Origin of the sequence: Psychrobacter sp. CLB018 (assembly GCF_041222815.1) — a bacterium.
GTDB lineage: Bacteria > Pseudomonadota > Gammaproteobacteria > Pseudomonadales > Moraxellaceae > Psychrobacter > Psychrobacter faecalis.
Genome location: NZ_CP166085.1, coordinates 2,595,215 through 2,710,557, shown reverse-complemented (window position 1 = coordinate 2,710,557; position 115,343 = coordinate 2,595,215). Strand labels below are relative to the sequence as shown.

The 115,343-nt window shown below is 43.9% G+C and carries 101 protein-coding genes, 1 tRNA gene, 6 pseudogenes and 1 other annotated feature (2 of these 109 running past the window's edge); of the genes and pseudogenes, 56 read left to right on the top strand and 52 right to left on the bottom strand.

From position 1 onward, the window contains the following. From hemJ to serB, 6 genes are all read right to left on the bottom strand, one after another. On the bottom strand, window positions 1–107 hold the beginning of the coding sequence (hemJ, locus tag AB8P72_RS11560; protein WP_198328727.1) for a protoporphyrinogen oxidase HemJ. The gene continues 328 nt to the left of window position 1, outside the view; the window shows 107 of its 435 coding nt (coding positions 1–107); it begins with the start codon at window positions 105–107; its stop codon lies off the left edge, out of view. Window positions 108–211: 104 nt separating this feature from the next. Then, window positions 212–1,378: a biotin synthase BioB gene (gene bioB / locus AB8P72_RS11555; protein WP_198328715.1), complete on the bottom strand. Its 1,167-nt coding sequence runs from the start codon at window positions 1,376–1,378 to the stop codon at window positions 212–214. A 354-nt stretch (window positions 1,379–1,732) separates the two neighbouring features. After that, a complete protein-coding gene (locus AB8P72_RS11550; RefSeq protein ID WP_068403625.1) occupies window positions 1,733–2,239 on the bottom strand; it encodes an SCP2 sterol-binding domain-containing protein in 507 nt (168 codons plus the stop codon). A 219-nt stretch (window positions 2,240–2,458) separates the two neighbouring features. Continuing rightward, on the bottom strand, window positions 2,459–2,848 hold the full coding sequence (gene aciT / locus AB8P72_RS11545; protein WP_198328714.1) for an AciT family ciprofloxacin tolerance protein: 390 nt from the start codon (window positions 2,846–2,848) through the stop codon (window positions 2,459–2,461). A gap of 226 nt (window positions 2,849–3,074) precedes the next feature. After that, on the bottom strand, window positions 3,075–4,085 hold the full coding sequence (locus AB8P72_RS11540) for a DUF368 domain-containing protein (protein WP_068403652.1): 1,011 nt from the start codon (window positions 4,083–4,085) through the stop codon (window positions 3,075–3,077). Between the two features lie 138 nt (window positions 4,086–4,223). Next, window positions 4,224–5,411, bottom strand: coding sequence for a phosphoserine phosphatase SerB (gene serB / locus AB8P72_RS11535; protein WP_369957780.1), 1,188 nt, complete (start codon window positions 5,409–5,411; stop codon window positions 4,224–4,226). 522 nt (window positions 5,412–5,933) lie between these two features. Between serB and AB8P72_RS11530 the strand changes: the two genes are divergently transcribed. The 6 genes from AB8P72_RS11530 to AB8P72_RS11505 all read left to right on the top strand — a co-directional run bounded on the left by AB8P72_RS11530 (window position 5,934) and on the right by AB8P72_RS11505 (window position 11,113). Next, window positions 5,934–7,439, top strand: coding sequence for a hypothetical protein (locus tag AB8P72_RS11530; RefSeq protein ID WP_369957779.1), 1,506 nt, complete (start codon window positions 5,934–5,936; stop codon window positions 7,437–7,439). A 189-nt stretch (window positions 7,440–7,628) separates the two neighbouring features. Beyond that, window positions 7,629–7,865 (top strand): PA3496 family putative envelope integrity protein, encoded by a 237-nt coding sequence (locus AB8P72_RS11525; RefSeq protein WP_068403618.1) that lies wholly within the window; start codon window positions 7,629–7,631, stop codon window positions 7,863–7,865. A gap of 250 nt (window positions 7,866–8,115) precedes the next feature. Beyond that, window positions 8,116–8,673: a UPF0149 family protein gene (locus tag AB8P72_RS11520; RefSeq protein ID WP_068403615.1), complete on the top strand. Its 558-nt coding sequence runs from the start codon at window positions 8,116–8,118 to the stop codon at window positions 8,671–8,673. Window positions 8,674–8,764: 91 nt separating this feature from the next. Beyond that, a complete protein-coding gene (locus AB8P72_RS11515; protein ID WP_369957778.1) occupies window positions 8,765–9,235 on the top strand; it encodes a YbjQ family protein in 471 nt (156 codons plus the stop codon). Window positions 9,236–9,283: 48 nt separating this feature from the next. Then, a complete protein-coding gene (locus tag AB8P72_RS11510) occupies window positions 9,284–9,772 on the top strand; it encodes a YbjQ family protein (protein ID WP_369957777.1) in 489 nt (162 codons plus the stop codon). Window positions 9,773–10,189: 417 nt separating this feature from the next. Then, window positions 10,190–11,113 carry a bile acid:sodium symporter family protein gene (locus tag AB8P72_RS11505; RefSeq protein ID WP_369957776.1) on the top strand — a complete coding sequence of 308 codons (924 nt, stop codon included), beginning with the start codon at window positions 10,190–10,192 and terminating at the stop codon, window positions 11,111–11,113. A gap of 266 nt (window positions 11,114–11,379) precedes the next feature. Here AB8P72_RS11505 and AB8P72_RS11500 read toward each other — a convergent pair whose 3' ends face one another. Beyond that, window positions 11,380–12,486 (bottom strand): formate/nitrite transporter family protein, encoded by a 1,107-nt coding sequence (locus AB8P72_RS11500; RefSeq protein WP_369957775.1) that lies wholly within the window; start codon window positions 12,484–12,486, stop codon window positions 11,380–11,382. Between the two features lie 251 nt (window positions 12,487–12,737). Here AB8P72_RS11500 and AB8P72_RS11495 point away from each other — a divergent pair, with 251 nt between their 5' ends. Together AB8P72_RS11495 and AB8P72_RS11490 are read left to right on the top strand one after the other, a co-directional pair. Beyond that, window positions 12,738–15,707 carry a valine--tRNA ligase gene (locus tag AB8P72_RS11495; RefSeq protein ID WP_369957774.1) on the top strand — a complete coding sequence of 990 codons (2,970 nt, stop codon included), beginning with the start codon at window positions 12,738–12,740 and terminating at the stop codon, window positions 15,705–15,707. 229 nt (window positions 15,708–15,936) lie between these two features. Next, window positions 15,937–16,296 carry an IS630 transposase-related protein gene (locus AB8P72_RS11490; RefSeq protein ID WP_369957773.1) on the top strand — a complete coding sequence of 120 codons (360 nt, stop codon included), beginning with the start codon at window positions 15,937–15,939 and terminating at the stop codon, window positions 16,294–16,296. On the opposite strand, the gene AB8P72_RS11485 is transcribed toward AB8P72_RS11490, so the two are convergent. Together AB8P72_RS11485 and AB8P72_RS11480 are read right to left on the bottom strand one after the other, a co-directional pair. Continuing rightward, window positions 16,260–17,479, bottom strand: a protein-coding gene (locus AB8P72_RS11485) for an IS3 family transposase (RefSeq protein ID WP_256933012.1) whose coding sequence is annotated in 2 segments (ribosomal slippage) — window positions 16,260–17,203 and window positions 17,203–17,479 — 1,221 coding nt in all. Because the reading frame shifts where the segments join, the coding sequence is not laid out codon by codon here. The genes AB8P72_RS11490 and AB8P72_RS11485 overlap by 37 nt on opposite strands. Next, window positions 17,088–17,204, bottom strand: a sequence feature (AL1L pseudoknot). Its footprint overlaps the gene before it by 117 nt. Window positions 17,480–17,585: 106 nt before the next feature. Beyond that, a pseudogene (locus AB8P72_RS11480) lies at window positions 17,586–17,852 on the bottom strand (transposase); the annotation flags it as partial. A 120-nt stretch (window positions 17,853–17,972) separates the two neighbouring features. On the opposite strand from AB8P72_RS11480, the pseudogene AB8P72_RS11475 reads away from it, so the two are divergent. From AB8P72_RS11475 to AB8P72_RS11445, 7 genes and pseudogenes are all read left to right on the top strand, one after another. Next, window positions 17,973–18,854, top strand: a pseudogene (locus tag AB8P72_RS11475) (IS982 family transposase). Next, window positions 18,793–19,302, top strand: a complete 510-nt coding sequence (locus AB8P72_RS11470; RefSeq protein ID WP_369957772.1) for a TIR domain-containing protein — start codon at window positions 18,793–18,795, stop codon at window positions 19,300–19,302. The pseudogene AB8P72_RS11475 and the gene AB8P72_RS11470 overlap by 62 nt, the downstream one beginning before the upstream one ends. An 86-nt stretch (window positions 19,303–19,388) precedes the next feature. Next, the gene (locus AB8P72_RS11465) at window positions 19,389–20,351 is read left to right on the top strand and encodes an IS30 family transposase (RefSeq protein ID WP_369957771.1); all 963 of its coding nucleotides are present in this window, start codon (window positions 19,389–19,391) and stop codon (window positions 20,349–20,351) included. Window positions 20,352–20,656: 305 nt separating this feature from the next. Continuing rightward, window positions 20,657–21,952, top strand: coding sequence for a VWA domain-containing protein (locus AB8P72_RS11460; protein ID WP_369957770.1), 1,296 nt, complete (start codon window positions 20,657–20,659; stop codon window positions 21,950–21,952). 25 nt (window positions 21,953–21,977) lie between these two features. Continuing rightward, window positions 21,978–22,379: a hypothetical protein gene (locus AB8P72_RS11455; protein ID WP_369957769.1), complete on the top strand. Its 402-nt coding sequence runs from the start codon at window positions 21,978–21,980 to the stop codon at window positions 22,377–22,379. Window positions 22,380–22,544: 165 nt separating this feature from the next. Beyond that, entirely contained in the window at window positions 22,545–22,967 is a 423-nt protein-coding gene (locus AB8P72_RS11450; protein ID WP_369957768.1) for a YbaN family protein, read from the top strand. A 287-nt stretch (window positions 22,968–23,254) separates the two neighbouring features. Beyond that, window positions 23,255–23,464, top strand: a complete 210-nt coding sequence (locus AB8P72_RS11445) for a cold-shock protein (RefSeq protein ID WP_068403593.1) — start codon at window positions 23,255–23,257, stop codon at window positions 23,462–23,464. A 197-nt stretch (window positions 23,465–23,661) separates the two neighbouring features. Here the strand turns inward: AB8P72_RS11445 and AB8P72_RS11440 are convergent, their stop codons facing one another. Beyond that, the gene (locus AB8P72_RS11440; protein WP_369957767.1) at window positions 23,662–24,744 is read right to left on the bottom strand and encodes a YeiH family protein; all 1,083 of its coding nucleotides are present in this window, start codon (window positions 24,742–24,744) and stop codon (window positions 23,662–23,664) included. Window positions 24,745–24,945: 201 nt separating this feature from the next. Here AB8P72_RS11440 and AB8P72_RS11435 point away from each other — a divergent pair, with 201 nt between their 5' ends. Next, window positions 24,946–25,884 (top strand): LysR substrate-binding domain-containing protein, encoded by a 939-nt coding sequence (locus AB8P72_RS11435; RefSeq protein WP_306495286.1) that lies wholly within the window; start codon window positions 24,946–24,948, stop codon window positions 25,882–25,884. Between the two features lie 143 nt (window positions 25,885–26,027). Here AB8P72_RS11435 and AB8P72_RS11430 read toward each other — a convergent pair whose 3' ends face one another. Then, entirely contained in the window at window positions 26,028–26,489 is a 462-nt protein-coding gene (locus AB8P72_RS11430) for a universal stress protein (RefSeq protein ID WP_068403584.1), read from the bottom strand. A gap of 393 nt (window positions 26,490–26,882) precedes the next feature. Between AB8P72_RS11430 and AB8P72_RS11425 the strand changes: the two genes are divergently transcribed. Further along, window positions 26,883–29,948: an insulinase family protein gene (locus AB8P72_RS11425; RefSeq protein WP_369957766.1), complete on the top strand. Its 3,066-nt coding sequence runs from the start codon at window positions 26,883–26,885 to the stop codon at window positions 29,946–29,948. A gap of 121 nt (window positions 29,949–30,069) precedes the next feature. Here AB8P72_RS11425 and AB8P72_RS11420 read toward each other — a convergent pair whose 3' ends face one another. Both AB8P72_RS11420 and AB8P72_RS11415 read right to left on the bottom strand, forming a co-directional pair. Further along, the gene (locus AB8P72_RS11420) at window positions 30,070–30,633 is read right to left on the bottom strand and encodes an NUDIX hydrolase (protein ID WP_313974848.1); all 564 of its coding nucleotides are present in this window, start codon (window positions 30,631–30,633) and stop codon (window positions 30,070–30,072) included. 359 nt (window positions 30,634–30,992) lie between these two features. Further along, the gene (locus AB8P72_RS11415) at window positions 30,993–31,508 is read right to left on the bottom strand and encodes an HPP family protein (protein ID WP_227514902.1); all 516 of its coding nucleotides are present in this window, start codon (window positions 31,506–31,508) and stop codon (window positions 30,993–30,995) included. Window positions 31,509–31,652: 144 nt separating this feature from the next. Between AB8P72_RS11415 and AB8P72_RS11410 the strand changes: the two genes are divergently transcribed. Next, window positions 31,653–32,390, top strand: coding sequence for a CoA pyrophosphatase (locus AB8P72_RS11410; protein WP_193032115.1), 738 nt, complete (start codon window positions 31,653–31,655; stop codon window positions 32,388–32,390). Between the two features lie 257 nt (window positions 32,391–32,647). Here AB8P72_RS11410 and AB8P72_RS11405 read toward each other — a convergent pair whose 3' ends face one another. Beyond that, window positions 32,648–34,048: an oxygenase MpaB family protein gene (locus tag AB8P72_RS11405; RefSeq protein WP_193032117.1), complete on the bottom strand. Its 1,401-nt coding sequence runs from the start codon at window positions 34,046–34,048 to the stop codon at window positions 32,648–32,650. A 103-nt stretch (window positions 34,049–34,151) separates the two neighbouring features. Further along, window positions 34,152–35,354, bottom strand: coding sequence for a Na+/H+ antiporter NhaA (gene nhaA / locus AB8P72_RS11400; protein ID WP_193032119.1), 1,203 nt, complete (start codon window positions 35,352–35,354; stop codon window positions 34,152–34,154). 415 nt (window positions 35,355–35,769) lie between these two features. Here nhaA and AB8P72_RS11395 point away from each other — a divergent pair, with 415 nt between their 5' ends. Together AB8P72_RS11395 and AB8P72_RS11390 are read left to right on the top strand one after the other, a co-directional pair. Continuing rightward, window positions 35,770–36,525 (top strand): TSUP family transporter, encoded by a 756-nt coding sequence (locus tag AB8P72_RS11395; protein WP_102077734.1) that lies wholly within the window; start codon window positions 35,770–35,772, stop codon window positions 36,523–36,525. 133 nt (window positions 36,526–36,658) lie between these two features. Then, window positions 36,659–37,884 (top strand): annotated as a pseudogene (locus AB8P72_RS11390) (IS3 family transposase). Between the two features lie 187 nt (window positions 37,885–38,071). Here AB8P72_RS11390 and AB8P72_RS11385 read toward each other — a convergent pair. The 3 genes from AB8P72_RS11385 to radC form a co-directional block, all read right to left on the bottom strand. Next, window positions 38,072–39,445, bottom strand: coding sequence for a dicarboxylate/amino acid:cation symporter (locus tag AB8P72_RS11385; RefSeq protein ID WP_193032121.1), 1,374 nt, complete (start codon window positions 39,443–39,445; stop codon window positions 38,072–38,074). Between the two features lie 418 nt (window positions 39,446–39,863). Continuing rightward, a complete protein-coding gene (locus AB8P72_RS11380) occupies window positions 39,864–42,773 on the bottom strand; it encodes an acyl-CoA dehydrogenase (RefSeq protein ID WP_369957765.1) in 2,910 nt (969 codons plus the stop codon). Window positions 42,774–43,090: 317 nt separating this feature from the next. Next, on the bottom strand, window positions 43,091–43,774 hold the full coding sequence (radC, locus tag AB8P72_RS11375) for a DNA repair protein RadC (RefSeq protein WP_193032125.1): 684 nt from the start codon (window positions 43,772–43,774) through the stop codon (window positions 43,091–43,093). 128 nt (window positions 43,775–43,902) lie between these two features. Here radC and coaBC point away from each other — a divergent pair, with 128 nt between their 5' ends. After that, the gene (gene coaBC / locus AB8P72_RS11370; protein ID WP_369957764.1) at window positions 43,903–45,291 is read left to right on the top strand and encodes a bifunctional phosphopantothenoylcysteine decarboxylase/phosphopantothenate--cysteine ligase CoaBC; all 1,389 of its coding nucleotides are present in this window, start codon (window positions 43,903–43,905) and stop codon (window positions 45,289–45,291) included. Window positions 45,292–45,397: 106 nt separating this feature from the next. Then, window positions 45,398–46,180, top strand: coding sequence for a sulfite exporter TauE/SafE family protein (locus tag AB8P72_RS11365; protein WP_082894226.1), 783 nt, complete (start codon window positions 45,398–45,400; stop codon window positions 46,178–46,180). A gap of 19 nt (window positions 46,181–46,199) precedes the next feature. Here the strand turns inward: AB8P72_RS11365 and AB8P72_RS11360 are convergent, their stop codons facing one another. The 4 genes from AB8P72_RS11360 to AB8P72_RS11345 all read right to left on the bottom strand — a co-directional run bounded on the left by AB8P72_RS11360 (window position 46,200) and on the right by AB8P72_RS11345 (window position 49,674). After that, window positions 46,200–46,406, bottom strand: a complete 207-nt coding sequence (locus AB8P72_RS11360; RefSeq protein ID WP_068403553.1) for a DUF2905 domain-containing protein — start codon at window positions 46,404–46,406, stop codon at window positions 46,200–46,202. 66 nt (window positions 46,407–46,472) lie between these two features. Continuing rightward, on the bottom strand, window positions 46,473–47,390 hold the full coding sequence (locus tag AB8P72_RS11355) for a histone deacetylase (protein WP_068403550.1): 918 nt from the start codon (window positions 47,388–47,390) through the stop codon (window positions 46,473–46,475). A 131-nt stretch (window positions 47,391–47,521) separates the two neighbouring features. Next, window positions 47,522–48,553 (bottom strand): YbjN domain-containing protein, encoded by a 1,032-nt coding sequence (locus AB8P72_RS11350; RefSeq protein ID WP_369957763.1) that lies wholly within the window; start codon window positions 48,551–48,553, stop codon window positions 47,522–47,524. A gap of 68 nt (window positions 48,554–48,621) precedes the next feature. Then, window positions 48,622–49,674 (bottom strand): hypothetical protein, encoded by a 1,053-nt coding sequence (locus tag AB8P72_RS11345; protein WP_227514901.1) that lies wholly within the window; start codon window positions 49,672–49,674, stop codon window positions 48,622–48,624. Window positions 49,675–49,808: 134 nt separating this feature from the next. On the opposite strand from AB8P72_RS11345, the gene ccmA reads away from it, so the two are divergent. The 5 genes from ccmA (at window position 49,809) to ccmE (ending at window position 53,447) form a co-directional block, all read left to right on the top strand. Next, a complete protein-coding gene (gene ccmA / locus AB8P72_RS11340) occupies window positions 49,809–50,438 on the top strand; it encodes a heme ABC exporter ATP-binding protein CcmA (protein WP_193032131.1) in 630 nt (209 codons plus the stop codon). A gap of 184 nt (window positions 50,439–50,622) precedes the next feature. After that, window positions 50,623–51,279 carry a heme exporter protein CcmB gene (locus AB8P72_RS11335; RefSeq protein WP_193032151.1) on the top strand — a complete coding sequence of 219 codons (657 nt, stop codon included), beginning with the start codon at window positions 50,623–50,625 and terminating at the stop codon, window positions 51,277–51,279. Window positions 51,280–51,631: 352 nt separating this feature from the next. Then, window positions 51,632–52,420 carry a heme ABC transporter permease CcmC gene (ccmC, locus tag AB8P72_RS11330; RefSeq protein WP_068403546.1) on the top strand — a complete coding sequence of 263 codons (789 nt, stop codon included), beginning with the start codon at window positions 51,632–51,634 and terminating at the stop codon, window positions 52,418–52,420. Window positions 52,421–52,468: 48 nt separating this feature from the next. After that, window positions 52,469–52,690: a heme exporter protein CcmD gene (ccmD, locus tag AB8P72_RS11325; protein ID WP_191690311.1), complete on the top strand. Its 222-nt coding sequence runs from the start codon at window positions 52,469–52,471 to the stop codon at window positions 52,688–52,690. A gap of 256 nt (window positions 52,691–52,946) precedes the next feature. Then, window positions 52,947–53,447, top strand: a complete 501-nt coding sequence (gene ccmE, locus AB8P72_RS11320; RefSeq protein WP_068403544.1) for a cytochrome c maturation protein CcmE — start codon at window positions 52,947–52,949, stop codon at window positions 53,445–53,447. A gap of 119 nt (window positions 53,448–53,566) precedes the next feature. Here ccmE and AB8P72_RS11315 read toward each other — a convergent pair whose 3' ends face one another. The 7 genes from AB8P72_RS11315 to AB8P72_RS11285 form a co-directional block, all read right to left on the bottom strand. Continuing rightward, window positions 53,567–54,415, bottom strand: coding sequence for an aldo/keto reductase (locus tag AB8P72_RS11315; RefSeq protein WP_068403543.1), 849 nt, complete (start codon window positions 54,413–54,415; stop codon window positions 53,567–53,569). Window positions 54,416–54,793: 378 nt separating this feature from the next. Beyond that, window positions 54,794–55,789 (bottom strand): MetQ/NlpA family ABC transporter substrate-binding protein, encoded by a 996-nt coding sequence (locus AB8P72_RS11310; protein WP_193032133.1) that lies wholly within the window; start codon window positions 55,787–55,789, stop codon window positions 54,794–54,796. 269 nt (window positions 55,790–56,058) lie between these two features. Next, window positions 56,059–56,745: a methionine ABC transporter permease gene (locus AB8P72_RS11305; protein WP_068403538.1), complete on the bottom strand. Its 687-nt coding sequence runs from the start codon at window positions 56,743–56,745 to the stop codon at window positions 56,059–56,061. Between the two features lie 17 nt (window positions 56,746–56,762). Beyond that, a complete protein-coding gene (locus tag AB8P72_RS11300) occupies window positions 56,763–57,533 on the bottom strand; it encodes a methionine ABC transporter ATP-binding protein (protein WP_068403535.1) in 771 nt (256 codons plus the stop codon). A gap of 198 nt (window positions 57,534–57,731) precedes the next feature. Further along, a complete protein-coding gene (locus AB8P72_RS11295; protein WP_193032138.1) occupies window positions 57,732–59,876 on the bottom strand; it encodes an ATP-binding protein in 2,145 nt (714 codons plus the stop codon). A gap of 106 nt (window positions 59,877–59,982) precedes the next feature. Further along, a complete protein-coding gene (locus AB8P72_RS11290) occupies window positions 59,983–60,705 on the bottom strand; it encodes a response regulator transcription factor (RefSeq protein ID WP_068403530.1) in 723 nt (240 codons plus the stop codon). A gap of 264 nt (window positions 60,706–60,969) precedes the next feature. After that, window positions 60,970–62,274 carry an efflux RND transporter periplasmic adaptor subunit gene (locus AB8P72_RS11285; RefSeq protein WP_102076450.1) on the bottom strand — a complete coding sequence of 435 codons (1,305 nt, stop codon included), beginning with the start codon at window positions 62,272–62,274 and terminating at the stop codon, window positions 60,970–60,972. An 82-nt stretch (window positions 62,275–62,356) separates the two neighbouring features. Between AB8P72_RS11285 and AB8P72_RS11280 the strand changes: the two genes are divergently transcribed. The 10 genes and pseudogenes from AB8P72_RS11280 (at window position 62,357) to AB8P72_RS11235 (ending at window position 75,833) form a co-directional block, all read left to right on the top strand. After that, window positions 62,357–62,704, top strand: a complete 348-nt coding sequence (locus AB8P72_RS11280; protein ID WP_068403524.1) for a PleD family two-component system response regulator — start codon at window positions 62,357–62,359, stop codon at window positions 62,702–62,704. 206 nt (window positions 62,705–62,910) lie between these two features. After that, entirely contained in the window at window positions 62,911–63,273 is a 363-nt protein-coding gene (locus AB8P72_RS11275) for a PleD family two-component system response regulator (protein ID WP_068403521.1), read from the top strand. 3 nt (window positions 63,274–63,276) lie between these two features. Beyond that, a complete protein-coding gene (locus AB8P72_RS11270) occupies window positions 63,277–63,807 on the top strand; it encodes a chemotaxis protein CheW (protein WP_068403518.1) in 531 nt (176 codons plus the stop codon). 581 nt (window positions 63,808–64,388) lie between these two features. Next, window positions 64,389–65,393 (top strand): annotated as a pseudogene (locus AB8P72_RS11265) (methyl-accepting chemotaxis protein); the annotation flags it as partial. A gap of 181 nt (window positions 65,394–65,574) precedes the next feature. Further along, window positions 65,575–65,889 carry a hypothetical protein gene (locus tag AB8P72_RS11260; protein ID WP_226928928.1) on the top strand — a complete coding sequence of 105 codons (315 nt, stop codon included), beginning with the start codon at window positions 65,575–65,577 and terminating at the stop codon, window positions 65,887–65,889. Between the two features lie 3 nt (window positions 65,890–65,892). After that, complete coding sequence (locus AB8P72_RS11255) at window positions 65,893–66,573, top strand: CheR family methyltransferase (RefSeq protein ID WP_306495951.1); 681 nt, start codon at window positions 65,893–65,895, stop codon at window positions 66,571–66,573. A 30-nt stretch (window positions 66,574–66,603) separates the two neighbouring features. Beyond that, window positions 66,604–73,581: an Hpt domain-containing protein gene (locus tag AB8P72_RS11250; protein WP_369957762.1), complete on the top strand. Its 6,978-nt coding sequence runs from the start codon at window positions 66,604–66,606 to the stop codon at window positions 73,579–73,581. Beyond that, on the top strand, window positions 73,571–74,614 hold the full coding sequence (locus tag AB8P72_RS11245) for a chemotaxis protein CheB (RefSeq protein ID WP_369957761.1): 1,044 nt from the start codon (window positions 73,571–73,573) through the stop codon (window positions 74,612–74,614). Before AB8P72_RS11250 ends, AB8P72_RS11245 begins: the two co-directional genes overlap by 11 nt. Further along, window positions 74,611–75,114 (top strand): hypothetical protein, encoded by a 504-nt coding sequence (locus AB8P72_RS11240; protein ID WP_198328886.1) that lies wholly within the window; start codon window positions 74,611–74,613, stop codon window positions 75,112–75,114. The genes AB8P72_RS11245 and AB8P72_RS11240 overlap by 4 nt, the downstream gene beginning before the upstream one ends. Window positions 75,115–75,305: 191 nt before the next feature. Beyond that, entirely contained in the window at window positions 75,306–75,833 is a 528-nt protein-coding gene (locus tag AB8P72_RS11235) for a cytochrome b (RefSeq protein WP_193032146.1), read from the top strand. A 111-nt stretch (window positions 75,834–75,944) separates the two neighbouring features. Here AB8P72_RS11235 and minE read toward each other — a convergent pair whose 3' ends face one another. From minE to AB8P72_RS11200, 7 genes and pseudogenes are all read right to left on the bottom strand, one after another. Next, on the bottom strand, window positions 75,945–76,235 hold the full coding sequence (minE, locus tag AB8P72_RS11230) for a cell division topological specificity factor MinE (protein ID WP_068408119.1): 291 nt from the start codon (window positions 76,233–76,235) through the stop codon (window positions 75,945–75,947). A gap of 2 nt (window positions 76,236–76,237) precedes the next feature. Then, the gene (gene minD / locus AB8P72_RS11225; RefSeq protein WP_068408121.1) at window positions 76,238–77,050 is read right to left on the bottom strand and encodes a septum site-determining protein MinD; all 813 of its coding nucleotides are present in this window, start codon (window positions 77,048–77,050) and stop codon (window positions 76,238–76,240) included. A gap of 435 nt (window positions 77,051–77,485) precedes the next feature. Then, window positions 77,486–78,364, bottom strand: a complete 879-nt coding sequence (minC, locus tag AB8P72_RS11220) for a septum site-determining protein MinC (protein ID WP_068408123.1) — start codon at window positions 78,362–78,364, stop codon at window positions 77,486–77,488. A 154-nt stretch (window positions 78,365–78,518) separates the two neighbouring features. After that, window positions 78,519–79,610, bottom strand: coding sequence for a hypothetical protein (locus AB8P72_RS11215; RefSeq protein WP_207161658.1), 1,092 nt, complete (start codon window positions 79,608–79,610; stop codon window positions 78,519–78,521). Between the two features lie 176 nt (window positions 79,611–79,786). Beyond that, a pseudogene (locus AB8P72_RS11210) lies at window positions 79,787–80,668 on the bottom strand (IS982 family transposase). Window positions 80,669–80,802: 134 nt separating this feature from the next. Continuing rightward, window positions 80,803–81,504, bottom strand: a complete 702-nt coding sequence (locus AB8P72_RS11205) for an IS1 family transposase (RefSeq protein ID WP_369957760.1) — start codon at window positions 81,502–81,504, stop codon at window positions 80,803–80,805. Window positions 81,505–81,624: 120 nt separating this feature from the next. Further along, complete coding sequence (locus tag AB8P72_RS11200; RefSeq protein WP_068408639.1) at window positions 81,625–82,593, bottom strand: acyltransferase; 969 nt, start codon at window positions 82,591–82,593, stop codon at window positions 81,625–81,627. Window positions 82,594–83,107: 514 nt separating this feature from the next. Between AB8P72_RS11200 and AB8P72_RS11195 the strand changes: the two genes are divergently transcribed. From AB8P72_RS11195 to AB8P72_RS11160, 8 genes and pseudogenes are all read left to right on the top strand, one after another. Beyond that, complete coding sequence (locus AB8P72_RS11195) at window positions 83,108–83,761, top strand: OmpA family protein (RefSeq protein ID WP_068408637.1); 654 nt, start codon at window positions 83,108–83,110, stop codon at window positions 83,759–83,761. A 281-nt stretch (window positions 83,762–84,042) separates the two neighbouring features. Further along, the gene (locus AB8P72_RS11190) at window positions 84,043–85,497 is read left to right on the top strand and encodes an imelysin family protein (RefSeq protein ID WP_068408635.1); all 1,455 of its coding nucleotides are present in this window, start codon (window positions 84,043–84,045) and stop codon (window positions 85,495–85,497) included. Window positions 85,498–85,803: 306 nt separating this feature from the next. Further along, window positions 85,804–86,505, top strand: a pseudogene (locus tag AB8P72_RS11185) (IS1 family transposase). Window positions 86,506–86,625: 120 nt separating this feature from the next. Next, window positions 86,626–88,287, top strand: coding sequence for a di-heme oxidoredictase family protein (locus tag AB8P72_RS11180; protein ID WP_369957759.1), 1,662 nt, complete (start codon window positions 86,626–86,628; stop codon window positions 88,285–88,287). Window positions 88,288–88,387: 100 nt separating this feature from the next. Beyond that, a complete protein-coding gene (locus AB8P72_RS11175) occupies window positions 88,388–89,533 on the top strand; it encodes an imelysin family protein (RefSeq protein WP_369957758.1) in 1,146 nt (381 codons plus the stop codon). A gap of 3 nt (window positions 89,534–89,536) precedes the next feature. Next, window positions 89,537–91,129 (top strand): DUF1513 domain-containing protein, encoded by a 1,593-nt coding sequence (locus AB8P72_RS11170; protein ID WP_369957757.1) that lies wholly within the window; start codon window positions 89,537–89,539, stop codon window positions 91,127–91,129. A 2-nt stretch (window positions 91,130–91,131) separates the two neighbouring features. Then, complete coding sequence (locus AB8P72_RS11165) at window positions 91,132–91,812, top strand: M48 family metallopeptidase (protein WP_068407537.1); 681 nt, start codon at window positions 91,132–91,134, stop codon at window positions 91,810–91,812. A gap of 80 nt (window positions 91,813–91,892) precedes the next feature. Beyond that, window positions 91,893–92,498, top strand: a complete 606-nt coding sequence (locus tag AB8P72_RS11160; protein WP_068407540.1) for a methyltransferase domain-containing protein — start codon at window positions 91,893–91,895, stop codon at window positions 92,496–92,498. Here AB8P72_RS11160 and AB8P72_RS11155 read toward each other — a convergent pair. Both AB8P72_RS11155 and AB8P72_RS11150 read right to left on the bottom strand, forming a co-directional pair. Beyond that, on the bottom strand, window positions 92,476–93,150 hold the full coding sequence (locus AB8P72_RS11155; RefSeq protein ID WP_369957756.1) for a hypothetical protein: 675 nt from the start codon (window positions 93,148–93,150) through the stop codon (window positions 92,476–92,478). The two genes, AB8P72_RS11160 and AB8P72_RS11155, sit on opposite strands and share 23 nt — an antisense overlap. A gap of 53 nt (window positions 93,151–93,203) precedes the next feature. Continuing rightward, a complete protein-coding gene (locus AB8P72_RS11150; RefSeq protein WP_068407545.1) occupies window positions 93,204–94,112 on the bottom strand; it encodes a hydrogen peroxide-inducible genes activator in 909 nt (302 codons plus the stop codon). Between the two features lie 280 nt (window positions 94,113–94,392). On the opposite strand from AB8P72_RS11150, the gene ahpC reads away from it, so the two are divergent. Then, window positions 94,393–94,959, top strand: a complete 567-nt coding sequence (ahpC, locus tag AB8P72_RS11145) for an alkyl hydroperoxide reductase subunit C (RefSeq protein ID WP_068407548.1) — start codon at window positions 94,393–94,395, stop codon at window positions 94,957–94,959. Window positions 94,960–95,383: 424 nt separating this feature from the next. Beyond that, entirely contained in the window at window positions 95,384–96,253 is an 870-nt protein-coding gene (locus AB8P72_RS11140) for a glucose 1-dehydrogenase (protein ID WP_369957755.1), read from the top strand. Window positions 96,254–96,445: 192 nt separating this feature from the next. On the opposite strand, the gene AB8P72_RS11135 is transcribed toward AB8P72_RS11140, so the two are convergent. Continuing rightward, window positions 96,446–96,694 (bottom strand): YdcH family protein, encoded by a 249-nt coding sequence (locus AB8P72_RS11135; RefSeq protein ID WP_068407586.1) that lies wholly within the window; start codon window positions 96,692–96,694, stop codon window positions 96,446–96,448. A 514-nt stretch (window positions 96,695–97,208) separates the two neighbouring features. Between AB8P72_RS11135 and ahpF the strand changes: the two genes are divergently transcribed. Then, window positions 97,209–98,786 carry an alkyl hydroperoxide reductase subunit F gene (ahpF, locus tag AB8P72_RS11130; RefSeq protein ID WP_193030736.1) on the top strand — a complete coding sequence of 526 codons (1,578 nt, stop codon included), beginning with the start codon at window positions 97,209–97,211 and terminating at the stop codon, window positions 98,784–98,786. A gap of 87 nt (window positions 98,787–98,873) precedes the next feature. On the opposite strand, the gene AB8P72_RS11125 is transcribed toward ahpF, so the two are convergent. The 5 genes from AB8P72_RS11125 to AB8P72_RS11105 form a co-directional block, all read right to left on the bottom strand. Continuing rightward, a complete protein-coding gene (locus AB8P72_RS11125; protein WP_226928806.1) occupies window positions 98,874–99,617 on the bottom strand; it encodes a glutathione S-transferase in 744 nt (247 codons plus the stop codon). Window positions 99,618–99,765: 148 nt separating this feature from the next. Then, the gene (locus AB8P72_RS11120; protein WP_193030734.1) at window positions 99,766–100,098 is read right to left on the bottom strand and encodes a TIGR01244 family sulfur transferase; all 333 of its coding nucleotides are present in this window, start codon (window positions 100,096–100,098) and stop codon (window positions 99,766–99,768) included. Window positions 100,099–100,179: 81 nt separating this feature from the next. Further along, entirely contained in the window at window positions 100,180–100,506 is a 327-nt protein-coding gene (locus tag AB8P72_RS11115) for a beta-lactamase hydrolase domain-containing protein (protein ID WP_068407559.1), read from the bottom strand. Window positions 100,507–100,691: 185 nt separating this feature from the next. Continuing rightward, the gene (locus tag AB8P72_RS11110) at window positions 100,692–102,401 is read right to left on the bottom strand and encodes a SulP family inorganic anion transporter (RefSeq protein WP_193030732.1); all 1,710 of its coding nucleotides are present in this window, start codon (window positions 102,399–102,401) and stop codon (window positions 100,692–100,694) included. 56 nt (window positions 102,402–102,457) lie between these two features. Beyond that, entirely contained in the window at window positions 102,458–102,748 is a 291-nt protein-coding gene (locus tag AB8P72_RS11105) for a helix-turn-helix transcriptional regulator (RefSeq protein ID WP_068407589.1), read from the bottom strand. A 431-nt stretch (window positions 102,749–103,179) separates the two neighbouring features. On the opposite strand from AB8P72_RS11105, the gene AB8P72_RS11100 reads away from it, so the two are divergent. After that, on the top strand, window positions 103,180–104,046 hold the full coding sequence (locus AB8P72_RS11100; RefSeq protein WP_193030730.1) for an MBL fold metallo-hydrolase: 867 nt from the start codon (window positions 103,180–103,182) through the stop codon (window positions 104,044–104,046). A 166-nt stretch (window positions 104,047–104,212) separates the two neighbouring features. Then, window positions 104,213–104,650, top strand: a complete 438-nt coding sequence (locus tag AB8P72_RS11095) for a thioredoxin domain-containing protein (protein ID WP_369957754.1) — start codon at window positions 104,213–104,215, stop codon at window positions 104,648–104,650. A 109-nt stretch (window positions 104,651–104,759) separates the two neighbouring features. On the opposite strand, the gene AB8P72_RS11090 is transcribed toward AB8P72_RS11095, so the two are convergent. The 4 genes from AB8P72_RS11090 to AB8P72_RS11075 all read right to left on the bottom strand — a co-directional run bounded on the left by AB8P72_RS11090 (window position 104,760) and on the right by AB8P72_RS11075 (window position 107,063). Continuing rightward, the gene (locus tag AB8P72_RS11090; RefSeq protein WP_193030726.1) at window positions 104,760–105,161 is read right to left on the bottom strand and encodes a hypothetical protein; all 402 of its coding nucleotides are present in this window, start codon (window positions 105,159–105,161) and stop codon (window positions 104,760–104,762) included. A gap of 96 nt (window positions 105,162–105,257) precedes the next feature. After that, a complete protein-coding gene (locus tag AB8P72_RS11085) occupies window positions 105,258–105,617 on the bottom strand; it encodes a SirB2 family protein (protein ID WP_068407573.1) in 360 nt (119 codons plus the stop codon). 80 nt (window positions 105,618–105,697) lie between these two features. Continuing rightward, window positions 105,698–106,039, bottom strand: a complete 342-nt coding sequence (locus tag AB8P72_RS11080) for a BolA family transcriptional regulator (RefSeq protein WP_068407576.1) — start codon at window positions 106,037–106,039, stop codon at window positions 105,698–105,700. Window positions 106,040–106,250: 211 nt separating this feature from the next. Continuing rightward, window positions 106,251–107,063 carry a M48 family metallopeptidase gene (locus AB8P72_RS11075; RefSeq protein WP_068407582.1) on the bottom strand — a complete coding sequence of 271 codons (813 nt, stop codon included), beginning with the start codon at window positions 107,061–107,063 and terminating at the stop codon, window positions 106,251–106,253. A gap of 500 nt (window positions 107,064–107,563) precedes the next feature. On the opposite strand from AB8P72_RS11075, the gene AB8P72_RS11070 reads away from it, so the two are divergent. From AB8P72_RS11070 to AB8P72_RS11060, 3 genes are all read left to right on the top strand, one after another. Continuing rightward, window positions 107,564–107,638, top strand: a tRNA-Gly gene (locus tag AB8P72_RS11070). A 369-nt stretch (window positions 107,639–108,007) separates the two neighbouring features. Beyond that, on the top strand, window positions 108,008–108,709 hold the full coding sequence (locus tag AB8P72_RS11065) for an IS1 family transposase (protein WP_369957753.1): 702 nt from the start codon (window positions 108,008–108,010) through the stop codon (window positions 108,707–108,709). Then, window positions 108,709–109,509, top strand: coding sequence for a glucose 1-dehydrogenase (locus AB8P72_RS11060; RefSeq protein WP_369957752.1), 801 nt, complete (start codon window positions 108,709–108,711; stop codon window positions 109,507–109,509). Before AB8P72_RS11065 ends, AB8P72_RS11060 begins: the two co-directional genes overlap by 1 nt. 153 nt (window positions 109,510–109,662) lie before the next feature. On the opposite strand, the gene AB8P72_RS11055 is transcribed toward AB8P72_RS11060, so the two are convergent. The 3 genes from AB8P72_RS11055 to AB8P72_RS11045 form a co-directional block, all read right to left on the bottom strand. After that, the gene (locus AB8P72_RS11055) at window positions 109,663–110,703 is read right to left on the bottom strand and encodes an SDR family oxidoreductase (protein WP_068407511.1); all 1,041 of its coding nucleotides are present in this window, start codon (window positions 110,701–110,703) and stop codon (window positions 109,663–109,665) included. A 225-nt stretch (window positions 110,704–110,928) separates the two neighbouring features. Next, on the bottom strand, window positions 110,929–111,834 hold the full coding sequence (locus tag AB8P72_RS11050) for a LysR family transcriptional regulator (protein WP_193029913.1): 906 nt from the start codon (window positions 111,832–111,834) through the stop codon (window positions 110,929–110,931). Window positions 111,835–111,991: 157 nt separating this feature from the next. Then, window positions 111,992–112,603, bottom strand: a complete 612-nt coding sequence (locus AB8P72_RS11045; RefSeq protein WP_082894368.1) for a YceI family protein — start codon at window positions 112,601–112,603, stop codon at window positions 111,992–111,994. 393 nt (window positions 112,604–112,996) lie between these two features. On the opposite strand from AB8P72_RS11045, the gene AB8P72_RS11040 reads away from it, so the two are divergent. Together AB8P72_RS11040 and AB8P72_RS11035 are read left to right on the top strand one after the other, a co-directional pair. Then, a complete protein-coding gene (locus AB8P72_RS11040; RefSeq protein ID WP_068407505.1) occupies window positions 112,997–113,389 on the top strand; it encodes a DoxX family protein in 393 nt (130 codons plus the stop codon). Window positions 113,390–113,527: 138 nt separating this feature from the next. Beyond that, complete coding sequence (locus AB8P72_RS11035) at window positions 113,528–114,247, top strand: YoaK family protein (protein WP_068407525.1); 720 nt, start codon at window positions 113,528–113,530, stop codon at window positions 114,245–114,247. Between the two features lie 110 nt (window positions 114,248–114,357). Here the strand turns inward: AB8P72_RS11035 and AB8P72_RS11030 are convergent, their stop codons facing one another. Then, entirely contained in the window at window positions 114,358–114,693 is a 336-nt protein-coding gene (locus AB8P72_RS11030) for a GNAT family N-acetyltransferase (protein ID WP_227514987.1), read from the bottom strand. A gap of 324 nt (window positions 114,694–115,017) precedes the next feature. Here AB8P72_RS11030 and AB8P72_RS11025 point away from each other — a divergent pair, with 324 nt between their 5' ends. Further along, a protein-coding gene (locus AB8P72_RS11025) for a pirin family protein (RefSeq protein ID WP_369957751.1) crosses the window boundary here: on the top strand, window positions 115,018–115,343 show its beginning. The gene runs 388 nt beyond the window's last position; only the first 326 of its 714 coding nucleotides appear in the window; its start codon is at window positions 115,018–115,020; its stop codon lies beyond the right edge, outside the window.

The window sequence follows — 115,343 nt, the reverse complement described above, 5'->3', positions numbered from 1 at the left end:
CTCATCGCATGATACACGAATAGGCGTGGCAGATAAAATATCGCCGCAAACCAGCACACCATAGAGATAATGTGAGCCGCTTTAATCCAATTAAAATAGTCTGCCATCATTTTCTCTCTTACGTTTTAGTATTTTGTGCGCAATTTCTTAATTAATAATGTTGGCAAGCTTAGCGTAGATGACGCGATAATGGTAGCGGCACGTATGGCATTTACTCTGCTAAGACAACTTGCGACTGATGACCACTCATGGCGTCAAGCACCGCTACTTGCTTTGGCGCTCGTGGCGCGGCAAATTGCTTAGTCAAACCAAGCTCGCGCATCAGTCTATCATCACCTGACTGGCTGGCATTGCCAGTGGTCAAAAGCTTATCACCATAAAAGAATGAATTTGCCCCTGCCATGAATGCCAATGCTTGTTCAGCGTCAGACAAGCTTTCGCGTCCAGCAGATAAGCGTACGTAGCTGGTTGGACAGCAGATACGCGTTACGGCAATCGTCCGTATCCATTCAAGAACGGATAGCTGACCTTGTGCTAATACTTTATCGCCAATCGGCGTCCCTTGAATAGGCACCAGTAAATTGACTGGAATAGATTCAGGCGCTTTGGGCATTTTTAGTAACTCATGGACCCAAGCGATGCGATCATTACGGCTTTCACCCATGCCAACGATGTTGCCGCTACAAACGTTAATACCTGAATTGCGTACATTCGCAATGGTATCTAAGCGCTCATCATAGCTGCGCGTACTGACCACTTGCTCGTAGTAACTTCTCGAGGTATCGAGATTATGATTGTAATAATCTAAACCTGCATCCGCCAACTGTGCTGCTTGGTCTGTATCTAGCATACCAAGAGTCATACAGGTTTCAAGTCCCAATGCTTTGACTTCTTTGACCAGTTCGACCACATAAGGCATGTCTTTGGCGCTTGGATGCTTCCACGCTGCACCCATACAAAAGCGCGATGAACCTGTGGCTTTGGCGCGTTTGGCGGCGGCAATGACTTTATCGACTTCTATACGCTTTTCTGCTTGTAGCTTAGTGGTATCGCGGTGGTGACCGGACTGCGAGCAGTAACCGCAATCTTCAGGACAGTTACCGGTCTTGATAGACAGTAAGGTGCTGATTTGTACTTCATTAGCGCTAAAGTGTTGGCGGTGTATCGTCTGTGCTTGCAGTAATAAATCCATCAACGGCAAGTCAAACAACTGAGCGATTTGTTCACGGCTGTATTTTTTCTCGCGGTTTTTAGTCGCGTCTGTCGCTAAGCTTGCTAAAAAATCATGGGACGCATTGTTATTATTAAGTATTGAATCAGTATTATTATGACTATGGTTATTGGCATTTGGTTCTGAGATATTAAGCAATCCTGCCATGAGATAAATCCTTTTATAACGATATTAAGAGGTATTAGATAAATTAATAGCGATTAGTTAAATTAAGAAAAATTGAGTAACCTTGGGTTTATGCCTTTGTTAAAGTGTAGACAAAATAATTTAGGCAATAAAAAAAGGTTGCCGTATAGTATACCGCAACCTTTTTAGAAAATCAGAATAGTGCTAAGTAGTGAAACGTATCTAGGTTATTTTTACACTAGACTGTTTTTACGCTAAATTGTTTTTACGCTAAATTGTTTTTACGCTAAATTGTTTTTACGCTAGATTATATGGACGTTAGCCAGCTACTCTCTGCTTATTTTCACTCGTGACATTATTTATTCGATTGAGTTATTACTTACCCAATTTATGCTTAGCAACACCGATCCAATGATTGGCAAATTGCTGCGCTTTATAGGCATAAGGCTTGGCTTGTTGAATATAAGGTTTGTACTGTTCTGGCACCGCTGGCACAATATGTTTGGCAAGCTTATTGAACCACATCATGAGGCTATAGTCGCCCTCGATGCTCAAATTGCCTTCTTGCACGGCAGTCATAAAAGCAGGCAGGCTGCCTTTGGTCAATAGCTTAACGCCCGTCATCGAATCTTTAAAATTAATCGTCAAATCAGCGTCTTTGGCGTGACCGCTATGTTGACTAAATTGACCATTATCAAAGCTATAGTAACGCGCGATATCAGCGTCAGTGCTGGCAAGCTCGATAGTGACTTTACGATCAGCAAACAGCGCTTTGACGTCTTCATCTTCGCTATCAGCGAGCATCGATAAACGATAACCAATCACCGCCAATAACACATCTAATGGGTCAGACTTAATATCTAATACAGGAACAGTAAACATAATCGAACTCCTAAACAACCTAAAGAATGAAAAATGAAACGCAAAATAATGCGTACTTTATAACAATTTTTATGACAAATATATAATTAGATTATAAACGATTGAATAGATGATAAGTTTCCATTCTTTAGGATTTACGTAGAGTGCCTTAAGTATCTTGTAACATTCGATGACAGCGGTATGATTGGAACAAGCTTAGTAAATGACCGAATGACTGAATTACTGAAAGCGCGGTTGATAGTCATCATCATAAACGGGCGTGTGTTCAATATAGCGGGCGGCTTGTCGCTCGCGCTGCTGATGTACAGTGCGGCTGACGTCTTCGTAACGCAATGCTCTATAGAGTACCCAACCTATCAAAGGCAGCCAGCTAATACCCATCGCGATCACATAATTGTGCCATTCTGATAGTACCGACCAATAACTTAACAAGCTATGAATGGCTTCAACCGCCAACCAATACGCCATGCCGCCAAACAGATACCACAGTAACCAACGCTGCGACGATAAAGCCAGCGCAAGCACCAAACCCATTAGCAGTCCAGTACCCAATATGGCACCTACGCCCCATGTCTCACTGGCAAAAGTAGAAAATATGGTTAATAACATTGTTCATCTCGCTCTTTATCAGGTGAATTCCAACAGGGTCATTATGGAAGTTTGCGAGCTAAAGCTAAAGAGGCTAGCGACGACTTTGCGACAACAGCTGACGTTTGATTTTTTTAAACAGTTTTAAGGAAATTGCTCGCAAATATCGCCGTTAATAGCAACAAAAAAGCGCCTCAATCGTGGGCGCTTTTTTGGACTTAACATACTCTTTAACGTAGATTTGGCTTTAAGGGCGAACGCCGCGGCGCCCCCACCACGATAAGGCAGTGACCAAAACAGCGCCTAACAGCATCAAGCCCAAAGTCGTCAGCCAATGCGCGCCCGTAGGGTATTGCCATGGCATGACGTTACTGATAGCAGCGCTATTTAATGTACCGAGCGCATCGGTTTTCCATGGCCAAACTTTCACCAGCGAGCCTGCAATAAAACCTGTCAACAAGGCAAGGGTTGCTTGATAATAGCGTGATAGCAACCATTTGAGCATACGGGTAAATAATAATAACCCCGTTGCCATGCCAGCTATGACGGTAAAAATAATACTAAAGTTTAGCGTATGCACCGCTTCGAGTACGGTGTCATAAGCGCCCATTAATAATAGAATAAATGAGCCTGAGATACCGGGTAATATCATCGCACAAATGGCAATCGCACCTGCAAGAAACAAATACGGCAAACTCGGCGCGGTGGTCAATAACGGTAAGCTACTGATGACAACCGCGCTACCAGCCCCTAGCAAAAACAATACCACCCGTCCTATATTCCAGCGTGTAATCTCAGTCAATAAGATAAAGACCGTTGCCACCACCAAACCAAAAAAGAACGACCAAATCAGTAAAGGCTGATGGTCGAGTAAATGCTTAATAAATCCAGCTAACGTAGCAAAACTGGTGGCGATACCAAGTAGCAAGCACACCAAAAAAGTGGCATCGACTTGCTTCCATACGGCGACCAAGCCTTTAAGCCCGCCTTGTTGACGAAATATTTGCCAAAGATGAGGGCCGACGCTACTCAAAGCATTAATCAAGCGCTCGTAAATCCCTGCAATTAGAGCAATCGTACCGCCAGAAACACCGGGTACAATGTCTGCTGCACCCATCGCAATGCCTTTGGCATAGACGCCAAATAGCTGCTTTGGACTGTCATTATAAATAGGGGTGCTTTCCTGAACTGAATGTTCATTATCTAGAGGAGTGGAAGATGACGGCGCATCTGGCCGCGGTGATTGTGATGCCGTCATGGACAGTCCTTTTTTATTTAACAAGATAAAAATAAGATGAATAGGGTAAAAGAGATGCAGATATAAAAAAGCTTCAACCATAAAAGCTAGGCTAAAGACAAATCCTTAACCTAGCTAATTTTTTAGAATGGTTAAGCGTTATCTAGTGCGGGCAAAGGCTGGATAGCCAAGCGCATAAAGCACGCCTTCAAGCCCTGTAACATTGACCGCAGCGTCCGCACGCGCTTGAACGATGGGTTTGGCATTAAACGCCACGCCCAAATCCGCTAGCGCCATCATCGGTAAATCATTGGCACCATCGCCGACGCAAACCACTTGTGACATATCAATATCCAAGCGCTCAGCAGTATGTTCAGCAATCGCCGCTTTTTTGGCGCCATTAATAATCGGCAGTTGCACATGACCGGTCACTTCGCCGTCTTCGATATCTAGCGCATTGGCGTGGACTTCATCGATGCCTAGTTGCTCAGCGATATAACGGGCAAAATAGGTAAAGCCGCCTGAGACCAAGACCGTATGATAACCCAGAGCTTTAAGGGCGCTGATAGTGGTCAGCGCGCCTGTTGATAAGGTTAAACGGCTACAAATATCATCGAGCACATCGGTCGATATGCCTTTTAATAAGGCCACGCGCTGTGCAAAGGATTCATCAAAATCCATCTCACCGCGCATCGCCGCTTCGGTAATGGCTGCAACTTGCTCGCCAATCCCTGCAGTTTTTGCCAGTTCAACGATGACTTCTTGTTCAATCAAGGTCGAATCCATATCAAAACAGGCCAGCTTATGGGTACGTAGCATATGACCAACCGACAAGATATGACAGTCGACCACATCTAAATGCTCGCTACCTATGGCAGTTTGCGAGTTTTTATAGTCCTCGGTTAAATCGTGGCGCAGACGGGTGGTCAATTGGTCATCGATAATGTGCGCCGCTGCTGTCTTTTTAGCAGGGTGCATGAGAGTATCGGTGACGGGCACCAGTAGATAGCGGAACACTTGCACATCAATAAACGAGCGCTTGGCAAATGGCTGCGTGGTATCTATATCAGCAATCTCAATATCGACAAAATTGGCGTCGGCGTCTTCTGCGACAGTGACCAAGTGCCAGTTTGGCTGCTCATCGACCCAAGACTGCACATATTGATGAATATCGAGCGAAGATACATGCGTCGGCAATACCACAATTAAGGCAAACACAGGCAAGGATTGTAGCGCATCAAAATCATGTAGATTTGTGCCTTCAGGCAATAATGAGGCTACAGAATCGACCGCTTGTTGCCAAGCTTTGCTGTCTTTTGGTAACGAGTAAGATGTATTTTTTTGCATCGCTCAATTGTCCCTTGTATGCTGATATAAGATTGGGAATAATAGCAGCTTTACTGGGCAGCGCCTATAGATGAGGTACAAAGTCTCACAGTCTGACAAAAACGCTTAGCATACCCAATTAACAGGCCTAAAAAGCGCCGCCGCATAGAAGAAAATTCTTACAATAAATTTATGCGATTCGCTAACGCCATAACCCTTACTATGATGATATAGTAGAGAAAATAAGCGCTCGATTTGTCGGTAAAAGTATAAGCCGAACATAATTGCACAACAAAACTGCTGTACGATGGCAAGGTCTTATCAATAGCATTGGTTTCAGTGTCATCTATTTAGGTGCTATTTGTTTAAGTGCTATTTGTTTAAGTGCTATGCGTTTAAATACTGCAATACTATTGATTGAGTGGCAGCGCTAGTAAATTAAGCAAAAAATAAATAGACAAATTAAGAGCTGCATACACTTCTAGAAAATGAGCCTTAGCCTCGTTTTTTTACTTCCATTTATCCAAAAAAGTTTACCATATCATGACGTATTTAGCGCCGCGGCAAGGGTTGTTTGCCATTATTCTTCTGGTTAGTTTTTGTTTGCAGACCCTATTATTGGTCATCAGTACCGATCAGCAGCTGAGCAATAGCCGTGCCCAAAAGGGCGAGCAAATGGTCGCTCAGCTCATTGATGAAGCGCGCTTATCTTTAGAAAATAAAGACCGCGTCAGCCTTAGCGTCATAGCCAATCGTTATACCAGCGAGCAGGACGTCACGCGCATTTTGATTAAAGACAATAATGGCGATGTCTTGGTGCCAGTCGGTAATGCACCGATGCAGCAAGGCGATACCATTAGCCAAATCGCCACCAAAGGCGATGCAGTCATCGGTAGCGTGGCCTTGACGCTTAAAGACATTAGCAAGGGTGAGATTATTGCCATGCAGTGGCCGTTTGTGATTGGCTCGATGCTGCTGCATTTATTGCTATGGCTGATTTATGGTTATATTGCGCGCCCAACTAAGGAGCAAATCAATGCCCTAAGCCGCGATATTCAAGATTTACATCGCGAGCAGTACAGACAGATCGATCAGCGCGAATTTGCGCGTGGTTATGAGCGCAACCTTGAGCGTGGCGATGAAACAGAAGATGTGTCAACAGAATCCGCTAGTGCAGCCAATGCCGCGGCTACCAGCCGCAATCCAAATGCTGATAAATCAGACCTACCGCGTAAACTAGATATTCATAGTGCGGTCAATCAATACGTTAGAGGGCAGCAAGGTCAAAATCCTGAGCTTGATGCGACTCATGACACCACTGCACATGCTATGAGTAACGATGGCGCGGACAATCTACAGGACCAACTGACTGCTGGCAATGCTAACAATCATGACAGCCATAAGCCTAATGGCTCTAATGGTATTGCTCGGCTGTCTGCCAACCGTCCAGTTGATAGTGTCAGCGTCCAGATAGTTTTTCATGATGAGTTCAATATGCTCGAACGCTTAGCGCCGTCGCAGCGCCTGCCTTATTTGGCATTATGTACGCAGTTATTAAATCAAGCGGTGACCGAATTACTGAAGCAGCCATTATTGCTTGGGGTCAGCGCGATTAATGAGCCACACTTTGATGAAAGCGGCGCTTATGTGATGCTAAAGGCAGATAATAGCCATGCCAAAGTAGCATTGGCAGGGGTGATGCTCGCTAAGCTGTATCTCATGCTCAATAAAATTATCCACGATAAGCATATCGAGCTGTCAAGATTTGCCTTACCAGCGAAAGCGGGTGTCAGTGACAATGCGCAAGTTGAGGCGATGAGTCATTTATTAGAGAGCGTCGGTAAAAAAGAGCAGATGCTTATTTTGCTACCAAATGCGGGTATTAAACAAATCAATCATCATGTGCAGCTCCAAAGCGTCATGCGCCCAACGACCGTTTATGAGCGCGAATGTGCGATATTCGATGGCGGTAATGATGCCATGATTCAGCGGCTGGCTGATGTACGTAATGCGGTATTGATGATTGAAGAGACAGAAGAGCAGGGGTAAATTTGTCACTTTAGACGTCAGTGAATCTCTACAATTGCCTGTAAGATAAATGCTTGTGCGCTTATTAGCTTTGAGCATAACGTTGTCATAGTGATAAAAAGGATTGACAACGCTTGGGAGAGACTTTATAAGGCATATATATATTTATGTATTTTTAATACCTTTGCCGAAAAACGATAGGAGCTTGTCATGAGTGACGCTGATATTGATGACGATTTTGATGACGATTTTGTCGATGATGACGACGCCAAGATGGTGGAAGAGGCCGAAACCAGTGTGCGTACGCGCTTAAGTAGCCTTGAAAAACGCCGTTTGATTGATAACCTACTAGAAGAAAAACGTCTAGAAAAAGAGCTCAAAGACGATCTTGATGACATCGATAATTTTGATGAAGATGGCGATGACTGGGATGATGACGATATTTAACCCGTTATTTCTGTTTTAAGTTTGCCGCTTGATAATCAGGCAAAGTAGAGATAATGGCTTGTGTTAGCCGAAAGTTGTTAACTGGTTACACAGATAAGCAATCATCATGTTAAGTATATTGTGCTAAGCTGATTGTCAGAGGTTTTTAATAATATTAAATTGTTAAAAATGATGCTGCAATCAGCTCTTTTTATGTTGCCATACTCATGTATGGCGTACGCCGTAATCTAGCCGCCGAGGACCCCACGCTATGAATAACCCACTCAGTTTCGATGAATTATTAGACTATTTGGACAATGATGAGAGCCAGTTCGTGCTGGATAGTGTTGCCACCCACGGTTTTTTGACCGCGACAGTTATTGGTCGTCCGTTGCCAAATTGGCTCGATGCGCTATTTGAAGGTCACGTCAGTGACATTCCTGCAAATGTGATTGACGGTATTCAGCGCTGGCGCGACTCGATTATGGCTGAGCTAAAAAACGAGACGCCGATCGAGCTACCCTTTGGTGAAGATGCGGGTGATGAAGAAGTGGCGGTCGATTTTTCAGAAGAGTCTGATATTGTTGCTTGGTCGATTGGTTTTGTCGATGCGATGTATGGTGATGAAGCCAGTGACTGGTTTGAAGATGAAGAAACGGCAGAAGATGTGGCGGTCTTAACCTTACCAATGATTGTGCTAAGCGGTATCGATGATGAAGATCCTGAACTTGCCGAAATGCGCGCTGATGAAGATAAAATGGCGCAAATGGCCAATAGCATCGAAGGCAATTTGACCGAGCTGTTTTTATTGTTTCATACCAACGACTAGCATGGTTTGTTTCAACAATATTGATTGTTTATTATTCATTGAAACCATAAATGTTCATTGAACCCATATAAGTCACCGATAAGGCTGTAGCATGACTGTGCAACTTTCCAACCTTGAGCACTTACCCAACTATCAGATTACCGAGCGCTTGGACGTCGTTTACGGTAGTACTGTGCGCTCAAAGCACGTGGGCAAAGACTTGTTCGCTGGGCTAAAAAATATCGTTGGTGGTGAGCTGACGGCCTATACCGAGCTGTTAGAAGAGTCACGCCAAGAAGCCATCGATCGTATGGTCATCAAAGCAGAAGCCTTAGGTGCCGATGCCGTGGTAGGTCTGCGGTTTTCGACTTCGAGCATTGCCCAAGGCGCTTCTGAGCTGTTTGTTTATGGCACAGCGGTTAAAGCCGTGCCCATGCCGCAGCAGTCCATCTCTTCGCCGTCATCTCACCAACCGCCAAGCAATCCTTCTGGTCCTACAGGTTTGCAAAATCATGACCAAGCGGGGCCGCAAAACCCAACCGCCGCCGCTGATGATTTGCCACGTTTCAATCCTTTTGGTTAATTAACCAGTAAAAAAAGCAGCAATGCTTTTTGACGCTCGAGACGGTCCATGAATAATTCTCTCACCCAAATGCTCATCAACTATGCGCCGCTTCTGGTACTGTTTGTGGTCGGCTGGTTTTTTGGCTCACGGCATGAGCGTCAGCACTTGGCACAATTAAAAATCGATGAAAAAGAGCTTAGCCATATTGTCGTTTCGACCGAGCGCTTTTATGTACCTAAACTTGCAGCTCATACTGAGGGTGAATTGGTACTTGGCAGCGTGGTGATTGCGCAAGATTATTTTAAAATGGTCATTGCTCGCGTTTTAAGTATCTTTGGTAAAAATCTCACTACTTATGAAACTTTGCTCGACCGCGCGCGCCGTGAAGCTGCCGTACGTATGCGTAGCCAAGCGCAGGCGAAAGGATATAGTCATATTTATGGCCTGCGTTTTGAAGTCAGTAATGTCAATCAGTTGGGCAGCATGGTCGAAGCCATTGCCTATGGTACCGCCATCCATAGTTGTGAAAATTCTAATAAAGCCTCGATCCTTTAAAGTCATTTAACCCTAACCATATTAAACATTCTGGCAAATTCCCTTATTTACTCTGACTAAAACCCTTTCTATTTCTACTCTATTCCCACATTTTACCCTTGACTGATGAGTCGTTGAATAAAGCAAATGTATATGACATTTGCGCTATATACTCGCTATATGTTTTGCTAACTTTTATGCTATAAGCACTCTCATAAAAGCTATAGTGAGTAAAAAATAATATCGATATATCAGCAATACCGTCTCGTTTTTAGGATATTTTGACTATATAACAGCAATTCAGTATAACAACGAGTGATGGTCGTTAATATTAAGCGTTAGCCGCTATTAACCAGCCTTAGCAAGGAATGCTAAGCAGGTATCACTCAATCATTAGCAGTTGATCTAGGAATAGGTCACATTTACAGGGATGTTAGTATGGAAAGTTTGGCGCTAGTCACTTTAGTAAACTCAGTTATTATTCCTATTTGCTTGTTTTTAATCATGATGGGCATGGGCTTGACCCTCGTCACCAACGATTTTAAACGGGTGTTAAAGTATCCCAAAGCTGTCGGTATAGGCTTGACCAATCAGCTGATACTACTGCCAATCATCGGCTTTGCCTTAGCCAATATCATGCCATTACGCCCAGAGTATGCCGTTGGCGTTATGCTGCTCGTGCTATGCCCAGGCGGCACTACCTCAAACTTATTTACTTATTTGGCCAAAGGCGATGTGGCGCTGTCGGTGACGATGACCGCAATTGCCAGCGTTATCACGGTATTTACCATTCCGATTGTACTGAGCTTTTCGTTGATTTATTTTATGGGCAGCGGTAGCGCGTTTGAATTGCCCGTATTAAAAACGGTGCTTACTTTGGTGCTGCTAACGATTGTGCCTATTAGTATCGGCATGCTGATTAAGCGTTACGCGCCAGCAGTCGCCGATCGCTCACAAATCTATGTGTCGCGCTTTGGCGTGCTTTTTTTAACGTTTTTAGTGCTGTTTTTGGGCTATGTGCAACGCGATATCATCGTCGATGCCTTTATCGCTACCGGCCCTGTGTCGATAATATTGAACCTTTCAACCATGGCGCTTGGTTATTATAGTAGTAAATGGTTTGGTCTAAACTTGGCGCAAAGAACGTCGGTCACGTTAGAAGTCGGGCTCCAAAACAGTACCTTATCGATATTTATGGCGTTGACGTTATTATCGAACTACGATATGTCGATGATGCCAGCCATCTATACCTTGGTGATGTTCTTGATGGCAGGGATTTTGGTACGCATATTTAGCGCGCGACACAATAAACTGAGAAAGTCTGAAATAGAAAGCAGTGTATTAGCCGCGCGCATGCTTTAACGCTAATGATTTAGACAGACGTTAAGCATCTATAGCCAATTCAATATAAAAGTGGTTCATTTAAAATAGCGCTCTGCTGGAATAAATCTTCCTCGCTTGCTGTGTGCTTCGCACTCCAGAGGCTTCGAAAAATTTATTCCAGCAGTCCTATAACATTTCTAAATGGAATTTACTATATATCACTCGTTCATAAAATCCCATAACAGGTTTAAATGCTTAAAATCTGTTATGGGAAATTAGCTTAAGGATTTTACTGCTAATTATTGTTAATAAGGTCGTCGGGTATTTATACGGCTGTTTATATTGTTGACTTCGTTTGGTTTGTCTTTGGCAGTTTCTTCTTTGACCTTAGCAATATCAAACAAGAAGGTACGGTTTTTTAGTACCGCGACAAACACCACCCCGCCAACGGTGTTGCCAACCAATATCACCGCCAAAAATAGCAAATAGCGCGCTAAGCTGACGGTATTGCCATAAAGCAAAGCAGAAAATATCTCGATATTACCGACGATACTATGATGCAAACCTAAAAAGCCAATACTGCCAGTAATCAAGGTCACTAAAACAATGCGACTTAGGGTATCGCGCGCCGAGGTCACAAGCCAGGCGGTGATACCCATCATCCAGCCTGCCAAGATGGCGCTACCAAATATCACCCACCATCTAAACCCTAAGATATGCTCGGCATAGGCATCGATGTCACTGACGCTAAACAGCTGCATATTTAAACCTAGTCCGATCATCAAAGCGGCAAATAAACAGCCTCCAACGACGTTACCGGCGATGACAATGCCCCAAAGGCGTAGCAATTTATGTAAGGGTTCGATTTTATTGAGTACAGGAAGGCTTAAAAGAGAGGTTTGTTCGGTAAATAAAAGCGATTGACCGATGACGACAATAATAAAGCCAATCGGATAAAGTAGGGAAGCGAGGACGATCGCGTAATGGCTCGGGAGCACGCCACTCAAAAGCGCAAAAGCCGATAAAATCATAAAGAAGCTGATGCCAATCTCAAGCCCAGCAGTAAAAGCACTGGTAAATAACGAGCCAAGCGAGCGCTCAAAGGTTTCTCTGGCATCCATCACCTGCTCAACCAAGATACTGGCATAGCTTTTTGCTTGGCTGAAATTGTCATCATTGGCGACTTTTTTGATGGTCTCTTTGTCTTCTTCGCTAATATCCTCAGAGAAATCTTCGTCCTCTAAGTTTTCTGTGGTATCGGAGTCGCTCTGCGCCTCAGTATCGCCTTCTACTTTGTCTTCAGCACTATTTTCTTCAGCAGCTATAGAGCGTACATCCTCTCTTTTTTCAGCTTTAGAGTGGCTGCTATTGCTACTATTATTGTTATCGTTGTGCTCGCTATCTTTAAACACGGTCGGCTCGCTGTTTATCTGATGACAATTTAGGTTTCTCTTTATTCTAGCGTATGCGCAGCGTTTATTATGTTGAGTGTTCAGCCGATTACTGTTGTAAATTGGCCCCTGCCGCTATTGAAGACTGATAAATGTCCTTAGCATCTAACAAAATCTGCCCATCTGCGTTAAAATCACTCTATTAATTATTTTCCCTATTTTTCGATAACTTTGTTTGACCACCTTCATTTTTAATAAAAGACCATTCTATTATGAGTACTCCTAATACCCCTGATAATACCAAGAGCAACACCAAGAGCAACCTGACTCAATCGATTCAGGCCGCCCTAAGCCAATTAGAGAACGCCTATAATCCAAGCGATGTCGAAGCAGGCATGTATCAAGGCTGGGAAGAAAGCGGTTATTTTAAGCCAAGCTTTGATAAAGACGAGTCGTTCTCTATCGCGCTGCCACCACCAAACGTCACCGGCTCGCTGCATATGGGCCACGGCTTTAACAATGCCATTATGGATGCGCTAACGCGTTATCACCGTATGGATGGTGACAACACGCTTTGGCAACCGGGCACCGATCATGCGGGTATCGCCACCCAAATGGTGGTTGAGCGTCGTTTGGAGGCGCAAGGTTTGAAACGTCGTGAAATGATGCGCGAAGACTTTATCGATAAAGTCTGGGAGTGGAAAGAAGAGTCGGGCGATAATATCACTCGTCAGATTCGCCGTCTTGGTAGCTCGGTTGATTGGTCGCGTGAGCGCTTTACCATGGATGATGGCTTGTCTAATGCGGTAAAAGAAGTGTTCGTGCGCCTATTCGATGATGGTTTGATTTATCGTGGTAAGCGTCTGGTCAACTGGGATCCTAAGTTCCAAACGGCGCTATCGGATTTAGAAGTAGAAAACGTCGATGAAAAAGGCAGCTTATGGCATTTCCGCTATCATTTCACCGATAAAGGCTTAACGACCCAAGAAGGTAAAAACTATCTGGTCGTCGCCACCACACGCCCTGAAACCTTGCTTGGTGATACCGCCGTTGCCGTCAATCCAAAGGACGAGCGTTACGCGCATTTGATTGGCAAAACCATTACCTTGCCGATTACTGGTCGCATTGTGCCTATCGTTGCCGATGATTATGTTGATATCGAATTTGGTACTGGCTGCGTAAAAATCACCCCAGCCCACGACTTTAATGACTATGAGCTTGGTCGTCGTCATAATTTACCATTGATTAATATCCTTGATGAGCGCGCTAACATTTTGCCCGCGATGGAAGTTTATCCTGACCTACAAACACGTGAGCCAACATTAGAAACCACGCCAAGTGAATATGCAGGACTTGAGCGTTTCGCGGCGCGTAAATTCCTTGTTGAGCAAGCGGGCGAGCAGGGCTGGCTAGAGGATATCGAAGACTACGCGCTCAAAGCCCCTCGTGCTGAGCGTGGCGGTACGATCGTTGAGCCATGGTTGACCGATCAATGGTATGTAGCAGTAAGTAAGCTTGCCAAGCCTGCGATTGACGCCGTAGAAGATGGCCGAATTGAGTTCGTTCCTGCACAATACAAAAACATGTATATGGCGTGGATGACCGACTTGCAGGACTGGTGTATCAGCCGTCAGCTGTGGTGGGGACATCGTATCCCTGCATGGTATGACGATGCGACCGGCGAGATTTATGTGGCCCGTGATGAAGCGGAAGTACGCACTAAGTACAATCTAAGCGACGATGTTAAATTGCGCCAAGACGATGACGTGCTTGATACCTGGTTTAGCTCGGGTTTGTGGACGTTTAGTACGCTTGACTGGGCAGACCCGAACGCTGATCCGCGCGTACTGAAAACCTTTCACCCGACCAGCGTGTTGGTGACTGGCTTTGACATTATTTTCTTTTGGGTTGCGCGCATGATCATGATGACCATGCACTTCGTCAAAAACGAAGATGGCACGCCGCAAGTACCGTTTAAAACCGTTTATGTGCATGGTCTAGTGCGTGATGGCAATGGTCAAAAGATGTCAAAATCTAAAGGTAACGTCTTAGATCCGATTGATTTGATCGATGGTATAGATCTGGAAACGCTGGTTGAAAAACGTACCAGCAATATGATGAATCCAAAAGACGCGGCGAAAATTGAAAAGCAAACGCGTAAAGAGTTCCCAGAAGGTATCCCAGCTTATGGCACCGACGCGCTGCGCTTTACCTTTACCTCGCTTGCCAGTACTGGTCGCGATATCAACTTTGATCTAAAGCGTGTCGAGGGCTATCGTAACTTCTGTAATAAAATCTGGAACGCCAGCCGCTTTGTACTGATGAACTGTGTCGATAAAGAAGGCAATGCGCAAGCGATTGACCAAACTGCCAACGTGGATGTTTGGGAATTACCAGAAAAATGGATCATGAGTCGTCTAAACTCGACCATTAGCAATATTCATCAGCATTTTGCCCAGTATCGCCTCGATATGGTCAGCCATGATATTTATGAGTTTATCTGGAATGAGTACTGTGATTGGTATGTTGAGCTTGCCAAAGCCAGCCTCAATGATGAGTCAGTATCGAGTGAGCGTAAAGCACAAATCCGCTATGTATTGCTGCATGTGCTTGAGACCGCGCTACGCTTTAGCCATCCAATCATGCCGTATCTGACCGAGCAAATTTGGCAGACGGTTGCGCCGCTACTGGGTCGTAAGAATACCGACAGCATCGTCGTTGCTGACTATCCACAAACCGATACTGCGCAAATCAGTGAGCAAACCGAAGCCGATATGGAGTGGCTACAAGAGCTCATCGCGAGCGTGCGTAACATTCGTGGTGAAATGAAACTGGGTAATGCGGTACGTCTGCCAGTGCTACTGCAAAATATCTCTAGTGATGAAGATGCGCGTCTATCTCGTATCAAAAATCAGTTTAAAGCACTTGCCAAAGTTGAGAGCCTAGAGATACTAAAAGAAGGTGATGAAGTGCCATTATCGTCATCAAGTATGGTTAGTCAGCTACGCGTGCTTGTCCCAATGAAAGGGCTGATTGATCCAACGGCTGAGCTGGCACGTTTAGGAAAGTCATATGATAAGTTGAAAGGTCAAGCGGAAGGTATCGCCCGCAAGCTAGGTAACGAAGGCTTTGTCAGTAAAGCACCTGCGGAAGTGGTCGATGCCGAAAAAGCGAAACTAGCTGAGTTAGAAGGGCAGTTGACGGCGATGACAGCGCAGATGGAAGAGTTAAAAGCGTTGTAAAAAAAAGCAAAGGCTTAAAAAGCATGGCCTCAGCATCGGAATTTTTTAATAGGGACAAATATGCGATGCATGAGGCGATGTTCTTTAATCACTCAGCTCGGCGCTCGTCCCTCGCGTAAAAGCAAGCAGAATAGAAAAGGCCACCATAAAAATGGTGGCCTTTTCTATTCTCTACCACCCATATTACTCTCTATAGTAAAAGAAACAAAAATCCGCTACAGTATATAATATGGCATACTCAAAAGACTACCGACAACTGATCCTCAATAAGCTTGCAGAAGGCTATAGCATTCGACAACTTGCCGAGGAATATCAAATTAGCACCAACACTATTCAGCGTTGGAAAAAATTTCCTGAGCGTAAAAAACGTCAGTTTACCCCAACTAAAATAGACGATGCATTACTGAGAGCGGATGTAGAGGCTTATCCTGATGACTATCAGCACGAACGAGCTCGGCGTTTTAATTGTACTCAAAGAGCGATAGGCATTGCATTAAAACGAATCGGCATCACTGAACCGCCCCGACTATATCGGAGAGTGATTTACTTGAGTCAGGCAGCCATGCCTGACAGGATTAAATTATCATAATACCGCTTTTCAAACTCAAAGGGTGACACATAACCAATCGTGCTATGCAGTCGTATTTTATTAAACCAATCCACCCATTCAAGGGTTGCCAGTTCAACATCATTGATACCAGTCCAGTTCTCCTTTAAATAGTCAATTACCTCAGATTTATAGAGTCCATTGACCGTTTCAGCCAGTGCATTATCGTATGAATCACCAGTCGTGCCGACAGAAGCGATGATACCAGAGTCACACATTTTGTCAGTATAGCGAATGGATAAGTACTGAACCCCTCGATCACTGTGATGAATGACATCCTTAGGGTTGTTCCTGTCTGCTATCGCCTGATTTAGCGCAGCCATAACCATATCGGTATTCATGCGATTCGATACTTTCCAGCCCACAATAGCGCGAGCAAATACATCAATAATAAAAGCGGTATATACCCAGCCGCTAGTTGTTTTTATATAGGTGAAGTCAGCTACCCAAAGCTGATTGGGTTGACGTGCATTAAAGTTACGATTGACTAGGTCATCAGCGCGTTTTTGGTCGTCACGGCTGTTGGTGGTAATCTTACCCTTACCGCGCCAGACACCTTGCATACCATACTGCTTCATTAAACGCTCTACGGTGCAACGAGCAACCTTTACGCCATCAGCCTTCATCTGCTGCCAGACTTTACGAACACCGTAACGGCATTTACTGTCCTGCCAGATACGTTTGATTTCGCTGATGTAGAAGTCGTCATGCTGACTGCGTAATGGGCGCTTGTCAGGGCACTCTTCTAAGTCTTTAGCACGGTGATAGGTTGATGGGGCAATCGGTAGTACTCTACAGATTGGCTCGATCCCATATTCTTGCTTGTTAACATCAATGAAATCGACCATTATTTCGGTGGGCGGTCGAGCTCCGCCTGGGCGAAAAAAGCAGCAGCCTTCCTGATGATTTCATTAGCTTGCTTAAGTTCTTTATTCTCGCGTTCAAGCTCTTTGATGCGTTCTTTATCACTTTGCGCTTGTACTGAGGCAGGAATAGTTTGATCGATGTGCTTTTTATGCCAGGATCGCAGGGTCTCAGGTGTGCAGCCAATCTTAGGGGCGATGGCTTGAATCGCTGACCAGGTAGAGGGGTAGTCGCCTGCCGCTTCAATGAGCATGCGAACGGCGCGTTCTTTAATCTCAGGAGTATAATGTCGTGTTTTCATTGTCGTATTCTCTCAGAATATTAGGTCTCCGACAATCCCGGGGCGGTTCACTCGAGCATAGCTCTCCCCTTGCGTCGGGGCGAAGCAATGCTCCGCTTTATCCCTCCTCATTTAATATCTCTCGCTCCTCTTCGGCAACTTTGAGTTGTCGTTTGAGCTGCTTTATTTCTTGAAGAGCTGTCATAAGATCAGGGTCGTATTGCTCTGTGCCTTTGAGCTTGCCTTGGTTGGCTTTGTTATGCCAATTCGATAGCGTTTGCATGGCAATGCCAAGCTGCTTTGCGGTTGCTGAGATATTGCCATTATTGTCTGATATCTTCTTAACGGCTTCAGCTTTAAATTCTGTGCTATAGGTTCTTATTTTCTTGACCATGATAAACTCCGATTAATATGCTTAGTTTACCAAGTTTACTTGTACGGTTTCTTCAGCATAGCTCAGAAGAGCACCTCACTAATCTATTGTTTTCGACCAAGAATACAATGGAGTTGTGAGATGCCCATAGACGAATTTATCATCAATATCTATTTAATGGTAGAGCAATATTACAAAATAGTCGTCACCAAACCCTTGCGAAGTGCAGGTTACGCGGCAAAGCTAAGTGATCCTGAGGTTATTTGTATGGAGATGGTCGGTGAATTTTTACACCTAGATCAAGACAAACAAATTTGGCAATACTTTACCCAGCATTGGCAAGACTGGTTTCCAGCCATCGGCTCATACCCTAACTTCGCAAAGCACTGCGCCAATCTGTGGCAAGTCAAATAGCAGATACAAGATAACGTCAGTCAAATTGAAGGCCGTGACAACATTCATTTTATGGATGGCTTTTGGGTACCCGTCTGTCATTATGGACGCGCTTATCGGCATAAGAATTATCAAGACTTAGCAGCTTTTAGCTACTGTGCGGCTAAGCAAGAGAGGTACTATGGCTTTGAAGGCCATTTGCTTGTTAACTTATCGGGCATGATTAAAGGCTTTACCTTTGCTCCTGCCAATGTTGATGAAAGAGCGGTTGCCCCAGAAATCACCACTCATATTCATGGGCTACTTGGCGCTGATAAAGGGTATATCAGCCCGAGTCTGACATCGTACTACGACGCTCAAGGCGTGGATTTACAAACGCCACTCAGAGCCAACATGAAAGAGGATAGACCCAAACCTGTGGTAAGGCGGCTAATGAAAGCCCGCCGTATCGTTGAAACAGTCATTGGTCAGCTATCAGAACGATTTAACATACAAAGAGTGAGAGCAAGAGATTTATGGCATTTGTCTCATCGATTGATTCGTAAAATCCTGTCACACAATCTGTGCTTTGTACTCAACAAAAAACTTGGTAATCCGCCTCTTCAGTTTGATTTGCTTATTTCAAGTTGAGAGTGGGGTATCATATAAGTATTCTGATGAAAATGTTCAATCCTTAGATAACTCGTGGAATGCCCCACTGACTACAGCGCGATCATATGTAGATATAATTCAGAACCACTTTGAAGATACAGGTGTTCATATATTTAAGGGAGAGAATAATAGTGAAAGTCTTGAAGCGTTTAAGGATGATGCCATAAGAAGTAAGCTGGCAGAAAAGATATATGATAGTTCCATTACTATAGTACTTATCTCTCCAAATATGAAAGAGTGGGTGAGTTTAGAAAAAGACCAGTGGATACCGTGGGAAATATCGTATTCTTTGAAAAGAAAAACACGTAATACTATTAGTAGTACCCCTAATGCAATATTAGCTATTATTCTACCTGATAGATATGGAAGCTATGAGTATGCAAGGAATTCAAATTTTGGATTTGAAATTATCCCTAGATTCAAATAAGAAGTGCAACGTTTTAAAAGAATGAGTTGAAGAGTAAGATGTGCCGTGTTGCATTTCAAACTTCAACTCCTACATATCAGAACGTTATGAAACACTATACACATCTTACCCAAGAGCAAAGATATCAAATATCAGCACTATTGCAAGCTAAAAAAGGCATGAGTGAAATAGCTAGAATTATCGGCTGTCATAAATCAACGGTGAGTCGAGAGATAAGGCGAAACCTGGGACAAAGGGGTTATCGCCCCAAACAAGCCCATCGTTTGGCAAAAGCGCGCAAAGTTAAGAATAGCACACAGATTAGACGCTTTGGCTGGTGCTATATTGAGCATCTACTCAGCAAGCACTACTCCCCTGAACAGATAACAGGGCGACTGAGGATGCTGGGTTGGGAAGATGTCCCAAGCCATGAATCGATATACCAACACATCTATACTGACAAAAAGGCAGGGGGTGCTCTACACACCACCCTCAGATGTCAAAAGCGTTATAAGAGACGGTATCTGCAAGGCAATGATAGGCGCGGGAAAATAGCGAACCGCTGTGATATCACTGAGCGTCCTAGCATCATTGAGACACGCAGTCGTATGGGCGATTATGAAGGGGATACGGTGGTTGGTCATGGACATCAAGGTGTTCTGGTTACTTTAGTAGATAGAACGACTCGAGAGACTAAGATCAAAGCGCTACCCAATCGTAAGGCAAAAGCTGTCACACAAGCTTGTATTGACATGTTAAAAGGTGAGCAGGCGTTAAGCATCACCTTTGACAACGGTAAAGAGTTTGCTGACCATGAAGCGATGGCAACCGCGTTAAAGGCTGATATTTACTTCGCTCAGCCTTATCATTCTTGGGAGCGCGGAACGAATGAGAATACCAATGGTTTAATTCGTCAGTTTCTACCTAAGTCGATGCGTCTAGATAACCTATGCAGGCACTTAGTTCAGTCGATTGAAGACAGTTTAAATAATCGACCAAGAAAGGTGCTAGGGTTTAGAACACCGCTTGAGGTAAAATCTAGCTTCGGGTGCGTTGCACTTCAATGTTGAATCTAAGATCAATAAAAATAGAAATAATTTAAATTATCGTTATCCCGCAACAAGACTTAGCAATGGGTGCTCTAGCTCGTATATATTACAACCTACATGGAAAGATTTTACAAGTAACTATAGTGGTTGGATTGAAGCTGCTTTAGAAATAAGGCAGAACATAGATAAGTATGAAATATCGAAGTCTGTTTGATTAAATGATTTTAAATTCTGAGAACTGCTCTAGCTCGTGCTGTGAGCGGTTTTTTTACATCAGTAATTAATCTATTATCTTTAAAGGATTCTACTCTAACGTAAGGAACACCATGAACCATCTCACCGTCGGACAGCGCTCACCTTTAAGCAACCTTGCTATTGACGATGCCGCACCCATCACGCTTAAGTTCACTCGCCAAAGCCCGATAGAGATGGATATCAGCTGCTTTGCCTTAGACGCAGCGGGCAAACTGATCAATGATGATTACATGGTGTTTTACAATCAGCCAACCTCTCCATGTGGACAAATCAAGCTCACCCATTACGAGTCGCAGCCAACGGCTGACAAAGGCATCCAAGCCGAGTTTGAAGTTAATTTATCCAAACTGGCTGCTAATATAGACAGCTTGTTTTTTGTATTATCAGCCGACACTCCGCTTAATCAAATTCAGTCATTAGAGATTGGCATTTGGCAGCAATTACAAAAGGCGCAGGCAGCGTATCAAGCAGCAGATTTTGCCCAGCAGCAAGCCAGTATGCTGATGCAGCTTTATCGTAAGAGTGGCGTTTGGCGAGTATCTAACGTCGCGCAAGGCTTTAATGGTGGGCTTGCCGCCATCGTGCAGCATTTCGGTGGCGAGGTAGAAGATGGCAGCTCGCAAGCAGTAGAGGCGACCACAACGCCAGTGCAAACAAAACCATCGCTCGAAAAGGTCATGCTAGAAAAAGCACCAAAACTGGTCAATCTGGCCAAAAAAGCCACGATCTCGCTAGAAAAGCGTCAATTACAACAGCTAACTGCTAAAGTCGCTTTAGTATTAGACGCGACAGGTTCGATGAATCGACAATACAAACAAGGTCGCGTGCAAGAAGTGGTCAATCGTTTATTACCATTAGCCGTCAGTTTTGACGATGATCAAGCGTTAGATTGCTGGGCGTTTGGTCAGCACTCACAATATCTAGGCGCAGTTGGACTGGATAACTACGTAGACTTTATTGATAGCGTGCAGGGTGGTTGGCGTAAATGGGAGCTGGGTTCACGTACCAATAATGAAGCTGGCGTGATGGAAGTGGTGACGCAGTTCTATCAAAACGATGGGCTTGATGTGCCAGTATACATACTGTTTATTAGTGATGGTGGCGTTAGAGATACGCGCGGTATCAGTAAGATTATGACCGAAGCTGCTAACTTACCAATATTTTGGCAGTTTGTTGGATTAGGCGGACATCATTATGGCATCCTAAAAGAACTAGATGAGATGACAGGGCGACTTATTGATAATTGCAGCTTTTTTGAGCTTGATGATTTAGATGATATCAGTGAAGAAGCTTTGTATGAAAATATGTTAGAAGAGTTTCCAAGCTGGCTAAAAGAAGCACGTGATATAGGGTTGATAACATCATAAATGGGGAGTAAATGCTATGTTCAGCATGAAAACAACATCAGCTACAAAAGCCCTTACCCTAAGCGTCTTGTTGTTAAGCCTAAGCGCTTGCGTCTCACTGCCGACCAATGAAGACACTTTAACAGACGCCGAACTTATTCGAGCGGCGCAGCAAAAAGAATCCGCACCAACTGAAGGCGCGCAGCAGTGGGTGATTGGTGTGCATAACGGTATCGAAGTGGTCAAGTCATTCCTGTGCTCAGACCTTTGTCCGCAAAACACTTTACGGGTGATTTACTATGATGTACCTGCCGATGCCACTTGTGAAAGTATCGGCGGCGTGACCAAATCGATATTAGTCCCATTCGCCATAAGTGTGAAAGCGAAAGAATACTGTTTTCCAAAGGCAATCGCAGATTACTGGGAAAGCTATCCTGCCAAATCATAGGGAATAACGACCTATATTTACCTAATCACTAAATAAGCTACGTATCCATAGCAAAACCGTGCAAAATCAGGCTTGTACTCAGTTATTAATTTCTTTATCTTTGACAGCTTATATAAGTAGAGCAGATCTAATAACTTAATATTTAACACTGACTGACAAAATCCCATGACCGAATCAAAAAAAGCCTTTTATTATCGACCTAAGACCAATCAGCACAATAGCCCAGCGGTGCGTTGGGCATTTTTGATATTTGGTTGGGTGTTTTTTGTCTTGGGGATTATTGGCGCATTATTGCCAGTGATGCCGACAGCGCCTTTTATCTTATTAGCAGCAGGTTGCTGGGCACGAAGCTCACGACGCTTTCATTTTTGGCTGATTAATCACAAGTATTTTGGTAAGTTTGTTCGCGATTGGGAAGAGCGCCGCGCTGTTCCGCTATATGCCAAGTGGTTAGCGACGATTATGATGTCTATATCGACGGCGATGTTATTTTATCGCTTGCCAGCGGATATGATTTGGCTGGCATGGCTAGTTGCAGTGGTATGTAGTAGCGTCGCTATATATTTATTTCGTTTGCCAAATGCCTAGACTTAGCGGTTAAATGCTTAAAATTTTTGTTAAGTATCTAAAAATAAAGCAAATAAGTGCAAAAAATAGCCAATAATTGCGCTTTGTTACACTAAAGATAAGATAAGGCTTGCGATACTGCGCTAGGCCACCTATAATACTTCCAAGCTTAAGAGCAGTTCTGCACCAAATCATTACCTCGTAGTATTAGTTATAATCCTTCGTTTTAATATTTATCGTTCAGTAGCTATTTGCAAGCGTTATCGGCCAATTAGGCCAAAAATAAATTAAATATCAGGGTTATGACTATGTCAGACGTTCAAAAAGGTACAGTTAAGTGGTTCAACGAAGCTAAAGGCTTTGGTTTCATCGCTCCAGAAAACGGCGCAGACGTTTTTGCTCATTACAGCGAAATCACTGGTTCAGGTTTCAAAACTTTGGCTGAAGGCCAAGAAGTTGAGTTCACTGTAACTCAAGGCCAAAAAGGCCCACAAGCACATAACATCGTTGCTATCTAATTCGTCTTTATAGACAATTAGAGCAAGATGAATAAAAAAACGAGCCTTAGGGTTCGTTTTTTTTCGCCTATTATTTATGTTTATTGCTTTTGATGAATAAATAGTAAAGTGTTAAATCAAATCTTAGAACAACAATGCCGACTATTATAGTGATAATCGTCGGCATTTCTAGTTTTACTGGTGCGTTAATAGCTTTTTTACAGTGAAGCGATGCCAATATTTATCAAACCGCCACCGACGATTAACCAAGTAAACATAATGGCACCGAGGATCAATGGTTTGACGCCAGCTTGTTTAATGGCACTCATATGTGTGGTCAAACCAAGGGCAAACATTGCCATAGTGAGTAGCACATCATCAAGCATGACCATACTTTGCTCAAAGCTTGCCGTCATCGGTATCCACGTATGCAATACCACCACCAAAATAAAGATAAAGGCAAACCAAGGGACTTTCACTTGTTGCACGCGATTGATAAATGATGGTTTTTCGCCATTATCGCTTCTGGTTTTGGTTAAGGCAAAAGACAATATTAATAAGAAAGGGGCGAGCATCATCACGCGAATCATCTTGGTCACGATCGCTGTATTGCCAACTTCGGTGCTAACGGCGTTACCTGCGACCACCACTTGCGCCACTTCATGAATGGTTGAACCAGTATAAATGCCGTATTGCTGAGCGTTTAGCCAAGGTTGTAGCCAGCCAAGTTGATATAAAAATGGATAGAGCAGCATGGCAATCGTGCCAAAGACGACCACGGTGGCAACGGCAATGGTGACTTTATGCGCTTCGGCTTTGACCACAGGTTCTGCGGCAATTACCGCTGCAGCGCCACAAATACTTGCCCCTGAGCCTATCAATAGCGTCGTCTGCTTATCGACTTTGAGCCATTTGGTGCCAAGCCAATAAGTGATTAAAAATGTCGAGGTTAATACCAACGCATCTGTCATTACCGCTGGCATACCAACACTTGCGACTTGGGTTAAGGTTAGCTTAAAACCATAAAATATAATGGCAAGGCGTAAAATTTGACCTTTAGCAAAACCAACACCCGCACTTAATTGATCAGAAAAACTTGGATAAACCGTATTGCCAAGTACCATGCCAAGTAAAATTGCTAGCGTCAACGATGACAGACCAACAATTTGTCCATTTGACCATGTGTCTAGGCTGATATTTAACCACAAACAAAACAAGCTCCCAATCAGCACGACGATAAGTCCCATCGCATGACGGTTATGCGGGAAGTAATTATGCATGGTTTGTGCTATCGCGTTCATTTCGTACGCATCCTATTCTTTGTCATCTATAATCGAAATAAGCATAAGCTTATGAATAGACAGTATAAGACAAACCGATTTATAATAAAAACAGATTAATAAGATATAAACTATCGATTTTTTAGGTTAAAAAATTGTTGTAGGCTAGGTTGTGTCCTAATTAGTTAAAGATGAAAGGCCAGTGAAAGAGGTAATCCAATCATGAAAAAAGTTATGCAGCTGCTACCGAGGATTACCCTTAAGCAGCTATCGGTGTTTGTCAGTATTTATCAAACTGGCAGTACCAGCCGTGCCAGTGAAGAGCTGCATTTATCGCAGTCAGCGGTCAGCAGTGCACTCACTGAGCTGGAGGCGCGGTTGCAAATGCCGCTATTTGAGCGCGTCGGGCGCAGGCTTAATCAGCATCCAAACGCCCATCCTATTTATATTCAGGCGCAAGCTATTTTGGGACAAGCTTTAACCCTTGAGCATTATCATAAGCATCAAGCAGGGCAGATTCATATTGGCGCTAGTACGACTATCGGCAATTATGTATTGCCACCGCTGCTTGCCAAATTGTACGAAGCGCTACCCGATGCCCATATCGATATGTATATTGCTAATACCCAAGAAGTAGTCGGCGAAGTTGAGCAATTAAATATCGATATTGCGCTTGTAGAAGGTATGCCGCGCCCGACAGATATGAAAGTCATTGAGCAGCGCGCTTGGCGCACCGATACCTTGATGGTATTTGCTAAATCTAATAGCAAATGGTTGACAGACATGACCTATAATGAGAAAGAAAAATGCTATGAGCTCAGCGCGGAACAATTGGCAAGGCTGCCATTACTGGTACGAGAGGCGGGTTCGGGGACGCGGCAAATCATCGATGAGCAGTTATTGCAGCATCTGCCACATGCCGAGATTGTCATGGCGATTCAGCAGTCAGAAGCGATTAAGCATATGGTCAGCGCCGATATCGGTCTTGGCTGCTTATCGCAGTATGTCATTGAAGCAGAACTAGCAGCAGGGAAGTTGGTGCAGGTGAAAGTAGCGGGTATTGATTTAGCGCGCACGTGGTGGCTAGTTTGGCACAAAGCGCGTCATCAAAGCCCCATTTGGCAAAGCTTTATCGATATTTTAAGAGAGGATTCACGTTAGCAATACGTGTAAAATTATTGGTGAGAAAATTTACTGTTTTCACGAATAATAAAAAAGCGCACTGTCATACAGTGCGCTTTTGTTAATGAGATTTTTTAATAATTTTAAATAACTTCGGAACGATGCTTGGTCTGTTCTTAGGCTTATTTATTAACGGGTTTATCGAGTCGCACCACTAAGCTGTCGCATGGAACGTTTGGCAAGATATTATCTGCCGTCGCGCCACTTAGCCAAGCCGAGATACCGTGGCGCTCATGACGACCGATGACCAATAAATCAACGTCATGCTTATGGCAATAATTGACGATACCTTCACTGTTAGAGATAGCGGTTGTTACTTCAGAGTTGACCGCGTGCAAGTCATTACGCTCCAAAAACTGAGCCAGTTTGGCGCGCGCTTCTTGGCAGCGTTCATCATCGATTTCATCGTATAAGCTTGAGGCAGGCACCAGCTCATAGCCAAAGCCGACCATGGTATCTTTGACAATATGTAATACCGATAATTTGGCGTTCGGACGATTCTCGACGATACGTTTGGCCTTTTGGGCGACCACATCAGCGTCGGACATCAAGTCGGTGACCAATAAAATATGTTCGTAACTCATGAGCTGCTCCTTTTGACAGATGATTTCAACTATAGCACTACTACTGACTGCTGTTAAGTATGCTTTGTTAATTCCACACTATCTTTATGATGTATTGTTGAAGCGTTATTATTTTTCTCCTAGCGCTATCTTGACTTATCAAGCCCTAAGCCCCATCTAGTTTCGTTAGGCAAATCCTTTTTAGCTGATAATTGCCACTCTATTTAAAGATTACCTATATTTTGTATAACACTGCTATTTTTATAACTTTTACAACGCTATTAATTTTAGACCAATCAATTTTATAAATATAAACCTTTCCATTTTTGATTGTTTATCCTGAGATGCTTTATCAGTTAACGGCCACATGAGCGCTTAACGAAGAAGCTATCAGGTTACTCTATAAGGACAACTATGACTGACACGCCATTTACCGCTGATTTAACCCTACATCCAGCGTTTGAGCTGCTTGAGCACCGTCATATCGATGCATTGTCGATGGACGTATTGATAAGCCAGCACGTCAATACAGGCGCCATGCATTACCATTTGGCGCATCCAAGCGATGAAAATGCCTTTTTGGTCGGCTTTCGTACCCAGCCAATGGACTCAAAAGGTGAGGCGCATATTTTAGAGCACGTGGCTTTGTGTGGCTCTGAAAAGTTCCCTGTCCGCGACCCGTTCTTTTCGATGATTAAACGTTCATTAAACACCTTTATGAATGCCATGACCGCCGCCGATTGGACTGCCTATCCGTATGCCACCCAAAATAAAAATGACTACTTTAACTTACTGGCTGTTTATCTTGATGCGTCGTTTTTCCCCAATATTCATCCACTCGATTTTGCCCAAGAAGGTATTCGCGTAGAATTAGATGAAAATGATAAACCGCAGTTTAAAGGTATTGTTTTCAATGAGATGAAAGGCGCGATGAGCGGCGAGATTGACCAGTTATATCATACGGTCGCCCATCATTTGTTCCCAACGACGACCTATCATTATAATTCGGGCGGCGATCCTGCTGATATTCCTGATTTGACCCATCATGAGCTGGTTGAATTTCATCAGAGCCATTATCATCCGTCAAACAGCGTAATCATGAGCTTTGGTAATATTCCAGTTGCCCAAACGCAAGCGAAAATTCATGACGATGCCTTGATTCAGTTTGAAGCGGGTAAAAAGCACGTTTCACGTCCAGAAAAACGTCTGTCTGCACCAATTAGCGCGGTTGATACTTATACTGCTGATGAAGCCGGTCCAGACCAAACTCACCATGTGGTGGCGTGGTTATTGCCGTCAATTACCGATCCCAAGCAGCGTTTGGCACTGCGTCTATTAGAAGGTGTGTTGGTTGAGCATGCTGGTTCGCCATTGCGTGCGTATTTGGACAGCCATCCACTTGGTAAAGCGCCAAGTCCGCTACTAGGTTTGGATGACAGTCATTATGAAATGGTCTTTTATACCGGTCTGCGCGGTTCTAACCCTGAACACGCCGAAGCGGTAGAGCAGGGCATTCTTGATTTGCTTAAAGAGGTCGCGAGCCAACCGATTGATGATGAAACCATTGAGACGATTCTGCACCAAATCGAGATTGATCAGCGCCATATCGGCGGCGATAGCATGCCGTATGGTCTAAATCTCATGCTAGAAGGCTTTAGCACGGCGATTCATGATGGCAACCCTATCGATGTCTGGGAAGTTGATGAGCATTTGCAGTGGCTGCGTGAGCAAGTAAAAGACGAACAGTGGTTACCCAATTTAATTAAGCAGCACTTGTTAGACAATCAACACCGTGTCCGAGTCACGTTGACACCTGACAGTGAAAAAACCGCCCGTCTGGCAGCCGCTGAGCAAACCCGTCTTGATACTATTGCGATGGATTTGACTGCCGACGATAAAGCCATCTTAAAACAACAAGCGTTAGATTTGGCAGCGCGCCAAGCTGCGCCTGATGATTTAAGCTTATTGCCAAAAGTTGGCTTAGAAGATGTCCCGACCGATATCAGCTTTAAACAAGGCACGCAAAAACAAGTGAATTTAAGCGGGCAAGACAGCACCTTATTTGAATATGAGGCCGGTACCAATGGTTTATACTATTATCAAATAATTGTACCGTTGACCGATGCGATTGGTCATCAGAACACCAGCGAGCTACCGGTTGATGAAGTGATTAATCATCCATTGTTACCTATTTATCTGAGTTTATTGTCAGAACTGGGCACGGATTCGCTAAGCGCACATGAAATGCAGGCCAAGCAAGCGGCGCATTCATCAGGGGTGACGGCGCGTATCAGTCAGCGCACCAATATCGATGACAGTCAAGCGATTAGCAGCTACTTCGTCGTCGCTACACGCGCGCTAAATCGTAAGCCTGAAGCCATTGATTTGCTTAAAGAAGTCATAGAGCACAGCGTCTTTAGCGAGCATGACCGTATTAAAGAGATTTTGCAGCAGCGCGCAGCTGGTTGGCAATCAAACCTTGCCGGTTCTGGGCATTCGTATGCTATGCAAACCGCCAGTCGCGGCATGAGTCGTCAAGCGCAGTTAGAATATGTGCGTAGCGGGCTGCCAGCACTAAACGCGCTCAAAGACTTCTTAACCCATGCCAGTACTGATGATGCGCAGTGGGATAAGTTGGCCATTAGCTTGATGGATTTACATCAGCGTATAATAAGCTTGCCAAAACACGCCGTCATTATTTGTGAAGCCGAGCAAACCGAACGCTTAAGCAATTTGATTGTTGAGAGCTGGAAAGACAGTAAAGCGCCACAAATTGCGGAAAAATTAAGCCATACTGAAACGGCTATTGAAGCGAACATTCCAAGTGAGTTTGCAGATTTACAGTTAGACTCGGCGCTCAATGGTAAGAATGATGGCGCTCAACTAGAAGAGGTTACCGCTGACGATTTGGCGTGGCTAGTGCCGACCAACGTCTATCATAATGCCAGTGCTTATTCTGTGCCAGCCGCAGACCATCCTGATACTGCTGCCTTAATGGTGTTGGCGCCATATTTACGAAATGGCTACTTGCATAGCGCCATTCGTGAGCGCGGCGGTGCTTATGGCGGCGGCGCAGGTTACGATGCCAACGCGTGCGCCTTTAAGTTCTTTAGCTATCGCGATCCACAGTGTGCTGAAACTTTTGCCCATTTTGATGCCAGTATCGAATGGTTATTGAATGAGCCGCAAACCGATGAGCAATTAGAAGAAGCGATTTTGGGTATTATCTCAGGTATGGATAAACCTGGCTCTCCAGCAGGCGAGGCGGTAAAAGCCTGCTTTGCCAATCTGCATCATCGCGGCGTCGACTGGCAGCGTAAAATGCGCGCGGCGATATTATCTGTGACGGTTGCTGACTTGCAGCGCGTCGCTAAGCAATATCTGCAAGGTCAAAAACACGTGCGAGCGGTACTAGCGCCGTATGATAAAGAAGAAGCCGTAAAAGAGTTAGGCTTTAACGTTTGTAAAATTAAAAGCTAGTTGTTAATTTAGCGCAAAATCAGTCATCGCAAATCATTGACTGTATAAAAAAACCGCCGCTCTCAGTGTTTGTATTGAAAGCGGCGGTTTTTATTGCCGGTAAGTATTTTAAAAAGCTGTATTAATAACGCTTAATCGCTTGGTCTTTGCCAATCAAATCTTGATGAATAGGGAAGTCGGTATGGTCGTCAAACTCCTTGCGGTCGGCAAAGTAGCTTTTTAAGGTACGGCGCACGGCTTCAAAGGCAAGCTTATCCCATGGAATGTCTTCTTCAGCAAATAACGCGCAGTCCAGACTTTCAGAGCCAATACCGTAAGCGCCGTCTTTTAGCTCGGTGATATAAATGCTATAGATTTGCCCGATATCAGGAATATCATATAAGCAATATAAATGCGGGTTGGTAACCACTGCTTCCGCCTCTTCAAAGCTTTCTCTCGCCGCGCCTTCTGCCATGGTTTCGCCATTTTCCATAAAGCCTGCGGGCAACGTCCATAAGCCATATTGCGGCTCAATCGCACGGCGGCATAATAGCACTCTATTTTTATGTACGACCAGTGAGCCACAAATCACTTTTGGATTTTCGTAGTGAATATAATTGCAGTTTGGGCATACCAAACGCGGCATATTATCGGTGGCTGGTATTTTGCGTTCTGCTTCATGGCCGCATTGTAGACAATAGCGCATATCAACTGCCTTATATAAGATAAACGAAAGATGGAAAAAAGGTTATCGGTGTTGTAAGAATTATAATTCTTATGTTATGACGTTCGCTTGTCAGCTGGCATCATAGCTATGAGGCCTAAGATAACACAAATTTCCATCGCACTGGTCGTGATAATAAAAAGCACACATTTTTGCTAAACTGATGGTAGCTAGGCTTACGTTTATGAAATAAGGTTTTTTAAGCGTCATTGTCAGCGCTGCGATTGCGCATCAGTCCAGTCACATAAAGTATATGCAGCCGCTTTTAGATTACGCTAGTCTAGACTAGACTGATGTTGAATAATAAGTGATCGCTTTACCTTTTACCTTGAAGGATGGATTTACCAATAACGCGGATAATGGCGACCGCGACCGATATTGTTATAAATCAGCGCCACTGCAACCAAGGCAAGCGCACCGATTAGCGTAGGGGTGACTAAAAAATGCCAGTTGACGCCGCCGAGCATGACGATTAGTGGATTAGAGCCGGCGGGTGGATGCGGTACGCGCAGCAATAGCATCAGCGCAATCGCTGTACCGACCGCCAGCGACAAGCTCCACCACTCGATACCAAACAAGGTCAAAAACGATAGCCCCGTAAAAGTGGTGATAAGATGCCCGCCAACGATGTTTCTAGGCTGGGCAAATGGACTCTCTGGATAGGCAAAAATAAGCAAACAGCTGGCACCAAATGAGCCCAAAATCATAGCGACGTTTTGCCAGCTGCCCAGTAGCGCCAGTATGGCGGTGGCGAAAGTACCGCCAACCCAAGCAAGGGCAATGATAATTAATGGCAATCTTTGCGGGCAATCATCGGTCTTGCCCTGCATTTTATTTAATGAAAAAATCTTATCCACAAATATTTCCTAAAAACATGTAATCTTAAAGTGCTTACTTGCGTAATCAGCATCTTATTTAATGGTTATTTAATGGCTATTTAATGGTTATTTATGTTTAACGGCATTGATGCTTGATACTAATAAAAACATAGGGCAATAATAATGTTACTCCCCCCGCAGTCTGTCCATTTCGATGAATTTTCCGTCGCTGTGCCAGACTTTATTCGTTATCCCACTATTAGAAAGTTGGCGGAACGCGTGCAGCATGAGACCTTAAATGCGGTCACCAATCCTGCGTTATACCACAACTCTCATACTTCTCTTAGCGAGCGCATTTTAGAGAGTCTGTATCAGACACCGATTGCTGATGCCTCGGTATTGGTTGCCATCACTCATGAGCGCCATCCCAAGCTGCTACTGACGCGCCGCGCTGCTCACATGAACAGTCATGCCGGCGAAGTCTCTTGCGTAGGCGGTAAACATGACGCCAGCGATGGTAATAATGTCATCACCGCCTTGCGTGAAGCCTGCGAAGAGACCGCGCTGCCACCCAATAAAGTCCAGCTACTTGGTCAGTTACCGATTCAAACCTCTAAAAGTGGCATGAGTGTGCGTCCCATTGTGGCGCTAATTGCGCCAGATTTACTGTTAGTGCCGGAGCTTGATGAAATCTCGCGTATCTTTTGGGCAGATTTTGAAACCTTGCTGACGCAGCCTACCGTTGAGTATGCGATAGAGTATACGATGCAAGGTCAGACCGCGACCATCCTCACGCCAAGCTGGCAAGTGGATGGTGAAACAATATGGGGTCTGACAGGACGCGTCATCGCCAGCTTGCTAGAGACGGGGTTTGATCGGCAACTTGAGTGGTATTACCGCATTCAAGATACGCGTAATTAATACGTCAGTCGCTTGCGGTGATTTATTGAATTGTTTACAGTAAAACCATTTTCTAATCAAACCAAGCGCGTCTTTTGCGGATTTATTATAGTTATTGTAGAGGCGGTTGATAATGGCTTGATATATTCTATTTACTACTAATAATATTCGACTTATGCCCTCTGGTTATGGTTATAGATTTGCATAATATTATTCGTTATTGGTTTTATCTAATACTGAGTGATTATTCTTCTTAAAGTAACTGTAATTAGCACAAGTTATTTATAATAATCGTCGTTTTTCTTTAACCACCAATTCATATTATCTTGGCGTTTAGCACGGAAGGCTTCTAATTTTCCCGCCACCGTTTGATTGTGCTGGCGTGCGGTATCGAGCGCAAAAAGAATCGGCACCGAAGATAAGACGCCAAAACGGATTTTCGATTTTGGCAAATCCAGCCCATCGCCGATATCATCGCCGACCAAGGTACGAGTCACGCTGGCATTGACCATCTCAACGAAACGCCCACGGCGATTGTCCTCGCCCATCAGCTGCCGCGGTAAATCGTGCAGGGCTTTTGCCAGTGGCTGACCCATTTTAAAATCAAGCTGCTGAATTGATAAATAGGTATAAAGCCATTCCCAACAAGCGGCTTCATCTTTTGGTAAGCGCTGTAAATCAACGCCCATCCAATAGCTGGCAAGATTCCAGAGATGTAAGATACCTTCTGCTTCCTCGCTGCTGATACGGGCGCCAAGCAGCCGTAGCCCACGCATAATCAATAATGAAAACTGCAAATGGGTAGCAATCATATCGGTTTGATTGATAGGAATACCCCAATAGTCGGTGTTCCAGCTGCCATCTACATTGTGGTGTTGGTCGGCATCGGGTATGACACCTTTAGCAGCATTGCCTTTACCTTTGAGCAAGTTTTGCCGCACCGTCGTGTGAATTTGCCGCACTTTGATAGACTGCCGCCAGCCTTCTGAGCCAATCGCCAATACCTGCTCAATTGGTTGACGATTATTATAAGAACTAGAATTTAGTTGTGGGTGTTCAGAGACGGCTAGAATATAGGCGTAAGTACGCATCAAGCGCGGTAGGGCGTCGTGCATTAAGGCGCCCGTTTGAATAAGCGGCAGGGAGAGGGCAGGAATACTATAGCCGGCCATTAGCGCGACATTGCGCAACAGCCAAATGAGCATCAATGGATAACGTCGGTAAGCAACCGCACCGATTTGTGCAAGCTTGGGGTCAAACCAAGCAGGATGGCTGCTAAATTGCTCGGTTAAGGTATTAAATGCAGGGTTGCTTAAAAGGGTAGCATCGAAGTTACTGTCACTGCCACCATTACTATCGCCACTACTACTGTCGCTTAAGATAAATTGCTTCAAGGGTTTAGCAAAACGAATACCGTCAGCGGCTAATGCATCGGCTAGTGGATCGCCAATATCGTAGCCGGCAACCATTTCCTGCAATAACTCTGGCGAGATGACAAAATCTTTTGGCAATAAATAACGCTTAATACGCTTTAAGACTTGCAGGTCGCTATGGTCATCAATTGCCGTCGTGCGTCCGTGGCGCTGGTAAGCGTGAATTGCCGGGTTGGGGTCAGCTTTTTGCCGAGCACTGGCGCTATTTGCTTTGGCATTTTCTTTAGCGATATCGATGGGATCCATATTGTTAGCTACTCTATATCGTCTGCTTTTATCCACCCATTTTAAGCGCATTAAGCGACTTATTTAGCATGATAGCCATAAGTCGCTCACGCTTAATGAGTGCTTAAGAATGATGGGTTAAGTCCACCGAGGTATTGCTGACCTCTTCTTTTAAGGTGGCTTTTAGCATCAAGTAACCTGCGATACCAGACACGATTGAACCCATAATGATACCTAAGCGCTCGTCAAATAATGGTGTCGCGCCGCCGAAAGCAAGACCACCGATAAATAAACTCATGGTAAAGCCAACGCCGCAAAGTAACGCTGCGCCGTAGATTTGCTTAAAGGTCATGCCCTTTGGCATAGTAGAAATACCCAGTTTAAAAATTAACCAGCACATCAGCATCACGCCCATTTGTTTACCGATAAACAGTCCGGCCGCAATACCGAGTGGCACGGAGTGAAATAATTCCGCAAAGCCTGCACCCTTAAGCGAGATACCGGCATTGGCAAAAGCAAATAAAGGCAGAATGCCGTAAGAAACGGTGTTTTGCAAATCGTGCTCAAGCTCTTCTAGCGGCGAGTGTTCAGGATCCGTACGGTCAAATAGTGGAATGAATAATGCCAGTACCACCCCAGCCAAGGTCGCGTGAACGCCCGATTTGAGCACGGCAATCCACATAATGACACCGATTAGTATGTATGGCGTGATGCTAGTAACATTGCGGCGATTGAGTAGGTATAAGAACGGCAAACACAAAGCAGCGACAGCGAGCGCGCCGAGCGATAAGTCACTGGTATAAAATAAGGCGATGATTAAAATAGCGCCAATATCATCAAAAATAGCAATGGATACCAAAAATACCTTGAGCGAGTTTGGCACGCGATTGCCAAGTAAGCTTAAAATACCAAGGGCGAAAGCAATGTCGGTCGCCGCCGGAATTGCCCAACCTTTCCAAAACTCAGGTTCATTATAGTTAAAAATCAGGTAGACAATAGCAGGCATAATCATGCCGCCCAATGCTGCGCCAGCGGGTAAGATAATTTGTTTGACGTTGGAGAGCTCGCCGATGAGCACTTCGCGCTTGAGCTCAAGACCGACTAAAAAAAAGAACACCGCCATCAGACCATCGTTGATCCAATGATGGGCGTCTTTTGCAATCGCAAAGCCACCGATTTGAATGGCAACGGGCGCGTGAATAAAAGATTCATACCAAGTACTAAAAGGGGTGTTGGCAATAATCATTGCCGCGATAGCTGCCAGCGCTAAGACAATGCCGCCTGACGCTTCGAGGTTGAAAAATGCTCTGATTCTTTGTATTGCCATATTATCCTCATTGACTCAATAAAACGTGCTAAATCATTCAAAAACTTCAAATTTCTAAATTGTTCTGGCTTGCTTACTTTCCTGCTTTGGCTTCCTTAAGTGCATTTCGCCGAGCCATAAACCCTCATCATTCATGCTGCACTTATCATTAAAAATGACGCAGCAGACCGATAGCTCTAGTTTCTCACAATCTTATTCATATAAACAATTAAATACGTTAACGGTTTTATGCGGTTTTTTTAAACAGGCGAAGCCTACCAAAAGGCGTACTGATAAAGCCGCGAATATAACAAATCTAGCAGACTTTGCTAGGTTTTTGGTTTTTTTTACGGTTTTATCTTTATAATGAGCGCCTTTACACAAATTTTAACGTTGCGTTTGTTTTTTTATACCCCAAATTTTCAAGGTTAGTGTCATGGACATATCACTCTCTATCGAGATTATTTTAATGCTGACGGCTGTTGCGGCGCTGGCAGGTTTTATCGATGCTATCGCGGGCGGCGGTGGTTTATTGACCATTCCTGCTATGCTGCTTGCCAATATACCGCCTGTGCTAACCTTGGGCACCAATAAGTTGCAAGCGGCATCGGGTGCGCTCGCGGCGTCTATTACCATGATTAAAAAAGGTGTCATCAAGCCTAAAAGTATCAAATTTGCGATCATCGCCGCTTTTCTTGGTTCGGTTATTGGGACGATTGCCGTGCAGTTGTCGCCGCCTGATTTGTTAGAAAAACTGATTCCGTTTTTGATTGCGGCGATTGGTATTTATACTTTATTTGCTCCAAGGCTGGGTGAAGTAGAAGCCGCACCACGTATCTCAGAAGGCACGTGGCAAAAAGTAGTGGCGCCATTGATAGGGTTTTATGATGGTTATATGGGACCGGGTACGGGGATGTTTTTTGCTTTAGGAAATGTGGCGCTGCGTGGTCGCCAAATTATCGAAGCAACGGGCGCAGCAAAAGTGCTGAACTTATCTACCAATATCGGCTCGCTTATTTTCTTTATCTTGGGCGGTAATGTGCTGTGGAAAGTGGGACTGGCCATGATGGTTGGGCAGACGATCGGCGCGTATTTTGGCTCGCATATGGTCGTTAAAGGCGGCAGTAAACTTATTCGTCCGATGATTGTGTTGGTTTGTTTGGCAATGCTAACCAAATATGTGCTTGGTTAACGATAGTTATTTTGAGGTTGAGATAGTCTTTATAAATTGAGAAAGCTTTATTCCAGCAGTATCGTCACTGAGCTATGCTGAAGAAACCGTACAAGTAAACTTGGTAAACTAAGCATATTAATCGGAGTTTATCATGGTCAAGAAAATAAGAACCTATAGCACAGAATTTAAAGCTGAAGCCGTTAAGAAGATATCAGACAATAATGGCAATATCTCAGCAACCGCAAAGCAGCTTGGCATTGCCATGCAAACGCTATCGAATTGGCATAACAAAGCCAACCAAGGCAAGCTCAAAGGCACAGAGCAATACGACCCTGATCTTATGACAGCTCTTCAAGAAATAAAGCAGCTCAAACGACAGCTCAAAGTTGCCGAAGAGGAGCGAGAGATATTAAATGAGGAGGGATAAAGCGGAGCATTGCTTCGCCCCGACGCAAGGGGAGAGCTATGCTCGAGTGAGGCGACGGCGTACTTCGCGAAAAACAGCTAGTCAGGTACGCCTTCATCAAAGATAACCAGCACTTCTTTACCATCACCACTATGTGCCGCGTGCTAAGGGTTAAGCATTCAAGTTACTACGACTGGCTGAGTCGCGATATCAGCGAGCAGCAGATACATCGCAACCATTGTGAGCTACTCGTTAAAGCCGCTCACAGTGAAACTCATGAGCGCTATGGTGTTGAGCGTCTGCATGCGCATCTAAGTGAGCAAGGTCATAACATCAGTCCCTACATGGTCAGAAGCATCAAAGAGGAATACAGCATCAAATGCCGTCGCCACAAACGCTTTAAAGTCACCACCGACTCCAATCACAACAAACTGGTCTATCCAAACGTGTTGGATCAAGAGTTTGATGCCAGTCGCCCTAACCAAGCGTGGGCCAGTGACATCACCTATATTTGGACGCTTGAGGGCTGGTTGTATTTAGCGGGAGTCAAAGATTTATATACCAAAGAGCTGGTCGGCTATGCGATCAATAAGCGAATGACCGCAGATCTAGTATGCAAAGCATTGAACATGGCCATCAAGAATAAACAACCAAGCAAAGGGCTAGTCGTTCACTCTGACAGAGGCAGTCAGTACTGTAGCCATGCTTACCACAAGATCATCAAGCAGCATCAGTTTACAGGTTCAATGAGCGGTAAAGGCAACTGCTTTGACAACGCACCCATAGAAAGCTTCTGGGGCATATTGAAGAACGAGCTAGTATATCACCAAGACTATAAAACAAGGTTTGCAGCTATCAGAGATATCATTGGATATATTGAGTTATATTATAATCAGACTAGGATTCAAAAGGGTTTAGGCTATAAATCGCCAAGACAGGTGTGGTTTGATTATTATCGTCAGGCTGCGTAATCAAAATCTCCCAAGTTTATATATACGGGATTGACGGCAGGGGTCACACAGCCTTAAGTTATTTCGTCTATATATCAATTTCCAAACCTTACTCAAGACAGAAAAAAACCTCAGTCCATTTGGCTGAGGTTTTTATTATGCATTTTTATAAGTGACTAATTGATATTACCCACCAGCCATGCTTGGCCTAACCACGTTTAATATCGTCGTATTCACTGCCCATAATGCCATCGCTAAAGACTTCAGAGAATTCGCGCTCGCTGTTTTCATCGATATGACCATCGAAAACGTCTTTTGTACCTGCATCAGGGTCGTTATAAATGGCTAGATCCATTTTGCCTTCTGACTTGGCGACGATAGCGGTTACGGCAGCATCGCCACTGACGTTGACGGCAGTACGCAACATATCAAGGATACGGTCGACCCCTAAGATAAGGCCGATACCTTCGATTGGCAAGCCTACTTGTGCAAATACCATTGAAAGCATAATTAAACCAACACCTGGAACGCCTGCCGTACCAACAGAAGCAAGTACCGACATCAAAATAACGGTCAAATACTCGGTGATGCCCAAATCAATGCCATAGATATTGGCAATAAAAATGGTCGCCGTCCCTTGCATGATCGCCGTCCCATCCATATTGATGGTGGCGCCAAATGGCACGGTAAACGAAGCAACAGAGTTATTGACGCCCATACGTTTGGTGACGGTACGCAAGGTAATCGGAATCGTCGCGTTTGAGCTTGACGTACTAAACGCAAAAATCTGTACTTCGCGCATTTTTGTTAAAAAGGTTCGCACCGATAGGCCTGAAGCAATCTTTAAAACAATCATCATGGTCACAAAGAAATGGAAAGCAAGCGAGCCAATCAATACCGCGACATAACCAAGCAGCGACCAGATAAGGTCTAAGCCAAGCTCTGACATGGCTTTTGCTAGTAGCGCAAACACACCATAAGGCGCAAGGTTCATAATGATGGTCACCATCTTTAAGATGACCTCATTAATAAGCTCCAAGCTTTGCACCAAGCCTTTGGCAGGTTTACCAACCATCAAGATACTGATACCGATTAAGATAGCAAAGAAAATAATCGATAACATATCGCCATTTGCCATCGCGCTGATGGGGTTGGATGGGATAATATTGGAGAATACATCGAGCAGAGGCGGTGCTGATTGCGCTTCAAATGCCGCTTCCGTCTCGATATCCATGCCTTTACCGATGCCAAACAACACACCAAGACCAATCGCAGTGGCAATAGCCAGCGCCGTTGTCATCATATAGATAAAAAAGGTCTTGGTACCGATACGACCAAGCAAGCGAATATCACCGATGCCGCAAACCCCGCAAATAAGCGAAATCAGTACCAAGGGCACAACCAGCATTTTTAGCGAGTTAACAAACAGCTTACCGATAATGGCAAATAAGCCATTGGTCACATAGTCACTAACAAAGCTGCCTTCGGTGTTTAATCCTGAGTAGTTTATAAATAAACCCAGTATGATACCCAGCACCATGGCAACAATAATCTTGCCCGTTAATCCCATATTCTTCCACATAACTACTGTCCTTGGTTGCCGTAACGCGCAGCCATAAATACGCTACCTAGTATATAAGTATCGTTTTTATGCCTATTTTCGTTACGTCTAAAAGTTTGTTATCTGTCTCTGAAGTCAGATTTTGGGGACAATATAAAAGAATTGTTGGGGTAACTGCAAGAAATATTTATGACTAAAACAGCGCAAGAGAATAAACGCACGGTATTTTAATTTTATTTATCGGCAAAAATTTTTAGATTAAATTGAATAACATAAGCAATTTTTGAGTAAATTGATTGGTAGTAGTTGGGGTATAAACAAAAAAGCGAGACTATTCATATTGAATAATCTCGCTTAAGGGCGAACCGATTATGAGCAGAGGTTGGTCTTAGCGGTTTTATACCGTGACTGTTTAAAACCGCAATAACTTCAAACCTTTTTATATCTTGTCATTTTCGTCACGACGTAGACCATCTTGCCACTCAGCATGATTGTCAGGTTTTTCTATGCCACTATCTGTTTCTTTTATCATTTTATCAGAAGTAGGATCAGTTTTATGCAGGCTATGGTTATAGCTCATACGCTCGCTCAAATGGGTTTCTGCATCACGGCGACGCGGATCAAGCGCTTCTGCATCAGGATTTGCATCCTTAAAGTCGGCTTGTTCTTGCACTTCTTCGACTGTATCTTGCTCGCTGACCATTTTGACATCACCATCGCTTTCATAGCCGTGGTCTGGGTTGTCATCGCCCGTGGATTCTTGCTTATCAGCAGTGACCGCATCAGCCGTCTGCGTAGAATCATCTGTCGCAACGCCGTTTCTTGCTTGCGCTTGGTTTTTTAATTGCGCGTAATCGGTGAGTTTATGTACCGCATTATCCAAACTGTGCGGATTATCGCGAGGTTGCGCTTCGGCTAAATGCTTATCAAAGACATCGGTTAATAAGGAATCAAAACGTATGGCATTATAGCGAATCAGCTGCTCCGCCTCTGCTTCGGTAATATCACCATTTTGGCTAGCATAAACCACATGATCTTCAAAAGTCAGACCTTCGAAATGGTCTTTATGCTCTGCCTTTTTAAATTTCTGCCATAAAGGCTCTACTTCGAGCAGGGTTTGATAAGCGTTTTCCATGCGACCATTGACATCATGTGGCTCAGTATTGTAATACACCATGGTTTTAAGGTAATCGCGGAATGGATTGGCTTCAAAGTCATCCATAAAGGTATCGCCTAATTGGCGTTTGAGCTCGTCGCTCACTGGGGCAAAGATACGACCGCTTGGGAAAGTGACAAAGCTGACTACGCTTGCCGCCATGCGATTTGGGAAGTTGGCAAACAAAGATAAAAAGGCTTCTTGAATGGTGTAAAGGCTATTTTTTAGCGCCACTTCTGCATGTAAGCGCTCGGCTTCTGATTTAGAACCATATTCATAAAATTGCAAAATCGCTGTACAGATAAATAGATGGGCGTGAATATCTGCTAAGCGCCCAGAGAGCATCTCTTTACGTTTTAAATCACCCGCGAGTAGACCTAGCGCCATATCAGCGGTCAGGGCAAATCCTGCGCTTAGACGATTGATGTCTTTATAATAAGGGCGGGTAAAGCTATCGGCAAAACTTGGCGCATGACTGCTACCACCGACATAACCTGCGACAAAGGCTTTGGCGCCGCGATTAAAGGTATAGCCCAAATGTTTAAAGAATAGATTATCGAACTCTTTAAGCGCGCCTTCTTTATCGTCACTTTGTAGCAATTGTAGCTCATCGAACAGATAAGGGTGGCAGCGCATCGCCCCTTGACCAAAAATCATCAACGAGCGCGTTAAAATATTGGCGCCTTCAACAGTGATAGAGACGGGAATGGATTGATAAGGAATCGCTAAAAAGTTGCGCGGGCCCATTTGTACGGCGCGACCACCGACGACATCCATACCGTCATTAATGACATTGCGCATGGTTTCAGTCGCATAGTATTTTGCCATTGCCGTCATGACCGATGGCGTACCACCTTGGTTTAGACCGCAGGTGACCAGATGACGAAACGCTTCAAGCATGTAAGTGTTACTTGCCATGCTGCTGGTCACGTCCTGAATGCCTTCAAATTTACCGATCGAGATTTTGAATTGCTCACGTACTTTTGCAAATGCCCCAACGGTCAAATAGGCAACTTCACTGGCCGACGTTGATAGCGCTGGCAAGGAGATGCCGCGACCAACGCCCAAACATTCCATCAGCATCCGCCAGCCGCGACCAGCGTTTTCGACGCCGCCGATAATATAATCGAGCGGAATAAAGACGTCGTTGCCATCGACCGTCCCATTCATAAATGGCGAGCCAACTGGATTATGCCTTGGTCCTGTAATGACGCCTTCGTGACTGGCAGGCACCAACGCACAGGTAATACCGTAATCAGTCTTTTTAGGGTCACCAAGTAGACCTTCGGGGTCATACATTTTAAAGGCTAAGCCAACGACGGTAGCGATAGGCGCTAGGGTAATCCAGCGCTTAGAAAAATTCATACACAGACCGAGTACTTGCTCGCCTTCATGCATGCCATAGCAAACCACGCCCGTATCAGGAATTGCGCCAGCGTCAGAACCCGCCTCAGGGCCGGTCAAACCAAAACAGGGGATTTCATCACCTTTGGCAAGACCCGGTAGCCAGCGTTGCTTTTGCGCATCGGTGCCATAATGCATCAAAAGCTCACCAGGGCCAAGTGAGTTTGGCACCATACAGCTGACAGCAGCTGTCGGTGAGCGCGAGGCAATCTTACTCATCACGCGGCTTTGCGCATACGAGCTAAACTCCAGTCCGCCATATTCTTTTGGAATGATTAAGCCCAAAAAGCCATTGTCTTTGATAAAGCGCCACGCTTCTGGTGACAACTCTTTATCTTCATGGTGAATTTTCCACTCATCAAGCATCGCGCACAGCACTTCGACTTCATTATCGATAAAGCTTTGTTCTTCTTCTGACAATTCAGGGTACGGGTATTTAGCGAAGGTATCCCAATTCGGCGCGCCCATAAATAGCTCTTTTTCCCACCAACTGGTACCAGCATCGAGCGCTTCACGTTCGGTATCACTCATGCTTGGCATGGCGCCGCCCAAAGCTTTATAAACGGGCTTGGTAATCAATGACTGACGCAGCGGAGTGAGCAGCAGCACCAAGCACAGTAATGCAATCGGTATGCCTAAGATGAGCGACCATGGACTGATAAAGGCGGTGACGAGGACGGTAACAAGGGCGACGATACTACCGGTGACACGCGATAAGGATAATAAAAAGATGGCCAAGACCATGGCTAACTGAATGAGGATTGCCAAAATAAAAAAGCCAATGGCCATGACTGTCTCCTTGCTAACGCCGAATACACCAGCGTAAAATTTAAGTGAATAAAAAAATGCAATAATGTGAATTATTATTTTAATTTTTCATTATAGCTGGGCTTAGAACAAGCTCATTTATGCTACAAATTGAATATCTGTGTTGGACTTTATTTAAAACTTAAGCTTGTAGATAACTACTGTATAAAAGCTCTTAGAGCAAAAATAAAGTAAGCTACCAATATGAAACAGTTGTTTATAACTATCAAGAGCCAAAATGCTACGCTATGTCGAAAATATGTATCAAGCGTCAGACAGAAGTTGCTAGCTAAAAGGTCTCAGGCAAAAGGCGCTAGGCTTTTCTCAGCGTACGAGAGCGTTTCATTGCGCCCGACGATGATATGGTCAATTAAAGACAAATCTATTAAGTCGCAGGCTTTTTTTAGCTCATAAGTGAGTAAATTATCGGCCGTTGATGGGGTAGCGTCAGTATGAGGATGATTATGAGCAACGATAAGCTGACTGGCAGCGTGGCTCAACGCATGGCGTAACACATGTTTGATGCAAACCGAACAAGAGGAAATCCCGCCAGTAAATAGTATCTCAAAATTGATTAAATTTAGCGCATTATCTAAACATAGCACGGCAAAAACTTCACGAGACTCACCGCGCAGCTGAGTGCTGATGTAGTCTTTGACCATTTGCGAGCGCCCAAGGGCATGACCGGTTTTAAGCTGACTGTCCAAATAACGCCTGCCCATCTCAAGCGATGCTAGAATCTGCGCGTACTTAGCGGGACCGATACCGTGACAAGCAAGTACCGTCTCTTTTGGTGCGGCCAAAAGTTCAGCTAGGCTGCCAAACTGCTCTATTAAATGCCGAGCAAGCTCAATGGCCGATTGCGACGGGGTACCTGTGCGCAAAAATATCGCTAATATCTCGGCATCAGATAAGTGAGCGGCACCAAATTTCAGTAGCTTTTCACGTGGCCTGTCATCTTCGTGCCAGTCTTTAATTGCCATTGTTACTCCTTAACAAAGGATGGATGCCAGATAACTGAGATAAATCTACAAAACTTCCCCTAACTTATCGCATAATTGTTACTATAAGCGCAATTTTTATCTTTCATTTTTTTATCGATGCCATGCTTATGTCAAATATTGTGCTTGCTATCACTGGCGGTATCGCCGCCTATAAATCTGCTATTTTTGCCCGTCTTTTAGTCAAGGCGGGCTTTGATGTGCGCGTCATTATGACCACAGGCGCACAAGCCTTTATCACGCCGCTGACTTTGCAGGCTTTGACTGGTAATGAGGTGCATATCTCATTACTTGATGAGCAAGCAGAGGCGGGTATGGGTCATATTGAGCTTGCTAAATGGGCAGACTTGATTGTCATTGCGCCTGCTTCCGCCAATACCTTAGCGCGGCTGGCAATGGGTATGGCAGATGATTTATTGACTACGGTCTGCTTAGCTACGACTGCGCCGGTTATCATTGCGCCAGCCATGAATCAGCAGATGTGGGCGCATCCGGCGGTGAATCTCAATGTGCAAACTCTGCACGATATGAATTATCAAATTATTGCACCTGGCAGCGGCGAGCAGGCATGCGGTGACGTCGGAGCAGGGCGCTTGCCTGAGCCTGAAGATTTATTAGCGGAAGTACAATTATTTACCGCCATGCAAACCACGCCGCAGCTTTTAGCCGGTAAACGCGTGGTGATTACCGCAGGACCAACGGTAGAAGCTATCGATCCCGTGCGCTATTTATCCAATCACTCCACTGGCAAAATGGGCTTTGCTTTAGCCCGTGCTTGCGTGGCCGCTGGCGCAGAGGTGATTTTGATTGCTGGTGGCAAAGTTGCCTTGCCAACACCGCTTAATGTCACGCGCATTGATGTGTTATCAGCGCAAGATATGTTGATAGCCGCACAGCAATGTGTTGATGGCACGCATAGTGCGCTACAGTATTTACCTGAAGACGCTGATGAGCATTCTCATGAACATAGCCATGAACATAGCCATGACCATTCTCATCATCACGATGACTGTGGTTGCGGTGAAGCGCATCAACATGAAAATGAACATGCTGAAAATGAGAGTGCGGGTATAAAGGTTGCTGATATTTTTATCGCCACTGCCGCCGTCGCCGATTATCGTACCCTCGATGCCGCGCCGCAAAAAATCAAAAAAACCCAAGATGCCATGACGCTAAACTTGGTTAAAAACCCTGATATTTTAGCGACGATTTCTCTTGCCCATCCGGAGCTGTTTGTCGTGGGTTTTGCAGCAGAAACGCAAGATGTTGAGCGCTATGCGCGTGGCAAGCTGCTATCTAAAGACTTAGATTTGATCGCTTGTAATGACGTTTCGCGCGCCGATATTGGTTTTGCCAGTGACGATAATGCCATGCAAGTGTTTTTCTCCGAGCGTTATGAACACGATAATGTGATTCTTGAAAAGGCCAGCAAAGATGAGATTGCCGAGCAGTTAGTTACTATTATTGGTGAGACCATTTGGCAACGTCATCAAGCATAATTAATCATAAGAAACGGTCTACTTATGCTGATTGCGCTGTTGTCAATGTCAGTCGCCGATATCTATCATCACTATCGTTATTAGGTTATAAGTTTCTATGACTCATATGACGAATATGATGGATAGCGATAGTACCCAGACGTTATTGCTACTGGCAATTTTTGCGCTAGCATCATTATTGCATGGTATTAGCGGACTGGGTGTGACGTTAGTAACCACCACTGCACTTGCCAGTATTTATCCGTTACCGCATGCGATTGTCTTGGTGATTTTCCCGTCGTTATTGCTCAATGCCATGACGTGGTTAGCAGGTGGCGGACGCAGTATTTGGCAAAATTTCATCTATTACGGTAGGCGCTATTGGTTATTGGCATTGACCAGCCTGCTCGGTAGTATGCTCGGTGCCAAGCTACTGCTGTGGGTCGATAGCGCATATATTCTATTGGTATTAGCTGCGGTGATTGGCTTTTATGTCAGCAGTAGCTTGCTCGGTAAGCAAATCCGTCTGCCCAATACCAAGCCTGTGTTGATTATCGTTGGACTTAGTGCTGGAATAATTGGCGGTGCGACCAATGCTATGTCGACCATACTCATGATGTATTTACTGTCCGCAAGTGACGATAAGCATACCATCGCCAAAGTTGGCAACATGTGCTATTTCTTGGGTAAGGTTGCGCAAATTATTGTCTTACGTGAACCTATCATGGCGCTAAGTGCTAATGAGTGGCAGCTGATTATCTTACTGAGTGTATTGTCTATCGCTGCGCTGTTGGTTGGGATTCGCTTGCGTCGCTATTTACCGCAAGCCCGCTTTCGTCAGCTTATCTTGTTGATTCTTACCGTTCTCGGTATTCGGGTTGGCTGGCAAGGCATAACAGCGTTGCTATAAACTTAACGCTTAAACAAGTTTAGCGATTAAATAGATTTAATATTATAGTGGCAACGATACTGATAATAATCATGGTGACCACTGGAAAGTAAACTCGCGTATTGCCTGAGGTATGTTTGATATCGCCTGGCATATTGCCGAGCCACGAAAATGCATTTGGAAACAGCAGCCAAATAATGCCGATAATAACCAGCAAAATTCCTACACCAATCAATATTTTTGCCATTTAAACTCTCGCTAACCTCTCTAGTTTTCTTACGTTATTTGGTCATGGCTTTTTCTAAGTAACACCTTAATCAATCAATTCTGCAAAAAACAGCTGCTGTGCCAAACGAAACGTATTACAGTGCGCCTCAACCACGTCTTCAATATCTTCTGAATAGCCGCCGCCCATGACGATAGCCACGGGAATATTGGCCGCTTTAGCTTGTTGTAGGACAAACGCATCACGCGCCTTACAACCCTCTAGCGTCAGACTAAGCTTGCCCAATTTATCGGTTGCCAACACATCGACCGCAGATTGATAGAACATCATATCCGGTGCAAACTCATGGATTAAGCGTGGCAGCGTATCCTCTAATATCTGTAAGTATTCTGCATCAGCCGTATCATTATCCAGCTCGATATCTAAGTCTGATACTTGTTTGCGAAACGGGTAGTTTTTTGCGCCATGCATACTAAAGACAAAAACGCGCGGCTCATCCGCCATGATACTGGCGTTGCCATTACCTTGATGCACGTCTAAATCCACGATTAAGATTCGTTGTGCCTGTCCACGATTTAATAATAAATTGCTGGCGATACAAACATCATTAAACACACAAAACCCCTCGCCATGATCGGCAAAAGCATGGTGAGTGCCGCCCGCGACGTTCATCGCCACGCCGTATTGCTGCGCATATAACGCACATTCATAGGTGGCATGGGCAATATAACGACCACGCTCTACCAACTCTGGCGTCATCTCAAAACCAATGGCGCGCGCTTCTTTACGTGGTAAGGTTTGGGTTTTAAGCTGCTGCCAATAGTCCGCAGTATGCGTGGTTAAAATCTCCTCTTCGCTCAGACGTTTTGGGGCAAAAAAATTATCGCTAGTGATGGTCCCTTCGGCCAGTAAACGCTCAGGAATCATCGTATATTTTTGCATGGGGAAGCGGTGTTTTTCGGGTACGGAATAACGAAAAATATCAGAGTAAGCAATTTTTAGCATAGTATTAACGTATGTCTTTTAAAAAGTAATTTAAGAATAGAAGGTAAAAGAATAGAGAGGTTTAAGCGTTTTGAAAGTAGAGGATTGGTGAGTAATTGTAAGAGCGACAAATACTGAGTTTGCGCAATGGATTACTGAACAAACTGCGTAGGTAAGAAAAAGGTGCGCGCATCCTCTTGTCGATGTAGCGCCATCAGTAAATCTTGCAATTCTGTAGCAGGATTTTGATTGTTGACCAATTCACTAAATATCTCATAAGTCACCGTGGTCATCGCGATGACACTTTGTAATAAGTGCTCAATGGTACTTTCATCCATACCGACCGCTTCGACATCGATGGCGTTTTTGTAGCGTATTTCGCCATCATTGATATCCATTTCGAGATTGCCAATCAGCATGTCGTAATTAATTTGGGTAATCAGTAACATGGCGGCGCTTTGATGGCTTTCGGGTATTAAGAACGGCAAAACACCATAGACCGCTAGCAAGTTGTTATGTTCTTGCACGCGAAATAGGTAGCCGCAATCAAGATTTTTATTGCGCATTCTAAAAGACAAATAGTGTGATTGCTGGCTGTCGTTATTATCGCTGACACTGCTTTTAGGTCGATAATGGTTATAATGCCATTGTTGATCGTCGAAATACTGCTTAAGATAATTGACAATAGGGGTGTCATTCAGCGCAGTTTGCTGCGTCATGCTGTCTATGTCATTATCAAAATCAAAATAAGCGTCAGTATCAGTATCAGTATCAGTGTCAGTGCTGCTATCTAAGCGACTATCAAGATTGCTACTAAGGCTGCTATAAATAACCTCATCGAAGTGATTATCAAAGTGGCTATCAACGCTCTGGTTTGCGTTACGGTTCACATTATGGTTTAAGTCAGGGCTAGAGCCGATAATATCCGTATCATCATTGTCATTATTATCACTGTCTTTAGGATAAGTTTGAATACTATCTCTTTCATTTTTTGAAGGATAAGCGTTGTTTTTATCCTGTTTTGTCAGACTTGAATCTGAACTCAAGTCCGAGTCCGAGTCCAAGTCCAAGTCCAAGTCCAAGTCGTTATCAATCTTCGTGTCGTCAATAGTAGCCTGTTCAGTTGCCATACTAAGCAACTGCTTGATTCTTTGCCATAAGCTGAGTTTAGAAGATTCGCTCATAGATAATAGCTGACTAATAAAGGGTGAATAATAAAATTTTAAAGAAAACCGTACGCTAAAACAGCAGATTAATTGCTGCCAAATACCAGTCCTGCTTTGATACTAGGCTGCGCATAAAACGCTTGCAGCATCTCTGTTATATGCGCCGTAAACCATGAGCTTTCAAGAGCGTCCGTGACGACAGGGAGCAGGGCGGTACTCAATTGCGTTATTGCCTGCTCATCGATGTGTAAACTTGCCGCGATAGTAGCTATGCTATCGGCCTGATGGTTGCTATACCAAGTATCGACGCTCGCTGCCACAAGGCTGTGCAAGTAAGGCGATAGGCGCAGACGGTTGTAGCTTTGTTGAATACTATTTTCAATATGCGCGATACTGCTATCGTTTGGCTCATCGCGTAAATAGGTTTGGATTTCGCTGATTGGTTTTTCTTTGATACGCCCCCAACCGGTGACCAATAAGCGCGCAACCTCTTCGTTGGTTAAATGCGCTTGGGCGTTGGCTTCTGCTCGGCGTGTTAAATCTTTAATATTGCGATGCAGGTAGGACTGCAGTTTTTCATCAAGATTGCGGTTGGTGGCTTTTTCAAACGAGCTGCGCCCAAGTTTCATCAGTTTACCAGCAGGGCCCGCTTTATCTAGCGTGGATTCCATAAAATCGTTGATAGCGTGATACAGCGTTTGCGTCAATAAATCAGCAAAGGTTTCATTGCCAACCAGCGTATGCACCAAGATATTACGCTGCTCTTCATGACTGCCGACATAGCTGGCTAGGATCTCAACTTGGCTGTCATCGACCAATTCTGATAAAGGCACATTATCATTAACCGGATGATAAATAATAGTATGCAAAATATCACGAATATCGCGTCGTACTACCTCGCTTAGCGGCTGCTTGAGAAACCAGTCATTAATAAGATGCTGCAAATCATCGCTACTGATATATTTGCTCAATGGCTGCTCGCCAAACCACTGCCAAGCCTGTGTTGCTAAAGGCTGGGCTTGCGCATGCAGCCATTGTTGCATAAAGGCAACTTGCGCCTCGATTAAGCGGTCGAGCGTTAGGTTGGTGCTCGTAGCACTTTGAGTGTCTAAATTTTGGCTATCTTTTGAAGTCTGCATAGGTTTTGAGGTCATAGTAATCGACAATTTGTTATACTGTGGGGTTGAAGTAAGCATAAAGTATTATGCCACGAACATCAGCGGTGTTTGTGATGAATATTGCCTGCTGCTTAATAAATAAATGAGAGGTTTGGATGACGGCTCTGAATACAGCTTTACTTGCGCTTGATAAGCTAACGGTTCAGCGCGGTGAAATTCCTTTATGTGAAGGCGTGACGCTCAATCTGGCGGCGGGTAGCATTTGTCACTTGGTCGGTGCTAATGGCACGGGTAAAACGACGCTACTGATGCAATTAGCTGGGTTATTGCCAGTGCTAAGCGGTGAGGTTATTTATCAAGGGATAGCAAACTTACCCGTGCAGCCTTTATATGTATCGCATCAATTGGGCATTCATCCAAACCTGACCGTCGCCCAAAACCTCACTTTTTTGCTTAATTTATATGGCATTAGTCCAAGTACAGCTGAGATCGATGACGCCCTTACATGGGTAGGGCTGCAGGGTTTTGAAACGATTAGCTCAAGCCATTTATCTGCGGGGCAAACACGGCGCATTACCCTTGCACGGCTTTATTTATTAACGCCTGAGGTCACGCCTTTATGGCTACTCGATGAGCCATTTACCGCGCTTGACGTCGATATGGTAGCACGCATGGAAGATAGGTTGCGCGAATTTGCTACGGCTGGCGGTGCGATACTAATGACCAGTCACCAAGCCGTCGGCGTTGCCAATCAAGTGCTCGATTTGTCCGATTATATGGTGTAAATGCTATCAATATAACTGCCATGAACATCAATCTAACTGCAACAAGCGTCAATATAAGTGCGACACGCATGAGTGGAAGAGCCAATAAATGATAGACACTGACAGTGCAGTAAAAACCGTGAATACAAGCTCGGATGCTAATACTTCAAATGTTAATACAGCTGCTGTGCGCGGTATCAGTTTTATGCAGCTTTGGCGGCGTGAATGGCAGGTCAAGCAGCAAGGCGCGGTGCAGTGGTTATATCCTTTGGTACTGTTCCTAGTGATTATCACCTTGTTTCCGCTAGCGGTTGGTAGCGAGCCTGCTTTATTACAACGCCTTGGCGTATCGGCAGTGTGGATTGCGGCATTACTGTCACTGGTAATGGGTGTTGATGGCTTGTTTAAGCCTGCGCTTGATAATGGTACGCTTGCGCAGTTAGTCGTCGCTAAAGCATCGCTGCCATTATGGGTGCTGATTCGTTTGGTTATTCACTGGATTTTTAGTAGCGGCATTGTGGCAGTATTAAGTTTGCTCGCCGTGCCTTTATTTCAGCTAAGCTGGTTTGAGGCATGGATATTGATGGCGTCTATTATTACTGGTAGTCCGATGCTGCTCATGCTGTCAGCAGTCGCCAGTAGTTTGACGTTATCACTAAAAAACGGCGCGGTGCTGGTACCTTTGATTGCCTTACCGATGCAGTTGCCGGTATTGATTTTTGCTACTGGTGCGATTGATTTATTTGCCACAGGTCTCAACGGCTTGCCGATTTTAGCGTTATTATTAGCAGGTAGCATCATTTCGATACTGGTGATGCCATGGGTGATTGCAATGACGTTAAAAATGGCATGGTTAAATTAACAATTAATGTTGGCATGTTATATTCAGGTCAATATTAAAAAGAGGCAGCGGGGCTGGGATAAATTTTTCGTCGCCTCTGTCGGCGTAGGCACAGCAAGCAAGAAAAATTTGCACCAGTCACCCGGCATAGTATTGTCTATCCTTTTCATTTAGTATCGACTATATACCTTTTCTGATGAAAGCCCTTTATCTTAACAGCATGATGAAAACTGGCAACTTTGCTATAATAGGCTATTCAACAAATAATCACGTGTAGATTCTATCCAGCGTTTAACGTCAGCAAGTTAGCGGGTAGGCGTATGAATCATGCGTTTTACTCGATAATCACCAGCTGCGCAATAGGTTTATTCCCATGCCCAACCTGAATAATGTCTCATCTCCTAGCCTGTGGCAACGCATTTGGCAGGTCTTTTTGACCACTGTGGGTACTAAGCAGTTTTTTCGTATCTTTGCACCTTGGGTTAAGTGGCTCGCGATATTAGCCGGTCTCTGTCTGTTCATCGGTAGCGTTTGGGGCTTGGCATTTGCGCCGCCGGATTATCTGCAAGGTAATAGCTATCGCATTATTTTCATCCATGTACCCGCTGCCAGTCTCGCTATCTCTATTTATTTTGCCTTAGCGGTACTTGGTGTCATTTATCTGGTATGGAAAATTAAGACCGCAAGCCTTGTAGCTCAGGCACTGGCTCCGATGGGGTTTTTGCTTTGTGTGATTAGTTTACTCACAGGTTCTATATGGGCAAAACCGACGTGGGGGACGTATTGGGTTTGGGATGCACGCTTGACGTCTATGCTCATTTTGGCGTTTTTGTATGCTGGGGTAATGGCGTTGTTTGCGGCCTTTGAACATACCGCCAATCGCGGTAAAGCGGCGGCTATTTTGTCTATCGTTGGCGCGGTGAATTTGCCTATTATCAAGTACTCAGTGCAGTGGTGGAATACCTTGCACCAAGGTTCAACCTTTACCCTGACGGCGGCACCAAAAATGTCGGCAGATATGTGGCTGCCCTTACTACTGATGATTATTGGTAGTTATTTACTGGTCGCTTCATTGGCCATTTATCGGACCAATACCCTGATTTTATATCGCGACCAAGGCAAAGCATGGGTCAAAGAATACGTTCGTAGCCAAAATAAATAATCCTAAAATACAACCATAAACCAAGCAAATAACGGCTAGGGAAATAAAATGCAGCCTTACTTTTATAGCGTCTCTGAGTTTGTTGCCATGGGTGAGCATGGCGTGTTTGTCTGGTCATGCTGGGCAATTACGGTTGGCGTGATGCTGTTTTTTATTATTTATAGCCGCCGTCAACGCCAAGCGCTTATCAAGCAGCTATCCATTCAGCAAGCTCGTCAAGCACAGCGCGCTGCCAAGACCCCTAATTCTAAAACCAAACAACCATCCTAAACAAATCTTCTTAAAAAATTCTTTTTAATATCAAATTTTTAGCCTATCAAATAATAATGCCTTACTGGTAAATATATGACCGCATCGGTTGCTAGGGGGGCTTATTGATTTGGGCAAAAAATGCTACCATATAGGTATTAGAAAAGTACGGTTAGACGGGCTTATCATTAAGTCAGTCCAATAAGCATTTCTTTAATATTTTCTGTTTTGCAGACGAGTGGTTTGTAGAACAGCGACTCATCAATGAGGTAGTGGTATGAACGCAGTTCGTCGCAAAAAACTGATGTGGGTTATGTTTACGCTTGCAGGGGCGGCGATTGCCGTGGTATTGGTGATTTATGCCATTGGGCAACAGACCGATTACTACTTTGACGCCACCGCCATTGCGCAAGGTGAAGCGCCTCAGGATAAGCGTATCCGCGCTGGTGGTATGGTCGTTGCCGGTAGTGTCCAACGTGCGCCAGACGACCCGTTAAGCGTGGAGTTTGCGATCACCGACTTTGAATCAACCGTGCCGGTGACCTATCAAGGTATATTGCCTGATTTATTCGCTGAAAACTCAGGCGTGGTAGCAACGGGTAAAATGCAAGGTGATACCTTTGTCGCAGGCGAAGTATTGGCCAAGCATGATGAAAACTATATGCCGCCAGAAGTGGCCAAATCGATGAAAGAAAACAATCGTAACGGCGCCATACCTTCTTCTGAGCAATACAATCCTGCCGAAAAAGTGCATAAGACCGATACTTTGCAGCAGTAACAACGCTGACAATACAATTATTAATAGTTATCGTAAAAAGTATTAAACATAAAAAAAGCCAGTGACCTTTATCACTGGCTTTTTTGTGCTTATTTTCATTTTTACATTACTATAGCTTACTAATCATCCCATTCTGGTGAATAATCTGGATGCTTAATTTTACGCCCATCGCTACGCGCTAAGCTACCGATTTTCTCAAGCTCATCCGCACTGAGCGTTACCTTGACAGCATCTAAGTTGCCTTGTAAATGGTCGGGGTTAGAGGTTTTTGGAATGGCAATACGTGCCTTATCAGATAAAATCCACGCTAGTGAAACTTGCGCTGGTGTAATCCCATGCTTATCAGCAATGTCTTTAATGATTTCATTATCAAACACATCACCACGAGCAAGCGGCGAGTAAGCTTCTAATAAAATATGGTGATTGTTTAAAAAAGTCTGCAGGGTGTTTTGCTTAATAAAGGGATGAAACTCAACCTGATTAACCGCAATCGGCACATCAGCATATTTTTTAGCCTCGATAATATTGGCGATATTAAAGTTAGATACCCCAATATTACGAGTCAGCCCTTGTTTTTGTAGCTCGCAAAGCGCTGGCATCGTTTCAGACAAAGGCACCCGATCATCAGGCCAATGCAGCAGCAGTAAATCAACATAATCAGTATCTAAGTTTTCTAGCGAGCGCTTGGCCGCAGCGATAAGTTTTTCTGGTTCAAACTTCATGTCATCAGGAAATATTTTCGTCGTTAAAAAGAACTTATCACGCGCGACGCCTGATTGCTTAATGCCTTTTCCCACCTCGACTTCATTATCATAAGCTTGGGCAGTATCAATATGCTCATAGCCCATTTGTAGCCCCTGGCTGACCACATCGATACAGTCTTGTCCCGTTGATTGCCATGTACCCAGTCCGAGTACCGGAATGTTCGCTTGTCCAGCGGTGCGAATATTATAAGTTTTAGCACGCATATTATTATCCTTGTTTTTTTGTGATTTATTAATGGTTCTTATCGTTATTAATAGAGAATTTGAGCAGACATATAAATTTCTTAGATTTTATTAAGCGTCGATTTTTATTAAATCAAAGCTTATATTAAGGCACATTCTCTATTAAGCTTAGCCACTATAAAAAGAAAATAGGCTAAGTGAAAGAGTAAGTGACGCTTTCCTACAAACCACAAACAGGCTGTAACGTCATTGCGAGTCGTTGATTGTACCCATTCAATAAAATTTAAGAGCAAAAAAGCCCACTATTCAAAATAATGGGCTTTTTCAAATTAAGGCAATTTTAACTGTAAAAACGTTTTATTTATTCGAATTAATCGTTTTTACAATGGTTAATATTAACTATTGAGCAGCAGCTTCGGCAACTGGTGCAGTATCTGTTGTAGGAGCAGCGGTTGCAGGGGCTGCAGCAGCAGTAGCTGTGTTCTCACCCCAGATTTTTGGGTATTTGTAGCCTGGGAAGCTATCGTGAGCATACTTTTTAAAGGCCTCTGAGTTATAAGCGTTGGTCACGTCTTTGACCCATTTCTTATCTTTATCCGCAGTTTTGATGGCAGACCAGTTGACATAAGCAAAGCTTGGCTCTTGGAATAGCGCTTCAGTCAGCTTAATACCCGCATCGGTTGCGTAGTTGCCATTGATAACAGCAAAGTCTACTTCATCACGCGCACGTGGCAGCTGGGCTGCTTCTAGCTCAATGATTTTGATGTCGTACTTGCTGTTATCAGCGATATCTGCTTTTGATGCGGTCAGAGGATCGATGTTGTCTTTTAGGGTAATCCAACCAAGCTCATCCATCATGACCAATGCACGAGCAAAGTTACTTGGGTCATTAGGCGCAGAAACGCTCATGCCTTTGTAGGCTTCGTCAAGCTTGGTCTTTTTACCAGTATAGATGCCAAGTGGCGCAGTTGGCACTTGGAAGACTTCAACCAAATCAAGATTATTCTCTTTTTTAAAGGTATCAAGATAAGGCTTATGTTGGAAGATATTGATGTCTAAATCGCCATCAGCTAAAGCAATGTTTGGACGTACATAATCAGTAAAGGTGACCAGCTCAACTTCATAGCCTTGCGCTTCTAACGAGCCTTTTACTTGGTTACGAACCATATCAGCAAAATCGCCTTCAGTGGTACCGATCACAATCTTGCTATGTTCAGGATCGATATCGTTGCCCGCTGCCGTTTCTGTCGTCGTTGATTCAGTAGCACCTTCAGTGACTGGCTCTTTGCTAGCTTCTGGTGCTGATGAGTTATTACAACCGACCAATACAAGGCCTGATACGCCAACGGTGGCCAATGCGGTCGCGAGTTGACGGCTGATATCTGTTAATTTCATGAAACTTCCTTAATAAGGGGGAGGGAATAGGGATTAAATGTCAACAGTAAAAATCCGCATTAAAAAAGCAACATTATGAATAGTAATGCTGCTAAGTTAAAGGCTGTTAAGATAGTATCAAAATTAAAGGGAATCAGTTACAAAGTCAAGCATTTGCTTAGGATGAATCGGCATTAAACCTTGAGTATTATTCATATTAAACAGTCTTTGCCTCTCAAAATAAAAGGTGAAATCACCATAATAGAGAGGGTAAAGACTAAAACTTTGGCTTAACGTTTATCTAAACGGGTAGCTATCCAATTACCAGATGCCTGAATACCGATGACCATAATCGATAGCATCACGACGATAAAGACCATCACCTCAGTTTGATAGCGATAGTAACCGTAACGAATGGCCAAATCGCCCAAACCCCCACCACCAATCATACCCGCCGCCGCCGAAAACGACAGTAAGCTGATACATAAAATGGTCACGGACAATACCAAACCTGAGCGCGCTTCATTAAGCAATACTTTGATGATGGTCAAGGGGCGGGCACCCATAGATTCCGTTGCTTCGATAATGCCGCGTGGTACTTCGCGCAGATTTTGCTCGACCAAGCGTGCGAAGTAAAAGGAACCGGCAATCGCCAGTACTAGTGACGCGGCAATTGGTCCAATACCCGTGCCAACGATGGCTTTGGTAAAAGGACTCATGGCAATCATCAAAATCACAAACGGGAAGGCGCGCATAAAGTTGGTGATCGCACCAAGGACACCATACAAGGTTTTATTTTGCAGAAACTGCCGATCACTGGATAAAAACAAGAATACTCCAAACAGACCGCCGATAACGATGGCGACCGTCGTTGAGATACCTAGCATAATAAAGGTATCTACAAACGCCTGCAAAATTTCTTTACGTAGCGCAAGCAGCTTGTCCAATGAGGCGGATAATTCAGCACCAGTTAACATGTCTATTCTCCTGCCTCTTAATCTTCATGAACCAAGCCTTTGCCAATCGGGGTCGTGGCCTGAATCAGACCGTCGCGGATATCGGCAACCTCGAGCAACTGCCCTTGATGTAACAATGCGGCGCGGTCGCATAGCCTACGAATGACGCTCATCTCATGGGTGACGATGACAATGGTGACGCCAAGCTGCTCATTAATATCACGCAGACAAGTCAATAAGCTGCGCGTGGTTGAAGGATCAAGCGCACTGGTCGGCTCATCAGCCAATAATACTTTTGGGCTCGGCGCGATCGCACGGGCGATACCAACACGCTGTTTTTGTCCGCCTGATAGCTGCGCAGGATAGTGCCCAGCACGGTCAGTCAAATCAACGATTTCTAAGCAGTCCATCACACGCTTATAAATATCGGCACGCGGATAACCTGCCACCGTTAAGTTAAAGGCGACATTATCATAGACAGTACGGTTAGACATCAGGTTAAACTGCTGAAAAATCATACCGATATTGTGGCGGGCGATACGTAAGTCACTGGCCGATAAGGTGGTCAAATCGGTACCATCTATGATGACTTGACCTGAGTCTGGGCGCTCAAGTAAATTAATCAGGCGTAATAAGGTAGACTTACCCGCGCCCGAATAACCCATTAAACCAAAGATTTCGCCTTGTTTTACCGTTAAAGATGTCGGCTCAACCGCAGTAAACCAATGTGGCTTGCCGTCTTTATCTTTTATAGACCGGTCGCTTAAAAAGCTTTTGGTCACATCGTTTAAGACAATCATGTCACTCATGGAATGCTCAAAATTTAATAAATATTTTAATGGCTATGAAGCGGTTGCAGGCTCTTTTGCGTATTTGTGCGCAAATTAAAATCAACCTTCAATAACCCTATAATAAGGGGCGCTAATATAGCATATTATGCAGCGTTTTGGATATGGACATCCATGATTAACAGATAATCTTGGCGGTAGATTGGTTAGCTGATGAGATTAGTGACGGCTGTCATGTTGATAATGAGGGTCGTGCTTGACGGGTAATACCACTAAAAATCGCGTATGACCATTAATGGTATCTGTAATGATACGGCCTTGGTGCGCCGTAACTATCTGGGCAACCAACGACAAACCAAGCCCCGAGCCTTTATTTTTTTGCTGTAAGCGTACAAAGGGGCTAAAGACTTCTTCGCGTTTATTTTCAGGGATACCTTCGCCTTCATCAATCACCGCCAGCACCGCAAATTTCGGTAGCGGGCGTATTGGCTCAGCTTTCGGCTTTTTGAGATGTTTACTAAATATGCCCTCTTTGCGGGTAGCGTTTGCCGTGTCGCCGTTTTCTTTATTAACGTTTTCTTTATTAGGGTCTTTGGTGGCACTTTTGGCGTCATCCTTCTCAGTACTAACGCTTTTATCCGCTTCTTCTATCTGTTTATTGATAGTCTTGTCATCGATGTCGTCGATGGATGTTTCTTGTTGTTCAGGAACCGCGCGCCAAATAACTTTTTTAATTTTTTCTGTCAAGTCGGTAGTAAAGCGCTGATAGGTAAGTAATAACGACGGCTCGACAATGGCTTCGGTCTCAGTGGTGCTACTTAGGTCATTGTTTAGCTCATTAGATGAGTCAATAGTTTTTGCCGTCGATGATTTATCAGTATCTGTGCTGTTATCACTATTCGTATTGCCATCAATCTCAGCATCCACAGTGATGCTTTCACCATTTTTATAAATCACTGGCGCAGGTAGTAACGCTGCGGTCGACGCTTCTTCTGTCGACGTTGATGTTGAGGTGGCTTTATTATCGCTAGGAACAATATTATCGTTAGTAATTGTGGCATCAGCATTTTGCTGGGCGTTTTGATCAGTTTCAAGCGCATGGTCGCTATCAGGCGCTTCTTCATCATAATCAAAGTCTGGGCTGTTATAATCGACAAAGCTGCTACACAGTATGGTTTGCAAAAGATAATCTGGAATAGCGTCGGCTTCATCTAGCGTTTGTACGCCGTAAAGTAATACCGTAACGGGTGGTTTGCCGTGCAGCATAGCATTGGTCAATAGGTTACGAATTAAGTGGGTCAGCATCGATGATTGACCATCGATGACGATATGCTCGCCAATCAAGGTTGCTTGAGGATAATGCTGGCGTTCTTGGTTTACTAAATCATATAAGTCCAAATGCTCAACTTGTTGTAGCGCGTGTCCAGCATCTAAACGACTGACCAGCAAAATACTCTCGACCAAATCGTTTAATCCAGACAAATCGCGATTGATAGCTTGGGCACGCTTATCAAATTTTTCTTTGGTATCACTCGGCAATGCACCCGCCAGCATATCCATCATCTCAATCTGTAAGCGAATACGGGTGATGGGCGTACGCAGCTCGTGCGAGGCGTGCGCCAATAGCAGGTTATTGGCATTGATTAGGTGTTCAATTTTTTGTGCTGCTTGGTTAAAGCCGCGCGCAAGCGATGCAATCTCATCATTACCGCGGGCATTGACTCGCACCGTAAAGTCGCCGTCGCCCAATTGCGCCATTTGTTGGCTCATCTGATTGATACGCCAAGTAATGGTACGCGCAATCCACCAAAGCACCCCTGCCATGATAAGCAGCAGCAATAGCGTACCAGTAAATAAATTTAAGGCGGCAGAGAGGACAGGTTTTTTAGGCGGCAGGCGTGATTCGTATAATAGCGTATAGCCGGTGCTACTATAAACTTGGGCTTGCTTGGTTGGGGAGGTTTCGGCAAATGAGGGAAAGACGCGCGCTAATAGCGAGGGCGGCGCAGGCAATTCTAATGGCAAATCGCTGTTGTCGCTTTGCATGAGCAAATGACCTTCATTGTCATATAGGCCCATTTTTGCTTGCAGTGATTCATCAAAAATATCAAAGCTTTTCTTGACCACCGCTAGCATAAAGCGCGCTTGTAAACGGTTGTCTTTACTGACAGCAATATTTAGCTCATGCAAAAATGGGTCGACTTGACCCAAAATTTGCGTGGCTAAGATTTCTGAACGAATACCAGCGTCTTTGTCATGTACCAACTGGGTCAATAACACCATCGCTACCGCAAATAAAATAAGTGCCAGCATGACACTGGCAAATAGTTTGGCAAATACGGAACGAAAACCCAGTTGTTGCATTAAATCATCTCTATTATCAAACGCTTATAACCATTTTATTTATTTTATTTTAATAAGTTTATCGCAATACGGGCTTAGTTTAATAGCGTTTGATTGCATGTGCTAACTATACCTGATCGGTAGCGAATTGATAACCCACACCGCGTACGGTAATGATACGTTTTGGCTGGCGCGGATTGTCTTCGATTAACGCACGCAAGCGCGAAATATGCACGTCAATGGCGCGATCAATATTATCCGAGCTATCATCGTTTGGCATCGCTTGCCATAATTGCTCACGGTTTAACACTTTGCCCGAGTGGGTAGCAAAGTAATGCAGCAGCTGAAATTGATGCGTCGTCAAACGGACTGGTTGATCATCGATAGTGACTTCATGACTGTCAGGAAAAACGCTTAGGCGCCCAAACGTTAAACTATCTGACTGGCTGTCAGCTTGATTTGGCTGCTCATGACGACGAATGACGGCACGAATACGCGCGAGTAGTTCGCGCGGCTCAAAGGGTTTGGCAATATAATCATCGGCGCCCATCTCTAAACCTAATACACGGTCTGTGGTATCGCCTTTCGCCGTTAGCATAATAATCGGCACTTTATTGGTCATGTTGTTTTTGTTGCCACGTATCTTTTGGCAAACTTGCATGCCATCCATATCAGGCAGCATCAAATCTAGCACCACCAAATCGATGTCACGCTCTTTAGCGTCTAACAAGTCCAAACCTTCTTGACCTAGTCCTGCATGATGTACATCATAATAGTTCATGGTCAGATAATCGCTGATTAATTCGGCTAAATCTGGATCGTCTTCAATTAATAAAATTTGCTTACTCATAATTTTTCCTCTAGTTGTTGTTATAGTTTGTTTAAAATGCTGTTTAAAAATACTGCTTTAAAAGTGCCTATCTACAAATGCTGTCTTTATAAAACTGTTTTTGTAAATAAGCACGCCCTAAATTTTCAAAGCCCTTAACTCTTAGTTCATTCTCACTCAAAGCGTAATCCCTATTAGTTTACGCTATATTGCCTAAACAGGATGTTATTAAACAAGATAGGCTTTGTTAATGTTTCTACACAATGTAACTACGAGCTTTGGCGCTTATGAAACTACCGCCTTTTTTCCTTCAGATTCCACCGGTAAGTTTGCCAAGCAAATCAAACTGTCATTGGTAATACCGGCAATTAAATACTGCTTAGTCAAGGGGTCATACTCGATAACTTCGACGGGCTGGCGCGTCAAACGCTGGTCTTGTTTGATAATCCAAACGTTAGCATGCAAAGGACGCAGCGGCTTATAAGGCGGTTTGTGCAGCACGGTTAGGTCAACATTGTGCAGCGCGCGCTTAGGAACAATGGTTCCAACTTCTATTTGTCCGTAGTCAACGCGCCCAGTCACCTGCATATCAGGTCGTATTTGGTTGCGACTGACTTCATTATCAACCACATTGACATAAACCAATAGCTGCTTTGGTAACTCAGTGACTGTCAGCTTACTGACCTGACCGGTAAATTTATCTATCAAGCCTTCCGCCGTGAAGTTAACCGTTTGTCCAACGGAGATTTGTGATTTGGCTTCAATCGGTAAGCTTGCGCTAAAATGCAGCTCCGTCCCGTCGCTAAGCTTTAAAAGAGGTTGACGCGGTGCTACTTGTTGGCCGCTTTTGACGTATAGCTTTTCGATATGACCTGCGAAGCTTGCCCGTACCGTTATCAAATTATTCGCCGTTTCTGTATGCTTAGAAGCTTGGTTATTGTCTAAGTCGTTATTGCTAGCACTAGCAGAATTTCCTTTAACATCCTCACCATTTTTTTCTGTACTGGGTTTTATGTTATCTGAATTCTTAGCAGTGGAATCTTTTGGCGCCGCTTGAGTACTGTTGACGGCAGACGGTTTTGGTTCAGTGGCCGCACCTTTATTATCTACTACTTCATCTTCTACTTCTAAGGAAGTTGCTACTTCATCATCGGCTTGTTCAGATGACTCTGTTGATTCAATAGGCGCTGCTTGCCGTCGAACGGTGAATAATGGTGCGCCTTTTTCGACCCGTTGATTTTTTTTCACCAACACCTGCTCTACCGTCAGTGCTTGGGCAGCAATTAGGTTTACCTGTTTGATAGGCTCAATCTCACCTTCTAAGCCAAGGCTCGGCTGATAACGGGTTGGTTTGACGCTTAGGATATGATCAGGGGTCATCGTAATGCTATCAGCACGTATGAGCAGGGGCGTGTCAAAGGCCTCGCTATTTTCAGCTGTGACAGGTTCTGACGTAGGCGGGGAGGGCTGGCAGGCGATAAGCAGCGCCGCGCCCAAAAGATACGCACTCTTTTTTAATGGGCTAAAAGCTAAAAGTATGGTGCTTGAAAATTTAGCCCTCAAACGCCTTAAATCTATAAAACCTGTCATAGCGATCACCCTTGTCAACGAATTTTTATTATATAGGGAATTATGAGGCGGTGAAATGATTACTCTTATTTACTGATTTTGAATGGTAATCGATGACTCAAAAACCATTCGCCGTACCGCAGAAACTTTATTGCAAAAAGCAGGTTGTGAAGTCGTCACCGCGATTGACGGTTTTGATGCCTTAGCGAAGATTGTTGATAACAATCCAGATATCATTTTTGTAGATATTATGATGCCGCGTTTAGATGGTTATCAGACTTGTGCCTTGATAAAAAATAATCCAGATTATGCGAGCAAACCGGTGATTATGTTGTCATCGAAAGATGGTTTGTTTGATAAAGCTCGCGGGCGCATTGTTGGTTCTGATGAGTATTTGACCAAGCCATTTAGTAAAGATGAGCTTTTTGAGGCGATTAACCAGTATCGCTAAATAATCAGTAACGTGAATAGCAGCCCGTTAAAGACCTGCTATAAAAATATTATAAGTTCGGTTATTCAGGTTAATAGTGAGCGCTTGCTGCTTAATTTTTATCTTGATGAAAATAATACTGGCATTCAATCAATACGATTTATTTTTAATCGGTTTGTTTTAACAATATATCCTGATGGATATCATCAAAAATAAAGGAAATACCTATGACTACTGTTTTAGTCATTGACGACTCGCCATCTGAGATGGCGAAATTTCGCGACATGCTTTCTAAAAATAACTTTCAAGTATTAGAAGCGAGCAATGGAGAGCAAGGTTGTCAGATGGCCGTCGACCATCTACCAGACGTCATTTTGATGGACGTGGTAATGCCTGAGATGAATGGTTTTCAGGCAACCCGCAAAATTACGCGCGGTAAAACGACTGCTCATATCCCTATTATTATGATCAGTACCAAAAACCAAGAAACAGATCGAGTATGGGGTAAGCGTCAAGGCGCTAAAGAATATATCACCAAACCGATTGATGAAAGTGGTTTGGTCCAGATAATTCGTAAAGTAATGGGGTAGCTTGTGGCATCCAGAGGATTTATTGAGCTGCTGCGTATAGCAGACTTAGCACGCGCGCGTAAAAGTGGTCGCCGCGGCGGCAAAGAGTTTGATTGGCAAGGCGTGGTATTTGAAATTGGCGGTCAGCGTTTGGTGGCACCAATGGGTCAAGTATCAGAAGTATTATCCATGCCAGAATATACCAGCTTACCTTTAGTAAAGCCTTGGATGCTCGGCATCGCCAACATCCGCGGGCGCTTGTTGCCGTTAACCGATTTGTCGCGGTTTTTACAAGTGCCCAGCCGATTGCCACAAATGAGCCAGCGTAAAGTCATTGTGATTGACCATGATAATCTGTTTTCAGGACTGCTGGTCGATCAGGTGCTGGGCATTGAGCAGTTTACCCAAGACCAATATCGAGCAGAAGCGCTTGAACCGAGCTCGCCGTTTGCGCCTTATAATCACGGTAAGTTTGTCAAAGATGAGCAAGATTGGTATGTATTTATGCCAAGTCTGCTGGCACAGGATTTGCAATATACCGATGCTGCCATCTAGTGGCTGTGAGTAACTAGTAATTAGCTGTTTTTTCTAAATATTGATTTTTGGTAAATACATCAACCTTAATAAACACTTCGATTATTAACGGGGTGTTTATTAAAGCAAGAAAAGAACAAAGGCTGACATGGTTTGATGAGATGTCAGCATTCATACAGGCTTTGTGAATCACTGTTGTTTTGATGGCAATATGATTTCAGAGTCAGTCACGATACGACTTTGACGATTGTTTGAAAGGAATAGGCACGATGAGTGATGTTATAAATAACCCTGTAGCTGGTACGAATAAAACAACGACAGATGCTAATAGTAAATGGAAGCTGTTATTAGGGCTTTGTGCTTTAGTGAGCGTGGCTTGTCTGTTTTGGCTGGTCAATTCATTGTCGTCGGTCAGCCAATATTTAAGCAATTTTAATCAATCAGTCATCTTGCCTGTGATTGTTTTTGTGGTAGGTGTACTGGGCATTTTATTTGCTTTATACCAATTACTCAAACAACGCGGCGGCTCAGAGCGTTTATTGATTGAAAAAGAAACCTTACGCCGTCGTCAAGAAGCAGAAGCGGAGTCTGAGCGCGCGCGCCAGATTCAAGAAGAGAACGAGCGTAACCAGATTGCAATTTTGCGTCTACTAGATGAGTTGGGCGATTTGGCAGATGGTGACTTAACAGTAAACGCGACGGTATCGGAAGATTTTACCGGTGCGATTGCTGACTCTGTGAACTTTGCAATTGACCAATTACGCCAATTGGTACTGGTTATTAATAGTACCGCTGAGCGTGTCTCGCAGTCCTCAGAGCAAACGCAGATGAATGCAGTTGAGCTTGCTGAAGCCTCAGAGCACCAAGCACAAGAAATTGCTGGGGTATCTGCGGCGATTAATGAGATGACAGTCTCGATTGACCAAGTGTCAAATAACGCTTCAGAATCGGCGACGGTTGCACAGCGTTCGGTTGCCATTGCTTATAACGGTGCGGAAGTTGTACAGCGCTCGATAGAAGGTATGAACGTGATTCGTGATCAGATTCAAGAAACCTCAAAACGTATCAAGCGTCTCGGTGAGTCTTCGCAAGAGATTGGTGATATCGTTGGTCTAATTAACGATATTGCTGACCAAACCAACGTCTTGGCATTGAACGCTGCGATTCAGGCATCGATGGCAGGGGAAGCAGGTCGAGGCTTTGCGGTTGTTGCCGACGAGGTTCAGCGTCTTGCTGAGCGTTCAGCCAACGCAACCAAACAGATCGAAACGCTGGTAAAAACCATTCAGGCCGATACCAGTGAAGCGGTTATGTCGATGGAATCAACAACTTCTGAAGTCGTACGCGGAGCGCGCTTGGCAAAAGATGCGGGTGAGGCACTAGAAGAGGTGCAAACGGTTTCAAATACCTTGGCTGACCTGATTCAAAACATCTCTAACGCCGCTCTACAACAGGCTGAGTCTGCTGGTCACATCTCGCACACCATGAATATTATTCAAGATATTACTTCGCAAACCTCGTCTGGTTCGATGGCGACCGCGCGCTCTATCGGTGAGCTTAGTGAAATGGCGGCGGCACTGCAAGAATCGGTCACCGGCTTTAAGATTTCTAATGATGATAAGCAGTTAGAGCAAGAGTTTAGCGAAGATGAGTATTTAGAGATCGATGAAAGTGTTTCGGCGAGCATGTAATCTCTAGTTATCAGCTTATGATTGTGATATTGAAATATTAACCAAGCAGTTGCTCTACTCGTTTTTCTGTTGAGCAACACTATTAATAGCAGGTCACGTGAATAATCATACTCAAAAAGACAGTCTGATGATTAATAAAGCCGATGCTTTGATAGCAGAAGCTTTGTGGGATGATGTTGCTTTTGATACTGAGCAATGGCAACGCTATATAGAGCAAGAGATTGGTTTTATATTGCCAAATGTTCAACGTAAATGGTTGGTCAACGCCGTCAGTCAAACGGCACTGGCCTATGGTTTGAGCAACAGACAATTATGGCATCAATTACCGATTAATCATGAGCTGCGCCAGCAATTGTTAGATAAAGTGCTCATTCATGAAAGTCGCTTTTTTCGCCATTTGCCCTCTATATAGTTTATCACTGATTACGCCTTACAGTGGCAACGAGAGCAGCTAATCGCTGCTAGTACTAGCTGCAATACTAATGATAGCAGCGCTAGTATTGACGCCAGCAATCCTGATGATTCATTCCGTATCTGGAGCGTCGGCTGTGCCAGTGGGCAAGAAACTTGGTCGCTGGACATGAGTTTGGCCGCAAGCCAGCTGACCAATTACAGCATATTAGGGACTGATGTCAGTCAGCAGGCATTAAAAAAAGCACGTTTAGGTCAGTATGATAATAAGCAACTGGCTTTGATTCCGCAAGATTGCCAGCAATTTATTCAACTATTACGACCAACAAGTATCGTTGAACAATTACGTTTTCTGCCTGTGTCTACGCAAAAAAATACAGAGAAAAACGCTCGAGCCCACTGGCAGGTGATGCCAACGCTAAAACAGCGTGTACGCTTTGCTTTACACAACATTATCGACAAAAAACCGCCAACGCCGCATTTACAACAAGTCATTGTCTGCCAAAACATGCTGCTTTATTTTCGTAAGTTTGATCAGCGCGATATATTAGCGCGGCTATCAGAGCAGTGCGCAGTAGGCGGTTATATTATATTGGCTCCAGGTGAGGCGTTATTTTGGCGTCCTTCAAACATGCGCCGTATTGCGCACCCACAGATTAACGCCTGGCAAAAAACCAGTGCCTAAATTAGCGCCTAGACGAGTTAGGATACATCTATGAAAAACCAGCCCAACGACATGGTGACACTTGAGTGGTTACTGCCACTGTTTGATCAGCAATTATCACAGATAGCTGATGGCTGGCAATTGGGTGAAAAAAGCGCTGATTATGAGCAGATGACACAGAGCTATCATCAGATTGGTGGCGCTTTGATCATGATTAACTTGCCGATATTGGCAAATTTGGCTACTAAGCTCAGCTTACTTGCAAGGACAGAAATCGATAGCTTAGATGCTGATGCGAGCCGTATAGGTCACATAGCGCATCGACTGCTTACGGGTGAGCTGGTTTATTACGCACGTACGAGCAATTTTCATAGCGCTTTAATAAATAAAACATCAGCTGAGCTTACCCAAGTTTTAGCGCGTTATGATATAGCGACCGATCACCTTGTAGACGCTTCTTTAGACTCTAAAGAGGACAGTCTTGCTAGCATTGCCACTAACGATATTGTTGATATTGCGCTACCCGTCAGTACGGCAATGGTCAGTTTAGACCAGGCGCAGTATCAGCAGTTGCTATTGGTTTGGCGTCAACAAGCGCAAGCGTTACTTGCTGCTGATACCAATGACGCTTCTATACTGGCGACTTTAGAAAAAGTCGCTCAATACTTATGGCAAACCGCAAAAGATGACGATTTGCAGCGTCTTTGGTATTTGACTGAAGCTTGGCTACATGACCTTGCCCATAACGAAACGCCGCGACCTAAGTATTACGCCGCGCTATTGAGTCAATTTGATGCGTTAATAGAGGCAAGCACCCATCAAAAAGCGCTATCGGCAAAAGTTATCAACGAGCTGATAGCGAATATTTATATCGAAATCAGTAGCCTTGCCAAACAGAGCGATAGCACGCAAGTTATGCTGCAAAGCGTAGCGCCGCAAGAGGTCGAAACACGCTTTTTACCGCGCATCTTAAGTGATATTGATACGCTGATTTTTAACTTTGATAAGCCGCAAATCCTAATTAAACCACTCCAACAAATCAGCCATCAGCTAGGAAGTCGTGGTTGGACATCATTTGCCTCGCAAGCAGCATCTATCCTAGCAGATATAGAACGTGACTTAATTGCCCAAACTGGAGTGGTAGAAGAGCAATCACAACAGCAGTGGCAAATTGAGCAGCGTCTCCAAGAATTACACAATGCTATCTACAATACCGAACAAGTTATCTTAAGTAAAATAGGAAGCGCGGCTTCTTTTATACCTGCGGCTGACGTCATTACTCATGATGACATGGATAGCGTGCAAGTAGAAAGTAGCCAAAAAATTAAGACAGACGATAAGGAGCTGCGCGAGCTGCGTATTGCTGTTGAAGACGTTAAGCAAGGCTTTAGTGATTATATTCAGCGCCAAGACCTAGCACTATTACCAGACGCTGCAGATTTTTCTAACATTGGCGAAGCTTTTGACAGTATGAGCCTGTCATCTATCCGCCAGGCAACCGATAACATAGCAGATATATTCGAGCAATTAACCACCCATGATATTGCCGTACTGAGCTGGGATGTCACCGAAGCCTTAGCCGAAGGTTTAACCTCTATCGAATTGCTGCTCGACTATCTTGCGCAGCAGGTCTTTGATCAACCCTTATTGAGCAAAGCTCATGAATATATCGACAAGGCGGCGACACTACTTAGTGGCTATATAGCTGCGCCTGAAACCGTTAATGATACCTTTTTAACGCAAAAGCAAGCGACAAATGATGTACTGCGCTACGATGATAGTGGCGAGATTGCGCCTATTACTGTTGCTAATGAAGACATTGATTTAACCGATAACACAAACCATAGCGATAAAAAAGAAAGTGCCGCTTTATTAAATGCTCGCAGTGAGCTTAAGCACGATAACTTTGATGTTGATGAAGATATTCGTGAGATCTTTATTGAAGAGGTGGAAGAGGTCGTCGCTGATTTAGAGGATTTCTTACCCATTTGGCAGCAAGATGCGCAAGATTTAACGCCATTAACTGAAGTGCGCAGAGGCTTTCATACCTTGAAAGGGTCAGGGCGTATGGTTGGCGCTTTTAGTATCAGTGAGATGGCCTGGTCTATTGAAAACCTACTCAACCGTCTGTTGGACAAAACCCTACCAGTGACCGATGAGGTCGTGGCACTTGTGACAGAAACCACTAAGCATCTACCAGCGATGTTGGCTGATTTTGCAGCACAGAACCCACCAAGTTTTGATCCTGCCATTACTATTTTGCAAAGCAATAACTTAATAAGCCAGCAACCTATCAATACAGGCTTAGAAGTGCTTGATGATAATTTCTCTACAAGTGAGGTTGAAAAAAATAATGCGGTACTAGATGAGGGTACGCAATCGACAGATGAGAGATTCTTAAATATCGAACAAGTTGATACTCTAGACATAAATGACTCTGTTAGTAACTTTGACGAAGTTTTTGAAGTAGAAACAGACTTTTCAGCCTCATTAACGGATTTAGAGATACCAGACGTATTAACCCCATTTATGACAGCGGCGCAGTCGCTACCGACAGATGCTAACGATGCTGATCCTGATATCAAAGAGATATTTATAGAAGAGGCCAATGAAGTTCTAGAAGAAATTGTGCCCTTATATGAGCATTGGCAGCTTACTCCTGATAACTTAAGCCAGTTAACTGATATTCGTCGCGGTTTCCATACTTTAAAAGGCTCGGGTCGTATGGTTGGTGCTAATTATAGCGCTGAGCTAGCCTGGTCGATAGAAAATATGCTCAACCGTATTTTGGATAATACAATTGTAGCGTCTGCAGACATACAGCAGCTTATCGGTGATGTGTTAGGCGCTTATCCAACGCTATTAATTACCTTTGAAAATGACAGTCAAGATTATCCTGCACTTGTACCGTTATGGGTGGCTTGTGCTCAGGCTTTTAGTAAGCAGTTGGGTGATGAATTCAGCTACCGCGCGCTACATAAACAACTATTTTATGGTTCTGAGCAGCAGCAGGACATAAGCACAGCGCAATATTCTGATGTTAAAAATACAGATCAAGAACTTGTTGATGACACTGCTTATGACATTGCCGAAAGTAACAGTAGCATTGATAGTACGCTGCAAACCATTCATTCGGTAAATGAAAAAATGGCCGAAGCGCCCATCGTTTTGACGCCTCAAAGTGAAGAAGAGCAAATCTTTTTCGATATTTTTGTTGAAGAGGCCGAAGAGCTGTTAGAAAGCGTTAAAGATTTTGTTCTTGATCACCAAGACGAGCCTTATGCCGCCGTAAGTGATGAGATTGTTCGCGCTTTTCATACGCTAAGAGCAGCGTCTGGCGCTAGTACTTTGACGGCAATCAGTGAGGTTGGCACGACGATAGAGCAAAGTTTGGAGCTTTTGCAGAAACAAGACACGCCAATGAATGCTCAGCATGTAAAAGCGCTTGCCCAGTCTGTGACGCTGATTGAAGGCTACCTAGCTAATTATAAACGCGATGTGCAGGAGCGAGAAGTTTCGTCAGAAGAGGCGCAAAGTCAGCAAGATATTGCTTCTTTACAAGCCATGCTTGGTGAGCAGTACGCCGTTAGCGATGACGAAGACTCAGCCGATGGTAAACCAACGATAAGTCAATTGTTAGATGACGATATCAATGAGCTACTAGATGCAGAATGGCAGTTAGAAGCCGTCTTTAATAATGCAGAGCAAGAACAGATTCAAAGTTATATCGCAAGGCAAATCTCACAAATAAAACATCTAGCCAGTAAAGCACAAGAGGTACCAAAATTTGCCTTGATTCTTAGCGAATTGGAAAATGCTTATACTTATTTAAGCCATCATCCTGAAAAATCCCGTGATACTGATATCCAGGCCGCTTTACTTGCAGGTCATTGTCAGCTAGTCGGTTTATTTGATGCTTTAGCGGGTAGCACCTCGTTGAAAATTAATCAGCAGGTAGTTGAGCAGCTAAAAGATATTGCTCAAAGTGACGATAGCAATATCAATGTAGAAGCAGGTACTGCAGGGCATACTGATGTTGATAAAGAGGCTGAGGAAGAGGGTAAAGGCACAGTGCAAAGTGTTGCTGCGCCTGAGTTTGCGCTTGAAACCATCGTTACCGATATTGAGCTATTAGAAATCTTCTTAGAAGAAGCGCAGGAGCTTGATGATGCGCTCAATGATAGCTTTAGTAAATGGCGTGCTGATATCAGCAATATCAATACCTTAAAGGTTTTACAGCGCCACCTGCATACCATCAAAGGTGGTGCGCGTATGGCAGGCATACGCAGTATTGGCGATTTGACCCATGAGGCGGAGAGCATTTACGAGGCATTCGTTGAAGCAAGACGTACGCCAACGACGCAATGGCTTGAAATTATGCAAGTCGTGCAAGATACGTTGTCATTGCAAGTGGCGCATATTGTCCGCTATCAGCAATCATTTTTTACACCTGAGCTGATTGAGCAGCTGCAGCAGTTTGAAAAAGCAGCAGCGTTACCAAAAGACGTCGAACTTATTGTACCAATGCCGCAACACCAGGCTGCTGCTGAACCGCAAATCAGCGCCAATGAATATACCCATCGTATCGATAAAACGGCAGACTTCTTAAGTTTAGATAGAATTATAAAACAATCTTGGGCGAACGGCTTACCTGACCCAGATATTTTAGAGGTGTTTTTAGAAGAAGCAGAGGCGCTGACCAACCGTAATGAATGTCTGCAAGCATTCTTAAGTGATGCCGGTGATACCGTTGCATTGCAAGCCCTACAGCGCGACTTACACACCTTAAAAGGTGGTGCGCGTATGGTAACGGCATGTGGTATCGCTGACCTTGCCCATGAAATGGAAACGGTTTATACCGACTTTATTGATCGTCGCCGACCTGCTACCAAAAAAGTCTTGGAGCTACTGGTAGCCTGTCACGATTGGCTGGCAGATGCGGTATTTATTCTCTCGCAACAGGTGAACCCACCAACGCCAGACTTATTAATTGAGGCGCTGCAGCAATTTAGTAAAAACCCCGATAGCTTAAAACACATACCAAAAGAGTCTTTGCAACCGCAGCGTGATGCTATTTTACTGGCGAAAGAAAAGCAAGAATCTACCTATATCCAAAAAGATATCAGTGAGATGCCGCCGATGGTGGCTGATACGACTGAGCAAGAACAGAACGCCAGTAGCAACGAGATGATTCGTATCTCAGGTGGCCTCATTGAGCATATGATCAATCTATCAGGTGAGTCGGCGATCAACCGTGCGCGTATCGATATGGGCATGAGTAGCTTGACCACTAGTATTGAAGAGATGGGAACGACTGTACAACGTCTAGCGGATCAGCTGCGCCGGATGGAGATTGAGCTTGAAGCGCAGATTTTATCGCAGATTGATGATGAGTTGGTCAATCATGAAGGCTTTGACCCTCTAGAGATGGACCAGTATTCTTCGTTAAACCAATTATCAAAATCTTTGACCGAGTCGGCCTCGGATTTGGTTGATATTAATCATACCTTACTTGAAAAGATGCGTGACAGCGAAAGTCTATTGCTACAATTATCGCGGACGCAAACTGAGCTGCAAGATGGCTTGATGAATTCGCGGATGGTACCCTTTACCCGCCTAACGCCACGGCTTGAGCGTATCGTGCGCCAAACGGCCAATGAGCTAAACAAGTCGGTTGATTTAAAGATTATCAATGCTGATGACGAAATGGATAGAACCATTTTGGAGCGCATTACCTCACCGCTTGAGCATATGTTACGTAACGCCGTCGATCACGGAATTGAAACGGTTGCAACGCGCTTAGAAGCGGGTAAAGAACGTAGTGGACAAATCACTTTAGAAGTCCTGCGTGAAGGTAGTGAAATCATTATCCAGTTAACTGATGATGGACGCGGCATTGATGTAGAAGCAGTACGCAATAAAGCCATTTCTCAAGGTTTAATTGACGCCGAAGACAGCAGTTTAAGCGACCTTGATATTATGCAGTATATCTTTAACGCCGGCTTAAGTACCAGCAAGCAAGTGACGCAAATATCAGGTCGCGGTGTCGGTATGGACGTGGTGATTAGTGAGATTCGTCAACTAGGTGGGGCGGTATCGGTGGTGTCAGAGCTTGGTAAAGGCTCTCGCTTTACTATGCGTGTGCCGCTCACGGTTGCGGTGTCTGATGCGTTGGTGGTTCGCGCCGCAGACCGCTATTATGCGATACCGTTAGCGCAGATTGAGCGCGTGGTACGTATCAGTCCAGAAAGAATTTATGACTATTATCAATCGGGCGCCGCTACGCTTAACTTTGAAGATAACGATTATCGCGTGCGTTATTTGAATGAGATTTTATCAGGTAATAAGCTCAATGAGCTGGTCGTCAATACAAACACCAGTGTGCCACTGATTATTATCAAAAACCGTAGTGGCCAAAACATGGCGCTACAGGTTGATCAAATCGCAGGGTCACGTATTGAGGTCGTGGTAAAACCTTTAGGCCAGCAATTCTCGAATCTATCGGGTATCTCAGCGGCAACCATCATGGGTGGTGGCTCGGTCATGCTTATTCTTGATCTGATTGCACTGATGCGAAATGCTGCTTTAGGCAGAGAAGTCGCAAAATCTGCTATCAGTGTTCGTAGCAGTACAGAATCTAAAATCACCGTTTTAGTCGTCGATGACTCAGTCACGGTACGAAAAGTGACCTCACGTTTCTTAGAGCGTCAAGGTTTCAATGTGGTCCTTGCCAAAGATGGTATCGATGCGCTTGAAATTTTACAAGAAACCACACCGGACTTGATGCTACTCGATATTGAAATGCCGCGTATGGACGGTTTTGAAGTTGCGTCGCAAGTTCGTCATAACCGACGTTTGCAACAGCTGCCTATTATTATGATTACCTCACGTACCGGCGAAAAGCATCGCGAGCGCGATTTTGAGATTGGAGTCAATGACTACATGGGCAAACCTTTCCAAGAAAACCAGCTTCTTAATAAAATCCAAGGTCTATTGGGTATAGAGGCTAGCTTAGTCAATGAAGGATAATGTACCTGCCTTAATACTAAGGGATAAGCATAAAAACGATATCAGGGTACTGGTGGTGGCAGAAGACCACCATCAGCGCATGGCTTTTTCTGATACTGTGCGTAGTTGTGGTTTGCAGCTGGTTGACTGCGTATCAAGGACGCAATTACAAAATAGGTTGAGCCGCTATACAGCGCCTATTGATATTTGGCTCATAGATGGTGATTACGATGAGCATATGGCAGTAGCGACTACTACCGCTCAACCTGCTACCGTTGTAGTCGGATTTAGCCAGGCGCCGTATCTTAATGAAGCTGAGCATTATGCCAAATGGCAGCGCAAACTCAAGCGCAAACTTGCCCAAATGCTGGCGTTGCCGTTATTAAGTAAGGCAATAGATAGCCCTGCTTATAAGAATACGGCTTATCAAAATGAGACTAACGATTGGCATTATGTGGTATTTTTAGGTGCTTCGATGGGCGGGCCTAGTGCGGTCAAAGAATTTTTAGATCATTTGTCACCCACCTTGCCTGTGAGTATTTTACTGGCGCATCATTTTAACCAAGCGATGATAGGTACGCTACCACGCATACTCAATCGCCATAATGACTGGCGCTGTCAGCTGATTACCTCATCACAGTGTTTGCGCGGCGGGCAATGCCTCATTGTACCCATTGATAAACAAATTGTTTGCGATTCAACTGGTCGTATTATCTTAATAGATCAAGCGTGGGAGGGCGATTACAAGCCCGCTATCGGTCAAATCCTGAAAAATACCAGTGATGTTTATGGCAGTGAGCTTATCAATATTATTTTCTCTGGTATGGGAAATGATGGTTCGCAGTATTTGGACTTAATCCAAGACAATGACAGTCAATTGTGGGCGCAAGACCCAATATCAAGCGCTTGTCCAAGTCAGCCGCAAGCCATTATTGATTCAGGTTATTGTCAGTTTGTTGGCAGTCCCAAAGCCTTAGCAGAAAAACTTACCCATTATATTGCTGAAAGGGCGATGCCCGCCTCTTCAGAGTCATTTATTGTGAGCGACATATGAAACAGATTCTAAAGCACTCATTTGAAGCCGTGAGCTTATTGACCACTAATAATGGTATGCTCGACGTAACGATTGTCCCAGCCACCGACCAACCGGATTGGATCATTCCTAGTAGCTTGATTTTAAGTGTCGATGAGTGTAGTGAACATAGATGGACGTATGAATGGCAACAACAAGAAGTCGCTGTGATCCATCTATTGCCGCGCCATCAAACGCCGGACAAGATTATTATTTTAGAAGGCAATACCACCGCGCATCGTATCGCGCTACAGACAGCAGGCGAGCTCCGCCAACTACAGGCGCGTATCTCCGATGTCAAAGATATCGACTTGCCTGAGCACTTTATCAAAACCGACAGCAAAACTGATACCGTTCAGCAGCGCGTCCAAGAAGATGTTGTGCTATCCTACCTTTTCCAAGCGGTGATGATTGATGATACGGTTTACATGGTGCCAGATTTGGATAAAGTCGCCCATCAATTGGTTGACTTAGATAGCTAATTTGCTCATGGTTACGCTTTTTATCATGGGCTTTAGTGTTAGCTCTAAATAAGGTTATTAGCCTTGAGCTGGGACAGATAGTTATTATGTTTATTTGCCAGTTACCAGCTAGTAGGTTTTTAACACTGTCATTTGATCCGTATCAGCCAGCGCCTATAAGTATCGATGAATAGGAAGCGATAAAATATACTATGAATAATATCCATTCAAATCTGACAAAGTGGTCGGTTGCTAGTCGAGTCTTTCATTGGGTTAGCGCCTTATTATTACTGGTCACTTGGATCATGATACTGTTATATGACAATCTTGATAGTAAGGTCTATATCGGCTTACACAAGGCATTTGGGGTCAGTTTGTTGTTTTGGATGATTGCCCGCGTGATCAGCCGTATTTTTAATAAAGCACCGCCAGCGCTGGCAATGCCAAAATGGCAAATGCTGCTTGCACAATTATCCCACTTTGCTTTATATGCGTTATTAATTGCGATGCCTATGGCAGGACTGCTGATGTCGGTATATGGCGGCCGAGCAGTTGACGTCTTTGGTTTATTTCAAGTTCCTGTCTTTGTCACCCCCGATAGGGGATTAGCACGGCTTTTTAATGACTGGCATACCGATATTTTGTGGCCGATGATAATTATTTTTACTTTGATGCATATTGGCGCCGCGCTATATCATCAATTCATTAAAAAAGACAATATTATGGCGCGTATAAAATAACGACTTAAAAATGGGAAGAGCGCGTATAAAAAAGCCCTAAGTATGAAACTTAAGGCTTTTTTTGTGCCAGCATTTGTACTAGCAAACGCTATAAATATAAAGTCATGCCGTTTACTTTTTATGTTCAGGTAAACTGATATTCATCTCGAGCACGTCTAAGCTGTCTTCAGAGCGATGGTTGATATTAACATCATCAATCTGCACACCGTTGACGTACTTATTAACCACTTCTAGTATTTCACGTTTCATTTTTTCGATACGGTCAGTGGTCAGGCGATTATTCAAGCGATTTTCACTTGCAACAATAACTTTTAAGCGCTCAGTTGCCATATTAGCACTGCCAGCACTGCTGCTGTCATCCGTACCAAATAGGCTACTCCAAAATCCTTTTTTCTTACTCATCATTAACCCCCAAACCAGCGCTGTAGTAGACTCTTTTTCTTCACATCAATATGACGTAATGGACGCTCTTCTCCTAAGAAACGGGCGACGATATCGTCATAACATTGACCAGCCACTGAATCGGTATAATGAATCACAGGCTCGCCATGGTTAGACGCTTCCAGCACTGAATGGCTCTCAGGAACCACACCAAGTAACGGCACTTTTAAAATATCGTTAGAGATGGTATCGATATCCATCATCTCATTTGCGGCAGCACGGTCGGCGTTGTAGCGGGTGATGATTAAATGCTCGCGTACCGTGCCCTGATTTTCAATCACTTTTTTGGTTTGGCTTTGCAAGATACCAATGATACGGTCCGAGTCACGTACCGAAGAGATTTCAGGGTTGGTGACGATGATGGCTTCATCTGCATGATACATCGCCAGCTGCGCACCGCGCTCAATACCAGCAGGCGAGTCGCAGATAATATAGTCAAACTGCTTTGACAACTCATCCATGACTTCTGTAACGCCGTCGTCTGTCAACGCATCTTTATCACGCGTTTGACTGGCAGGCAGGATATATAAATTTTCTAGTTGCTTGTCTTTTACCAGCGCTTGTGACAGGCGGGCATTGCCATTGATAACATCGACAAAGTCATAAACAATTCGATTTTCGCAGCCCATAATCAAGTCTAGATTACGTAAGCCTACATCAAAATCGATAACAACTGTCTTATAGCCACGTAATGCTAAACCGGCGGCAAAAGAAGCGCTGGTCGTGGTTTTGCCCACACCGCCTTTACCCGAAGTGATTACAACAATCTTCGCCACAATGGCACACTCCTATGAATTGATGGGATATTTATTAGTTAAAACATTTTAGATGAAACAGTATAGATGTAAAGTAGCACAATTGCTCGGCGTTTACCTAGCGGAGATGTGCTATCTGCGAGCATAAGCCTAGCATAAATATACAAAAACTTATAGCCAGTGCGTATTTAAGCACAAAAGCTGCCTACAGATAATGGTTATATCAGCTAAATAGGGAGCCAAAGCGCCCTCTATTATCTGCGCTCAATATTCGCGCCTATAGTCTAGCGTAAATAGTGGCAGAGCTAACAATCCATCATAGCGCAGTTTTGTTAAGTAAACTTACTATAATATTAATTATGCTATTTAGACGTCAATTTATCATTTATCATCAAATATATTCAAACTGATAATGATGAAATGACACCTTTGAGTCGTCTAAAGAGCAAATAAAACCTAAGCGTTATCCATAACCGTAAAGACTAAACCCTGACCTTCTAAATAACGCACTTCAACCGATTTATCAATCACGTGCTCGGGTAGGTTATCACGTAAGCAATACGTGCCAGCAACTGAGACCAGAGAGGGATTAAAGACTTGGCAAAAAATACGCGCATCTTTATCACCCGTTGCGCCTGCGACCAAACGACCTTGGGCGCGACCATAAACGTGCAGGTTATTGTCAGTAATCGCTTCAGCGCCGCTATTGACACTATTGGTTAAAATCAAATCGCCACCGACATGGTTGAGGCTTTGTCCCGAGCGCAGCATTTGATCATAAATCAAGCTGGTAATATGCTCGGCACTGATAAGCGTCTCTGCCGTCAAGGTGGTTTCAGTCGTTGCATTTACCTCGGTAGTGGCAGCAGCTTGGCTATTTACAGCTGAGCCAGCATTATCGGTAGTAGAGCTGACAGAATCGTTCGCAGGTGACGTTTGTGCGCTATCCTTAGAAGCCGCTACTTGACTTAACTGTGTAGTGGCTTTTTTACTGGGCAAAATACGCTCGATACGCTTGCCGTCCGCTGGAAATATCGCTAAGCGTAGCTGACGTGCTTGCTCATCAAGCAAACCTGTGACCACGCCGATAGGCTGCAAACCCCATGACCAAAGCAGCTCTACTAATGCCGCTAAATCCTGCTCGACTTCACTGTCAATCAATACAGGGATATTGCTATTTTTATTACTCAGTGTACTTTCAAGTTGGCTGGCAATCGCCGCAAAGTCATCGGTGCTAAACTGCAGCCGTGAAAAGGTCAGCATTTTGCCATAAAATGCCAAAGCTGGCGTGTCAGGTGAGTCAAGCGCCTGCTGATTGTTGTCTGAAATCGTCATAATATACATCCTCAAAAATGGTCGTGTTGCGGTGTTCAATGTGCCGTTTTTGCCTCGGCATATAGCATCAAAGTCTAATTATTAAAAGTGCGGCTTTCAAAAATATGCATATCAAAAGTATGATTGTCAAAAAAACTGGTTCTCATTCAAAACACTACAAATTAAGCATGTCTTGATGCTTCCATTGCTGCACTTTTATTTGGGCTTCAAATTCGTCTAAACCATCGGCGATGATGCTTGAGATTAACGTATCAAGGGCGCTGTTGTCGGTATCGATTTGAGCAACGCCGCTGGCGATAGCAACCATTAACGCGTCAATACGTTCGGCGTCAAGCAGGCGCTCATTCAGCGCATATACCACGTTTTCGCCGATATTATGCCCGACATGCTGTAGCTGCGACTCAATTAACGTTCCAGCAATGGGTATCATACGCAGATAGCGGCGTAGCTCAGGCGTATTGGCCAATCCCTCTTTGATGGCATTGCCCATTTCGGTGGCGACAATAGTGCCGCCGCCCGATGACTCGGTCAGTGCCTGAAGTTTTGGCGCCAGCTCTTTACGCAGTAGCGATAGTATCGCCGCTTCAATCTCATTGCGATTGCGGGCAATGGTAGATTCGATAAAGGATTTATGAGTGTTAGGATCGGTCAGCTGCTGGCGAAAAGTCTGAATGGTCGTTAAGATGACGCGGTCAGACAGCTCTTCTAACAGCAAATTAATATAAAAATTAATGCGATTAATCCACGGCTGTGGCAGTACTTGATAACCTAGCTGATATAAGCGGCGCCCGATAATCACGGCGCGAAATAAACGCAGCGCGCGCAACTGCGGAAAACAGCCTAACACTTCATACCAATGCACAAAAGGGAAAAAGAACCAGCGGTAATACACCTTTTCTTTAATAGCAACTGCCCAGCGCAATAGCAACTCGGCAATCAAGAATAGCGTAAAAAAACCGCCCGCTGTCCGTAACGAGTCATGAATATGGTTTTGATACCAGTTTAATGCCTCGCTCATACTCAACCACTGCGCGGCATTACTACTAAAATTACTCATCAAAATAGCGTCAGTACTGATTAAAAATAAATCAATACTGATGGCGATGAGCATCACGATATCATAGGTCAGCTTCAAGCGATTGGGCTGGGGACGATTCGGTCTTGGCGGCGGGCTGCTGGGTAGGTCTGAGGACTGAAGAGGCGCTGGTGTTATCGGCGCACGGGTAGAAGAGGCGGGCACAGTCATACCTTATTTAGTAGTAAATGGCATTGGTAGTGAGTAGTCTTTTGCCAATCACTACCAAATAAGCGGCAAGTTTTAATAGTTATTCACATTATCAATGAATCATGCCAAAAAACAAGCCATCAACCATTATAATTTGGTATTTTAGCCGTTATCTTTTTATATAAAAAACCCCACTCTCAACTTGAAATAAGCAATTCAAACTGAAGAGGCGGATTACCAAGTTTTTTGTTGAGTACAAAGCACAGATTGTGTGACAGGATTTTACGAATCAATCGATGAGACAAATGCCATAAATCTCTTGCTCTCACTCTTTGTATGTTAAATCGTTCTGATAGCTGACCAATGACTGTTTCAACGATACGGCGGGCTTTCATTAGCCGCCTTACCACAGGTTTGGGTCTATCCTCTTTCATGTTGGCTCTGAGTGGCGTTTGTAAATCCACGCCTTGAGCGTCGTAGTACGATGTCAGACTCGGGCTGATATACCCTTTATCAGCGCCAAGTAGCCCATGAATATGAGTGGTGATTTCTGCAGCAACTGCTCTTTCATCAACATTGGCAGGAGCAAAGGTAAAGCCTTTAATCATGCCCGATAAGTTAACAAGCAAATGGCCTTCAAAGCCATAGTACCTCTCTTGCTTAGCCGCACAGTAGCTAAAAGCTGCTAAGTCTTGATAATTCTTATGCCGATAAGCGCGTCCATAATGACAGACGGGTACCCAAAAGCCATCCATAAAATGAATGTTGTCACGGCCTTCAATTTGACTGACGTTATCTTGTATCTGCTATTTGACTTGCCACAGATTGGCGCAGTGCTTTGCGAAGTTAGGGTATGAGCCGATGGCTGGAAACCAGTCTTGCCAATGCTGGGTAAAGTATTGCCAAATTTGTTTGTCTTGATCTAGGTGTAAAAATTCACCGACCATCTCCATACAAATAACCTCAGGATCACTTAGCTTTGCCGCGTAACCTGCACTTCGCAAGGGTTTGGTGACGACTATTTTGTAATATTGCTCTACCATTAAATAGATATTGATGATAAATTCGTCTATGGGCATCTCACAACTCCATTGTATTCTTGGTCGAAAACAATAGATTAGTGAGGTGCTCTTCTTTTTTCAATCACTTTCGAAGTTGAGAGTGGGGTATAAAAAGCCATAATTTTGGTGGTGTGTCAAAAAGTATGCTGGCATCAGACGTAGCCATAATTGACATAAAAGAACACCAGATCGAATACTTTAAAGTGATTATCAAGCTTTTTTGAGAAGCAACAAGTCTTTCTAACCGATCGTCTTAATCGGTGTCTAAGACGGCAGTTATTACCTTCTATACCTACCGTATGCTGTTTGCCAACTCGTTTGTTATCTGGTTTAAAGGCCGTTATGAAACTGTCCCAATTGTCCATACTAATAGAGTCATAGCTCACTTTAAGTTGCTTAAGACGTGCTCTTAACTTCTTAGCCGTTTTTAGGTCACGTTTGCCCCAGACATAAGCGACAATCTCATTAGTAGCACGGTCATAAGCATAAATAAGCCAAACTTTACGCTTCTTGCGATATACGTAAGTCCAGAACTCATCAACCTCTAAGCGTTCATAGTAGCGCTTCTTAGGTACAATCTTATATACGGATGAGCTTATGGTGCTTAGCACTTTACCAATGCTAACTGAGGCTATAATAGCAATGTCTCTAATGCCACAGCCTCTCACTGTCATTAGCCGTATTTTATCTTCTATTCTAGAGTGACAGCCGTTATAGGTTACCGCATGATCGCCAATAAACTGGCGTTTGCAGTCCTTGCACTGGTAGTTCTGCTTGCCATAGCTTTTTATGCCGTGTATCGAAAAACTGGGACTGTGACAGTCGGGGCAATTGATCTGTATTTGTGTCTTCATAACCTCAAATATATCATCTTGCTTCGGCTGTCACCCTTCCTTTATTACCCCAGCATACTTTTTGATACACCATCAAAAATTTTAATGGCTTTTTTTAATCAATTTTTTTAATGTCCTTTTTTATTCACTTTGATGCGCCGCTTGCGGATGAGTCTCAAAATCCGCCAGCATCTGTGTGATACGCATATCTTTTTGACGCCAAATTTGCTCGACCCACTCAAACATTTGCGCTTTAACGGTCTCATCGTTTTCGTAGCCGCCGCCTTGAATACCGGCAAACAGCGCATCGGGTATGGCAATATGGCGGACATCGACGCCTAAGCGTTTGATATTGCCTTTCCACAAATCGCCATAGGTTGGCACGCCGTCAGGGTAGACGATGGTCATATCTAAGATACCATCGATATCAGCGCCCAAGGCGTTAATCGCCAGCGACAAACCGCCAGCGCGCGGTTTTAATAGATGGGTATAGGGTGAGTTTTGTTTATCATGTTTTTCTTGGGTAAAGCGCGTGCCTTCCAAATAATTCAACAAGGTAAACGGCTTGTCCTTTAATAATGCACAAGCGCGCTTGGCTTCTTCGATATCTTTGCCTTTAAGCGCTGGGTTTTTAGCAACTGCTTCTTTAGAATGGCGCCGCATCATTGGAAAATCTAAAAAGTAAAATGCCTGCCCAACGATAGGAATATAGATGAGCTCAAACTTGGTGAAAAACCGGGTCAGTGGTAAGCGTTTTTCACTAATGTATTGCACGATGCTGGTATCGACCCAAGACTGATGATTGCTGACCAGCAGATATTTGCCGTCCATATGTACATCATCCGGCAATTGAATACGCCAATCCTTACGCGGTAATATGGTATCAATCAAAGCATTATTGCTACCAATCCAGTGCTCGGCAATCTTTATTACCGTCCTATCAGCGATAGGAGCGCCCGTGATAATTTTGCCAACGCCCATAAGCCATAATGGAATACTGCCGCCAAAACTATTGGCAGCGATGACTCCGGCCGCTGTGGTAAGCGACATTGCTTTGCCAAGTTTTGGCGCGCGTTCGTGTATTTTTTGCATCGCAGCGTTCAAGCGCATGTCTTATTCCTTACTATTTGCTCGTTAATCGTTTCACTATTATGGTTAAACCGGTGTTTTATATCATCTCAAAAATACAGCTAATTTTTCTAACAAGTTTTAGCAAATTATAATCGCATTTTATCTAATAAATTTTAGTACTAATATTAGGTAAGACCTAATTTTAGTCCAGTTATTATTCGGCTTTTTAATTCGTAAAATGTTTCTACCAAAGTTTTTATAAGATAATGTTAGCAGAAAATAATTAGAGTGTACGACTGTAAACGTGACTTGCGGTAACAAACAACGCGCTTTTATAAACACTAGACTATAGATACTTATGCACTTTCCATACATAGATGTGACAAAATATTACACACAAATAGACGGTAATTGCCATAATAATAGTAAGTGTGAATAAACAAATAAACAGGTTTGTTGACGCATATTCGTGACAAGCAATATCTATAAAAACACCGTTTATTTATCGATACCTATATTGATAGCCCATTTTTTCAACTTAAGAGGACATATTATGCGTAATACATTAATGGTTGCAGCATTGGCATCAGGCTTAGCATTGAGTGGCTGTACGACTGATCCAAACACTGGACAGCAACGTTTAAATAAAACTGCTATCGGTACGCTAGCGGGTGCAGCTGGTGGTGCCACTATCTCAAAAGCAACAGGCGGTAGTAAAACTGGTCGTGATGCGGCTATCGGTGCAGCATTGGGTGCAGGCGTAGGCTACTACATGGAGCGTCAAGCGAAGCAGCTAGAGCAGCAAATGGCGGGTACTGGCGTTACGGTTACCCCAAATGCAAACGGTAACATTGACTTGGTTATGCCAGGTAATATCACTTTTGCCTTTGACAGTGCTTCGTTGAACCCATCGTTTAGACCAACGCTTGATAAGCTTGCGGCAACGATGAATGAATATAACCAAAATACAGTTACGATTGCTGGTCATACCGACAGTGTAGGTAACCCATCTTATAACATGAACTTGTCACGCGATCGTGCCAACTCTGTGAGAAATTATCTGGTTAGCCGCGGCGTAGCTTCTAACCGTATCAACGTAGTTGCTTATGGCCAGACTCGTCCAATCGCTGATAACAATAGCGATTATGGTCGTCAGCAGAACCGCCGCGTTGAGCTAACGGTAAATGCACCAAGCAGCGTTCGTTAATCGCTACTGATATTTAAAATATAATGTAAATTAAAAAAGACCAACGCAAAGTTGGTCTTTTTTTGCTTGAAATTCGTCTAATATTCAAAAAATTATATTTGATAATAGTTATCAATAACATTATAATTTGCAGGGATTGAATTTTGTCAGCCTTTAACGGGCGTTTAAATTTAACTAGGGTTTAAATGGATTTTATCTTATTGAAATTATAAGTCTTTAAGCTTTCCTTTTATCACTTTATCTTTTGTCATTTTATCTAATGTATCTCATCGAGGACGTGTATGAATATCAGCCCAGCGACAAGCCGTAAAATTTTACCGACTACTTTAGCTGCTGCATTGGCAGGGATACTGCTAGTATCAGGATGTACCAAACAGTCTGATGAGACCACAGCGTCAGAGGCACAAACCGACGTCCAAGCAACCCAAAACAGCGATAACAAAACGTCTTCGGCTGCTGATCAGGCGCATATCGATCGATTGTTGATTAGCTATGCTGATATGGCGCACGCCGCCTATAAAGATTCTTTAGAAACGGCCAAACTTTTACAAACAGCAGTGAATACTTATGTAGACACGCCGACCCAAGCCAATCTTGACGCTGCAAAGGCTGCCTATAAAGCCGCGCGTCAGCCATATTCACAGGCTGAAGTGTTTCGCTTCGACGAAGGCTTTGTGACCGCTGATGATAAACGCGCACTTGGTAGCGTTGATGGCTGGGAAGGACAGGTAAATGCTTGGCCGCTAGATGAAGCCTTGATTGACTATGTTAGTGACAGTTATGAGGGTGAATATAACAGTCAGGACAATATTATCAATAGCAAGAGCATCACGGTTGGTAGCATCAAGCAAGATACCAGCACCATTACGCCTGACTTGCTGGCTGAGATGAACGAGATTGGTGGTAGTGAGGCTAATGTCACTACCGGTTATCATGCGATTGAGTTTCTGCTGTGGGGACAGGATACCAATGGCGTTGGTGAAGGTGCAGGTAATCGTCCGGTGAGCGACTATATAACGACCGAGGGCGAATGTACCAGCGGCGATACGACAAACACAGATGCGAGTATTTGCGAGCGCCGTGGACAGTATCTAAAAGCGGTTACCCAGTTATTGATCAATGATTTGACCGCGATGGAAGCCCAGTGGCAACCTGATAGCGAAAACACCTTACGTAGCGATATGATGGCCCGTAAAGACAAAAACGGTCTGCGTCAAATCATGTATCAAATGGGCAGCTTAGCACTTGGTGAGCTAGCTTCTGAGCGTATACAGGTGGCGTTCGTCACTGGCTCTACCGAAGATGAGCATGAATGCTTTAGTGATTTGACCCATTTGAGCTATGCCAATAATGCCCGCGGTATTCAAAATATCTTTAATGGCGGCTATAAAACCGTCGCTGGCAAGACAGTGGGCGGTTATGGACTAAAGAATTATCTTGTCGATACCGGCAATAAAGAAGCGGCTGATAAACTTGCGACTGATTTTGCTAACGTAGAAGCGGCGTTTAAAGTCATCGTTGAAAAAGCCGAGAAAGAAGGCATCAAGGTCGATCAGATGATTGCAACCGTAGGTCAAGCCAGCAAGCACGGTATTTCTGCTGAAGAGCAAAACAAACGCCGCGGCTGGATTGAAAGTAGTATCACAAGCTTACAACAGCTAACCGATGGTATCGAAAATGCAGCAAAAGCCGTTGGCATTGATAATTTAGACGCTGATGCAGGTTCACAGTTTTAAATAGTGCTTATTTAAAAGAGCGCTTATTTAAAAGGACATCTATTTAAAATGGTGCTTTTGGTTTTAATTTAGGAAGCCTTAATAGCCTGTATTTATGTGCCTGATGAGTCGTTATCAGTGAATGAGAATTATTTTTATAGAAAAATAATTTAGGTATAATATACACGTTGTCGACCGCTGTTGGCAGCGTGTTTTTTTATAGCGCAGCAATGATTTATCGAATTGAAATATTGGTGGTGTGTCAGAAAGTATGCTGAGGAGATGAAAGGAGGGTGACAGCCAAAGCAAGATGATATATTTGAGGTTATGAAGACACAAATACAGATCAATTGCCCCGACTGTCACAGTCCCAGTTTTTCGATACACGGCAAAAAAAGCTATGGCAAGCAGAACTACCAGTGCAAGGACTGCAAACGTCAATTCATTGGCGACCATGCCTTAACTTATCATGGCTGTCACTCTAAAATAGAAGACATCATACGGCTAATGACGGTTAGAGGTTGCGGCGTCAGAGACATAGCCGTTATAGCCTCTATTAGTATTGGTAAAGTGCTTAGCACCATAGGCTCATCGGTCTATAAGATTACACCTAAAAAGCGCTATTATGAACGCTTAGAGGTTGATGAGTTCTGGACTTACGTATATCGCAAGAAGCGTAAAGTTTGGCTTATTTATGCTTATGACTGCGCTACCAATGAGATTGTTGCTTAGGTTTGGGGCAAACGTGACCTGAAAACAGCTAAGAAGCTAAGAGCCCGTCTTAAACAACTGAAAGTCAGCTATGGTTCTATTAGCATGGATAACTGGGATAGCTTTATAACCGCATTCAAGCCTGACAAGAAACAAATCGGCAAGCAGCATACGGTAGGCATAGAAGGTAATAACTGTCGCCTTAGACACCGATTGCGACGAGCCGTTCGAAAGACCTGTTGCTTCTCAAAGAAGTTTGATAACCACTTTAAGGTGTTTGATTTGGTATTCTTCTATGTCAATTATGGCTATGTCTGATGCCAGCATACTTTTTAGAACACCACCGAAATATTTATTGACTAAAAATGCTTATCAAATAAAAGTGAAAAAATTATAGCACGCGTTTTTAATGGTTCCATACCAGAACTAAGGTTCCCTATGAGTAGCAGTAATGTGTCAACCGCCAAACAACCTACCGCATTTTATTCTCCTTTAATATTTAAAAATTCGCTATTAAAGCTATCGCTAGGAGTGACATGCGTGCTCTCATTAAGCGCCTGCCAGCCATCTCCAACGGACGACACCGCCAATAATAACGACAATAAAGCCCAAGACAGTAGCTATTTGCAAAATATAACGCCTGAGCGTGCTCAAACGATTGAAGCGCTAGCGGGCGTCCCTATGCAGCAGCTTGCCAGCTTTGATGCGCAAGAAATCAAACAAGGTGGCGATACTGGTATTAGTATCACCACGAGCGAAAGCTACTCTAAACCTTCTTCAAATATCACCGCTTCGCGTAAAGGCTCTTTCTTTATCGGCAATGCGTTTTTTAGGCAACCTTGGGTGGTCGCGCCGGCAAGTACCGATAGCCGTGATGGGCTTGGCGCTTTATTTAACGTTGCTGCCTGTCAATCTTGCCATATCAAAGACGGTCGCGGTCATGCGCCGATGAGAAGTGATGACGATGCTGATAGCTTGTTGATTCGCCTTGCGATGCCGGCGACTACCGAAGCGCAGCGCCAAAAGCTAAAAGATTCCTTGATTGAAAAAGTCGCCCATCCTATGTATGGCGGTCAATTGCAGGACCGCGGTGTGCAAGGCGTGCCTGCTGAAGCCCGAATTGTAGTACAGTGGAACGATAAACCCGTTATCTTTGCTGATGGTCATGTCGAGACCTTGCGTGCGCCAACCTTTAATCTGACCAAACCCGGTTATGGTCCATTTGATAATGAGCTGATGGTATCGCCGCGTGTGGCCTTACCGATGATTGGGCTTGGGTTACTCGAGCAGATTCCAGACGATGATATTAAAAAACAAGCAGTCAAAGTAAATAACGCTAATAGCGACATTAGCGGTAAATTTAATATGGTCATGGATCCACAAACGGGTAAAGTGGCATTAGGACGCTTTGGCTGGAAAGCTGGTCAAACCAAGCTGATTACTCAAAACCAAAGTGCGTTTAATGAGGATATGGGGCTGACCTCAAATATCCGTCCGCATGAGTCTTGTATGCCAGCGCAGACCGCTTGTGTGAATGCCGCAACAGGTGCTGATGAACAAGGTAATGGTAAGCCGCCCGTCGAAGTCAATGATGAAGTGGCAAAGTTCGTCGAATTTTATACCCGTAATCTGGCGGTGCCGCATCGCCGCAATGCCGAAGACAAGCTGGTATTGGCCGGCAAAAAACGCTTTTATGATATGGGCTGTCAAAGCTGCCATACGCCGCGTTATCAGTTGCCAAAAACCGACGATGACCATCTTGAGCAGCACGGACAAGTGATTTATCCTTATACCGATTTATTGTTGCATGACATGGGCGATGGCTTGGCTGATCGTACCATTGCGGGTAAGCTGCCATCTAAAGATTTACAGGTTGAGTTTTTAGCCAACTCTTATGAGTGGCGCACGCCTGCTTTGTGGGGCATTGGTCTTGCGCAAACCGTCGATCCACAAGCGACGTTTTTACATGATGGTCGCGCGCGTACTTTGATGGAAGCGGTACTTTGGCATGGCGGCGAAGCGGAAAAGCAGAAGCAAAAAGTACTTAAGCTTGATAAACAAGGACGCAGTGAGTTGAATGCGTTCTTAAAGTCATTATAAAAATAAGCGTATGAGCGTTAAAAGCGATGGTCATTCAACGTAAGAAATACAAAGTTAAATAATTACTTATATCAATATTCATCCAAATACTGAGAAATCTATGAAAATAAACCCTGCTTTAGCAATGGCATTATCAGCGCTAAGTGCTGGTATTCTAATTAGCTGTGTCAAACCTGCGGAAGAAAATAAAGTACCAGAGGTAGATAGCCAAGTCGCGCAAGAGGGTGCTACTTCTAAGGCTGCTGCTGAAAAAGACAGTAATGACGCTAAGGTTGCAGCAGTAGATATTAGTCCTGATACCGAAAAAACCTATCTGACCCACGTGGCAAATGACATTGTCATTCCAGCCTATGCAGATGCCGCAAAGCAGAGTGATTTATTGCATGATTTGGCAAAGAAATCTTGTCAGCAAGCGCCCGTGAGCGGTGATGCGCTAAAAGAATTGCGCGACCAATGGTTGGTGCTCGCACAAGCTTGGGCAAGCGCTGAGATGGTTAACTTTGGACCAGCGACGGCGAGCATGAGTAACTTATATATCAATTATTATCCTGATGAGCGCGGCCTGGTACATAGCGGGGTCGCTGATTTGATTGCTGCCAATCCCAAGCTTACCGCCGAGCAGTTGGCTAACGAGAGCGCCATCGTGCAAGGCGTGCCAGGCTTAGAAGAAGTGCTTTATGCCAATGATAGTTTGGATGCTGGGCAGTGCGCATATGTGATGAGCGCGAGCAGAGCTTTGAGCACACTTCTAAAAGATATCGAGAAAAACTGGCAGCAAAATGCCACTGATTTACTAGCAATTGATAAAACCGCCGAGAGCGATCAAGGTTTAAACCAATGGTTTAACTCGCTGCTGTCATTGGTTGAGACGATGAAATCTAACGCTATCGACCAGCCATTGGGTTTAACTGCTAAAGCAAAAGGTCATCTGCCAGCTGCGACCGCTGGACAAAGCCGCGCGATTATCACTGCGAAATTGGCAACCTTAAATCAAGCAATGACTGACCCTGTTTTGACTGCTATTCTTGGTGGCAATAATGAAAATGCAGTGGTGGATAATCTATCAACCGCGCTTGCCGATACCACGACGTTACTGGCACAAATGCCAGAAGATTTAGCGACTGCTGATAAAGCGACGCAGCAAGAACTACTTGATCATCTCACGAGCATTACGCGCATTATTAAGCGTCAATTGATTCCAACCCTTGGTCTGCGTGTTGGCTTTAACAGCACCGATGGCGATTAAATAATGGCTACTATTGACGCTAAGACAGCAAATAAAAAGCAAGGTACAGCACAAGGTACAAGGCCTAATGATGAGCTGCTGGCGACATCGGCACTGACCCTGCTTTGTGCTGCCATGGGTACAGCCGCGCTTGTCGGTATCCATCATCGTTTTCGTAAACAGCAGCAACCTGATGCCAGCTTATGGGATTATGTGGCAGGTATGGGCGCGCAGTTACAGTTGATAAACTTGACGCCTAAACGCGAGCTCGTGCAATTTCGCCACGCTTGTCAGCAAGCGGCAGTTGCATGGCAGCAGGCTTATCGCTCACAGAGAGATGACGGGCAAAATAACAAGTCTTATAGCGTAAGCGATTTTAGCGCAGCACATACGACCACAATACTGCCACAACCTGTTTGTTGGGTTAGCGGCGTGGCGTCTATGCCAAAAAACATCGCTTTAGTAACTGAAGACTGTGACGCTAGTCATAATGAGCACGACTTCGGCGTGGTTGGTATCGACGCTGATAGGCAAATCGTTTGGCAAACGACCATGCCCGAACGCGTGCATGATATTGTCGTTCAACCTATTTCTGATAGGCAAAAATTTTTTGCTAAGAATAACCAAGCACGTGATGTGGTGGTGATGGGTCGGCGCCCGAGCGAAAGGTTTTGGGTATTAGACACGGCAACTGGGCAAGTAAAGTTTGCTATTAAAGCGTCTACGCATCGTCATTTTTATGGCCATGCTTGTTATAGCCTGGATGGTAAATTGCTCTACGTGACCGAAAATGACACCGTAAGCTTAGACGGTAAAATCGGTATTTATGATGCCTGTGATCATTATCAAAAAATAGCAGAGTATGACTCGCATGGTATCGGCCCGCATGAGCTGATTATGCATCCTGATGGCGAAACGTTGGTGATTGCGAATGGTGGTATCAAAACCGAGCAAGCGTCGCGTGAAGAGCTCAATTTAGACAGTATGCGACCGTCATTGGCTTACCTCAATCGTCATACTGGCGATTTGCTTGAGCAGATTATGCCTGAGCACAATCAAATGAGCGTGCGTCACCTCGCCATGCATGACGATGGCACGGTGATGATAGGTATTCAGTTTCAAGGCGAAAAGCATATCAATGTGCCGTTAGTATTGACCCATAAACGCGGTGAGCCTGATTTTAAACCCCTTATTATGCCCAATAATCAATGGCAACGTTTCCACCAATATATCGCCAGTGTGGCGGTTGATAGTGAGCGTAACCTATTATGTGTGACCACGCCAATTGGCGGTTGTGCGGCGATTTATGACTTAAATACTCGTACATTGATTGATGATATTAGCTTACCAGATTGTGCCGGTGCAGCCGTATTAGCAAATCAGAATGCTGACAAAGCAGGCTATAACAATACCAATGCCAATGCCAATGTTAAGGCTAAGGCTAAGGCTAATGCGCACTCAGGTTTTATCGTTAGTGATGGACTAGGTCAGTTAACCGCGTTAACTGTTAATCATTTAGCAACTGCTGAACTTGCTAGAGTAGATAACGTTGAGCGTATTTTTATAGACAGCAAATATCATCTGATGTCGTTTGACAATCACTTACAAGCGCTGTGAGCATGAATGTGCCGTCACAGTATGATTCGCCCTTATTAAATAGCGCTATACGTTGTTTGGCGCAAGCGGATATTGAACTACACATCAGCAAAAAGCGCGTTAAAAATATCAATTTTCGCTTAAAACCGCATAAATTAATGGTCTCTATACCCATCTCTCTTAGCTCAGCGCAAACTGCTCAGGCGATAGAGAAACGCGTGCCTTGGGCAATCGCCAATCACCCGCACGTATTAGAACGCTATAAACGTCAGCAAATCCCATCACAGCAATCTATAAAAGAGGCTTCAACTGCCGATAGCACACTGCTATTGTGGGGCGTAGAGCAATCATTCACCTTAAACCACGATAAAAAAATTGCCTACTATCGGCAACATCTCTCTGAAGTAATGCCTGCATTATTTAATAAATGGCAACCGATTGTCGGCGCTTATGCTAATGAAATACGTCTAAAGAAAATGCATACGCGTTGGGGTAGTTGCAATACCCGCGCACGGCGAATTTGGTTGTCCGTCTATCTGCCAGCTTATCCTATCGAATGCACCGAATACGTCATCGTCCATGAGCTGTGTCATCTGCATCATGCCAATCATAGCCGCGCTTTTTGGCAAACGGTGGCAACGGCGATGCCCGATTATCAATATTGGCATAATATGCTGGCAGGTAAAACAGGGCAGCTAGACTAAAGTAGGAGCTACTGCTAAATAACCAGATGTCATACCTTAATCTGCTAAGATAAGGTTTTTTATCGAAACAAGGATGTGCTATGGAAAACGTCAATCAAGCGCAGTTTTGGCAACAGCGCTATAAAGAGGACAGTATCGGCTGGGATATGGGGCAAGTGTCACCACCGCTCAAAGCTTATATTGACCAGTTGCCTGAATCTGCTAAAGAGCAAGCGATTTTAGTACCGGGCGCGGGCAATGCTTATGAGGTCGGTTATCTGCATGAGCAAGGGTTTACCAATGTCACCTTGGTTGATTTTGCCCCTGCGCCGATTGAGGCTTTCGCAGAGCGCTATCTCAACTTTCCAGCAGAGCATTTGGTCTGTGCTGATTTTTTTGCGTTATCGCCTGCGCAATATCAGTTTGATTTGGTGCTTGAGCAGACGTTTTTTTGTGCCATAAATCCTGCGCGCCGTGATGAGTATGTGGCGCAGATGGCCGCATTATTGAAACCGAACGGCAAGCTAGTTGGGCTGCTGTTTGATAAGGATTTTGGACGAGAGGAACCGCCGTTTGGCGGCTCGAAAGCTGAATACCAGCAGCGTTTTGCACCCTATTTCGATATTGAGATTATGGAAACGAGCTATAACTCGCATCCGGCGCGGCAGGGCAGTGAGCTGTTTATTAAGATGCGCGTAAAATCTTAATCTCACGCTTGATGTTTTGCCGAGCCTGCTTTTCTAACCTGTCATAATAATAATCGGTTAGGTAAAGCTTCGGGTGCGCCAATAACTCTGTTAATACTGCTCTACGTCCATCACGATAATCTGGGTTTGAGACATGCGCATATTCTTGCCGAACCGCTTGGGCATATTGCTCGTAATCAGTCCAAGATGCCCCCAGAATACTCAAATCCATATCTAGTAAATAAGCGGCATCAAAGTTTTTTTGAGCGTTTGAGCATTCAGCAAGTTTATGATTGGCCGTCATCATAATGAGCGCGTAAATATGTTGGCACTGCTCAGCCGATAAATAAGAGCGTAGCGCTTCTACGGCATATTCTGCACTTTTTAGCTCATTATCTGAGCGCGTTGGCGCATATATCACGTCATGATAAAATAGTGCCAATGCGATAATATGCGACTCATTTAAAACATGCTTAATCTGCTCAAACTGCGCAAATAATTGCTCAATATGCTGCAAGCTATGATAAGCGCGCTGAGCTTCATTATAACGTATAGCGATATCTTGCCAAAGATTGTTAACTTTTTCTGGTTCTACAGCGCTATTAATAGCTGTTAAATGGCGCGCAAAAATCTTGCCAAGCTCACGCTCTATTTGCGCAAAAGCCTTTATCATTTAACTTCCTTATTCTTCTACTTTTTAGCCAACTTCCATTCACCACCAGTCATTTATTTTTTATGATCTGCCTCTTCAAAGGCTTGTTTAAATAGTTGCCCAAGCAAATTAACATCATCAACGCGGGCATAGTTTAAGCGGGTGACAAAAGCGATATGACGATGCGGCCCTTTTTCTGCTAATGGTACTGCGACTGCATTTTGGTTTTGCAAATGCAGCTGATCGAGTGCCATTTCTGGCACCAAGGTCGTGCCCATATTAGCAAGCGCCATTTGTATTAGGGTGTTCAAGCTGGCATCAGAAAAGCTTGATTTCATTTGCGCGCGGTCGAAATGACAGACGGTCAAGGTTTGATCGGTCAGACAATGTCCTTCGCCAAGTAGCATCAGATTGGCGGTTGCCAGCTCATCGGCGTTAATTTTTTCAAGCTTGGCATGGACGTCATCCTGTGGAAAGACCGCAAAGAAATCTTCCGCCCAAAACTCAAAGGTATGCAAACCATCGACCGCATAAGGCAACGCAATAATGGCGGTATCAATATGACCATAGCGTACCTGCTCAAGCAAACGCTCGGTTTGCTGCTCGATAACCGTCATACGAAATTCAGGGTAGTGTTTGCGCAGCGCAGGTAGTACTTTTGGCAGCAGATACGGCGCAATCGTCGGAATGATACCAACCGTCATCGGGTACGCAAGCGGTGATTGATGGCTATGTGCGCGCGTGGTCAAATCATTGACTTCAGAAAATATACGCTGCGCCCGCGTCAAGATGTCCTCACCGATAGGCGTAATCAAAACTTGCTTATTATTACGCTCAAAAATCTGCGTATCTAGTTGCTTTTCTAGCTCGGCGATACCCAAACTCAGCGCTGATTGTGAAATGTTACAGTCTTCTGCTGCCCGTTTAAAATGACGATGTTTGGCAACTGCTAAGGCAAACTCAAGTTGACGTAAAGTAATCATAAAACCTCTCTATTAATGGGTTTTGAACGCCATTTGTTTTGGGCGTTTATCTTGTGTACTATAGCAATTTAATGCCGATGTTCGTATAAAAAAAGCCGTTAGAATAGTTTAACAAGTTTAATAAAACAAAACATCACATTAAAAACTTTTAACTGGATTAACTATAGAATTCGCGTATAGTTTGTCTTGTAACCCAGTTAATGAGTGGGTTAATCAAAACCTGCAGCCATAAACACCAATTAACTTAACAACAATCAATTAATCAAAAAAGGAGCCAATCATGGCGTCAATTATCAATCAAGAAATTCCAGAGTTTTCAGCAGAAGCGTTTGTAAACGGTGATTTCAAAACCATCACTTCAGAAGATGTAAAAGGCAGTTGGGCTATCTTCCTATTTTACCCAGCTGACTTCACCTTTGTTTGCCCAACTGAACTTGAAGACATGGCAGCCCATTACGAAGAGCTTAAAGGCCTAGGCGTAGAAGTGTACTCAGTATCGACTGACACACATTTCACTCATAAAGCATGGCATGATTCTTCAGACGCTATCGGCAAAGTCACTTATCCAATGATCGGTGACCCAACTGGCCGTATCACTCGTGGCTTTAATGTCATGATTGAAGAAGCCGGTTTGGCGGAGCGTGGTACTTTCTTAGTAGACCCAGACGGTAAAATCCAAGTCGCTGAAATACATGCAGGTGGTATTGGCCGTAGTGCAAAAGACATGCTACGTAAAGTAAAAGCGGCACAGTACGTTCGTGATAACGACGGCGAAGTTTGCCCAGCAGCTTGGGAACAAGGTCAAGAAACCCTTAAACCAAGCCTAGATCTAGTTGGTAAAATCTAAGGATATACTTAGATAACTTACTATTTAGACTAGCGAAAAGATAAGTATAAAATTTAATAGTAAGTTTTCATTTTTAAAAGAAAACGCTATTAAATGATGACTTAAGAACGCCCCATCGGCTTTGATTGATGGGGCGTTTTTTTGTCTATTTTTTATAGGCAGATATTTAGAGATAGATAGTGTTAGGACAAGATTACAGGCTGTCTACAGATTGTCACCTAAGTTCATTCGATTTTTATCACAGAATGCTTATGATTTAAAGATATAGTGAGTGGAAAGTAATATCGACACATCACGCACTGCTGATATCAATTTTTCTTGCTTGTTGCCATCACAGTAGAGGCGACGAAGCACTCACCTTAGTTGCACAGAAATGGTTTTACATTGAACCTATCACATAAATCGGTAATGAAGAGAGGATATTATGAGTAACGACAAATCATCTGCTAAAGAATTTCCGAAACAAGAACAATCGCTACCAGGCTCGCAGCAAGAGCAGCACCCAAGCCCTGAGGTACTGCCAAAAGAGTATCCAAATGGCAAGCTTGCTGGGAAAGTTGCTATTATCACTGGCGCGGATAGCGGGATCGGGCAAGCAGTGGCGATATTATTTGCCAAAGAAGGCGCGGACGTAGTGGTCAGCTACCTATGTGAAGATGACGATGCCAAGATGACCAAAAAGCACGTAGAGTCTTACCAGCAGCGCTGCTTACTGGTGGCGTCAGATTTATCAGAAGAAGCTAACTGTCAAAAGCTAATCGATACCGCCATCGCTGAGTTCGGCAAAATTGATATTTTAGTCAATAACGCTGGGATGCAGGTTGAGCAAGAATCGCTCACCGATATCAGTAGTGCGCAATTTGATAAAACCATTTATACCAATTTTTATCCGCACTTTTGGTTGAGTAAATTTTCCTTACCACACATGCCAGCGGGTAGCTCGATTATCAATACCACCTCTATCACCGCTTATCGCGGCAGTGACCATTTGATTGATTATGCCGCCACTAAGGGCGCGATTTTATCTTTCACCCGTGCTTTAGCCAATAATTTAATGAGTCAGGATAAAGGTATCCGCGTCAATGGCGTCGCACCCGGTCCTATTTGGACGCCGCTTATTGTGGCGTCATTTACCCCTGATGAGATAGAGAAGTTCGGTCAGAGCACGCCGATGGGCCGCGCCGGTCAGCCAAACGAGGTCGCGCCTGCTTATCTATACTTGGCCAGTGACGACGCAAGCTACGTTACAGGACAGGTTATCCATGTAAATGGCGGCGAGATTGTCGGTGGATAAAGTGAGTAGATGAGTGCTTCATTAAGTAAGTAAGTAAATGGTTAATTTAGCCAATGCTCATCGAGCGTTTATTGACTTATATTGATCTAAGTACAATTAAAATTGCGACAAAAAATAGCGGCTTGGTTCGATACTTACTTGCTCATCGAACCAAGCCGCTATTGAATCAGGTAGCGTTATAAACTAAAGTGTTTATACCGCAGAATTGAGTTTATTTTTATCGATTATTTTATAAATCTCATCTTTTAAGTGCAGCTTGCGCTTTTTCATTTTTTCTATTTCTTCGTCACAGCTGGCGTGCGTCACCAAATCCTTATCGAGCTGGTTGATTTGCTGATCAAGCTTGGTATGCTCATCAAAAATGCTCGCAAAGTAGCTGTCTTTTTGCTTAAGTTCGCAAATAATATCTCTGTTGTCTTGCCATGTATCAGTCTTTCTCATGTTGTCATCCTTGTTATAAAGCGCAGGCTTAGTAAAGCCATAGCGCATTTTAGTTAAGAGCGCTCTGATGAATTGATATGATTGTGAGACTTCATTCTTACCAAGCCAAATCGCAATTCAGCTCAGTTTTGAACAGGATTATGCGCAGCAGAAAGGGCGTTTGTTAACGACAACTAGCAGTCAATCTGCCGACCGGTAAATAAGAGTGTTTCTTATTCGCCTCATCTGATTGTAGCGAAAAAATTTACCCGATACCATAACTGTCATGGATTTTCTTTTATTGATAGTTTTAAAATTAAATAATAATATTAATATACGATTTGTTTTATTAAACATAAAGTTTGAGTTTATCGGCTTGCGTGGTACGTCCAAAGCCTTGATAATAGACGTATCAAAGGTGGTAAGGCAAGTATTTATGGCTTTTTAAATCAGATACTTAGCTTGTCACCAAACCCTATTTAAATGTGCAGCGATATAGCTGACGTTACATATCTGATAATAATGAGGAACAAACATGATAGATCAAGGTTTATTAGACGCAGTCAAAAGCTATAGTGAAAATATGACCCGCCCCATTACCTTTGTATTGGGTAGCGGCGAACATAGCAAACGTGCTGAGCTGATTGATTTTTTAACTAAAATCGCTGGCACAACGGATAAAATCAATTTTGATAGCGCAGCAACTGATGACAGCTTACCAAGTCCGATTAGTTTTAAAGTCGTCAGTCATATTGATAATGCATTGACTGATACGGGGATCGTTTTTAGCGGTATTCCGGGTGGCCATGAATTTACCTCGCTGATTTTGGCGATTTTGCAAGCGGGCGGCCATACCTTAAAACTGGATGAAGGTATTCAAAAACTGATTAAGCGTTTTAATAAGCCGCTACAGTTTCAGACTTATGTCTCGCTGTCTTGCCACAGCTGTCCGGATGTGGTGCAAGCGCTGAACCAATTTGCGCTGCTCAACGATGACATCAGTAACGAGATGATTGATGGTGCGTTATTTCAAGAGCAAGTCGAGGCCAATAATATCCAAGGTGTACCAGCGGTATTTTTAAATGGTAAACCTTTTGCCAATGGTAAAATCGATACCGCTAAATTGATTGAGAAGTTACAAGAGCAGTTCCCTGATTTATTGAGCGAAGTGGCTGATGACGCTGAGCAATTAGAGCAGCAAGATGTGACGATTATCGGTGCAGGCCCTGCTGGCGTGGCGGCGGCGATTTATACCGCGCGTAAAGGCTTAAAAGTTACTATGGTCGCCGACCGCATCGGTGGACAAGTGAAAGACACGCAGGATATCGAGAACTTAATCTCTGTACCTTTAACAACCGGTAGTGAGCTGTCAGCGAACTTCGAGAAACATTTGCACGAATATGACATTACGCTCAAAGAGCATGTCAGTGTCAAAGAAATCAGCGAAACTGAAGAAGAAAACTACCGTATTCATCTCAATACTGGGGAAACGTTTGAGACGCGCAGTATTATCTTAGCGACCGGAGCCCAGTGGCGTAAGCTTGGTGTTCCCGGTGAAGATGAAAACGTGGGTCAAGGCGTAGCCTACTGTGCGCACTGTGATGGCCCATTCTTTAAAGGTAAGGATATTGCGGTCGTTGGCGGCGGTAACTCAGGTATTGAGGCGGCACTAGATTTGGCAGGTATCGTTAAACACGTGACCGTCCTTGAATTCGCCGATGATTTAAAGGCTGACCAAGTACTGATTAATAAAGCCAAAGAAAAGAGCAATATCGATATCATCACCAGTGCTGCAACGCAAGAGATTAAAGCGCAAGATGGTAAAGTGACTTCGCTTGTTTATCAAGATCGTAGCAGCAGTGAAACCAAAGAGCTAGATACGTCAGCGGTGTTTGTGCAAATTGGTTTGGTGCCAAATACTGAGTTTGTCAAAGGCTTTGTGGATCTAAACCGCTTTGGCGAGATTGAGATTGACGAGCGCTGTCGCACCGACCGCAAAGGTATCTTTGCTTGTGGTGACGTGACCACTGTACCATTTAAGCAGATTAATATTGCCATGGGTGAGGGTAGCAAAGCCGCATTATCAGCGTTTGAATACTTAGTGATGCAGTAAAGTTTTGCTTTAGCTTTTATTAAAGTTTTAAACCCCTAAAATCTACTAAGGTTTTAGGGGTTTTGTTTTTTGAGCCGTGGTTAAGGTTTAATCAGCCAATACCCCAATCACCGACAGTATCTCACCTGCTTCATCTTCTTTAATTACGCGAGTTTCATTGAGTGCAGTTTCTTGCCAAGCCTGTAGATGAGGATTGTTTAACATCGTCACACAATACTGTTTGGTTATCGGTTTCAATGGTATGCCCGAGGCGACCGCATAAGTATGCAAGCGTAAAACCACAGGGGCAAAAAAAGCATCGGCAGCCGTGAATGCACCAAACAGATAGCTGTCTTTTGAGCGATTTTTTAAACAATCTGCAAAGATATTTTCTATACGGGCGATATCCTTTAAGCAGGCATTGCTGGGTTGTATTTTCGCCGTTGCTCGAATGTTCATCGGCATCTCGCTACGAATGCCCATTAGACCTGAGTGCATTTCCGCAACGATGCTTTGGCAATAAGCGCTGTTTATTCTGTTGCTGGTATTGTTCTTAGCATCAGATTTATTCAGACCTGTCCAAACATCTAAGTCCGTCAGATAATCATTGGCATGAATGGCTATCGCTAAAGTATCCCAAACTGTGACCTTTTCATCATTCTCACCATAGACTAAAACGGGTACTTTCCCTGTTGGCGCATGCTCATCGAGAATGGCCGTCGCTGATGGATGAAACAGCTCAATCAGTTGCTCATCGAAATCAATATTAAATGCCTTGAGTAGTAGCCAAGCTCGCAATGACCATGACGAATAATTTTTATTGCCGATGATGAGTAGGGGTTTTTGCATCATAAAGTCCTATTAAAAAGTAACAGTAGGATTTTATTATGTCTTCAATATTAAATAATAACCAGTTTATAGTTGAGTAGTATATAAAAAAATGCCCATCCAAAGTTTGGATGAGCATTTTGAAATGGTATCAATTATATTTATATCACTATCAATCGTCTAACAAATCCATACGCTTTGCTGCTTCATAGATACCTGTCGAGCGGTTACCGGTACGGCAAAAGATCAGTATAGGCTGCTCAGCTTGGTTAAAAAAATCAGCAAATTCTTCAACATGGTTTTGATTGAGCTCGCTACCGGCAAAAGACACTTCTTTATAAGCAAGACCTGCTTGTTTAGCCGCGGCTTCAATATCAGCACTGGTTGGTTGGTTTGGTTCTTCACCATCTGGACGGTTGTTAATAATGGTCTTAAAACCATTTTCAGCAATCATAGGTACTTGATCAGGGGTGATTTGTCCGGTAATACTCACTTCATGGCTCATAAGAGCTCCTTTTTATTTTTTAGCGTAAAAACGAAAATTTTGCGCTTAGATTAAAATATTTCAATAAAGCCTACCTGCTTTCTATAGCAAACCTTGCATCAGTGCGCTTTGATAGAGCAATTTGGCGCGTGCACCCGTGCCGCAAAACATCAGGATGGGTTTTGGCATGCTGCGATAAAAGGCTGCAAACTGCTCGACAGTCGCCATGCTTAAACGCTCATCATCAAATGGTAAATGCTGATAGGTAAGGTTGGCCTTTGCCGTTGCACTGGTAAAGTCACAGCTATTAGGCTGCGTCTCTGTTTCAGCGTCAGGTCGAATATTGAGCACAGAGCGGTAGCCAAGCTCGGCAATCTTGACGCATTGGCTTGGGTAAATTTGCTTATAAATGGTTAAGTCATCGGTCATAAGTTTTTCGGTCGCGTATATTAAATGGCGTAAGGTTTTGTCTATTTCTAGATTCTGTAAATTTTAAAGGCTTATTACAATCTAGCATAACACAGTGGTCATCATAGCTATATTTTGTCACTGATGTTTTCTCAAAAGCACTTTCTGTCAGGATTAATTTAAGCGAAAAATTGATTAGCTATAAGCTAATTATCTTTTAGCGCATTGACCGCATCCATGGTGCTTAAATAAACCTGCCCTGATAGATGGGTTATGACCGGTGTATGCTCGATAATATCCATCACGGGTCCTTTGATAAAGCTAAAGCTTAAGTGCTTTTTTTGGTTCAATAGCTCTTGATTAAGGCTGATAAGCATCTCTTGTCCGGTCAAGTCAATATGATTGACCGCTGACATAATCAGGATAACTTCATGCGCGTCGGGGTACTGTCGCGTCGCTTGTATGACGCTGCGATGCACGGATTCACTATTGCCAAAAAACAAGCTCTCATCGATACGCAGCATCAATAAATTGCTAAAGGTCACCACATCATGACGATTGATATTGCGAAAATGTCCTGTACCCGCTAGCTGTCCGACGACGGCAACGTGTGGTTTACTCGACTGCCAAATGAGGCTAGCAAACGACACCATCAAACCGATGACTAAGCCAGTATTTAGCCCAAATATCAGCACCCCGATAAATGCCGCCAAAAAGCTCGCCGCATCTAAGCGGTCGCGTTGCCATGCTGACTTTAACGTCGCCATATCAATGAGACCGATAATTGACGTCATAATAGTCGCGCCCAAGAGAGCGTAGGGCAGAGGCGCTAATAAATGACCAAAAGCGATCAACGCGGCAATCATAACCAGCACAGTGACCAGACTTGCGACTGGCGTTTTGGCGCCTGAGTCGGCATTAATCGCCGTACGTGAAAAGCCGCCAGCGATGGTAAAGCTTTGAAAAAAGCCGCCAGCCATATTGGCCAGTCCCAGTCCGGTTAACTCACGATTGGCATCAAAGCTTTCACCGCGCAGGCGTGCATAGTTGCTGGCTACTGAGCTACTTGAGACAAAGATAATCAACGCCATCAAACCGGCGCTCGGTAATAGATTGAGCGCTTCATGAAAATCTGGCAAGTACGGTAGGGTAAAGCTAGGCAGCCCTTGCGGAATATCACCAATCGTCGCTACGCCGTTTGTTGTCCAATCCAAACTCATACTTAATACAATGGCAAGACCAAGCAAAATAAGCGGAAATAGACGCTCAGCCCATTTTGCATAAGAGGCTGACAGCCAAGAGCGCCAGACCCATTTGCTCGCATAGCGATTAGCAAATAATAGCGTAAATGCCATCACGCCGATGATCAAAGTTAGCGGATGCAGCTGGCGGCCATACATCTGCATACTCGATAAATAACCGATAAGGCCATTACCTGCAATAGGAATTCCCGTCAGATATTTAAGCTGACTGACAAAAATCAATACCGCCGCGCCACTGATAAAACCTGCCGATACGCCGCGACTGATAAACTGCATAATCCAGCCAAGCTTCAGCCTTCCCGCCAGCCATAACATCGTGCCAACCATCAAAGACAGTAAACTGGCCATCAATATATATTGCTGCGTGCCATCATTGCCATAAGGATGCAAACTACTGGCTGTCATAATGGCCGTAATGGCAACGGGGCCTACAGCTTGTACATTACTTGAGCCTATCCAAGCATATACCAGCACGGGTACAATAGCCGCATAGAGTCCATAGACCGGCGGCAACCCTGCTAGCACCGCATAGCCTAGGCTTTGCGGAATGACAAGCACGCCAACGACTAAGCCCGCGATGATGTCAGTCGGCAGGGCAGACAGCTGATACTGACGTAACCAAGCAGGAATCAGACGGGCAGCGATAGAAGGCATGGCGATATATCATCACAATAAAGAAAGTTAAAAATAGTTAAAAACCAAACGCGCAGTTAGGCGTCTGTTTTGGCACAAAAGCGCTCATACAATAACTGCAATACCGATAACGCATCGTCGCTTGCGATACTATAGTAGATTTGCTTACCTTCACGGCGAGTAGTGACCAGCTCGTCTTTACGCAAAATACCTAGCTGCTGCGATAAACTTGGCTGACCGACACCGACCAAGCCCTCAAGCTCACTGACACAGTATTCACCTTGTGTCAGCTGACATAAAAGTAATAAGCGGTCAGGATGCGAGAGCGATTTTAATAACTGGCTGGCTTGCATGGAAGCTTGTTGCATTTGCTCTGCAAGGTCTTTGGGCGCAAAGTCTGCGACGTTGGCAGATGCAGGCTTGCCAGTGGGGGTGGTGGTTGTGCTCAATGCTGAAGTTGAAGTAGTCAGAGCGAGCTCCTTATAAAAGATATAAATAGAAAAAGCAGAGTTTATAGATAAGTTATGAATATATATAGTTAATTATCAATGATATTACGATTTATAGCAAGTTATCATTATTTACATTATATAAATTGATAAAATGTATAATGATTGCTATAGTGCTGGTAGTGCTGGTAGTGCTGGTAGTGATAGGTAGATGCATAGGAAATATAGGAAATATAGGCAGCACTAGGGATAGATACTATAAATCAGCAGCAAATGCCATAAATAAGCGCCTATTATACGGAACAATACCTTAAAAATTAAAACATTCATATACAAGTAAAGAGGTAGCCATGCAAGTTCATTCTTTCTTACATAGCGACACGGAAACTTACACCCATGTACTCGCGGACGTGCAGCAGCAAGTGTGTGCCATCATCGATCCTGTACTGGATTTTGATGCCAAATCAGGGCGTACGGATACGACTAGTATCGATGAAGTGATAGGATTCGTTCGAGAGCAGGGCTGGACGCTGGTTTGTATTATAGAAACCCATGCTCATGCCGACCATATATCTGCTGCTATCCATGTAAAAGATGAGCTTGGCGGTAAGTTAGTCATCGGGCAACATATCACCGAAGTGCAAAAAATATTTAAGCAAATCTTTAACTTTGATAGCAGTTTTCGTACTGATGCTAGCCAGTTCGATATCTTGACCGATGAGGGCGAGACCTTGACGCTTGGCGGTATTACGATTACTGCTATGTATGTGCCTGGTCATACCCGCGCGGATATGGCGTATCTTGCCGCTGACGATGAAAAAACCGTGGTCTTTGTCGGTGATACGCTATTTGCCCCAGATGTCGGCACAGCGCGCTGCGACTTCCCCGGAGGCGACGCCAAAACCCTGTATCAGTCTATCCAAAAATTGCTCGCACTGCCTGACGAAACTATCATGTATCTGTGCCATGACTATCCGAGTCAAGGTCGCAAACATTGCCCAACTACGACGGTAGCCGCGCAAAAGCTTGGTAATATCCATGTCAAAGAGGGTATCAATGAAGCGGAGTTTGTCGAGATGCGCGAGCGCCGCGATGCTACGCTAGAGATGCCGCGGCTGATTATCCCGTCAGTACAACTCAATATCGATGCCGGACATTTTCCAGAACCCGAAGACAATGGTATGCGCTATCTAAAAGTGCCACTTAATGCGCTTTAAGCGTCAATTATATTTAGATAAACAAAAAAACTGGCAAGAAGTAGATAAATACAATTAAGCAAAAAGTTACGCAAGCACAATACGTGCAACGGTTATCTTGATGCTAGTCTATTTATAAGAGCGTTACTAAGACGCCCGCCGCTGTTATTTTTAAAGGAGTTGTATCATGAGTGAGCAAAACTCTCATCTGGTTTGTCCGCACTGCAGTGCCACCAATCGCGTACCTGCAGCGCGCCTTAATGCCGCACCAAACTGTGGCAAATGTGGTCAGCCATTATTAACGGCCAGTCCGCATGAACTCAATGCCCAGACGGTTAGCAAAGTTATTCAAAAAAATGAGGTATTGACCATCGTTTATTTTTGGGCGAGCTGGTGTCAGCCGTGTCTAATGATGGCTCCGCAGTTTAAAGTCGCAGCCAGTCAGCTGCCACAAGTAGTGTTTGCTAAAATACAAACCGATAAATATGAGCAAGCGGCGGCACCTTATAATATTCGTAGCTTGCCGACGATGGTGGTCTTCAAAAACGGCAAAGAAATCGCGCGCCAGTCTGGAGCCTTACCAAGCGATCAAATCGTACAGTGGGTAAGAAGCTTAAACTCTTAATCTCAGACTGAGTTACTGCTCGTCATGATTACAAAAAAAGCCAATATGCTTATCGCGTATTGGCTTTTTTTGTAAGAGACTTTTAAAACTATGAAACAGGTATTAATGATTACTCACCATAAATCTTAATACCATTGGCAAAGCTACAGCGCTGGATACGAGCAGATTGGATAATGGCATCACGCTCACCATAAAGTCGCGATAATTTGGCATCACGGGCTTTGGTATTGTTACTTTTACCCACGCCAAAGCTGATATTAGGCGAGATACCCCAACGTCCAGCGGAAACCCCAACGCCGACACCTGAGGCGGCTATGGTCGATTGCTCATTGCGTGCTGCATTGACATAGCGATTGACACGGTTATATTCTTGACTCAGTGCTTGGCAGTCATAGCTTTGATAAGTGCTCGGTGGCACGTATTGCGGCGTAATATTACCCGTTGAGGCGCAGCCCGAGAGAGCAAAAACGCCAGCTGTGGCGAGTAGTGTTGCTGCAGTAAGAGTTTTCATAATAGCTCCATAAGGCGACGTTGAGAGGTTGATATTTATTTAAGATAGCAAAAAAATAGCGATTAAGATATTGAAAAATATAACTTTTAACGACTCTTAAAATAAATTGCCCGGCTTGGTAAAGGCGAGTACCAAGATGCCAACATAGGCGATACCCGCGATAAGAATACCGGTTTTTCTTTGACTAGGCGTGGCTTTGTCATTAAAGGCTTTAATACTGGCACTGAGTGCGGCAACCAATAAGATAACTTTAGCAAATACCCACTGTACTGGCGCATTGACACTCATAAGTTGTACCAGCATGCCAGCCCCTGAAATAATAATGACGGCATAGAGAATATGGGTCGATATTTTTACCGCAAATGGCGGCTTTTTGTTTGCGCTTAATACCACATAGCTTTGGTATAAAAACAGCGCAATCAACAAGACGGCCATGAGCATATGTAGATGTTTCATTGGATAGGGTTTCCTTTAAAGGTGCCGTTTGCCAGCTTATCTATGTTATTTGAGAATAGCATTAAGACTAATGTTTAAGATTAGCCTTTGTTTTGCCCTGCGCATAATGGGCTATCAGGGCTTTGGCCTTGCCATTCTGTTGGCGTATAAGCATGGATAGCCAAGGCGTGGATTTGACCACCTTGTGAGGTCAAAAGTGAATTTGCTAGATTGTACACGAGCTGATGACGCGCCACCAAGCGTTTGCCTTCAAAGGCATCGCTGACAATCGTCAGTTTAAAGTGACTTTCTTTGCCGTCAAAATAACCGGCATGGTTCATTGATTCATTCACCAGTTCAATATGCTGTGCTTGCAGGGCTTGTAGCGCCTCATTAAGAGCGTCTGCAGTCGGCGTATTTGTTGTCATAGTTATCCTCGTCATTTTAATACTTGGCCTTTTAATTGGCTGATGGTACTTATTATAGCAGACCCTGATATTTATGCTGCAAGGCTCTGCAAAGCCTTCTATACCAGTAAAGAGCGGATTAGTGATACGCACAAAAAAGCAGAGCGCAACCTTATTACGCTCTGCTTTTATCGTCTATTATTGTCGTCTATTGCTATTTACTATGAATACCATTTGCTATTAAATTTTAACGACGTGCTTTTTGATATAACGGCATTACCTTAGGCATCAATGACTGCAATTGCGCAATTCGGTTGCTGCTGGTTGGGTGAGTGCTCAAAAATTGCGGTGGCTCGCCTTGGCTGGCGCGCTGCATTTTTTGCCACAAGGTAATCGCGGCTTGTGGGTTGTAACCTGCACGTGCCATCAGTTCAAGTCCGATTTGGTCAGCTTCTGCTTCTTGCGTGCGACTGTGCGGACGGCTTAAACCTAAGTCTCCTGCAACGTTAGCAAGCTCAGCCTGACCTTGCGATAGACCAAAAATACTGGCTGCAACACCGATACCCGTTTGCGTGGCATATTGACGCGATAAGCGCTCACGTGAGTGCTCGCGCAACGCATGAGACATTTCATGACCCATAATAGCGGCGATTTCGTCATCGCTAAGATTTAAGCGATCAATGATACCAGTGTAAAACATAATCTTACCACCTGGCATCACAAACGCGTTCAAATCGTTAGATTTAATGGTGTGAACTTCCCACTTCCATTTCGCTGCGTCAGGACGATAGACGCCCACTTGACCAATCAAACGGTTAGAGATATTTTTTAAACGATTGAGCTGGGCCTTATTGGTGTCAAGCAAACCGCGTGCACGTGCTTCTTGGATATTTTTATTGTAGCTTTGCGCTGATAATTGCTGTACTTGCTCACTAGAAACCAAAAGTAGCTGCTGACGGTCAACGCCGACAGCGCCGGTGCTAGTGGTACTTGAGCAACCGGTCAGGGTCAATGCCGACAAAGATGCCGCCATGATGGTGGTGGTAAATAGCTTCTTCATAAAACGTCCTCGCTGTAAATATAAAAAAATTAAACAATATTAAAATGAAAACGGTCGCGGTAAAGATAGTTTTTTATTAAAAAAGGTTAACTGATTAAAAACTCGTCATGCCTGCTGATCTACCAAAACGATAAAGCTCTACCGCAACTATTTATCGTTAGGCATAAGTATAATAATGTTGGCAAGTGAAAACCTAGACAGAAAAAGTAACAATAGGCAGTAGGATTGTAAATGCGATAAATGAAAGTTTGCTACTCAATACCAGCTCCCATAAAATTTGCTACGATTTATAAATTTTTTAAATTTATAGCGTTATTATTAGGAATGAAAATAGTAATTGAAATCAATAACGTATATGTTTTCTTGCCTCGAGAATCACTCAAATTGCCAATTGTCAGTCAAAAACTTGAAAAAAGCTATTGACACCTACAGAATATTTGCTAAAATAGCCAGCCTATCGAGTCGTAGTCGTTGTTAACAACATTACGATTTGAAATTTAGCGGGATTAGCTCAGTGGTAGAGCACAACCTTGCCAAGGTTGGGGTCGAGAGTTCGAATCTCTTATCCCGCTCCAAATATAGCTTGCAAAAGCACCAAAGCCTTACTTCTTATAAGAAGTAAGGCTTTTTTTATGTTTTAAATTTAGCACTTAACATTTAAAAGCCAAGTTGGCAGCGCTATTAAAAGTTTATCGGTATACTAAAAATCCCTGCATTATCCTGCATTATGAAATGCACCCGTTACAAATTACGGATAATTTGACACACTCATTTAATTTTAGCCGCGCATAATAATAGTCTGTAGCTTTTAAAAATAATAATAACGATGATAAGGATTTTTTATGCAAGAATTTCAATATAAAGCATTCGGTGGTGTATCAGAAAGTATGCTGAGGAAATAAAAGGAGGAGTGACAGCCAGAGCAAGATGATATATTTGAGGTTATGAAGACACAAATAGATATCAGTTGCCCCGACTGTCACAGTAATAGTCTAAAGAAAAATGGCAAAAAAAGCTATGGCAAGCAGAATTATCAATGTAAGGACTGCAAACGTCAGTTTATTGGCGACCATGCCTTAACTTATCATGGCTGTCACTCTAAAGTGGAAGAGCTTATACGGCTCATGACAGTTAGAGGCTGCGGCGTTAGAGACATAGCTGTTATAGCCTCAGTCAGTATCGGTAAAGTATTGAGCACCATAGGCTCATCCATTTACAAGATTGTACCTAAGAAGCGCTACTATGAACGCTTAGAGGTTGATGAATTCTGGACTTACGTGTATCGCAAAAAGCGTAAAGTTTGGCTTATTTATGCTTATGATCGCGTTACTAATGAGATTGTCGCTTATGTCTGGGGCAGACGCGACTTAAAAACGGCTAAGAAGTTAAGAGCTCGTCTCAAGCAGCTTAAAGTCAGCTATGGCTCTATCAGTATGGATAACTGGGACAGTTTTATAACCGCCTTTAAATTTGACCACAAACGAGTTGGCAAATCTCATACGGTAGGCATTGAAGGTAATAACTGCCGTCTTAGACACCGATTGCGTCGGGCGGTTAGAAAAACCTGTTGTTTCTCTAAGAAGCTCGATAATCACTTCAAAGTGTTTGATATGGTGTTCTTTTACATCAATTATGGTTACGTCTGATGCCGGCATACTTTTTAGAACACCACCAAGCATTCAACGAATTGTTTGATTTAAGCGGTAAAACGGCCATTGTGACGGGCGGTGCGAATGGTATCGGTAAGGCGACAGCTTTGCGTTTGGCACAAGCGGGGGCAAATATCGTCATTGCAGACTTAAAATTAGAGGATGCTAAGGCGGCCGTTAAAGATATCGAAGAATATGGCGTCAGAGGATTTGCCATTGAGTGTAATATTTTAAAAGACGATGATTTGGTAAATATGGTAGAAAAAGTAGTTGCTGAATTTGGTAGCATCAATATTTTGATTAACAACGCGGGCGGCGGCGGCGGTGGCCGTGAAAACCCGTCTAAGATTTCTGTCGATGATATTCGCCGTGATTTTGAATTGAATGTCTTTAGCGGCTGGCGCTTATCGCAACTTTGCGTACCCCATATGAAAAAATCTGGCTATGGCTCAATTGTGTTTACTACATCGATGTCTAGTATCAATAAAAGTCCAAATATGAGTGGTTATGCTGGTTCAAAAGCTGCTGTTAATCATATGGTGGCCAATTTAGCGCACGATTTTGGTCCTGAAGTGCGTGTTAATGCCGTCGGACCTGGGGCCACGCGTACTGCGGCGTTAGAGAGTGTACTCACGCCTGAGATTGAGGAGAGAATGCTATCACATACGCCTATTCAGCGCTTGGGTGAAGCCGATGATATCGCTGGAGCGATGCTGTATTTTGCCTCTCCAGTATCAACGTGGGTGAGTGGTCAGACCATATTTGTCAATGGTGGCGGGGTGCAAACGTTAGATTAGGATTAGATAATAGCCAGTGTAGAGAACTTGTCATAAAAAAGCGTCACCCAACATTGAGTTGGGTGACGCTTTTTTATGAATATAGTTTTTAACTGACAGATTAAAACTCCATGGCAGCGAAACTTTAATGCAAGTAAGCCATTGTTAGAAACGCTATTTCCTAAGCGAAAAAGCGACAGTCTTATTACCTATCCAGTTAACCCAGCTCACAGGAAAGAAGCGCAGCTGTAATCTAATCAAGTTTGCCATCAGGCCTGGGACGACCAAGAACTGGCGCTTCTCTACGCCTTTGAGCATGGATTTAACGGCATCGTCAATTTTTAGCTCGCCTGCCAGTTTTTTCATGCCGACACCGGCTTGCGCCATGACGCCGACTTCTGCTTGGGTCAGCGGCGTATCTATTGGTGGCGGCGCAAAGACAGTGATATCAATACCGTCAGGCTTCCATTCAAAACCGATCGATTGCATCATGCCCCAAATAGCAAATTTTGAGGCGCTATAAGAGCTGTAGCCATAACTGCCGGTAAATGATGCCATCGAAGCGGTTACCATGACTTGATCGCCACGTGATAAAAACGGGCGCACGGCAGCCAATACGTTACGAGTGCCGAATAGATTGATAGTCAGTACGCGCTCAAACTGTTCTTGGCTCATCTCATCAAACGTCCAAGGCCCTGTAATCCCTACAAAATGCATCAAGATATCAGGCGATAGCTTGCTTGCAGTATCGGCATCGGTGACGTCCAGTTCATAGCTGATAATCGACGCTTTGTTTTTGTTCAAACCTTGCAGCGTGGCAACGACCTTATCGAGCGCTTGTTTATCAAACAAGACCAAATTGGCATCTTGCCCAATCAGCTGCTTAGCCGTTTCAAGTCCGATACCAGAGGCCGCGCCAGTGATATAGATAGTCTTACCCGTAAAGTAACCCATCACGTGCTTTCCTTTTGCAATGAGTGGTCTTTTAAAAAATGGCGTCTCGCGATCCGCTTCAATATCAGAAGGAGAAAACAGCAGCGTTTTTAATTCGCCTAAAAAATCATGATACTTGACGATAAAAATGCGGTTTAAGATATGAATGTAGGGGAATTTATAGGTGCTTTGGGTATAGACACCACTGTAGGCGTACCATGTCGGATAGGGCACGCGCACCATGTCGGCGCTTTGATAAAACTGTACCGGCGGCTCATCCATAAAACGTTCTCTAAAAGCGCTTGCTTGCGCGCCGCTTTTAGGCGCTCTTGTGGTAATGGACTTTGGCGCACCTCATCAAAGTCGTGAATGGCTTTCATGCCAAGTGACGTTAAATCCATGTTGCATTTCCTTATGACTGATGGATAACTTAAAATCATACTAGCAGTATAGTTTTAGAATTTATAGCGACTTAAAAAAACTACTCAGTGTGCCAAATTGGTTTTATTAAAATTTATCCCAATAAGGGTCATTACCAAAACGCTCGGCAATAAAATCAATGAGATAGCGACAGCGCTGCGACAAAAAGCGATTTTTCGGGTAGACCGCATAAGCGTTTAAAGTAGGCAGTTGATACTGCTGCATAATGGGGACAAGCTCACCACTGGCTAGGGTGTTATAAGTGATAAAATTGGGTAAAAAAGCAATACCGTGTCCCTTTACCGCCATATCGCGCAAAAAATCGCCGTTATTGACTTTTATTTTTGAATTGATAGCGACTTGATGTTTTTTGCCTTGCTCGTCTATCAGCTCTATCGTGCTAGATTTACTCAGACCGTATTGTAAAAACGCATGCTTGGCCAAATCTTCTATGGTTTTTGGTGTACCCATTCTAGTCAGATATTCAGGACTGGCACATAAGGTATAACGAATCAGCGCCAAACGTTTGGCTTGATAACTTGAATCTTGCAGCTCTCTAATCCGAATCGCTAATTCAAAGCCTTCTTCGACCAAATCGGTATGGCGGTCAGAAAAGTTTAATTCAAAGTTCAGATTAGGATGCTGATTGGCATATTCATCGATGACATCGTTTAAGTGCATCAAGCCAAATGACAAAGGCGCAGTCATTTTTAAGGTACCCTCGATACGCGTCGGCGCGCCACTGGTTTCCTCGTTTAGCGCGTCCACTTCGCTGAGGATATTACTCACCTTTTGGTAATATTGCTCGCCAGCTTGGGTTAAGTTTGATTGGCGCGTGGTACGGCTAATCAGTTGACTGCCCAAACGCGTCTCTAAATCCTTGAGTCGGCGGCTTACTGCTGATTTGGCAATATTAAGTTGCTCGGCGGCCTTGGTAATGCTACCCGCTTCTACTATACGCACAAACATCGCCATATCTTCTAGTTGTCCCATCCTAGCTACCTCCTTACTGTTATTTGGCTGTTATTATTTAGCGGTTAATCATATAAAAAATAAAAGACCGAGTTAAAAACCCAGTCTTTTTATCAATAACGCCAAATAGTTTAGACTGTGTTCCGTATAAAATACGGTTTAAAGTCGTCAAGCCGTCTTATTTAAGATCGGCTTTTTTACTGCCTTCTACTTGAACGACCAGTTTAATGTCTTTCATCATACCGCCATCGGTAAAGGTATTGATACCCCATTTGGTTCTATCTATCGTGGTTTCAAAATCGCCACCGCACGCTTCAGCTTTTAATAAAGGACTGTCATAACAGTTAAATTTAGTGGCCGTTAAAGTGATTGGATGCGTCTGACCTAGCAGCGTTAAATCGCCTTTGACCGCTTTGACTTTATCGCCTTCAAATTCCCACTTAGTCGATTTAAAATAAGCGGTTGGGTGTTCTTTTACATTGAAGAAATCGGCAGATTTAAGGTGACCATCAAACGCTTTAATACCTGTGCTCAAGCTGCCCATCGGGATGGTAATACCGACAAAGCCTTTTTTCTCTTTAGGCGCGTACTCAAGCGTACCCGATAGATTATAAAAGCCGCCAGCGTTGGTCGTGGTACCAAAGTGATCGACGAAAAAACGTACGGCGGTATGTTTGGAATCAAGCTCATAAGTTGCAGCGTGACCTAGTGTGCTAAGCAAACCAAGCGTACCGATAGCAGCAAAAGTAATTGCGCGGTTTGTTTTTTTAATAGAATTTATAGTGATCATAAATCATCCTTTTTAAGTGAGTAAGTAGAAGCTAGCGTTAAGTATGTCTTACATAACAACATAATGAGTGTAGCAAAAAATTAGGATATTAAACGCTAAATGGCATCGAAAAATGTTTCTTTCTGTGGCGCTTATCTCTAGCGTCTAATAGTATGGCTAAAATGCTAACTGTCTTAATAGTGAGCATAAATAGCACGTAACGCTATTGTCGTTTTTAATATTGTACCAGTAGAATTGCTATTTGACTGTTCTCTAAAAGAGAACTTATATTTGCGATTATCTTGGTTTATCTGCTATTAAGCAACGACTACAATAATGCCATTACCTAATCAAACAAAAGTCTTTTAAATAAAATCTTTATAATCATGACTTTTATGTTATTGGAGAATACTTATGGATAAGCTGCAAGAGCTGAGCGCCCCAATTGGTCGCTTATTGTTATCGATGATCTTTATCTTTTCTGGCTTTACCAAAATTACTGGCTACGCGGCCACCCAAGGTTATATGGAATCGATGGGCGTACCGGGTATGCTATTGCCTTTGGTCATTGCTGTTGAGCTGCTTGGCGGTATCGCAATTTTATTAGGCTTCAAAGCGCGCTTGGTGGCGATTCTAATGGCTGGTTTTAGCATTACGTCGGCGCTACTTTTCCATCAATTTTGGATTGATGAATCACAAATGAACCCATTTATGAAAAACATTGCCATGGCAGGCGGTTTCTTGATGATTTTTGTTCATGGACCAGGCGTATATTCAATTGATAACAGTCATACGCGCAGAATCTAGTAGAGTAAATGGTTTAGACAATATCATCTTATAATTATAATCAAGGAGCCCTTATGAGCGCATCCATAAATATCGCATTAATTATCGGTAGTTTGCGAAAAGAATCCATCAATCGTAAATTTGCAGGGCAGTCGTCGCGTGCCTAATCCTATCTCTACAGAGACTGCCAAGCTGCCCAGCTTTTGGCAACGTCATCAAACGCCTGTACTTTTAACAGTGGTCGGCGGCGCGATTGATACCATTGGTTTTATCACCTTGTTTGGGTTCTTTACCGCCCATGTCACGGGTAACTTGGTGATGGCGGGTAGTGGCTTGGTAAAAGGTGAAGCGGGTCTATGGATTAAACTTGCGGCTTTGCCGCTATTTATTTTAACGGTTATGCTCACCAAGATATTTATTGACCACAGTAAAAATAAACAACTGACCTTGAGCCATTTATTTTTAGCAGAAGCGGCTTTTTTGACCGCGTTTATGGTGGCTGGTCTTTATTACCAGCCGTTTGTCGATGCCGGCGATATCACCGTGGCAATCACAGGTGGCTTGGGTCTCATTGCGCTGGCGATTCGTAATACCGCTAGCAAGACAATAATTAAGCACATGAGCCCGACGGTATTGATGACTGGAAATACCACGCAACTGGGTATCAATTTGACTGATTATCTACGCAATCGAAACGCCGATAATGGCAAAAAATTGGCCCACAGCTCGGTATTGGTGTTTAGCTTTTTAGTTGGCGCGTTAGTAGGTGCTTTGCTATATATGCAGCTGAGTTTTTGGGCCGTAGGTTTGTTTGTATTGCCGGTGCTGTATTTATCAGTGATGGCACGCGATAAAGAATTCTTAGCGCATATCGCTTAAGGAATACTACCAATAATAAATCTCACCTAAACCATTGCCAATAAAAAACGCCCTAGCTTTATGGATAGGGCGTTTTTTTGCTTGCTGGTTAAGCGCTTATGTATCGCTATTTAAGCCTTAGCGTTATGAAATACTGAATTGTTTTGGTACTCTGGATGCTTGTCGATATAAGACTTTACATAAGAACAAGTTGGTTTCACCCGTAGGTTTTTCGCCGCTGCATCATCCAAAATATATTTGACCAGATACCCTGCAATACCTTGACCACCTAACTCTGCTGGCACCTCGGTATGTTTATATTCGATACCTTTTTCGCCGGCGCTCGTGGTGAAAAATTCATAATCCTCTAAAGCAATTTTGTCATCGATATGAATCTCAAAACGCTTTTTCTCGGTATTATTAATGACTTCATAATGTAATGGTTGTTTATTTTTCATATCTGACATAGTTAAATTTCCTTATATCGTATGACTAACATCTTCTGGACTCAATTTACACCTGCTCGCGTTACTTTTTTCATGACACTTTTATCGTAACTTTGGTCATAGTAACAGCTCATGCTAGTTGTACTGTTATGAGTATACAGGGTTCTGTTATAAATATATTACCTTACCTTTATGACGATATTGTTCTAAAAATAAGAATAGTCAATTGCGAATATCGTTGTTTATCTGTTAGTAGACAACAATTATAATAGTTTCATTGTTTAAACGAGTTAATGAATGTCAAATTCTAAAGCCGTTTAACTTACTAATAATTAAGGATACATTATGAGAACCATCTATCAAGCAGCAGATTCTCGTGGCGATGCCAACCATGGTTGGTTAAAAAGCAAGCATACCTTTAGCTTTGCCAATTATCACAATCCAGAACGTATGGGCTTTGGGGCGCTACGTGTCATTAATGATGATTTTGTCATCGCAGGTCAAGGTTTTGGTAAACATTCACATCGCGATATGGAAATTATCAGCATTCCTTTATTAGGTAAGCTCGGTCACGGCGATAACATCGGTAATAATGGCATCATTGAAACCGGTGAAATCCAAGTCATGTCGGCAGGTACGGGTATCACCCATAGTGAAATGAACGCCGATAA

Excerpts from the sequence above, each read along its gene's own strand:
- AB8P72_RS11105 (WP_068407589.1), bottom strand. The coding sequence starts at position 102,748 with ATGCAACAAGCTTCCATGCAAGCCAGCCAGTTATTAAAATCGCTCTCG.
- AB8P72_RS11250 (WP_369957762.1), top strand. The coding sequence starts at position 66,604 with ATGAAAAACCAGCCCAACGACATGGTGACACTTGAGTGGTTACTGCCA.
- AB8P72_RS11540 (WP_068403652.1), bottom strand. The coding sequence starts at position 4,085 with ATGACGGCATCACAATCACCGCGGCCAGATGCGCCGTCATCTTCCACT.
- minE (WP_068408119.1), bottom strand. The coding sequence starts at position 76,235 with ATGAGTAAGAAAAAAGGATTTTGGAGTAGCCTATTTGGTACGGATGAC.
- serB (WP_369957780.1), bottom strand. The coding sequence starts at position 5,411 with ATGCAAAAAAATACATCTTACTCGTTACCAAAAGACAGCAAAGCTTGG.
- AB8P72_RS11205 (WP_369957760.1), bottom strand. The coding sequence starts at position 81,504 with ATGAAGACACAAATACAGATCAATTGCCCCGACTGTCACAGTCCCAGT.
- AB8P72_RS11125 (WP_226928806.1), bottom strand. The coding sequence starts at position 99,617 with ATGATGCAAAAACCCCTACTCATCATCGGCAATAAAAATTATTCGTCA.
- AB8P72_RS11505 (WP_369957776.1), top strand. The coding sequence starts at position 10,190 with ATGGAAAGTTTGGCGCTAGTCACTTTAGTAAACTCAGTTATTATTCCT.
- AB8P72_RS11135 (WP_068407586.1), bottom strand. The coding sequence starts at position 96,694 with ATGAGAAAGACTGATACATGGCAAGACAACAGAGATATTATTTGCGAA.
- AB8P72_RS11090 (WP_193030726.1), bottom strand. The coding sequence starts at position 105,161 with ATGAAAACTCTTACTGCAGCAACACTACTCGCCACAGCTGGCGTTTTT.
- AB8P72_RS11305 (WP_068403538.1), bottom strand. The coding sequence starts at position 56,745 with ATGTTAACTGGTGCTGAATTATCCGCCTCATTGGACAAGCTGCTTGCG.
- AB8P72_RS11030 (WP_227514987.1), bottom strand. The coding sequence starts at position 114,693 with ATGTCAGATATGAAAAATAAACAACCATTACATTATGAAGTCATTAAT.
- AB8P72_RS11385 (WP_193032121.1), bottom strand. The coding sequence starts at position 39,445 with ATGTGGAAGAATATGGGATTAACGGGCAAGATTATTGTTGCCATGGTG.
- AB8P72_RS11310 (WP_193032133.1), bottom strand. The coding sequence starts at position 55,789 with ATGAAATTAACAGATATCAGCCGTCAACTCGCGACCGCATTGGCCACC.
- AB8P72_RS11430 (WP_068403584.1), bottom strand. The coding sequence starts at position 26,489 with ATGAGTTACGAACATATTTTATTGGTCACCGACTTGATGTCCGACGCT.
- minC (WP_068408123.1), bottom strand. The coding sequence starts at position 78,364 with ATGACGATTTCAGACAACAATCAGCAGGCGCTTGACTCACCTGACACG.
- AB8P72_RS11065 (WP_369957753.1), top strand. The coding sequence starts at position 108,008 with ATGAAGACACAAATAGATATCAGTTGCCCCGACTGTCACAGTAATAGT.
- AB8P72_RS11395 (WP_102077734.1), top strand. The coding sequence starts at position 35,770 with ATGGACATATCACTCTCTATCGAGATTATTTTAATGCTGACGGCTGTT.
- AB8P72_RS11450 (WP_369957768.1), top strand. The coding sequence starts at position 22,545 with ATGACCGAATCAAAAAAAGCCTTTTATTATCGACCTAAGACCAATCAG.
- AB8P72_RS11345 (WP_227514901.1), bottom strand. The coding sequence starts at position 49,674 with ATGCAGACTTCAAAAGATAGCCAAAATTTAGACACTCAAAGTGCTACG.
- AB8P72_RS11050 (WP_193029913.1), bottom strand. The coding sequence starts at position 111,834 with ATGGGACAACTAGAAGATATGGCGATGTTTGTGCGTATAGTAGAAGCG.
- AB8P72_RS11335 (WP_193032151.1), top strand. The coding sequence starts at position 50,623 with ATGCAGCTTTGGCGGCGTGAATGGCAGGTCAAGCAGCAAGGCGCGGTG.
- AB8P72_RS11140 (WP_369957755.1), top strand. The coding sequence starts at position 95,384 with ATGAGTAACGACAAATCATCTGCTAAAGAATTTCCGAAACAAGAACAA.
- AB8P72_RS11235 (WP_193032146.1), top strand. The coding sequence starts at position 75,306 with ATGAATAATATCCATTCAAATCTGACAAAGTGGTCGGTTGCTAGTCGA.
- AB8P72_RS11240 (WP_198328886.1), top strand. The coding sequence starts at position 74,611 with ATGAAACAGATTCTAAAGCACTCATTTGAAGCCGTGAGCTTATTGACC.
- AB8P72_RS11455 (WP_369957769.1), top strand. The coding sequence starts at position 21,978 with ATGAAAACAACATCAGCTACAAAAGCCCTTACCCTAAGCGTCTTGTTG.
- ccmA (WP_193032131.1), top strand. The coding sequence starts at position 49,809 with ATGACGGCTCTGAATACAGCTTTACTTGCGCTTGATAAGCTAACGGTT.
- AB8P72_RS11045 (WP_082894368.1), bottom strand. The coding sequence starts at position 112,603 with ATGATCACTATAAATTCTATTAAAAAAACAAACCGCGCAATTACTTTT.
- aciT (WP_198328714.1), bottom strand. The coding sequence starts at position 2,848 with ATGTTATTAACCATATTTTCTACTTTTGCCAGTGAGACATGGGGCGTA.
- nhaA (WP_193032119.1), bottom strand. The coding sequence starts at position 35,354 with ATGGCAATACAAAGAATCAGAGCATTTTTCAACCTCGAAGCGTCAGGC.
- ahpF (WP_193030736.1), top strand. The coding sequence starts at position 97,209 with ATGATAGATCAAGGTTTATTAGACGCAGTCAAAAGCTATAGTGAAAAT.
- AB8P72_RS11520 (WP_068403615.1), top strand. The coding sequence starts at position 8,116 with ATGAATAACCCACTCAGTTTCGATGAATTATTAGACTATTTGGACAAT.
- AB8P72_RS11120 (WP_193030734.1), bottom strand. The coding sequence starts at position 100,098 with ATGAGCCATGAAGTGAGTATTACCGGACAAATCACCCCTGATCAAGTA.
- AB8P72_RS11180 (WP_369957759.1), top strand. The coding sequence starts at position 86,626 with ATGAGTAGCAGTAATGTGTCAACCGCCAAACAACCTACCGCATTTTAT.
- AB8P72_RS11495 (WP_369957774.1), top strand. The coding sequence starts at position 12,738 with ATGAGTACTCCTAATACCCCTGATAATACCAAGAGCAACACCAAGAGC.
- AB8P72_RS11195 (WP_068408637.1), top strand. The coding sequence starts at position 83,108 with ATGCGTAATACATTAATGGTTGCAGCATTGGCATCAGGCTTAGCATTG.
- AB8P72_RS11275 (WP_068403521.1), top strand. The coding sequence starts at position 62,911 with ATGACTACTGTTTTAGTCATTGACGACTCGCCATCTGAGATGGCGAAA.
- AB8P72_RS11350 (WP_369957763.1), bottom strand. The coding sequence starts at position 48,553 with ATGAGCGAATCTTCTAAACTCAGCTTATGGCAAAGAATCAAGCAGTTG.
- AB8P72_RS11040 (WP_068407505.1), top strand. The coding sequence starts at position 112,997 with ATGGATAAGCTGCAAGAGCTGAGCGCCCCAATTGGTCGCTTATTGTTA.
- radC (WP_193032125.1), bottom strand. The coding sequence starts at position 43,774 with ATGGCAATTAAAGACTGGCACGAAGATGACAGGCCACGTGAAAAGCTA.
- ahpC (WP_068407548.1), top strand. The coding sequence starts at position 94,393 with ATGGCGTCAATTATCAATCAAGAAATTCCAGAGTTTTCAGCAGAAGCG.
- AB8P72_RS11200 (WP_068408639.1), bottom strand. The coding sequence starts at position 82,593 with ATGCGCTTGAACGCTGCGATGCAAAAAATACACGAACGCGCGCCAAAA.
- ccmC (WP_068403546.1), top strand. The coding sequence starts at position 51,632 with ATGCCCAACCTGAATAATGTCTCATCTCCTAGCCTGTGGCAACGCATT.
- AB8P72_RS11300 (WP_068403535.1), bottom strand. The coding sequence starts at position 57,533 with ATGAGTGACATGATTGTCTTAAACGATGTGACCAAAAGCTTTTTAAGC.
- AB8P72_RS11110 (WP_193030732.1), bottom strand. The coding sequence starts at position 102,401 with ATGCCTTCTATCGCTGCCCGTCTGATTCCTGCTTGGTTACGTCAGTAT.
- AB8P72_RS11360 (WP_068403553.1), bottom strand. The coding sequence starts at position 46,406 with ATGGCAAAAATATTGATTGGTGTAGGAATTTTGCTGGTTATTATCGGC.
- AB8P72_RS11190 (WP_068408635.1), top strand. The coding sequence starts at position 84,043 with ATGAATATCAGCCCAGCGACAAGCCGTAAAATTTTACCGACTACTTTA.
- AB8P72_RS11550 (WP_068403625.1), bottom strand. The coding sequence starts at position 2,239 with ATGTTTACTGTTCCTGTATTAGATATTAAGTCTGACCCATTAGATGTG.
- AB8P72_RS11085 (WP_068407573.1), bottom strand. The coding sequence starts at position 105,617 with ATGAAACATCTACATATGCTCATGGCCGTCTTGTTGATTGCGCTGTTT.
- AB8P72_RS11165 (WP_068407537.1), top strand. The coding sequence starts at position 91,132 with ATGAATGTGCCGTCACAGTATGATTCGCCCTTATTAAATAGCGCTATA.
- AB8P72_RS11425 (WP_369957766.1), top strand. The coding sequence starts at position 26,883 with ATGACTGACACGCCATTTACCGCTGATTTAACCCTACATCCAGCGTTT.
- AB8P72_RS11405 (WP_193032117.1), bottom strand. The coding sequence starts at position 34,048 with ATGGATCCCATCGATATCGCTAAAGAAAATGCCAAAGCAAATAGCGCC.
- AB8P72_RS11530 (WP_369957779.1), top strand. The coding sequence starts at position 5,934 with ATGACGTATTTAGCGCCGCGGCAAGGGTTGTTTGCCATTATTCTTCTG.
- AB8P72_RS11280 (WP_068403524.1), top strand. The coding sequence starts at position 62,357 with ATGGTAATCGATGACTCAAAAACCATTCGCCGTACCGCAGAAACTTTA.
- AB8P72_RS11440 (WP_369957767.1), bottom strand. The coding sequence starts at position 24,744 with ATGAACGCGATAGCACAAACCATGCATAATTACTTCCCGCATAACCGT.
- ccmE (WP_068403544.1), top strand. The coding sequence starts at position 52,947 with ATGAACGCAGTTCGTCGCAAAAAACTGATGTGGGTTATGTTTACGCTT.
- AB8P72_RS11080 (WP_068407576.1), bottom strand. The coding sequence starts at position 106,039 with ATGACGAGGATAACTATGACAACAAATACGCCGACTGCAGACGCTCTT.
- coaBC (WP_369957764.1), top strand. The coding sequence starts at position 43,903 with ATGTCAAATATTGTGCTTGCTATCACTGGCGGTATCGCCGCCTATAAA.
- AB8P72_RS11060 (WP_369957752.1), top strand. The coding sequence starts at position 108,709 with ATGCCGGCATACTTTTTAGAACACCACCAAGCATTCAACGAATTGTTT.
- AB8P72_RS11445 (WP_068403593.1), top strand. The coding sequence starts at position 23,255 with ATGTCAGACGTTCAAAAAGGTACAGTTAAGTGGTTCAACGAAGCTAAA.
- AB8P72_RS11215 (WP_207161658.1), bottom strand. The coding sequence starts at position 79,610 with ATGACTGTGCCCGCCTCTTCTACCCGTGCGCCGATAACACCAGCGCCT.
- AB8P72_RS11160 (WP_068407540.1), top strand. The coding sequence starts at position 91,893 with ATGGAAAACGTCAATCAAGCGCAGTTTTGGCAACAGCGCTATAAAGAG.
- AB8P72_RS11150 (WP_068407545.1), bottom strand. The coding sequence starts at position 94,112 with ATGATTACTTTACGTCAACTTGAGTTTGCCTTAGCAGTTGCCAAACAT.
- AB8P72_RS11095 (WP_369957754.1), top strand. The coding sequence starts at position 104,213 with ATGAGTGAGCAAAACTCTCATCTGGTTTGTCCGCACTGCAGTGCCACC.
- AB8P72_RS11075 (WP_068407582.1), bottom strand. The coding sequence starts at position 107,063 with ATGAAGAAGCTATTTACCACCACCATCATGGCGGCATCTTTGTCGGCA.
- AB8P72_RS11380 (WP_369957765.1), bottom strand. The coding sequence starts at position 42,773 with ATGGCCATTGGCTTTTTTATTTTGGCAATCCTCATTCAGTTAGCCATG.
- AB8P72_RS11465 (WP_369957771.1), top strand. The coding sequence starts at position 19,389 with ATGAAACACTATACACATCTTACCCAAGAGCAAAGATATCAAATATCA.
- AB8P72_RS11435 (WP_306495286.1), top strand. The coding sequence starts at position 24,946 with ATGAAAAAAGTTATGCAGCTGCTACCGAGGATTACCCTTAAGCAGCTA.
- ccmD (WP_191690311.1), top strand. The coding sequence starts at position 52,469 with ATGCAGCCTTACTTTTATAGCGTCTCTGAGTTTGTTGCCATGGGTGAG.
- AB8P72_RS11175 (WP_369957758.1), top strand. The coding sequence starts at position 88,388 with ATGAAAATAAACCCTGCTTTAGCAATGGCATTATCAGCGCTAAGTGCT.
- AB8P72_RS11515 (WP_369957778.1), top strand. The coding sequence starts at position 8,765 with ATGACTGTGCAACTTTCCAACCTTGAGCACTTACCCAACTATCAGATT.
- AB8P72_RS11525 (WP_068403618.1), top strand. The coding sequence starts at position 7,629 with ATGAGTGACGCTGATATTGATGACGATTTTGATGACGATTTTGTCGAT.
- AB8P72_RS11245 (WP_369957761.1), top strand. The coding sequence starts at position 73,571 with ATGAAGGATAATGTACCTGCCTTAATACTAAGGGATAAGCATAAAAAC.
- bioB (WP_198328715.1), bottom strand. The coding sequence starts at position 1,378 with ATGGCAGGATTGCTTAATATCTCAGAACCAAATGCCAATAACCATAGT.
- AB8P72_RS11115 (WP_068407559.1), bottom strand. The coding sequence starts at position 100,506 with ATGACCGATGACTTAACCATTTATAAGCAAATTTACCCAAGCCAATGC.
- AB8P72_RS11285 (WP_102076450.1), bottom strand. The coding sequence starts at position 62,274 with ATGACAGGTTTTATAGATTTAAGGCGTTTGAGGGCTAAATTTTCAAGC.
- AB8P72_RS11365 (WP_082894226.1), top strand. The coding sequence starts at position 45,398 with ATGACGAATATGATGGATAGCGATAGTACCCAGACGTTATTGCTACTG.
- AB8P72_RS11355 (WP_068403550.1), bottom strand. The coding sequence starts at position 47,390 with ATGCTAAAAATTGCTTACTCTGATATTTTTCGTTATTCCGTACCCGAA.
- AB8P72_RS11290 (WP_068403530.1), bottom strand. The coding sequence starts at position 60,705 with ATGAGTAAGCAAATTTTATTAATTGAAGACGATCCAGATTTAGCCGAA.
- AB8P72_RS11170 (WP_369957757.1), top strand. The coding sequence starts at position 89,537 with ATGGCTACTATTGACGCTAAGACAGCAAATAAAAAGCAAGGTACAGCA.
- AB8P72_RS11420 (WP_313974848.1), bottom strand. The coding sequence starts at position 30,633 with ATGCGCTATTGTCTACAATGCGGCCATGAAGCAGAACGCAAAATACCA.
- AB8P72_RS11155 (WP_369957756.1), bottom strand. The coding sequence starts at position 93,150 with ATGATAAAGGCTTTTGCGCAAATAGAGCGTGAGCTTGGCAAGATTTTT.
- AB8P72_RS11410 (WP_193032115.1), top strand. The coding sequence starts at position 31,653 with ATGTTACTCCCCCCGCAGTCTGTCCATTTCGATGAATTTTCCGTCGCT.
- AB8P72_RS11510 (WP_369957777.1), top strand. The coding sequence starts at position 9,284 with ATGAATAATTCTCTCACCCAAATGCTCATCAACTATGCGCCGCTTCTG.
- AB8P72_RS11100 (WP_193030730.1), top strand. The coding sequence starts at position 103,180 with ATGCAAGTTCATTCTTTCTTACATAGCGACACGGAAACTTACACCCAT.
- AB8P72_RS11295 (WP_193032138.1), bottom strand. The coding sequence starts at position 59,876 with ATGCAACAACTGGGTTTTCGTTCCGTATTTGCCAAACTATTTGCCAGT.
- AB8P72_RS11055 (WP_068407511.1), bottom strand. The coding sequence starts at position 110,703 with ATGGATGAGCCGCCGGTACAGTTTTATCAAAGCGCCGACATGGTGCGC.
- AB8P72_RS11460 (WP_369957770.1), top strand. The coding sequence starts at position 20,657 with ATGAACCATCTCACCGTCGGACAGCGCTCACCTTTAAGCAACCTTGCT.
- AB8P72_RS11315 (WP_068403543.1), bottom strand. The coding sequence starts at position 54,415 with ATGCGTGCTAAAACTTATAATATTCGCACCGCTGGACAAGCGAACATT.
- AB8P72_RS11490 (WP_369957773.1), top strand. The coding sequence starts at position 15,937 with ATGGCATACTCAAAAGACTACCGACAACTGATCCTCAATAAGCTTGCA.